Origin of the sequence: Mesorhizobium sp. C399B (assembly GCF_030323185.1) — a bacterium.
In the GTDB taxonomy this organism is placed as follows: domain Bacteria; phylum Pseudomonadota; class Alphaproteobacteria; order Rhizobiales; family Rhizobiaceae; genus Mesorhizobium.
The window spans coordinates 5,254,768-5,365,856 of the sequence record NZ_CP100472.1 but is presented as its reverse complement, the minus strand read 5'-3'; the positions used below and the strand labels follow the sequence as shown (position 1 = coordinate 5,365,856).

116 protein-coding genes and 1 pseudogene (2 of these 117 only partly in view) are annotated in these 111,089 nt (G+C 63.6%); 51 read left to right on the top strand and 66 right to left on the bottom strand.

From position 1 onward, the window contains the following. The 8 genes from NLY36_RS25440 to coxB form a co-directional block, all read right to left on the bottom strand. Positions 1-146 carry the 5' end (the start) of a DUF983 domain-containing protein gene (locus NLY36_RS25440; protein ID WP_023668414.1) on the bottom strand. It extends 241 nt beyond the left edge of the window, so only the first 146 of its 387 coding nucleotides appear in the window; it begins with the start codon at positions 144-146; its stop codon lies beyond the left edge, outside the window. A gap of 13 nt (positions 147-159) precedes the next feature. Then, positions 160-300, bottom strand: a complete 141-nt coding sequence (locus tag NLY36_RS25435) for a L,D-transpeptidase family protein (protein WP_023735578.1) — start codon at positions 298-300, stop codon at positions 160-162. 76 nt (positions 301-376) lie between these two features. Next, positions 377-1,258 carry a cytochrome c oxidase subunit 3 gene (locus NLY36_RS25430; protein WP_023668416.1) on the bottom strand — a complete coding sequence of 294 codons (882 nt, stop codon included), beginning with the start codon at positions 1,256-1,258 and terminating at the stop codon, positions 377-379. 1 nt (position 1,259) lies between these two features. Next, complete coding sequence (locus NLY36_RS25425; protein ID WP_023709656.1) at positions 1,260-1,886, bottom strand: cytochrome c oxidase assembly protein; 627 nt, start codon at positions 1,884-1,886, stop codon at positions 1,260-1,262. A gap of 8 nt (positions 1,887-1,894) precedes the next feature. Further along, positions 1,895-2,050, bottom strand: a complete 156-nt coding sequence (locus NLY36_RS25420) for a cytochrome c oxidase system small membrane protein (protein WP_023668418.1) — start codon at positions 2,048-2,050, stop codon at positions 1,895-1,897. After that, positions 2,047-2,991, bottom strand: coding sequence for a heme o synthase (locus tag NLY36_RS25415; RefSeq protein ID WP_023735579.1), 945 nt, complete (start codon positions 2,989-2,991; stop codon positions 2,047-2,049). The genes NLY36_RS25420 and NLY36_RS25415 overlap by 4 nt, the downstream gene beginning before the upstream one ends. A gap of 71 nt (positions 2,992-3,062) precedes the next feature. Next, positions 3,063-4,715 (bottom strand): cytochrome c oxidase subunit I, encoded by a 1,653-nt coding sequence (gene ctaD / locus NLY36_RS25410; protein WP_023668420.1) that lies wholly within the window; start codon positions 4,713-4,715, stop codon positions 3,063-3,065. Positions 4,716-4,753: 38 nt separating this feature from the next. Then, positions 4,754-5,650 (bottom strand): cytochrome c oxidase subunit II, encoded by an 897-nt coding sequence (coxB, locus tag NLY36_RS25405; protein ID WP_050485823.1) that lies wholly within the window; start codon positions 5,648-5,650, stop codon positions 4,754-4,756. Positions 5,651-6,013: 363 nt separating this feature from the next. On the opposite strand from coxB, the gene NLY36_RS25400 reads away from it, so the two are divergent. The 5 genes from NLY36_RS25400 (at position 6,014) to NLY36_RS25380 (ending at position 9,296) form a co-directional block, all read left to right on the top strand. Continuing rightward, a complete protein-coding gene (locus NLY36_RS25400; RefSeq protein ID WP_023668422.1) occupies positions 6,014-6,598 on the top strand; it encodes an invasion associated locus B family protein in 585 nt (194 codons plus the stop codon). Between the two features lie 69 nt (positions 6,599-6,667). Further along, positions 6,668-6,865 carry a hypothetical protein gene (locus NLY36_RS25395; RefSeq protein WP_155923284.1) on the top strand — a complete coding sequence of 66 codons (198 nt, stop codon included), beginning with the start codon at positions 6,668-6,670 and terminating at the stop codon, positions 6,863-6,865. After that, a complete protein-coding gene (tldD, locus tag NLY36_RS25390; RefSeq protein WP_023816786.1) occupies positions 6,862-8,565 on the top strand; it encodes a metalloprotease TldD in 1,704 nt (567 codons plus the stop codon). Before NLY36_RS25395 ends, tldD begins: the two co-directional genes overlap by 4 nt. Positions 8,566-8,644: 79 nt before the next feature. After that, positions 8,645-8,920 carry an AbrB/MazE/SpoVT family DNA-binding domain-containing protein gene (locus NLY36_RS25385; RefSeq protein WP_081725433.1) on the top strand — a complete coding sequence of 92 codons (276 nt, stop codon included), beginning with the start codon at positions 8,645-8,647 and terminating at the stop codon, positions 8,918-8,920. Next, the gene (locus NLY36_RS25380) at positions 8,907-9,296 is read left to right on the top strand and encodes a type II toxin-antitoxin system VapC family toxin (protein ID WP_023692077.1); all 390 of its coding nucleotides are present in this window, start codon (positions 8,907-8,909) and stop codon (positions 9,294-9,296) included. The genes NLY36_RS25385 and NLY36_RS25380 overlap by 14 nt, the downstream gene beginning before the upstream one ends. Before the next feature lie 66 nt (positions 9,297-9,362). Here the strand turns inward: NLY36_RS25380 and NLY36_RS25375 are convergent, their stop codons facing one another. Together NLY36_RS25375 and NLY36_RS25370 are read right to left on the bottom strand one after the other, a co-directional pair. Continuing rightward, positions 9,363-10,598 carry a class I SAM-dependent RNA methyltransferase gene (locus NLY36_RS25375; protein ID WP_023668426.1) on the bottom strand — a complete coding sequence of 412 codons (1,236 nt, stop codon included), beginning with the start codon at positions 10,596-10,598 and terminating at the stop codon, positions 9,363-9,365. Beyond that, the gene (locus NLY36_RS25370) at positions 10,595-11,389 is read right to left on the bottom strand and encodes a TlyA family RNA methyltransferase (protein ID WP_023702017.1); all 795 of its coding nucleotides are present in this window, start codon (positions 11,387-11,389) and stop codon (positions 10,595-10,597) included. Before NLY36_RS25370 ends, NLY36_RS25375 begins: the two co-directional genes overlap by 4 nt. Positions 11,390-11,535: 146 nt before the next feature. Between NLY36_RS25370 and NLY36_RS25365 the strand changes: the two genes are divergently transcribed. Next, positions 11,536-11,937 carry a GFA family protein gene (locus NLY36_RS25365; RefSeq protein WP_023735581.1) on the top strand — a complete coding sequence of 134 codons (402 nt, stop codon included), beginning with the start codon at positions 11,536-11,538 and terminating at the stop codon, positions 11,935-11,937. Here NLY36_RS25365 and NLY36_RS25360 read toward each other — a convergent pair. The 8 genes from NLY36_RS25360 to NLY36_RS25325 form a co-directional block, all read right to left on the bottom strand. Then, positions 11,934-12,218, bottom strand: a complete 285-nt coding sequence (locus NLY36_RS25360) for a hypothetical protein (protein WP_023735582.1) — start codon at positions 12,216-12,218, stop codon at positions 11,934-11,936. The two genes, NLY36_RS25365 and NLY36_RS25360, sit on opposite strands and share 4 nt — an antisense overlap. Positions 12,219-12,364: 146 nt before the next feature. Beyond that, positions 12,365-14,278: a 1-deoxy-D-xylulose-5-phosphate synthase gene (gene dxs, locus NLY36_RS25355; RefSeq protein ID WP_023732098.1), complete on the bottom strand. Its 1,914-nt coding sequence runs from the start codon at positions 14,276-14,278 to the stop codon at positions 12,365-12,367. 101 nt (positions 14,279-14,379) lie between these two features. Next, complete coding sequence (locus NLY36_RS25350) at positions 14,380-15,300, bottom strand: pirin family protein (RefSeq protein ID WP_023685413.1); 921 nt, start codon at positions 15,298-15,300, stop codon at positions 14,380-14,382. A 10-nt stretch (positions 15,301-15,310) separates the two neighbouring features. Continuing rightward, a complete protein-coding gene (locus NLY36_RS25345; protein ID WP_023668432.1) occupies positions 15,311-15,577 on the bottom strand; it encodes a DUF2277 domain-containing protein in 267 nt (88 codons plus the stop codon). A gap of 38 nt (positions 15,578-15,615) precedes the next feature. Further along, entirely contained in the window at positions 15,616-15,867 is a 252-nt protein-coding gene (locus NLY36_RS25340) for an exodeoxyribonuclease VII small subunit (protein ID WP_023668433.1), read from the bottom strand. 3 nt (positions 15,868-15,870) lie between these two features. Further along, positions 15,871-16,797: a histone deacetylase family protein gene (locus NLY36_RS25335; RefSeq protein WP_023685412.1), complete on the bottom strand. Its 927-nt coding sequence runs from the start codon at positions 16,795-16,797 to the stop codon at positions 15,871-15,873. 71 nt (positions 16,798-16,868) lie between these two features. Continuing rightward, the gene (locus tag NLY36_RS25330) at positions 16,869-17,852 is read right to left on the bottom strand and encodes a hypothetical protein (protein ID WP_023685411.1); all 984 of its coding nucleotides are present in this window, start codon (positions 17,850-17,852) and stop codon (positions 16,869-16,871) included. Between the two features lie 93 nt (positions 17,853-17,945). After that, positions 17,946-18,554 (bottom strand): TetR/AcrR family transcriptional regulator, encoded by a 609-nt coding sequence (locus NLY36_RS25325; RefSeq protein ID WP_023685410.1) that lies wholly within the window; start codon positions 18,552-18,554, stop codon positions 17,946-17,948. Between the two features lie 118 nt (positions 18,555-18,672). Between NLY36_RS25325 and NLY36_RS25320 the strand changes: the two genes are divergently transcribed. Beyond that, positions 18,673-19,896 carry an MFS transporter gene (locus NLY36_RS25320; protein ID WP_023716104.1) on the top strand — a complete coding sequence of 408 codons (1,224 nt, stop codon included), beginning with the start codon at positions 18,673-18,675 and terminating at the stop codon, positions 19,894-19,896. Positions 19,897-19,958: 62 nt separating this feature from the next. Here the strand turns inward: NLY36_RS25320 and NLY36_RS25315 are convergent, their stop codons facing one another. The 3 genes from NLY36_RS25315 to aroC all read right to left on the bottom strand — a co-directional run bounded on the left by NLY36_RS25315 (position 19,959) and on the right by aroC (position 22,690). After that, entirely contained in the window at positions 19,959-20,381 is a 423-nt protein-coding gene (locus NLY36_RS25315) for a hypothetical protein (protein ID WP_023685408.1), read from the bottom strand. Between the two features lie 18 nt (positions 20,382-20,399). After that, positions 20,400-21,500 carry a 3,4-dihydroxy-2-butanone-4-phosphate synthase gene (gene ribB / locus NLY36_RS25310; protein ID WP_023685407.1) on the bottom strand — a complete coding sequence of 367 codons (1,101 nt, stop codon included), beginning with the start codon at positions 21,498-21,500 and terminating at the stop codon, positions 20,400-20,402. Positions 21,501-21,574: 74 nt separating this feature from the next. Further along, positions 21,575-22,690: a chorismate synthase gene (aroC, locus tag NLY36_RS25305; RefSeq protein WP_023807497.1), complete on the bottom strand. Its 1,116-nt coding sequence runs from the start codon at positions 22,688-22,690 to the stop codon at positions 21,575-21,577. Between the two features lie 183 nt (positions 22,691-22,873). On the opposite strand from aroC, the gene NLY36_RS25300 reads away from it, so the two are divergent. Then, positions 22,874-23,128 carry a DUF1344 domain-containing protein gene (locus NLY36_RS25300; RefSeq protein ID WP_023687135.1) on the top strand — a complete coding sequence of 85 codons (255 nt, stop codon included), beginning with the start codon at positions 22,874-22,876 and terminating at the stop codon, positions 23,126-23,128. Between the two features lie 82 nt (positions 23,129-23,210). Here the strand turns inward: NLY36_RS25300 and NLY36_RS25295 are convergent, their stop codons facing one another. From NLY36_RS25295 to mddA, 3 genes are all read right to left on the bottom strand, one after another. Then, positions 23,211-23,798, bottom strand: coding sequence for a histidine phosphatase family protein (locus tag NLY36_RS25295; RefSeq protein ID WP_023692086.1), 588 nt, complete (start codon positions 23,796-23,798; stop codon positions 23,211-23,213). 46 nt (positions 23,799-23,844) lie between these two features. Then, on the bottom strand, positions 23,845-24,666 hold the full coding sequence (gene fabI, locus NLY36_RS25290; RefSeq protein WP_023727494.1) for an enoyl-ACP reductase FabI: 822 nt from the start codon (positions 24,664-24,666) through the stop codon (positions 23,845-23,847). Positions 24,667-24,890: 224 nt separating this feature from the next. Then, positions 24,891-25,625, bottom strand: a complete 735-nt coding sequence (gene mddA, locus NLY36_RS25285) for a methanethiol S-methyltransferase (protein WP_023723279.1) — start codon at positions 25,623-25,625, stop codon at positions 24,891-24,893. A gap of 186 nt (positions 25,626-25,811) precedes the next feature. Here mddA and NLY36_RS25280 point away from each other — a divergent pair, with 186 nt between their 5' ends. Continuing rightward, a complete protein-coding gene (locus NLY36_RS25280) occupies positions 25,812-26,447 on the top strand; it encodes a TetR/AcrR family transcriptional regulator (protein ID WP_023692089.1) in 636 nt (211 codons plus the stop codon). 19 nt (positions 26,448-26,466) lie between these two features. On the opposite strand, the gene NLY36_RS25275 is transcribed toward NLY36_RS25280, so the two are convergent. Both NLY36_RS25275 and NLY36_RS25270 read right to left on the bottom strand, forming a co-directional pair. Further along, positions 26,467-27,396 carry a DnaJ C-terminal domain-containing protein gene (locus NLY36_RS25275; RefSeq protein ID WP_023692090.1) on the bottom strand — a complete coding sequence of 310 codons (930 nt, stop codon included), beginning with the start codon at positions 27,394-27,396 and terminating at the stop codon, positions 26,467-26,469. A 125-nt stretch (positions 27,397-27,521) separates the two neighbouring features. Next, entirely contained in the window at positions 27,522-27,983 is a 462-nt protein-coding gene (locus tag NLY36_RS25270; protein ID WP_023687129.1) for an RT0821/Lpp0805 family surface protein, read from the bottom strand. A 40-nt stretch (positions 27,984-28,023) separates the two neighbouring features. Here NLY36_RS25270 and pdxH point away from each other — a divergent pair, with 40 nt between their 5' ends. Next, the gene (gene pdxH, locus NLY36_RS25265) at positions 28,024-28,641 is read left to right on the top strand and encodes a pyridoxamine 5'-phosphate oxidase (protein WP_023668448.1); all 618 of its coding nucleotides are present in this window, start codon (positions 28,024-28,026) and stop codon (positions 28,639-28,641) included. 8 nt (positions 28,642-28,649) lie between these two features. On the opposite strand, the gene NLY36_RS25260 is transcribed toward pdxH, so the two are convergent. Together NLY36_RS25260 and NLY36_RS25255 are read right to left on the bottom strand one after the other, a co-directional pair. After that, complete coding sequence (locus NLY36_RS25260; protein ID WP_023709883.1) at positions 28,650-29,402, bottom strand: crotonase/enoyl-CoA hydratase family protein; 753 nt, start codon at positions 29,400-29,402, stop codon at positions 28,650-28,652. A 31-nt stretch (positions 29,403-29,433) separates the two neighbouring features. Further along, the gene (locus NLY36_RS25255) at positions 29,434-31,203 is read right to left on the bottom strand and encodes an acyl-CoA dehydrogenase family protein (RefSeq protein WP_286456335.1); all 1,770 of its coding nucleotides are present in this window, start codon (positions 31,201-31,203) and stop codon (positions 29,434-29,436) included. Positions 31,204-31,651: 448 nt separating this feature from the next. Between NLY36_RS25255 and NLY36_RS25250 the strand changes: the two genes are divergently transcribed. Then, on the top strand, positions 31,652-32,764 hold the full coding sequence (locus NLY36_RS25250) for a glycoside hydrolase family 25 protein (RefSeq protein ID WP_023806746.1): 1,113 nt from the start codon (positions 31,652-31,654) through the stop codon (positions 32,762-32,764). Positions 32,765-32,767: 3 nt separating this feature from the next. Here NLY36_RS25250 and purD read toward each other — a convergent pair whose 3' ends face one another. Together purD and NLY36_RS25240 are read right to left on the bottom strand one after the other, a co-directional pair. After that, complete coding sequence (gene purD, locus NLY36_RS25245; protein ID WP_023735585.1) at positions 32,768-34,054, bottom strand: phosphoribosylamine--glycine ligase; 1,287 nt, start codon at positions 34,052-34,054, stop codon at positions 32,768-32,770. A gap of 133 nt (positions 34,055-34,187) precedes the next feature. Next, positions 34,188-34,982 (bottom strand): phytanoyl-CoA dioxygenase family protein, encoded by a 795-nt coding sequence (locus NLY36_RS25240; RefSeq protein ID WP_023706642.1) that lies wholly within the window; start codon positions 34,980-34,982, stop codon positions 34,188-34,190. A gap of 91 nt (positions 34,983-35,073) precedes the next feature. Here NLY36_RS25240 and NLY36_RS25235 point away from each other — a divergent pair, with 91 nt between their 5' ends. Together NLY36_RS25235 and ubiA are read left to right on the top strand one after the other, a co-directional pair. Continuing rightward, positions 35,074-35,985, top strand: a complete 912-nt coding sequence (locus tag NLY36_RS25235; protein WP_023735586.1) for a LysR family transcriptional regulator — start codon at positions 35,074-35,076, stop codon at positions 35,983-35,985. A 51-nt stretch (positions 35,986-36,036) separates the two neighbouring features. Beyond that, positions 36,037-37,020, top strand: a complete 984-nt coding sequence (ubiA, locus tag NLY36_RS25230) for a 4-hydroxybenzoate octaprenyltransferase (RefSeq protein WP_023735587.1) — start codon at positions 36,037-36,039, stop codon at positions 37,018-37,020. Between the two features lie 61 nt (positions 37,021-37,081). On the opposite strand, the pseudogene NLY36_RS31845 reads toward ubiA, so the two are convergent. The 4 genes and pseudogenes from NLY36_RS31845 to NLY36_RS25205 all read right to left on the bottom strand — a co-directional run bounded on the left by NLY36_RS31845 (position 37,082) and on the right by NLY36_RS25205 (position 41,785). Beyond that, positions 37,082-38,271, bottom strand: a pseudogene (locus tag NLY36_RS31845) (integrase core domain-containing protein). A gap of 349 nt (positions 38,272-38,620) precedes the next feature. Continuing rightward, on the bottom strand, positions 38,621-39,187 hold the full coding sequence (locus NLY36_RS25215; RefSeq protein ID WP_023684357.1) for a DUF6101 family protein: 567 nt from the start codon (positions 39,185-39,187) through the stop codon (positions 38,621-38,623). Between the two features lie 183 nt (positions 39,188-39,370). Continuing rightward, positions 39,371-40,801, bottom strand: a complete 1,431-nt coding sequence (locus NLY36_RS25210; protein ID WP_023668458.1) for an FAD-binding oxidoreductase — start codon at positions 40,799-40,801, stop codon at positions 39,371-39,373. Positions 40,802-40,819: 18 nt separating this feature from the next. Further along, on the bottom strand, positions 40,820-41,785 hold the full coding sequence (locus NLY36_RS25205; RefSeq protein ID WP_023735588.1) for an L-threonylcarbamoyladenylate synthase: 966 nt from the start codon (positions 41,783-41,785) through the stop codon (positions 40,820-40,822). Positions 41,786-42,157: 372 nt separating this feature from the next. On the opposite strand from NLY36_RS25205, the gene NLY36_RS25200 reads away from it, so the two are divergent. Beyond that, positions 42,158-42,616, top strand: coding sequence for a hypothetical protein (locus tag NLY36_RS25200; protein ID WP_023706636.1), 459 nt, complete (start codon positions 42,158-42,160; stop codon positions 42,614-42,616). A 159-nt stretch (positions 42,617-42,775) separates the two neighbouring features. Further along, the gene (locus tag NLY36_RS25195) at positions 42,776-43,165 is read left to right on the top strand and encodes a hypothetical protein (protein WP_023668461.1); all 390 of its coding nucleotides are present in this window, start codon (positions 42,776-42,778) and stop codon (positions 43,163-43,165) included. An 80-nt stretch (positions 43,166-43,245) separates the two neighbouring features. On the opposite strand, the gene glyS is transcribed toward NLY36_RS25195, so the two are convergent. The 3 genes from glyS to NLY36_RS25180 form a co-directional block, all read right to left on the bottom strand. Next, a complete protein-coding gene (gene glyS / locus NLY36_RS25190) occupies positions 43,246-45,714 on the bottom strand; it encodes a glycine--tRNA ligase subunit beta (RefSeq protein WP_023735589.1) in 2,469 nt (822 codons plus the stop codon). A 306-nt stretch (positions 45,715-46,020) separates the two neighbouring features. Continuing rightward, positions 46,021-46,422, bottom strand: a complete 402-nt coding sequence (locus NLY36_RS25185) for an endonuclease domain-containing protein (protein WP_023692101.1) — start codon at positions 46,420-46,422, stop codon at positions 46,021-46,023. 397 nt (positions 46,423-46,819) lie between these two features. Further along, a complete protein-coding gene (locus tag NLY36_RS25180) occupies positions 46,820-47,740 on the bottom strand; it encodes a glycine--tRNA ligase subunit alpha (protein ID WP_023696573.1) in 921 nt (306 codons plus the stop codon). Positions 47,741-47,940: 200 nt separating this feature from the next. Between NLY36_RS25180 and NLY36_RS25175 the strand changes: the two genes are divergently transcribed. Further along, on the top strand, positions 47,941-48,402 hold the full coding sequence (locus tag NLY36_RS25175) for a GNAT family N-acetyltransferase (protein ID WP_023687114.1): 462 nt from the start codon (positions 47,941-47,943) through the stop codon (positions 48,400-48,402). A gap of 471 nt (positions 48,403-48,873) precedes the next feature. Here the strand turns inward: NLY36_RS25175 and NLY36_RS25170 are convergent, their stop codons facing one another. From NLY36_RS25170 to NLY36_RS25150, 5 genes are all read right to left on the bottom strand, one after another. Further along, positions 48,874-50,649 (bottom strand): tetratricopeptide repeat protein, encoded by a 1,776-nt coding sequence (locus NLY36_RS25170; protein WP_023735591.1) that lies wholly within the window; start codon positions 50,647-50,649, stop codon positions 48,874-48,876. A gap of 191 nt (positions 50,650-50,840) precedes the next feature. Then, the gene (locus NLY36_RS25165; RefSeq protein WP_023735592.1) at positions 50,841-51,257 is read right to left on the bottom strand and encodes a DUF1284 domain-containing protein; all 417 of its coding nucleotides are present in this window, start codon (positions 51,255-51,257) and stop codon (positions 50,841-50,843) included. Positions 51,258-51,367: 110 nt separating this feature from the next. After that, positions 51,368-51,961 carry a biotin transporter BioY gene (locus NLY36_RS25160; protein WP_023735593.1) on the bottom strand — a complete coding sequence of 198 codons (594 nt, stop codon included), beginning with the start codon at positions 51,959-51,961 and terminating at the stop codon, positions 51,368-51,370. 353 nt (positions 51,962-52,314) lie between these two features. Next, the gene (locus tag NLY36_RS25155) at positions 52,315-52,983 is read right to left on the bottom strand and encodes a GntR family transcriptional regulator (protein WP_023696578.1); all 669 of its coding nucleotides are present in this window, start codon (positions 52,981-52,983) and stop codon (positions 52,315-52,317) included. Positions 52,984-53,070: 87 nt separating this feature from the next. After that, positions 53,071-54,087 carry a polyprenyl synthetase family protein gene (locus NLY36_RS25150; RefSeq protein WP_023668471.1) on the bottom strand — a complete coding sequence of 339 codons (1,017 nt, stop codon included), beginning with the start codon at positions 54,085-54,087 and terminating at the stop codon, positions 53,071-53,073. Positions 54,088-54,307: 220 nt separating this feature from the next. On the opposite strand from NLY36_RS25150, the gene NLY36_RS25145 reads away from it, so the two are divergent. From NLY36_RS25145 to NLY36_RS25115, 7 genes are all read left to right on the top strand, one after another. Further along, positions 54,308-54,532, top strand: coding sequence for a putative signal transducing protein (locus tag NLY36_RS25145; protein WP_023692106.1), 225 nt, complete (start codon positions 54,308-54,310; stop codon positions 54,530-54,532). Then, positions 54,532-55,326 carry a tRNA1(Val) (adenine(37)-N6)-methyltransferase gene (locus tag NLY36_RS25140; protein ID WP_023696580.1) on the top strand — a complete coding sequence of 265 codons (795 nt, stop codon included), beginning with the start codon at positions 54,532-54,534 and terminating at the stop codon, positions 55,324-55,326. Before NLY36_RS25145 ends, NLY36_RS25140 begins: the two co-directional genes overlap by 1 nt. A gap of 120 nt (positions 55,327-55,446) precedes the next feature. Beyond that, positions 55,447-56,304, top strand: coding sequence for a S49 family peptidase (locus NLY36_RS25135; RefSeq protein WP_023668474.1), 858 nt, complete (start codon positions 55,447-55,449; stop codon positions 56,302-56,304). A 72-nt stretch (positions 56,305-56,376) separates the two neighbouring features. Next, positions 56,377-56,562: a membrane protein gene (locus tag NLY36_RS25130; protein WP_023668475.1), complete on the top strand. Its 186-nt coding sequence runs from the start codon at positions 56,377-56,379 to the stop codon at positions 56,560-56,562. A gap of 26 nt (positions 56,563-56,588) precedes the next feature. Then, positions 56,589-57,482, top strand: coding sequence for a 4-(cytidine 5'-diphospho)-2-C-methyl-D-erythritol kinase (locus NLY36_RS25125; protein WP_023696581.1), 894 nt, complete (start codon positions 56,589-56,591; stop codon positions 57,480-57,482). Next, positions 57,469-58,023 carry a molybdenum cofactor biosynthesis protein B gene (gene moaB, locus NLY36_RS25120; protein ID WP_023735594.1) on the top strand — a complete coding sequence of 185 codons (555 nt, stop codon included), beginning with the start codon at positions 57,469-57,471 and terminating at the stop codon, positions 58,021-58,023. The genes NLY36_RS25125 and moaB overlap by 14 nt, the downstream gene beginning before the upstream one ends. Before the next feature lie 117 nt (positions 58,024-58,140). Beyond that, positions 58,141-58,572, top strand: a complete 432-nt coding sequence (locus tag NLY36_RS25115) for a GFA family protein (RefSeq protein ID WP_023696583.1) — start codon at positions 58,141-58,143, stop codon at positions 58,570-58,572. Here the strand turns inward: NLY36_RS25115 and NLY36_RS25110 are convergent. Continuing rightward, positions 58,562-59,536 carry a hypothetical protein gene (locus NLY36_RS25110; RefSeq protein WP_023696584.1) on the bottom strand — a complete coding sequence of 325 codons (975 nt, stop codon included), beginning with the start codon at positions 59,534-59,536 and terminating at the stop codon, positions 58,562-58,564. The two genes, NLY36_RS25115 and NLY36_RS25110, sit on opposite strands and share 11 nt — an antisense overlap. A gap of 252 nt (positions 59,537-59,788) precedes the next feature. Next, the gene (locus tag NLY36_RS25105) at positions 59,789-60,292 is read right to left on the bottom strand and encodes a glycosyltransferase (protein ID WP_023684377.1); all 504 of its coding nucleotides are present in this window, start codon (positions 60,290-60,292) and stop codon (positions 59,789-59,791) included. A gap of 149 nt (positions 60,293-60,441) precedes the next feature. On the opposite strand from NLY36_RS25105, the gene NLY36_RS25100 reads away from it, so the two are divergent. Together NLY36_RS25100 and rnhB are read left to right on the top strand one after the other, a co-directional pair. Continuing rightward, positions 60,442-61,596: a PA0069 family radical SAM protein gene (locus NLY36_RS25100; protein ID WP_023684378.1), complete on the top strand. Its 1,155-nt coding sequence runs from the start codon at positions 60,442-60,444 to the stop codon at positions 61,594-61,596. Between the two features lie 150 nt (positions 61,597-61,746). Next, on the top strand, positions 61,747-62,442 hold the full coding sequence (rnhB, locus tag NLY36_RS25095) for a ribonuclease HII (RefSeq protein ID WP_023735595.1): 696 nt from the start codon (positions 61,747-61,749) through the stop codon (positions 62,440-62,442). 224 nt (positions 62,443-62,666) lie between these two features. On the opposite strand, the gene NLY36_RS25090 is transcribed toward rnhB, so the two are convergent. The 7 genes from NLY36_RS25090 to NLY36_RS25060 all read right to left on the bottom strand — a co-directional run bounded on the left by NLY36_RS25090 (position 62,667) and on the right by NLY36_RS25060 (position 68,249). Further along, the gene (locus NLY36_RS25090; RefSeq protein WP_023735596.1) at positions 62,667-63,158 is read right to left on the bottom strand and encodes a F0F1 ATP synthase subunit B; all 492 of its coding nucleotides are present in this window, start codon (positions 63,156-63,158) and stop codon (positions 62,667-62,669) included. A gap of 10 nt (positions 63,159-63,168) precedes the next feature. Further along, on the bottom strand, positions 63,169-63,768 hold the full coding sequence (locus tag NLY36_RS25085) for a F0F1 ATP synthase subunit B (RefSeq protein WP_023684380.1): 600 nt from the start codon (positions 63,766-63,768) through the stop codon (positions 63,169-63,171). Between the two features lie 92 nt (positions 63,769-63,860). Then, complete coding sequence (locus NLY36_RS25080) at positions 63,861-64,085, bottom strand: F0F1 ATP synthase subunit C (RefSeq protein ID WP_006206606.1); 225 nt, start codon at positions 64,083-64,085, stop codon at positions 63,861-63,863. A 65-nt stretch (positions 64,086-64,150) separates the two neighbouring features. Further along, a complete protein-coding gene (locus NLY36_RS25075) occupies positions 64,151-64,909 on the bottom strand; it encodes a F0F1 ATP synthase subunit A (RefSeq protein ID WP_023696586.1) in 759 nt (252 codons plus the stop codon). 65 nt (positions 64,910-64,974) lie between these two features. Beyond that, positions 64,975-65,367: an AtpZ/AtpI family protein gene (locus NLY36_RS25070; RefSeq protein ID WP_023668486.1), complete on the bottom strand. Its 393-nt coding sequence runs from the start codon at positions 65,365-65,367 to the stop codon at positions 64,975-64,977. A 265-nt stretch (positions 65,368-65,632) separates the two neighbouring features. Then, positions 65,633-66,817, bottom strand: coding sequence for a cell wall hydrolase (locus tag NLY36_RS25065; RefSeq protein ID WP_023705185.1), 1,185 nt, complete (start codon positions 66,815-66,817; stop codon positions 65,633-65,635). A 136-nt stretch (positions 66,818-66,953) separates the two neighbouring features. Beyond that, complete coding sequence (locus NLY36_RS25060) at positions 66,954-68,249, bottom strand: MFS transporter (protein WP_023705186.1); 1,296 nt, start codon at positions 68,247-68,249, stop codon at positions 66,954-66,956. 117 nt (positions 68,250-68,366) lie between these two features. Between NLY36_RS25060 and NLY36_RS25055 the strand changes: the two genes are divergently transcribed. Then, the gene (locus NLY36_RS25055; RefSeq protein ID WP_023668489.1) at positions 68,367-69,275 is read left to right on the top strand and encodes a LysR substrate-binding domain-containing protein; all 909 of its coding nucleotides are present in this window, start codon (positions 68,367-68,369) and stop codon (positions 69,273-69,275) included. Between the two features lie 221 nt (positions 69,276-69,496). Here the strand turns inward: NLY36_RS25055 and der are convergent, their stop codons facing one another. Together der and NLY36_RS25045 are read right to left on the bottom strand one after the other, a co-directional pair. Beyond that, the gene (gene der, locus NLY36_RS25050; protein WP_023696590.1) at positions 69,497-70,930 is read right to left on the bottom strand and encodes a ribosome biogenesis GTPase Der; all 1,434 of its coding nucleotides are present in this window, start codon (positions 70,928-70,930) and stop codon (positions 69,497-69,499) included. Positions 70,931-71,006: 76 nt separating this feature from the next. Next, positions 71,007-71,669 carry a tetratricopeptide repeat protein gene (locus NLY36_RS25045; protein WP_023692117.1) on the bottom strand — a complete coding sequence of 221 codons (663 nt, stop codon included), beginning with the start codon at positions 71,667-71,669 and terminating at the stop codon, positions 71,007-71,009. Between the two features lie 193 nt (positions 71,670-71,862). Between NLY36_RS25045 and NLY36_RS25040 the strand changes: the two genes are divergently transcribed. Continuing rightward, the gene (locus NLY36_RS25040; RefSeq protein WP_023724272.1) at positions 71,863-72,867 is read left to right on the top strand and encodes a polysaccharide deacetylase family protein; all 1,005 of its coding nucleotides are present in this window, start codon (positions 71,863-71,865) and stop codon (positions 72,865-72,867) included. Positions 72,868-72,893: 26 nt separating this feature from the next. On the opposite strand, the gene sbmA is transcribed toward NLY36_RS25040, so the two are convergent. The 3 genes from sbmA to NLY36_RS25025 form a co-directional block, all read right to left on the bottom strand. After that, a complete protein-coding gene (sbmA, locus tag NLY36_RS25035) occupies positions 72,894-74,162 on the bottom strand; it encodes a peptide antibiotic transporter SbmA (protein ID WP_023704870.1) in 1,269 nt (422 codons plus the stop codon). Between the two features lie 115 nt (positions 74,163-74,277). Further along, positions 74,278-75,435, bottom strand: a complete 1,158-nt coding sequence (locus tag NLY36_RS25030) for a YbfB/YjiJ family MFS transporter (protein ID WP_023735597.1) — start codon at positions 75,433-75,435, stop codon at positions 74,278-74,280. 82 nt (positions 75,436-75,517) lie between these two features. Further along, the gene (locus NLY36_RS25025; RefSeq protein ID WP_023704868.1) at positions 75,518-75,721 is read right to left on the bottom strand and encodes a hypothetical protein; all 204 of its coding nucleotides are present in this window, start codon (positions 75,719-75,721) and stop codon (positions 75,518-75,520) included. 95 nt (positions 75,722-75,816) lie between these two features. On the opposite strand from NLY36_RS25025, the gene NLY36_RS25020 reads away from it, so the two are divergent. From NLY36_RS25020 to NLY36_RS25010, 3 genes are all read left to right on the top strand, one after another. Further along, positions 75,817-76,731, top strand: a complete 915-nt coding sequence (locus tag NLY36_RS25020) for a LysR substrate-binding domain-containing protein (RefSeq protein ID WP_023687096.1) — start codon at positions 75,817-75,819, stop codon at positions 76,729-76,731. Positions 76,732-76,816: 85 nt separating this feature from the next. Then, a complete protein-coding gene (locus NLY36_RS25015; RefSeq protein ID WP_023684389.1) occupies positions 76,817-78,073 on the top strand; it encodes an aminopeptidase in 1,257 nt (418 codons plus the stop codon). Between the two features lie 9 nt (positions 78,074-78,082). After that, positions 78,083-78,439, top strand: coding sequence for a DUF488 domain-containing protein (locus NLY36_RS25010; protein WP_023704867.1), 357 nt, complete (start codon positions 78,083-78,085; stop codon positions 78,437-78,439). Positions 78,440-78,577: 138 nt separating this feature from the next. On the opposite strand, the gene NLY36_RS25005 is transcribed toward NLY36_RS25010, so the two are convergent. Next, the gene (locus NLY36_RS25005) at positions 78,578-78,925 is read right to left on the bottom strand and encodes an ArsC family reductase (protein WP_023708158.1); all 348 of its coding nucleotides are present in this window, start codon (positions 78,923-78,925) and stop codon (positions 78,578-78,580) included. A gap of 165 nt (positions 78,926-79,090) precedes the next feature. On the opposite strand from NLY36_RS25005, the gene NLY36_RS25000 reads away from it, so the two are divergent. Together NLY36_RS25000 and NLY36_RS24995 are read left to right on the top strand one after the other, a co-directional pair. Beyond that, positions 79,091-79,447 (top strand): ArsR/SmtB family transcription factor, encoded by a 357-nt coding sequence (locus NLY36_RS25000; protein ID WP_023704864.1) that lies wholly within the window; start codon positions 79,091-79,093, stop codon positions 79,445-79,447. Beyond that, positions 79,444-79,923: an SRPBCC family protein gene (locus tag NLY36_RS24995; RefSeq protein WP_023668501.1), complete on the top strand. Its 480-nt coding sequence runs from the start codon at positions 79,444-79,446 to the stop codon at positions 79,921-79,923. The genes NLY36_RS25000 and NLY36_RS24995 overlap by 4 nt, the downstream gene beginning before the upstream one ends. Positions 79,924-80,012: 89 nt before the next feature. Here NLY36_RS24995 and NLY36_RS24990 read toward each other — a convergent pair whose 3' ends face one another. Further along, positions 80,013-80,366, bottom strand: coding sequence for a nuclear transport factor 2 family protein (locus NLY36_RS24990; protein WP_023684393.1), 354 nt, complete (start codon positions 80,364-80,366; stop codon positions 80,013-80,015). A 186-nt stretch (positions 80,367-80,552) separates the two neighbouring features. Between NLY36_RS24990 and NLY36_RS24985 the strand changes: the two genes are divergently transcribed. Continuing rightward, positions 80,553-81,257, top strand: a complete 705-nt coding sequence (locus tag NLY36_RS24985; protein ID WP_023701482.1) for an SOS response-associated peptidase — start codon at positions 80,553-80,555, stop codon at positions 81,255-81,257. A 440-nt stretch (positions 81,258-81,697) separates the two neighbouring features. Here NLY36_RS24985 and NLY36_RS24980 read toward each other — a convergent pair whose 3' ends face one another. The 6 genes from NLY36_RS24980 to NLY36_RS24955 form a co-directional block, all read right to left on the bottom strand. Next, positions 81,698-82,783: an ABC transporter ATP-binding protein gene (locus NLY36_RS24980; RefSeq protein WP_023735598.1), complete on the bottom strand. Its 1,086-nt coding sequence runs from the start codon at positions 82,781-82,783 to the stop codon at positions 81,698-81,700. Continuing rightward, the gene (locus NLY36_RS24975; protein ID WP_023687089.1) at positions 82,773-83,381 is read right to left on the bottom strand and encodes a helix-turn-helix domain-containing protein; all 609 of its coding nucleotides are present in this window, start codon (positions 83,379-83,381) and stop codon (positions 82,773-82,775) included. Before NLY36_RS24975 ends, NLY36_RS24980 begins: the two co-directional genes overlap by 11 nt. A 212-nt stretch (positions 83,382-83,593) precedes the next feature. After that, entirely contained in the window at positions 83,594-84,700 is a 1,107-nt protein-coding gene (locus tag NLY36_RS24970; protein ID WP_023668506.1) for an ABC transporter substrate-binding protein, read from the bottom strand. Between the two features lie 25 nt (positions 84,701-84,725). Beyond that, positions 84,726-85,553 (bottom strand): ABC transporter permease, encoded by an 828-nt coding sequence (locus NLY36_RS24965; RefSeq protein WP_460221946.1) that lies wholly within the window; start codon positions 85,551-85,553, stop codon positions 84,726-84,728. After that, a complete protein-coding gene (locus NLY36_RS24960) occupies positions 85,550-86,431 on the bottom strand; it encodes an ABC transporter permease (protein WP_023735599.1) in 882 nt (293 codons plus the stop codon). The genes NLY36_RS24965 and NLY36_RS24960 overlap by 4 nt, the downstream gene beginning before the upstream one ends. Before the next feature lie 96 nt (positions 86,432-86,527). Further along, positions 86,528-87,805, bottom strand: coding sequence for an NAD(P)/FAD-dependent oxidoreductase (locus NLY36_RS24955; protein WP_023735600.1), 1,278 nt, complete (start codon positions 87,803-87,805; stop codon positions 86,528-86,530). A 175-nt stretch (positions 87,806-87,980) separates the two neighbouring features. Between NLY36_RS24955 and NLY36_RS24950 the strand changes: the two genes are divergently transcribed. The 7 genes from NLY36_RS24950 (at position 87,981) to NLY36_RS24920 (ending at position 96,126) form a co-directional block, all read left to right on the top strand. Then, positions 87,981-89,138: a fumarylacetoacetate hydrolase family protein gene (locus tag NLY36_RS24950; RefSeq protein ID WP_023696601.1), complete on the top strand. Its 1,158-nt coding sequence runs from the start codon at positions 87,981-87,983 to the stop codon at positions 89,136-89,138. 137 nt (positions 89,139-89,275) lie between these two features. After that, the gene (locus NLY36_RS24945) at positions 89,276-90,820 is read left to right on the top strand and encodes a sugar ABC transporter ATP-binding protein (protein ID WP_050591496.1); all 1,545 of its coding nucleotides are present in this window, start codon (positions 89,276-89,278) and stop codon (positions 90,818-90,820) included. Next, on the top strand, positions 90,817-91,845 hold the full coding sequence (locus tag NLY36_RS24940; protein WP_198020833.1) for an ABC transporter permease: 1,029 nt from the start codon (positions 90,817-90,819) through the stop codon (positions 91,843-91,845). Before NLY36_RS24945 ends, NLY36_RS24940 begins: the two co-directional genes overlap by 4 nt. A gap of 294 nt (positions 91,846-92,139) precedes the next feature. Further along, the gene (locus tag NLY36_RS24935) at positions 92,140-93,072 is read left to right on the top strand and encodes a substrate-binding domain-containing protein (protein ID WP_023735603.1); all 933 of its coding nucleotides are present in this window, start codon (positions 92,140-92,142) and stop codon (positions 93,070-93,072) included. A gap of 109 nt (positions 93,073-93,181) precedes the next feature. Continuing rightward, positions 93,182-94,168, top strand: coding sequence for an ABC transporter permease (locus tag NLY36_RS24930; protein WP_023668514.1), 987 nt, complete (start codon positions 93,182-93,184; stop codon positions 94,166-94,168). Between the two features lie 4 nt (positions 94,169-94,172). After that, a complete protein-coding gene (locus NLY36_RS24925) occupies positions 94,173-94,967 on the top strand; it encodes an ATP-binding cassette domain-containing protein (RefSeq protein ID WP_023668515.1) in 795 nt (264 codons plus the stop codon). A 136-nt stretch (positions 94,968-95,103) separates the two neighbouring features. After that, positions 95,104-96,126, top strand: a complete 1,023-nt coding sequence (locus NLY36_RS24920; protein WP_023668516.1) for a LacI family DNA-binding transcriptional regulator — start codon at positions 95,104-95,106, stop codon at positions 96,124-96,126. A 335-nt stretch (positions 96,127-96,461) separates the two neighbouring features. On the opposite strand, the gene NLY36_RS24915 is transcribed toward NLY36_RS24920, so the two are convergent. Next, on the bottom strand, positions 96,462-97,043 hold the full coding sequence (locus NLY36_RS24915) for a TetR/AcrR family transcriptional regulator (protein WP_023668517.1): 582 nt from the start codon (positions 97,041-97,043) through the stop codon (positions 96,462-96,464). Between the two features lie 242 nt (positions 97,044-97,285). On the opposite strand from NLY36_RS24915, the gene NLY36_RS24910 reads away from it, so the two are divergent. The 8 genes from NLY36_RS24910 to NLY36_RS24875 all read left to right on the top strand — a co-directional run bounded on the left by NLY36_RS24910 (position 97,286) and on the right by NLY36_RS24875 (position 107,589). Beyond that, positions 97,286-97,546 carry a hypothetical protein gene (locus tag NLY36_RS24910; RefSeq protein ID WP_023735604.1) on the top strand — a complete coding sequence of 87 codons (261 nt, stop codon included), beginning with the start codon at positions 97,286-97,288 and terminating at the stop codon, positions 97,544-97,546. Continuing rightward, a complete protein-coding gene (locus NLY36_RS24905; RefSeq protein WP_023735605.1) occupies positions 97,540-100,728 on the top strand; it encodes an efflux RND transporter permease subunit in 3,189 nt (1,062 codons plus the stop codon). The genes NLY36_RS24910 and NLY36_RS24905 overlap by 7 nt, the downstream gene beginning before the upstream one ends. A 14-nt stretch (positions 100,729-100,742) precedes the next feature. Next, positions 100,743-101,897 carry an efflux RND transporter periplasmic adaptor subunit gene (locus NLY36_RS24900; protein ID WP_023735606.1) on the top strand — a complete coding sequence of 385 codons (1,155 nt, stop codon included), beginning with the start codon at positions 100,743-100,745 and terminating at the stop codon, positions 101,895-101,897. Positions 101,898-102,078: 181 nt separating this feature from the next. Further along, positions 102,079-102,768: a GntR family transcriptional regulator gene (locus tag NLY36_RS24895; RefSeq protein WP_023735607.1), complete on the top strand. Its 690-nt coding sequence runs from the start codon at positions 102,079-102,081 to the stop codon at positions 102,766-102,768. A gap of 34 nt (positions 102,769-102,802) precedes the next feature. Continuing rightward, complete coding sequence (locus tag NLY36_RS24890; protein ID WP_023735608.1) at positions 102,803-103,906, top strand: mandelate racemase/muconate lactonizing enzyme family protein; 1,104 nt, start codon at positions 102,803-102,805, stop codon at positions 103,904-103,906. Between the two features lie 161 nt (positions 103,907-104,067). Next, on the top strand, positions 104,068-105,390 hold the full coding sequence (locus NLY36_RS24885; RefSeq protein ID WP_023735609.1) for an NAD(P)H-dependent oxidoreductase: 1,323 nt from the start codon (positions 104,068-104,070) through the stop codon (positions 105,388-105,390). Positions 105,391-105,410: 20 nt separating this feature from the next. After that, the gene (locus NLY36_RS24880; RefSeq protein WP_023735610.1) at positions 105,411-106,898 is read left to right on the top strand and encodes a xylulokinase; all 1,488 of its coding nucleotides are present in this window, start codon (positions 105,411-105,413) and stop codon (positions 106,896-106,898) included. A gap of 97 nt (positions 106,899-106,995) precedes the next feature. Then, on the top strand, positions 106,996-107,589 hold the full coding sequence (locus NLY36_RS24875) for a hypothetical protein (RefSeq protein WP_156933192.1): 594 nt from the start codon (positions 106,996-106,998) through the stop codon (positions 107,587-107,589). A gap of 16 nt (positions 107,590-107,605) precedes the next feature. On the opposite strand, the gene NLY36_RS24870 is transcribed toward NLY36_RS24875, so the two are convergent. Next, entirely contained in the window at positions 107,606-108,568 is a 963-nt protein-coding gene (locus tag NLY36_RS24870) for a sugar-binding transcriptional regulator (protein WP_023668527.1), read from the bottom strand. A gap of 284 nt (positions 108,569-108,852) precedes the next feature. On the opposite strand from NLY36_RS24870, the gene NLY36_RS24865 reads away from it, so the two are divergent. From NLY36_RS24865 to NLY36_RS24855, 3 genes are all read left to right on the top strand, one after another. Continuing rightward, complete coding sequence (locus NLY36_RS24865; protein ID WP_050591508.1) at positions 108,853-109,836, top strand: ABC transporter permease; 984 nt, start codon at positions 108,853-108,855, stop codon at positions 109,834-109,836. A gap of 129 nt (positions 109,837-109,965) precedes the next feature. After that, positions 109,966-110,904: a sugar ABC transporter substrate-binding protein gene (locus NLY36_RS24860; RefSeq protein WP_023735613.1), complete on the top strand. Its 939-nt coding sequence runs from the start codon at positions 109,966-109,968 to the stop codon at positions 110,902-110,904. A 29-nt stretch (positions 110,905-110,933) separates the two neighbouring features. Next, a protein-coding gene (locus NLY36_RS24855) for a sugar ABC transporter ATP-binding protein (RefSeq protein ID WP_023696615.1) crosses the window boundary here: on the top strand, positions 110,934-111,089 show its beginning. The gene runs 1,353 nt beyond the window's last position; only the first 156 of its 1,509 coding nucleotides appear in the window; it begins with the start codon at positions 110,934-110,936; the stop codon falls past the right edge of the window.

Here is a 111,089-nt window from a genome sequence, read left to right as displayed (position 1 = left end):
GAATAGTCGAGGCCGCAATTGTTGCAGCGCTTTCCGACGGTGAGGAAGCCGGAAAACAGCCGTCCTTCGCCGCAGCGCGGGCAGCGTCCGTGCAGGCCGGCCGAGATCGGCTCAATGGGTGGCCAGATCGCCCTATCTTCACTCATGGATAGTCATGCTTTACGGCTCGATTTCGATCAGCGTTCCATCCGGCACCATAGTCCAGATTTCGTCCATGTCGCAGTCGGTAACCCCAATGCAGCCATCGGTCCAGTCGACCAATTGAAGCAGCCAGCCCGACCAGCCGAATCCGTTGGACATTAACGGGCGCCGAAAAGAAGAAAGGCGACCGCGTTGCCGCGACCGCCCTTCTGATTTGTCGGTTCGGTGAAAGCCGTCAGTGGCCTTCGATCACCGCGCCGACCGATCCCCAGACGTAGATCGATGCGAACAGGAACAGCCAGACCACGTCGACGAAGTGCCAGTACCAGGCAGCCGCCTCGAAGCCGAAATGCTGCTTGGGCGTGAAGTCGCCTTTCCAGGCGCGGATCAGGCAGACCAGCAGGAAGATGGTGCCGATGATGACGTGGAAGCCATGGAAGCCTGTCGCCATGAAGAAGGTGGCGCCGTAGATGGAATCCTTGAAGCCGAACGGAGCGTGCATGTACTCGTAGGCCTGCACCATGGTGAACAGCATGCCGAGGCCGACGGTCAGCACCAGGCCGTTGATCAGGCCCTTGCGGTCGCCATGGATAAGCGAATGGTGCGCCCATGTCACCGTGGTGCCCGACAGAAGCAGGATGATGGTGTTGTAGAGCGGCAGATGGAAGGGATCGAGGACTTCGAGACCCTTCGGCGGCCAGACGCCACCAGTGAAAGCGGTGCGGGCGTAATTCTGCACTTCGCTCGGAAACAGGCTGGCATCGAAATAGGCCCAGAACCAGGCGACGAAGAACATCACTTCCGAAGCGATGAACATGATCATGCCGTAGCGCAGATGCAGCGACACGACGCGCGTGTGGTGGCCCTCATGCGCTTCCTTGATGGTGTCCGACCACCAGGCAAACATCGTGTAGAGGACGATGACGAGGCCGATGAAGAACAGCCATGGATTGGCGATGTTGTGGCCGAAAATCGGGAAATCGCCGTTCTTGAGATACTGCATCAGGGCTACGCCGCCGACTGCAGTCACCAGTGCGCCTATCGACCCCAGGAAGGGCCACGGGCTCGGGTTGACGAGATGGTAGTCGTGTTGTGGTTTTGCGTGCGCGTCTGCCATATCAACCCCCGAGATTTGCTTCGGTATCTGAAACTTTGCTGCTGCTGTCCGGCGTCGATGACGCCACCGGCTTGTTCTTTTGGACCGGGAACATCGTGTAGGACAGGGTGATGGTCTTCAAGTCCTTCAGTTCCGGCACGTTGACGATATCGGGATCCACATAGAACACGACCGGCATGTCCAGCGTCTCGCCGGGCTTCAGCGTCGTGTCGGTGAAGCAGAAACACTCGACCTTGTTGAAGTAGGGGCCCGCCAGTTCCGGCTGCACGTTGAAGGTGGCGCGGCCGGTAACGGCGCGGTCGAACTTATTGGTGGCGCTGTAATGCGCCTGCGTGGTCTCGCCGATCTTGATGGTGACCGAACGGGCGACCGGCTGGAACTGCCACGGAATGCCGTTGGTGTTGGCGTCGAAGCGCACGGTGATGTCGCGGTCGAGGATGCGGCCGGCATATTGCTTTTCGGCGCGCTGCGTCGTGCCGCCATAGCCGGTAGCCTGGCAGAACATCTTGTAGAGCGGCACCGCGGCGTAGGCCATGCCGATCATGCCGCCGAAGAAGGCGACGCAGACCGCGGCGACGGCGCGGTTGGTGTTCTTCTTCCTGGGATCGGTCACGGTCTGGCGGGTCATCATCGGCCTCATCCGGTATGGCCGAATTTCACGATGGTCGCGACGTAGAAGATGACGACCAGAATCGCCAGCGCGACGCCGATCGCCGCCGAACGGTTGCGCCGCGCCTTCTTCTGGCTTTCGGTCAGCGTGACCAGTTCAAGCTTCTTGTCGATCATGGTCATGCTCCACCGATGGCCAAAGCGCGACCGACGACACAGTCGGCAAGATAGATGGCGAAGATGGCGAAGAGGTAGAGCAGCGAATAGGCGAACAGAGCCTTGGCCGGCTTCATGACGCGGTCGCTATCGGTCATGCACAGCACTTTCCAGGCATACCAGACGAAGCCGGCGCCGAGAGCCACTGATGCGACACCATAGAAGGCGGTGGTGAAACCGAGCAACCAGGGCAGCACGCCGATCGGCGCCAGGATCAGGGCGTAGGCAAAGATCTGGCGGCGGGTCGAGGCCTGGCCGGCAACGTTCGGCATCATCGGGATGCCGGCCTTGGCGTAGTCGTCGGACTTGAACAGCGCCAGCGCCCAGAAGTGCGGCGGCGTCCACAGGAAGATGATCAGGAACAGGACGAGGCTTTCCAGGCTCACCGTTCCGGTCACCGCGGCCCAGCCGATGACCGGCGGGATGGCGCCGGCGGCGCCGCCGATGACGATGTTCTGCGGCGTCGAGCGCTTCAGCCACATCGTGTAGACGACGGCGTAGAAGAAGATGGTGAAGGCAAGCAGCGCCGCCGACAGCCAGTTGACCAGCACGCCCAGGGTCATCACCGACAGCACCGAAAGCACAAGGCCGAAGCTCAGGGCTTCGCCGGGCAGGATGCGGCCGGACGGTACCGGGCGGCCGGCGGTCCGGCTCATCACCGCATCGATGTCGGCGTCGTACCACATGTTGAGCGCACCCGAGGCGCCGGCGCCGATGGCAATGGCCAGGATGGCGATCACCGCCAGCAGCGGGTTGATGGTCACGGGCGCAGCGACCATGCCGACAAAGGCCGTGAACACCACCAGCGACATGACGCGCGGCTTCAGCAGGGCGAAGAAATCGCCCGACGTGGCTTCCGACATGCGAAAGCCCGCTTCGTCAATCATTGGGTCGTCGACAAGGGCCATGCGTACATAAGTCCAATCATTCCGTTGGCCGAAAACCGCCGGCGGGCCGGCGGTTTCGTATTCGGGCTGCCTTACTTGATCTTCGGCAGCTGTTCCCACTGGTGGAAAGGCGGCGGCGAAGGCAGCTGCCATTCGAGCGTCGTTGCACCCTCGCCCCACGGGTTGGCGCCGGCGACGCGCTTCTTCTGGAAGGCCTCGAACACGCCATAGAGGAAGATCACCACGCCGACGGCCGATATATAGGAGCCGTAGGACGACACCATGTTCCAGCCGGCGAACGCGTCGGGATAGTCGATGGTGCGGCGCGGCATGCCGGCCAGGCCGAGGAAATGCTGCGGGAAGAAGATCAAATTGACGCCGACGAAGGTGACCCAGAAGTGGGTGTTGGCGATCACCGGCGAGTACATGTAGCCGGTCATCTTGGGGAACCAGTAGTACCAGCCGGCGAAGATGGCGAAGACCGCACCCAGCGACAGCACATAGTGGAAGTGGGCAATGACGAAATAGGTGTCATGCAGCGAGCGGTCGAGGCCGGCGTTGGCGAGCTGGACGCCGGTGACGCCGCCGACCGTGAACAGGAAGATGAAGCCCAGCGCCCACAGCATCGGCGTCTTGAACGAGATCGAGCCGCCCCACATCGTCGCGATCCAGGAGAAGATCTTCACGCCTGTCGGTACGGCGATGACCATGGTGGCGAAGACGAAGTAGCGCTGCGTGTCGAGCGACAGGCCGGTCGTGTACATGTGGTGCGCCCAGACGATGAAGCCGACGGCGCCGATCGCGACCATGGCGTAGGCCATGCCGAGATAGCCGAACACCGGCTTCTTCGAGAAGGTCGAGACGATGTGGCTGATGATGCCGAAGCCCGGCAGGATCAGGATGTACACTTCGGGGTGACCAAAGAACCAGAACAGATGCTGGAACAGGATCGGATCGCCGCCGCCATCCGGGGCGAAGAAGGTGGTGCCGAAATTGCGGTCGGTAAGCAGCATGGTGATGCCACCGGCCAGAACCGGAAGCGACAAGAGCAGCAGGAAGGCGGTGATCAGAACCGACCAGGCAAATAGCGGCATTTTGTGCAGCGTCATGCCCGGCGCGCGCATGTTGAAAATGGTGGTGATGAAGTTGATGGCGCCGAGGATCGAGGACGCGCCGGCAATGTGGATCGACAGGATCGCCAGATCCATGGCCGGCCCGGGCTGGCCGGAGGTCGACAGCGGCGGATAGAGCGTCCAGCCGCCGCCAACGCCATAGGCGCCGGGCGCGCTCGGCATGAAAGCCGAAGCGATGAGCAGCAGGAAGGCCGGCGGCAGCAGCCAGAACGAGATGTTGTTCATGCGCGGGAAGGCCATGTCAGGCGCGCCGATCATGATCGGCACCATCCAGTTGGCGAAGCCGCCGATCAGCGCCGGCATGACCATGAAGAAGATCATGATCAGCGCGTGCGCGGTGCCGAAGGCGTTGTACATGCTCTTGCCGCCGTCGATGGCGGCATCGCCGTTCATGCCATAGACCATCTGCGCCAGACCGGTGAAGATCTGGATGCCCGGCTCCTGCAGCTCCATGCGGATGACGACCGAAAGCGCGCCGCCGACGATGCCCGCGAAGATCGCGAAGATCAGGTAGAGCGTGCCGATGTCCTTGTGGTTGGTGGAGTACACCCACCGGACCCAGCCATGATAGGGCTTGTGGTCGTGGTCGTCGTGAGCTGCAGCTTCTGCCATGGTCGGCTCCGTTCCCTAATTCTTGCTAACCCGCGGCATCAATTGCCGGCGGCCGCTACCTTGTTGGTACCGTCGACCTCGGCCATCAGCGCCTTGTTGGCGCCGGGGAGGTCGGTCTTGGCTGCTGCCAGCCAGGTCTTGTACTGCGCATCGGATACGACGCGGACGGCGATCGGCATGAAGGCATGGTCCTTGCCGCAGAGCTGCGAGCACTGGCCGTAATAGATGCCTTCCTTTTCCGCCTTGAACCACGTCTCGTTGGTGCGGCCGGGAACCGCGTCCATCTTGATGCCGAAGGCCGGAACGGCAAAGGAATGGATCACGTCGGCTGCGGTAACCAGGACGCGCGTCATGGTGTTGACCGGCACGACCAGCTCGTTGTCGACCGCCAGCAGGCGCGGATAGACCTTGCGGTCTTCCTTGCCGATCGCGGCGCGGTCGGCGTCCTGCAGGATGGCCGAGTTGAAGGAGAGCGTGTTCTCGGTCTGGTACTCATAGTCCCAGTTCCACTGATTGCCCGTTACCTTGACGGTCAGCTTGGCCTCTTCCGGCGGCGTGTACTGCGCCGTCAGCAGTTGGAACGAGGGAATGGCGATGAACAGCAGGACGACGACCGGCCCGACTGTCCAGATGATCTCGATCAGCGTGTTGTGGCTGGTCTTGGACGGAACCGGGTTTTTGCTGGCGCGGAACCTGAAGATGCACCAGGCGAGAAGCGCCAGAACCAAAGCAGTGATCGGGACGACGAACCACATCGTGTAGTTCCCGAACCACTCGATCTGCCGCATCATGTCTGTCGCCGGCGGCTGAAAAGTCATCTCCCACGGCTGCGGCTGGGCCGCATGGGCGGAGGCACCGGCGAAAAATGCGGCGGCGGCGCCTGCCGTTGCCATCAATTTGGCGCTTGCTGGGAATTTTCTCATCGCCCTCTTCATCTCCCGGTTCCTCGCGATCGCGACGCAAGAATATCGAACAATGCCGGGATGGGAATCCCGGACAGTCCCAAGGGTGGTTCAAACCATACTCTATTTCCCTCCGCAAGAAAGGAGCGGGCGAAACCGTGCGGCATTTTTGCGCGCAAGTGCTGCCGCGCTGTTTCGACGGCCTCGTGGCCCGCGCGGGTCGTCGACAGACAGGCTATGCGGGCTTGTGTCCGGAATGCGCCCGACGGTCGCAATTCGGGCGAATTTGCTAGGGAAAAGCGCATTATTGCGCCTGCCGGGGCTGACCGGCGGTCGCCCTATCCTTTACTTGGCCTTGGCGCGGCTTAAAGTGCCGTGATTCGCAATGGAGCCGTCATGACCTCTTGGCTTTCGAGAAACGCCTGGCATTCGAAGAGCGCCTGGCATTCGAAAAGCGCTTGGCTTTCGAGAAGCGGGGCGAAGGTCGTTTTTCTCGCCGCCCTGATCGGTATCGGCTCGTCCGCAACCGGCGTCGCCAATGCAGCGCAGCCCAGCGGCACGGTCAAGTCAACGCATGGCGCGTGGTCGATCATCTGCGACACGCCGGCCGGCGCCACCTCGGAACAATGCGTGATGATGCAGAACGTCGTTGCCGAGGATCGCCCGGAAATGGGACTGTCCGTCGTCGTCCTGCGCACCGCCGACAACAAGGCCGAGATCCTGCGCGTGCTGGCCCCGCTCGGCGTTCTGCTGCCCAATGGCCTGGGCCTCAATGTCGACGGCAAGGATATTGGCCGCGCCTATTTCGTGCGCTGCTTCCAGGACGGCTGCTATGCCGAGGTCATTCTCGAAAAGCCGCTGCTCGATACGCTGAAGACCGGGACGTCGGCCACCTTCATCGTCTTCCAGACGCCGGAAGAAGGCATCGGCATCCCCGTCGACCTCAAGGGCTTCGCCGACGGTTTTGCCGCCCTGCCCTGAGCTTGATGCTTGCGAAACCGTCTTTCCTCACAATTCCCACGGGTTTGATCTTTGGCTGTGGGGGTCATCATGCGTGCTTGTTCTTTGCTTTTGTCGACCGGTCTGATCCTGACCGGCGCCGTTTCCGTCGCCTTTGCCGAGGATTCCGAAATCATCACGGCGCCCGATCCGGCCGTCATTTTCGAGCTTGCGAAAGGCTATGGCTCGGCCAAGATGGACAAGGACGACGGGGCGATCCGATGGTCTCGGGCCGGCTTCAGGGCATGAAATATGTCATCTACTTCTATGGCTGCGAAAACCATGAGAAGTGCAAGTCGATCCAGTTCTCCTCGGGCTATACCGACCCCTTCACGGCCGACCAGGCCAATGAATGGAACAAGAAATATCGCTGGGTGAAGGCCTTTTCGGGTGACGGGTCGAACTTCAAGATGGATGTCATGTTCAGGGGCGGGGCTACCCGCTCCTACCTGCTGCGGATCGTCATTGCGGATTGTGCAGGCGCGTCTTCGCGCCTACATCGTGGCAACACCATTCCTCCTGTGAGCGGACCTGCCATGAACAGCCTGACCGGCCAATTCGACATTTCAGATGATCGCATCAAGCGGATCGTCGCCGACACACTGAACGGCGCCGACGACGGCGAACTGTTCCTCGAATACAGCGAGAGCGAAGCGCTGATGTTCGACAATGGCAGGCTGAAGACCGCCAATTTCAACACCGACCAGGGTTTTGGCCTGCGCGCCGTGGCCGGCGAGGCCAGCGGCTACGCTCATTCCAGCGATCTTTCGGAGGCGTCGCTGCTGCGCGCCGCCGACGCCGTCTCGACAGTCAGGGGCGGCTATTCCGGCACGCTTGCCGCGGCACCCGCGCGCACCAACCGCCATCTCTATGGCGAGGAGAACCCGATCCCCTCGCCCTCCTTCGAGGTCAAGGCCAAGCTGTTGCAGGAAATCGACGCATGGCTGCGCGCCGAGGACCCGCGCGTGCGCCAGGTGACGGCCTCGCTCGCGGCGTCCTGGCAGCATGTCGAGATCGTGCGCGCCGACGGCCAGATCGTGCGCGACATCCGCCCGCTGGTCCGCATCAACGTTTCCGTCGTCGTCGGCGACGGCGACCGCCAGGAAAGCGGCTCCTATGGCATGGGCGGGCGCAAGGCGTTCGGCGAGTTCCTGGTCGAGGACGCCTGGAAGCATGCGGCCAGGGAGGCGCTCAGGCAGGCGCTGGTCAATCTCGAAGCCATTCCCGCGCCGGCCGGAACGTTCGACATCGTTTTGTCCAGCGGCTGGCCAGGCGTGATGCTGCACGAAGCCGTCGGCCATGGGCTGGAGGGCGACTTCAACCGCAAGAAGACCTCCGCCTTTGCCGGCCTGCTCGGCCAGCAGGTCGCCGCCAAGGGCGTTACCGTGGTCGATGACGGCACCATGCCGGAGCGGCGGGGTTCGCTGACCGTCGACGATGAAGGCACGCCTTCGGCCCGCAATGTGCTGATCGAGGACGGCAAGCTTGTCGGCTACATGCAGGACCGCCAGAACGCCCGGCTGATGGGCATGAAAGCCACGGGAAACGGCCGGCGCGAAGGCTATGCGCACCAGCCGATGCCGCGCATGACCAACACCTATATGACGGCGGGCGACATGGAGCCGGATGAGATCATCGCCTCGGTCAAGAACGGCATCTATGCCGTATCCTTCGGCGGCGGCCAGGTCGACATCACCTCAGGCAAGTTCGTGTTCGGCTGCACCGAGGCCTACATGATCGAAAACGGCAAGGTGACGCAGCCGATCAAGGGCGCCATGCTGATCGGCAACGGACCGGACGCCATGCACCGTGTGTCGATGATCGGCAACGACATGAAACTCGACACCGGCATCGGCATGTGCGGCAAGGCCGGACAAGGCGTGCCGGTCGGCGTCGGCCAGCCGCATCTCAGGATGAACCAGATGACGGTCGGCGGCACCAGGGTTTGAGCGAGGAGACGTCGGCGGGCTTGAATAGTTCCCCTCACAGGGATATCTTACCTTTGTCTTACACAAGGGTAATACCGCAATGGGTGCAATAGAAAAGCTTATAACGACCGTCTCGACCAAGGGACAAGTCATCCTGCCCAGCGCTATCCGCAAACGGAGGGACTGGGGCGCGGGCACGCGCCTGCAGGTCGAAGACACACCGGACGGTGTACTTTTGAGACCGGCGCCTGCCTTTGCCCCGACACGACCAGAAGATGTCTTTGGTGTCCTGCCGCACAGTGGCAGACCGAAGACCTTGGAGGAGATGGACGCGGCCGTCCTTGCTGAAGCACGGCGGCGCCATGCTCGCGATTGATACCAACGTTGTCGTCAGGTATCTGACGAACGACGATCCCGAGCAGTCCCCGCGAGCCCGGCGGCTGATCGACGGTCAGCCCGTTTTCGTCGCCGTCACGGTGATCCTGGAGGCTGAGTGGGTGCTGCGCAGCGGCTATGGTTATGATCAGGCCTCGATCGTCAATGCACTGCGGGTGTTCGGCGGGCTTCCCACTGTCGAGATAGAGGATGCTGCGATCGTCTCTTCCGCGGTCGATCTAGCCGAGACGGGAATGGATTTCGCCGATGCGCTCCATCTGGGCAAGTCCTCGCACTGCTCAGCATTTGTGTCCTTCGACCGTAAGTTCATCAAGGCCGCACAAGCGGCCGGGTACGAAAGCGTTCGCGAAGGCTAGTTTGCCAGCCGGCTACGTCTTGCGGGGGGCGGCAAACTCAAGCACGGCCTTGTGAAAATCGGCGGATTAACGTCGCCGTTTCGGCTTCTCCAGCAGCGCCACGGCCTCGACATGCGGCGACCACAGGAACTGGTCGATGGGCGTGACGCTCTTCAAGATGTAGCCGCCGTCAATCAGGATGCGCAGGTCTCGTGCCAGCGTCACCGGATTGCAGGAGACGGCGGCGACGAACGGCACATCCGAGCGGGCGATCTGCTTCGACTGGTCCTCGGCGCCGGCGCGCGGCGGGTCGAAGACGACGCCATCGAAAGCATTCAGCTCCTTGAACGTCAGCGGCCGCCGGAACAGGTCGCGGCGTTCGCCGGTTACCCGCTTCAGGCCGGTGGCGAAGCGCGATCCGCGGTCGAGCGCCGAAAGGGCTGCCGCGTCGCCTTCGACCGCGTGGACTTCGGATTTGGCCGCCAGCCGAAGCGCAAAGCTGCCGCAGCCGGCGAAAAGATCCGCGACTTTCCTGGCACGCTTCAGATGTCCGCCAACGAGATCGGCCATCGTCTGTTCGGCGGCTTGCGTTGCCTGCAGGAAGGCGCCAGGCGGTATGGCGACAGCGACGGTGCCGAACATGACCACCGGCTTTTTCGGCTCGATGACAATCTCGTCGTCGATCGAAAGCCGGGCAAAGCCATTGGCCATGATGAAGTTGGAGGCGACCCGGCGCTGGTTCTCGCCCAGCTTGCCCGACTCATAGACAGCGACGTCAAGCCCCGAGCCCGTCACAGTGACCGCCATCCGGAACGATTTGGTGGTGGCGCAAACCAGGTCGGCGACCGACCTCAAGCGATCGAGCGCGGCAACGATCTCCGGCAGCGAGATCGGACATTCCTCGATGGGGATGATTTCCGGCGACAGATGGCGATGGAAGCCAAGCAGCATGCCTGTGTCGGCGCGCCTGGCGGCAAGCACGACGCGGCGGCGTGTGTGTGGCGCACACGGCACCAGGGCGCCGATGTCGCCGGCAATGCCTTTCAAGGCATGCACGACCTTGTCGCGTTTCCATTGCTGGTAAGCGTCGGCTTGCAGATGCTGGACGGCGCAGCCGCCACATTCGGTGAAATGCCGGCAGGCCGGATCGATACGCAGCGGCGACGTCTCCAATACCGCCATCAGCATGGCGCGATCCCTCTCGCGCGCGGCGGTGACGGTCTCGCCGGGCAGGGTGAAGGGAATGAACAGCTCGCCGGTTTCCGTCTCGGCGACGCCGTCGCCCTGCGAACCCAGTCTCTTGATGGTGAAGCCCGTGCTCATCGGTCCTTGGTCCCGGCATCCTTGGTCCCGGCATCCTTGATCCCGGCAAGCAGGAATTCGCGGTTGCCGTCCCCGCCTTCGATCGGCGACATGTGCAAGCCCAATGTACGCCAGCCAGGGACGCCTTCGAGCCATTCCTGCAGCAAGCCGGCCACACGGGCGGCGTCATAAGGGTCTTTCAAAAGACCGCCCTTGCCGATCGCCTCGCGGCCGGCCTCGAATTGCGGCTTGACCAGAAACACCGCACGAGCGCCGTCCCGTGCCAATGCCAACGCCGGTGGCATCGCCAGTTTCAACGAGATGAAGCTTACATCGGAGACGATGAAATCGGGGATACGGCCGCCGAGATCGGCAGCCGCGAGCTCGCGAGCGTTGAGGCCCTCGATCACGGTGACGCGCGGGTCGGACGAGACACCGGGATGCATCTGGCCGTGGCCGACATCGATGGCAGTGACATGGGCCGCGCCGCGTTCGAGCAGCACCTGGGTGAAGCCGCCTGTCGAGGCGCCGATATCGAGGGCTTCACTGCCCGCGGGATCGAGACTGAAATGGTCGAGCCCGGCGATCAGCTTCAGCGCCGCGCGTGAGACATAACCCTGCGCCGGGTCGTCGATGACGATGAGACAGTGCGGCAGAACCGTCTGGCCGGGCTTGCGGGCGACCACGCCGTCGACCGTCACGGTGCCGCGCTCGACCGCGTCGCGGGCGCGCGAGCGGCTCGCAAACAGGCCGCGCTGGACGAGCAATTCGTCGAGCCGCTGGCGTGTGCTGGCTGGCAGAGGGGAGTTCATCGGCCTTCATGGCGAAAGCCGGCCGCGAAGGCAAGGACATTGGCATAGGAGGACGTCGAGACCCGGGCCGCAAGCCAGTCCGCCCGGTTGAATAGCGCAGCCAGTCCGGCAAGATGTAGAGGCTCAGGCAATGCGGAGGAAGACGAATGCTGACGGGAACCTGCCATTGCGGCGCCGCCCACTGGACCCTGGAAGGCGATCCCGGCCCGATCACGGCCTGCAATTGCACGCTTTGCCGCCGCTATGGCACACTCTGGGCCTATGACTTTGTCGACGAGCGTATCCGGCTTGCGGGGCCTGTGCAGTCCTACACCCGCGCCGGCAAGGAGACGCCGTCGCTGGAAATCCTGTTTTGCCCGACATGTGCCTGTGTGCTTGCCTGGCGCGGTTTGCGCCGCAGCGACAGCGGCCGCACGCGTATCGCCATCAAGGTCAGGCTGGCACCGCCTGAGGCGGTCGCCGACCTGCCGATCGACCATTTCGACGGGCTGGACACTTATGACGACCTGCCGCGCGATGGGCGCTGCGTGCGCGATATGTGGTTTTAGAAGATCGTCCGTGAGACCTGCCGTTCAACGGCCGGCATCAGGCCGTCGCTTACGTCATCTGAAGCCTGCTTGCGCGGGCGCTCGACAGCAACGACTGGTGCGTCCGGCACGACGACAAGCTGCGGAACCTGCTTGTAGGAAAAAGCGCCCCTGATATCGCCCATCTTGCCGGCGACGATGCCTGCCACCGCCTGTTCGAGCTTGCGGTCATAGCGCGTCTCGGCCATGGCCGGCGCGGCGATGACGGCCAAAAGGGCCGCGCCGCACAGAAGCGTTCGCATTGTTTTTAACTCCCTGCCTGGCTCTCGTTCTAGCAGGGGGGCGTTGAAAAACGGCCAAAAGACACGGTAAGCAAAACGCCAAAAGGAAGCGTTAACACAGCGTTAGGGTTGCTGCCGACAACCGCTTCAGAGGCGTGAGGTTTGATTCAGGCCCGTTGCGCGCGCGCGGAATGGCCGAGCGCGACGAACACGGTGCGCACGATGCCGGCCGCGTCGAGCCCGGCATCGGCATACATTTTTTCCGGCTTGGCGTGGTCGGTGAACTCGTCCGGCAGCACCAGCGGCCGAACTTTCAGACCGCTTTCCAGCAAGCCTTCATGGGCGAGGAACTGCAGCACGTGGCTGGCGAAACCGCCGACAGCGCCCTCTTCCACCGTCACCAGCACTTCGTGCGAGCGGGCGAGACGGCGGATCAAATCCTCGTCCAGCGGCTTGGCGAAACGGGCGTCCGCAACCGTCGTCGAAAGCCCTGCCGCGCCGAGTTCCTCGGCCGCCAGCAGGCAATCCTGCAGCCGGGTGCCAAAGGACAGAAGCGCCACCTTGGTGCCTTCCCTGACGATGCGGCCCTTGCCGATTTCGAGGACCGAGCCGCGCTCCGGCATGTCGACGCCGACGCCATTGCCGCGCGGATAGCGGAAGGCGATCGGGCCTTCGTCATAATAGGCGGCGGTGCGCACCATGTGGCGAAGCTCCGCCTCGTCGGCAGCCGCCATCACCACGAAGCCCGGCAGCGTCGCCAGGAAGGTGGTGTCGAAGGCGCCGCAATGAGTGGCGCCGTCGGCGCCGACGAACCCGGCGCGGTCGATCGGGAAACGCACCGGCAGTTTCTGGATCGCCACATCATGGACGACCTGATCGTAGGCGCGCTGCAGGAAGGTCGAATAGATGGCGGCGAAGGGTTTGTAGCCCTCGCTGGCGAGGCCGGCGGCGAAGGTCACGGCGTGTTGCTCGGCAATGCCGACATCGAAGGTCCGGGTCGGAAACGCTTCGCCGAACAAATCGAGGCCGGTGCCGTTCGGCATGGCGGCGGTGACGGCGACGATGCGGTCGTCCAGGCGGGCCTCCTGGACCAGGCTCTCGGCGAACACCTTGGTGTAGGCCGGCGCATTGGCCGGGGCCTTGGTCTGCGCGCCGGTGATGACGTCGAACTTGTTGACGCCGTGATATTTGTCGGCCGCAGCCTCGGCCGGCGCGTAGCCCTTGCCCTTCTGGGTCACGACATGGATCAGCACCGGACCGTCGGCATGGTCGCGGACGTTCTTCAGCACCGGGATCAGATGCTCGAGATTGTGGCCGTCGATCGGGCCGATATGGTAGAAGCCAAGCTCCTCGAACAGCGTGCCGCCGGTGACGTAGCCGCGCGCATGCTCGACCGCCCGCTTGATGGCGCGGTCGGCGCGCTTGCCGAGATAGGAGGTCAGCTTCTTGCCGAAATCGCGCAGGCCAAGATAGGTCTTGCCCGACGCGAGCCGCGCCAGATAGGCGCTCATGGCGCCGGTCGGCGGCGCGATAGACATGTCGTTGTCGTTGAGGATGACGATCAGCCGGGCATCAAGCGCGCCGGCATTGTTCATGGCTTCATAGGCCATGCCGGCGGACATGGCGCCGTCGCCAATGACGGCAATGACATTGTTGTGGCCGCCGGAGAGGTCGCGCGCCATGGCCATGCCGAGGCCAGCGGAAATGGAGGTCGAGGAGTGCGCGGCGCCGAACGGGTCGTATTCGCTCTCGGCGCGACGGGTGAAGCCGGACAGGCCGCCCTCCTGGCGCAGCGTGCGGATGCGGTCGCGGCGGCCGGTCAGGATCTTGTGCGGATAGGCCTGGTGGCCGACATCCCAGATCACGCGGTCTTCCGGCGTGTTGAAGACATAGTGCAGCGCCACCGTCAGTTCGACGACACCGAGGCCGGCGCCGAGATGCCCGCCCGTATGCGAGACGGCATCGATCAGCTCGGCGCGCAGCTCCGAGGCCAGCTGCGGCAGCTCGCTTTCGTCAAGCTTCTTCAGGTCGGCTGGAATGCGGACCTTGTCGAGAAGCGGCGTATGCAGCGTTGCGTTCACTGTTAAAGGGCCTGCTCAGCTATGATGCGCGTCGATCATGGCGAAATATGCCTGCGTCGCCGGAATGTAAATGCGTGTCAGTGACGCGGGTGATGCTGACGTTAATTGTCCGGTAACGGAATGAACTCTTCCTCGTCTCCGGGAACGATATCGAAGCGGCCCGTCTTCCATTCCTGCTTGGCCTGTTCGATGCGTTCCTTCGACGACGAGACGAAGTTCCACCAGATGTGGCGCGGGGAGCCGAGCGAAGCGCCGCCGAAGAGCATGAAATGGGCGCCGCGCTCGGACGACACGACGATCTCGTCGCCAGGCCGGAACACCAGCAGCCGTTCGGCCGGAAAGCGGTCGCCCGAGATCGAGACATCGCCGTCCAGCGTGTAGATGGCGCGTTCCTCGGCGTCGGCGGGAATTTTGACGCTGGCGCCGGGCGCCAGCCTCAGATCGGCGTAGAGCGTCTCGGTGTCGGCTCTTACCGGCGAGCGCAGTCCCTGGAAATCGCCGATCACCACGCGGCCGGAAACACCTTCGGCGTCGATCTCGGGCAGAAGGAGCGCGGCCGTGTTCTCGAACACCGGCGCCACTTCCTCCTTGCCGTCGGGCAAAGCCAGCCATGTCTGCAGGCCGGAGACCGACATCGGCGCGCCGCGCAGTTCTTCGGGCGTGCGCTCGGAATGGACAATGCCGCGGCCGGCGGTCATCAAATTCACGTCGCCGGGCTGGATGACCATCTCGGTGCCGAGCGAATCGCGGTGCCTGATATTGCCGTCGAACAGATAGGTGACGGTGGAAAGCCCGATATGCGGGTGCGGGCGCACATCCATCGCCTGGCCGGCGCGCAAGATCGCCGGCCCCATGCGGTCGAAGAAGATGAAGGGACCGACCAGCCGCCGCTTTGCCGTCGGCAGAGCGCGACGAACCTGGAAGCCGCCAATGTCCTTGGCGTTTGGAATGACCATGAGCTCGATCTGGTCGCTGGCGAAGGCATCGCCAGGCTCAGGGTCCTTGCCGGGGAAGAAACTCATCTGGATGTCCTCAGGCGAAGCGGAGCGCCGATTTGGCTTTTGCCTTGGCCGCCACCTCTTCACGATTGCGCGGATGATGCGTGGTTTCCAGCGAATGCAGCAATTCATGCGCCGATTCGGCGATCGCCTCGACGGCACGGTCGAAGGCTGCCTGGTTGCGCTGCGAGGGGCGCGTCGTTCCGCTCAGTTTGCGCACGAATTGAAGGGCGGCGTCGCGGATCTCGTCATGGGTCGCCGGCGGCTCGAAATTGAACAGGGTCTTGATGTTTCTGCACATGCTTGAACTCCTATCTGCTTTATGCCCGCCCCATTCCACTACTCCGCGTCGAGCGGCTCCGTTCCCACCGGTTTGCCATCACGCGACAGCCTGATCTTCTCGACCTTGTCTTCGGCCGCCTTCAGCAGCCGGTCGCAATGGGCCTTCAGCGCCTCGCCGCGCTCATAGATCTTGATCGATTGGTCGAGCGGCACGTCGCCGCGTTCCAGATCATCGACGATCTTTTCCAGCGCGTCGAGTGCCTGCTCGAAGCTCATCGCCTTCACGTCTTCATTTGCTTCGCCAGCCATACTTTACCCCTTCATCAGCCGCCCGACATGGGCGGCGACCGAAAATGCCAGTCCCTGCAGATCGTAGCCGCCCTCAAGCAGGCTGACGAGCCGGTTGCCGCTGTGGCGCCCGGCGCGTTCCAGCAACTGGCCTGTCGCCCAGTCGAAATCGTCCTCGCTGAGGTTGATCTCGGCCAGCGGGTCGCGATGGTGAGCGTCGAAGCCTGCGGAAATGATGATCAGATCGGGCGCGAAATTGTCGAGTGCCGGAAGGACGCGCGACAGCAAGGCATCGCGAAACATGTCCGAGCCGGTCTGCGGCGCCAGCGGCGCGTTGACGATGTTGCCGGCGCCGGTTTCGTTTTTAGCCCCGGTGCCGGGATAGAGCGGCATCTGGTGCGTCGAACAATAGAGCACCGAGGGATCGTCCCAGAAAATGTCCTGCGTGCCATTGCCGTGATGCACGTCCCAGTCGACGATGGCGACACGCTCGGCGCCGTGTTTCTTCTGCGCGTAGCGGGCCGCGATCGCCGCGGTGTTGAACAGGCAAAAGCCCATGGCCGTGGTCTTTTCGGCATGATGGCCGGGCGGACGCGCGGCGACGAAGGCATTGGCAACGCTGCCCTCGAAAACATCGTCGACGGCAGCGTTGGCCGCACCGATGGCAGTGACCACCGCCTGCCAGCTTTTCGGGCTGGCGCTCGTGTCGGCGTCGATCGAGGCAATGCCGCTTTCAGGGATCGCGGCGCGGACGCGGGCGACGAAATCCTCGGGGTGGGCGTAGAGGATTGTGGCCTCGTCGCCTTGCGGCGCCGTTACCCGATCGAGTGCGGTGAAGGCCTCGTCGTCGAGCACGCGCTCGATAGCGCGCAAGCGGTCCGGCCGCTCCGGATGACCGGGGGGCGTCAGATGTTCGAGGAAGATCGGATGGGTGTAGAGCCTGGTGACCATGACCCGATATAGGCGCGCCCGGCCGCTTTGACCATGGTTTGACGCCGCACCGCCCCGACGTTCAACAGGGATTACACCCCGGGCGCCGGCTGCGTCCAGCGCGAGCCGCCGAAGGAGGCCAGCGCCTTATCCCTGAGTTCCCTGAACTTGGACGACCCCTCGGCCAGCCGCTGGTCCCATTCGGCGTTCGGCACCTGGCCTTCGATGGTCTTGAAATAGACCTGCATCAGGCAGGCTATGGCGAAGGGTTCGATGAAGGCCGCCTTGAAGGCCCAGGCAAGGAGGATGGCGAGCACGAAGGCCCAGCCGCCGAGCTGCCCCGGAATGAACCACATGATGGCGGCGGCCGGCGCCAGCATCAAAAGGAAGATGACGAAGGACACACCCCACATGATGACCGCCAGCCAGATGGCGTTCTTGACCATGGTCTTGCCGTTCTGGGCGTAGAGCACGACGCCTTGCCGGGCTGTCTCGAAGGGCGATGATGAATTGATGCGGATGTTGTAGCCGAGGATGATCTCGTCGACATAGGTCAGCGACAGGCGGATGACCGTATTGATGAAAGCGATCAGGCCGCCGAGACCCGGAATGGGCAGGAAGGCGGCGATGCCGCCGATCAGGCCGGTGATGGCGCGGATGGCGCCCTTGACCAGCTGGTCGACCACGAAAAGGATGTTGGCCTCGGCGAAACGCTCCTTCACCACGTCCTTGGCGTAGGCGATCTGGTCCTGCCCATTGGGAACGTCCCGGCCATCGATCAAATGGACCATGACGGCGATATGGCCGGCCTTGACGACATAGAGGATGTATTCGCGGATCCAGTACAGCGCGATCGAAACGACGCCGATGCCGACGATGCCGCCCCAGAGCGCAAAAGACAGCGGCCCGTCGGGATCGGTGGAGATGTGGCCGACGCCATAGCCGACCGAGGCGCCGCTGCCGGTCGCCACGATGTAGGCGAGCGTAATGCCGAAATAGACGATCATGCGAAAGACGATGAATGGCCATGTCCTGATCATGATGGACACCGACCTGCCGATTTCGAAATCCCACATGCGCCCGAATCTCCCCTCAGAGATGGACGGCGAGGATGAACCCGGGCCGGGAATTGTCAATCTCGGCAATGCCGGGGATCGGCTGGCGAGATTTCAGACCGGCTGCGAGTCCTGCTTTTTAAGCAAGCCTTCAAGCAACTGCTGGAAGGCCGCCACCACGGTCTTCGACGTGGCTTCGGGGTCGTTCGAATTGGCGATGCGCTGTGCCGCCTGGCTGCTGGCGCCGTTGATCAGCCGGGCGGCGGTTTCGGGGTCGACGCCGGGGACGACCACCCCCTCCTGCTGCAGAGCCGTCAGATGATCGGTCATTGAACCGACGCAGGCATTGGCATTCGGCCATTGCGCCGGATCGCCGAGCACAGCCGGACCGTCGCGAAACATGATGCGCTGGATTTCCGGCTCCAGCGCCATCTCGATATAGGTCGTGCATTCGTCGACGAAACGCTGCCAGCGGCTTGGCGCCCGCGACGCAATCTCATGGATGCGGACGGCCATCTCGCCATCGATTTCGGCGATGACAGCCTGCAGCAGGCCCTTCTTGTCGCCGAAATGATGGTAGAGCGCGCCGCGGGTCAGCCCGGCCGAGGCGGTGAAGTCGTCCATCGACGCCTCGGCATAGCCGATTGTGCCGAAAGCGTGGCGGGCCGCCGTGATCAGCTTGGCGCGCGTTTCGGCAATCATCTCCTTGCGGGGTCTGTGCATGGTTCTGGCCTTATTCACATACGCTTCGTATGCCAATTGACATACGCGGCGTATCGACTACCTATATTCATACGGACCGTATGTAATTGTCGAATTGGCCTTTGTCGAGGAACCAGCCATGCAAAACCCATACTCGGAAATCTTTGGTGCCCCTGGAGCCAAGGGGTTTGCCGCCGCGGGCTTCCTCGCGCGGCTGCCGATCGCCATGGCGCCGATCGGCATCGTGGCCATGCTCTCGCAGACGCGTGGCGAATACTGGCTGGCGGGAGCTGTCTCGGCGACGTTCGCGCTGAGCAACGCTTTCGTGGCGCCGCAGATATCACGGCTGGTCGATCGCCTCGGCCAGACGCGGATCGTGATTCCGACCACCATCCTCACCGTGCTCGCCTTCGCGGTGCTGATTGCCGCAGCCAATCAGGACTGGCCGGTGTGGACGCTGTTTGTGTCGGCACTGGCGGCCGCCGCCATGCCCAGCATGCCGGCGATGGTGCGCGCGCGCTGGACCGAGATTTTTCGCGGCCGGCCGCAGATGAACACCGCATTCGCCTTCGAATCGGCGGCGGACGAACTCGTCTACATTGCAGGCGCATCGCTGTCGGTGGGCTTGAGTGCCGCTCTGTTCCCGGAAGCCGGTGTCCTGGTCAGCACGCTATTCCTCGCCCTTGGCTCGGCAGCCTTCATCCTGCAGCGTTCGACCGAACCACAAGTGCGGCCGGTGAATCATGTCTCGAGCGGCTCGGCAATCCGGCTCAGGTCGGTGCAGATCATCACCTTCGCCCTGATCTTCGTCGGCGCCACCTTCGCGACCACGGAAGTGAGCACGGTGGCGATCACCAAGGAACTCGGCCAGCCGGGCGCCGCCAGCCTCGTCATCGGCGTCTATGCGCTGGGATCGTTCGTGCTCGGCCTTATCGTCGGCGCGCTCAACCTGAAAGCGCCGCTGCAGCGCCAGTTGGCCCTCGCGGTCGCCCTCGTTGCGCTCGGCACGCTGCTGCCGCTCACCGCCGACACGGTGCCGCTGCTGGCGCTGACCGTTTTCATCAGCGGCGTGGCGATCTCGCCAACCTTCATCACCGCCTTCGGCCTGATCGAACGCCACGTGCCGGAAGCGATGCTGACCGAAGGCATCACCTGGGTGATGACAGGCATCGGCATCGGCATGGCGCTCGGTTCGTTTGCCGCCGGTGCGGTGGTGGATGAATTCGGCGCCCGCAACGGGTTCTGGGTCTCGGTGGCGGCCGGCGTCATCGCATTGGTGACGGTGTTGCTGGGCCAGCGCAGCCTGGCCACCCGCGCCTGCGAGCTGGACGGCTGCGGTGCAGCCGCCGTTCCCGCGGAATAAACGCACAAGCGTCCGGTCGGGAACGCGGATCGGACGCAGCTTCTCCAAAGGAGCGCGGCTCCCTACGACTGTTCAAGCCTCTTGCGGATCTCGTTTCCATCGAGAACGACAACAGGACTTCCCAGTGTCTCAACCATATCCGGGTTCAGATGGGGTATGGTTTCAGCGCGCCCGACCATCGGCGGACATTCTCCGGCGCAATACACGACCGAGCTGGTGACACGCAGGATTTTCCACAGCGCTTCGTAGAGGCGCGGATCGTCGGGCGGCCGCGCGACGGTGAAGCCTGAACATCGCGAGGCATCGCCGGGGTCGAAATTGAGATAGAGGTCGGCCGACGACGCATCGTCATAGGCGACGACCCAGCAGGTGAATTCAGGTTCACGCCTGGTGACGAACGGCGCGAAGGCATCCTCGACGATCGATGTGGGGAAGTAGCTCTCTTCGCCATCTTCAAAGCAATTGAGATAGGCCTCGAAGCTCATCCGACCGCCCCCTGTCCCCTAGAAAATCTCGGTCTTGGCGATATGAATGCCAAAGCCCTCAAGCCCGACATAGTGGCGTTCGCGCGAGGCGATCAAATTGATCGAGGAGATGCCGAGATCCTTGAGAATCTGCGCGCCGAGGCCGATTTCTCGCCACTCGTTCTCACGGCGGCGGGCCTCTTCGTGGTCCTCACGGTCGGCACTCATCGGCCGGTTGCGCTCCTGATGGGCGACGCCGACCGAACCCTCTCGGAGGTAAACGATGACGCCGCGCTTGCGTTCGCCCATCGCCTTCATAATGGCGTCGAGCCGGTGGCTGGTGCCGAACACGTCGGTCACCACATCCTCCGAATGCAGCCGCACCGGCACGTCCTCGCCGTCACGGATGTCGCCGAAAACGACCGCGACATGGTGCATGGAATCCCAGGGCAGCGTGTAGGTGAAGACCTGTGCCTTGCCGCCGAGTGTGTCGATTTCGGAGCAGGCGACGCGTTCGACCAGCGTTTCCTTGCGCTGCCGGTAGGCGATGAGGTCGGCGACCGAGACCTGCTTGAGGCCGTGTTCCTCGGCAAAGCTCGCCACCTGCGGGCCGCGCTTGACGGTGCCGTCGTCATTGACCAACTCCGAGATCACGCCAACCGGCGGCAGGCCGGCAAGCTTGCAGAGATCGACCGCGGCTTCGGTATGGCCCGAACGCATCAGCACGCCGCCTTCCCTAGCGATCAGCGGGAAGATGTGGCCGGGGCGAACGAAATCCGAACCGCCGACATTGCCGTTGGCCAGGTTGCGCACGGTCAGCGTGCGGTCCTCGGCCGAAATGCCGGTGGTGGTGCCATGCTTGAAATCGACGCTGACGGTAAAGGCCGTGGTGTGGGCGGAATCATTGTCGGCGACCATCGGCTGCAGATTGAGCCGCTTGGCCTCCTCGCGCGGCATCGGCGTGCAGACGATGCCGGAGGTGTGACGGATGATGAAGGCCATTTTCTCCGGGCTGCAATGCACGGCGGCAACGATCAGGTCGCCCTCGTTCTCACGCCCGTCATCGTCCATGACGACGACGATCTCGCCGCGCTCGAAGGCGCGGATGGCTTCGACGATTTTCTTCTGATCGTATGGCATTGGCTCGCTTCGCTCGCAGGGAATAGGGGTTGGGCAGTAGGAGTTAGGGAAGGAAGTACGGGCTGGCTTATTGCCTAATCCCTACTGCCTAATCCCCGGCCTGTCTGTCCCCGGTGCCGCAGATAATGGTCGGCGATGGCGCAGGCAACCATGGCTTCGCCGATCGGCACGGCGCGGATGCCGACGCAGGGGTCGTGGCGGCCCTTGGTCATGACGTCGACGTCGTTGCCGTCCTTGTCGATGGATTTTCGCGGCGTCAGGATCGACGAGGTCGGCTTGACGGCGAAGCGGGCGACGATCGCCTGGCCGGTCGAGATGCCGCCCAGAATGCCGCCGGCATTGTTGGACAGGAAGACCGGCTTGCCGTCATTGCCGATGCGCATCTCGTCGGCATTCTGTTCGCCGGTGATGCGCGCGGCTTCGAAACCGTTGCCGATCTCGACGCCCTTGACGGCGTTGATCGACATCAGGCCGGACGCGATGTCCTGGTCGAGCTTGGCATAGATCGGCGCGCCAAGGCCGGCTGGCACGCCGTCGGCGATGATTTCAATAACCGCGCCCACCGAGGAGCCGGATTTGCGGATGCCGTCGAGATAGCTGGTGAAGACCGGAACCGAGGCCGGATCGGGGGTGAAGAACGGGTTTTCGGCGTCACCGATGAAATTCCAGTTCCAGTTGGCGCGGTCGATCGATTTTTCGCCCATCGAGACCAGCGCGCCGCGCACCACCATTCCGGGCACCACCTTGCGCGCCAAGGCGCCGGCCGCCACGCGAGCGGCGGTCTCGCGGGCCGAAGAACGGCCGCCGCCGCGATGGTCGCGCAGGCCGTATTTGACGTCATAGGTGTAGTCGGCGTGGCCGGGACGGTACTGGCGGGCGATCTCGCCATAGTCCTTGGAGCGCTGGTCGACATTCTCGATCAGCATCGAGACGGGCGTGCCGGTGGTGATCATCGACTCGCCGTCCTCGTCGAGGATGAAGCCGGACAGCACCTTCACCTCGTCCGGTTCGCGGCGCTGCGTCACAAAACGTGACTGGCCGGGGCGGCGCTTGTCGAGTTCGGCCTGAATTTCGGCCCGTGTGAAGCGGATGCCGGGCGGGCAGCCGTCGACGACACAGCCGAGCGACGGGCCATGGCTTTCGCCCCAGGTGGTGACGCGGAAGAGATGGCCGAACGTGTTGTGAGACATGAATTTTAGCCCTGCCCGGCAGCGGACCGGATCAAAGGTGCGTTCTATTGGCGTTTTCCACAGCGGTCAAACTGTGATCCGGCGGTTTTAGTTTTGACACATTCGGTTGGTTTCTGCTCTCTTCCATCCGCCCGTTGAAAGCTCGCCGCCATCCGTGCAGGCGCAATGACAAAGAGGACGACGATGCGTACCCTGATTGGCGCTGCTGCCGCCATGTTGCTGATTTCCACCGCCGCCTATGCCGGCCAGACCGAAGGCCTGATCAAGAAGGTCGACAAGGACGCACTGACGCTGACGCTGGAGGACGGCAAGTCCTTCAAGCTCAACGCCGAGACCGATCTCGATTCGCTGAAGCCGGGCATGGATGTCGTGATTGCCTATGACGTGACGAATGGCGAGAACGTCGTCACCGACATGGAATTGCCCGACACCGAATAAGACCGACGCCGAACAGGGTCTTGCCGCTCGGCGGAGCCCTGCACGGATAAACAGGACAGTCGTCCTGTTTATCTGCTCGAACCTAAAGCCAATCCAGACGCCCGTCCTGCAGCCTGAGCACCCGGTCCTGCCGCACTTCCAGGTTTGCCGCTTCGTGTTCGGAAACACCCTTGACCATCCGAAACAGGGTCCGCACGACGCCACCATGCGTGACGCAGACCGTCTGGTGGTCGAGCGCGTCGAACCACGGCTTCACCCGTTCGAGCAGCATCTGGTAGCTTTCGGCGCCCTCGCCCGGCGGCTGGAAATTCCATTTGTTGCGTCGTCGCGCCTTCGCCGAGCCCGGCATCCGCGCATCGAGTTCGGCATAGGTAAAGCCCTGCCAGTCGCCAAAGTGCACCTCGACCAGACGCGGGTCGGTGCGGTAGCCATCGGGATCGAGCTGCATCGCCAAGCGCAGCCGCTGCATCGTCTCGCGCGTCCGCTTCATCGGGCTGGCGACAAAGTCGAAATCCTCAGGGTTCTGGATCAGTTCGGCCAGCCGCCGTCCATTGCGGGTCGCCTGCTCGCGGCCGAGCGCGTTGAGATCGGTGTCGGCCTGGCCCTGCAGCCGCGACTCGGCATTCCACTGCGTCTGGCCATGGCGCACGATGTAGACGAGCGGAACCATCAGGTCTTCCGGAAATCAGGACAGGCGGGCGGAAACCGCGGCAGAACTATTCCTTGACGGTCGAAATATCCGGCGCGTCGACCGCCTTCATGCCGACGACGTGATAGCCGGAATCGACATGGTGCACCTCGCCGGTGACGCCACGCGACAGGTCCGACAGGAAATAGACGGCGGAATCGCCGACTTCTTCCTGGGTGACGGTCTGCTTCAGCGGCGAATTGTATTCGTTCCACTTGAGGATGTAGCGGAAGTCGCCGATGCCCGAAGCAGCCAAGGTCTTGATCGGCCCGGCCGAGATGGCGTTGACGCGGATCTTCTTGCCGCCGAGGTCGACGGCGAGATAGCGCACGCTGGCTTCGAGCGCGGCCTTGGCGACACCCATGACGTTGTAATGCGGCATGACCTTTTCGGCGCCGTAATATGTCAGCGTCAGCAGCGAGCCGCCGTCGGTCATCAGCGCTTCGGCGCGCTTGGCGATGGTGGTGAAGGAATAGACCGAAATGTCCATGGTGCGCAGGAAATTGTCGCGCGTCGTCTCGACATAGCGTCCGGTCAGCTCGTCCTTGTCGGAAAAGGCGATGGCATGGACGAGGAAGTCGAGCTTGCCGCCCCAATGCTTGGCGACATTGGCAAACACCTCGTCGAGGCTCGCCGGATCAGTGACATCGCAATGACCGGCGACAAAGGCGCCCAATTCCGCAGCCAGCGGCTCGACGCGCTTCTTGAACGCCTCGCCCTGATAGGTCAGCGCGATCTCGGCGCCATGGTCGACGCAGGCCTTGGCGATGCCGTAGGCAATCGATCTGTTGTTGGCGACGCCCAGTATAAGGCCGCGCTTGCCGGCCATAAGGCCCTGTCCACCCGCCATGTCAGCGCTCTCCGAAAGATTTTCTGCTTTGGAGTGCCTATCGCACAGGCAGAAAGGCGCATCAAGCGCAGACGGGGCGCGCGTTCAATTCAGACACTCGGCGTGACAACGAATGGGGGATAATAACGTTGTTGTGAGATTTGAACACCTCACTGCGGCCAGCGCGCCTTGATGGCCCAGGCCCGGCCGACCAGCCGAATCGGCTGGTCGGCAACGCATCGGCCCTATCCAGCCATTTTGCGCCAGGGAATGAGCATTCCCACCTGCTTGCGGTAGAGGCGGTACTGATCGCCAAACATCGCGACGAGATCGCGTTCCTCGAGGAAGATGCCGAGCAGGATGTAGCCGGTGCTGCCCGCCGCGAACAGAAGATGGCCCCATGTCATCGACGGCGTCGCCCAGAAGGCCAGGAGAAAGCCGACATAGAGCGGGTGCCGGACCCATTTGTAGAACAGCGGCGTCCTGAACACGGGCGGCGCCGGTTCGCTCTTGCGCAAAGCGGCGAGAACCTGGCGCAGGCCGAACAGTTCGAAATGGTTGATCAGAAAGGTGCTGGTCAACAATACCGCCCAGCCGAGCCAGAACACGCCATGGATGACGGCGACCCAGACCGGGTTCTCGACCGTCCAGACGAGACCGGGAATCGGCCGCCATTGCCAGTAGAGCAGCAGCAGGATGAGGCTGGCCAAAAGCACATAGGTGCTGCGTTCGGCCGCGTGCGGGACAATCCGTGTCCACCAGCGCTTGAAAACCGGCCGCGCCATGATGCTGTGCTGGGCGGCGAAAAGGCCGAGCAGCAGTGCATTGCCGATGACGGCTTCGACCGGACTTCCAGCGACTCCGGAATCGATCGATTTCGGCACAACCATGTTGCCGACGAAACCGACCGCATAGAGAAACGAACCGAGAAAAATCAGGTATGCGGCAACGCCGTAGATAAGGGTGATTACGCCCGCCATGAGTGCCCTCCATGCAAGCATCAGGATTCGGTCGGTCGACCGAATTCAGCGTCAAAAACCATAAATTTTCTAGCGAGTCAACTTGATCGGTCGCTCGACCGAGATAGAGTGGAGGGACGTCCAGCCCCGGACAGGAGAAGCTATGATCCGCCCAGATTGCACCGCTAACAGCGGCAGCCACGCCGCATGACGGACGCTGCCGAAGCCGTTACCCCGCCGCAGAACAAGCAAAAGCGCGACACGCGCGCCGAACTGATTTCGGCCGCCGAGTTATGCCTCCATCGAGGCGGTTATGCCGATCTGTCGACGCGCCGCGTTGCCGAGATCGCCGGCGTTCCGCTCAGCCAGATCCATTACCATTTCGGCTCCAAGGAACGGCTGTTCCTGGCCCTGCTCGACCATCTGAACGAGGGCCTGCTGAAGCGCCAGGCGGAGACTTTTGCGGCACCTATGCCGCTGTGGCAACGCTGGGAGCGCGCTTGCGATTTCCTCGACGATGATCTGGCGTCCGGCTATGTCCGGATCCTGCACGAGATGATCGCGGCAAGCCTGTCGAGCCCCGAGATCGCCAAGGCGGTGCGCCGCGACCTGCGCGGCTGGTTCGAACTGCTGGACGGACTGGCGCAAGAGGCGGAGCGGCGGTTCGGCGGCCTCGGGCCATTCTCCGCCGCCGAAGTAACCAGCCTGGTCAGCGCCGCATTCCTCGGCAGCGAGACGATGATCCTGCTTGAGATCGAGAGCCCGCATGTCCCGGTGCGGCAGGCGTTGCGCCGCTTCGGCGAAACCATCCGGCGGATGGAGGAAGCAGCGCCCGGCAGCTAGCCAGACAAGTCCAGCCGCGTCAGCCTTTGCGGCTGCGCATCAGCGCTTCGAGTTCGCTGTCGCCGCCTTCCGGCAGCATGATGCGGACATGGGCGTAGAGATCGCCATGGCCACCCGCCTTTTCCGGCAAGCCCCTGCCCTTCAGGCGCAGCACCTTATCGGAGCTCGACCAGGCCGGAATGTTGACCGCCAGCCTGCCGGTCGGCGTGTCGACCGGCACCTTGGCGCCCAGCACCGCATCGGCAAGCGCTACCTCCAGATCGGCATGCAGGTCACGGCCCTCGATGCGGTAGCGCGGGTGCCTGCGGATACGGATCTTGACCAGCGCATCGCCCGGCTGTCCCGGCCCCTGCTCGCCCTGGCCCTTCAGCCGGATGGTCTGTCCGTCCTCGACATAGACCGGCAGCTTGACCGCAATCTTGCGGCCGTCGGGGAACATCGCCGTCACCTTTTCGGCGGTCGCTATCTCCTCGATGGTGACGTCGAGCGTCACGTTGAGATCGGCGGCGGTCGCCTGCTGGCGGCGGTCGCCTGTTCCGGCGCCACGCGCGCCGGAAAAGGCGTCGCCGAAGATCTGGCTGAAAATGTCGCTGTTGCCGTCGAACGGATCGCCGCCCGGACGCCCCGATCGGAATTCGAAGCGCGAGCCGCCGGCGCCCTGCTGGCGGCGGAAGCCACCGAACGGATCGCCGCCGCCGGCTGCACCCTCGAAGCCCTGGAATTTCGGCTTGCCGTCGGCGTCGATCTCGCCGCGGTCGAAGGCCGCACGGTTCTTCTCGTCGCCGACGACCTCATAGGCCTGATTGGCGGCGGCAAAACGGTCCTTGGCCTTGGGATCATTCGGATTCTGGTCCGGATGATACTTCTTGGCGAGCTTGCGGTAGGCCGATTTTATGTCCTTGGCCGATGCGTTCTTGGCAACGCCCAGCACCTCATAGGGGTCGCGCATGCGTCCTGCCCTGGAAAATGAGTTAAATCCACGTTGGCCTTTATATGCGCTCCCATAGGAAGAAATTCCAGTGGCGCACAGGCTTATCGAGGGTTGAAATTGCAGCGCCCGCAAACCTCGAAAAATCAGAGCGGTTTGAAGTCCTGCATGTGCCAGCCGCCGGCCGCGGCGATGCACAATTGCCCCTTGAACAAAGCGACGCCGTCGAAGCTTTCGCGCGAGGCGGTAAAGCTGCGGCAGGCCTGGCCGTTGTCCTGCACTTCGGCGAGTTCGGTGATGGAGCCCCGCGAGCCGGTGTCGGCATTCGCCCACGGCACGGCCTGGCCGCGAAGCTCCTCGATGTCGGCCGAAGACACCGCATTGCCGATCGTGGTCTGGTCGGAAGCGCTGTCGGCGTCCGTCGATGTCACCCTCGCCGGCGCGCTTGAGGTGACGATGGAACGATCGACCTCGGCCTTTTCCAGGCTGAAGCCGCCGGCGCCGCAGGCGGCAAGCGGCAGTGCGATAATCACGATCACGGCTTTCGAACTGGCCGAAGCGATAACGCTCCATTGCCCGCTGTCAAAAGCTTGCGCGATACGCGACAATCGGCAACCTCCTGAAGCTCGAGACAATTTGAGAAAAACTATGAGTGACACTGAGTTAACAAGTAGTGACTTTACCGAAGCCGCCGAGCCGTTCCGGCTCTTTGCTGAGTGGCTGGAGGACGCCAAGAAAAGCGAAATCAACGACGCCAACGGCGTAGCACTTGCAACCGTCGATGCCGACGGCATGCCGGATGTGCGGATGGTGCTGCTCAAGGGTTTCGATGAAAGCGGCTTTGTCTTCTACACGAATTTCGAGAGCGCCAAGGGCCGCGAGATTCTTGGCAGCATGAAGGCGGCGATGTGCTTCCACTGGAAATCGCTGCGCCGCCAGGTGCGCATACGCGGTCCGGTGGAGATCGTCAGCGACGCTGAAGCCGACGCCTATTACGCGACGCGGCCGCGCGGCAGCCGGATCGGCGCATGGGCTTCGAAACAGTCGCGGCCGCTGGAAAGCCGCTTTGCCCTGGAGAAGGCGGTGGCCGAATACACGGCGCGCTACCCTATCGGCGAAATCCCGCGGCCAAAGCACTGGTCGGGCTTCCGCATCGTGCCGCAGGCGATCGAGTTCTGGCACGACCGGCCATTCCGGCTGCACGATCGGCTGGTCTTTTCGCGCAACGCCGAAGGCGGCTGGGACAAGACACGGCTTTATCCCTGAGGATAAGTTCAGGCCTTCTTGCGCGTCATGAAGGCCGTCAACGCGGCGCGCGCTTCGTCGGACTTCAGCCGCTCGGAGAAATGCTCGCTCTCCACCTTGATGCGGGCGACAAGCTCGTCGCGCGGGGCGCGCATCAGGTCACGCGCAATCTTCAGCGCCTGCGGCGGCTTGGCGGCGATCGCGCCGGCCGCGGCGAGTACCGCGGCTTCTAGCCCGCCCTCCTCGACCACCTCATAGATCAGGCCGGCGGCCTTGGCGCGTTCGGCGGAAAAACCTTCGCCGAGCCCAAGCAGCGCGAAGGCGCCCTGCCTGCCGAGGATGAGCGGCGCCAGCAGGCTGGAGCCCGCCTCCGGCACCAGGCCGAGGTCGACGAATGGTGTGCGGAACACCGTGCGCGGCGTGGCGAAAGTCAGGTCGCAATGCAAATTGAGCGTGGTGCCGATGCCGACGGCAATGCCGTCGACGCCGGAGACCATCGGCTTCTCCGTTTTGGCCAGCGCCATCAGGAAGTCCCAGACCTCGTTGCCGCCTTCACCGCCGGTGGCGATGACCAGGAAATCGGCGAGATCGTTGCCGGAAGAGAAGGCGCCTGAAACACCGAGGAAGACATGGACGCGGACCGCCGGATCGGCATCGCCATCGGCCAGCGCCTTGGACATTGTCGCGTACATGGCGCGCGTCAGTGCGTTCTTCTTGTCGGGACGGTTCATGCGGATGATCTGGATGGCGCCCTGGCGCTCGACGAGAATATGGTCTGTCACGGTCATTCTTCCCTGGTGAGCGCTCTGGTATTCAGGCCGTTATCAGCGCCTTGCCGGCGGTAGCGAGGCTCTCGGCGCCATCGATGACGCGTTCCTTCAAGGCGCTGACTTCGCCGAGCAGGTTTTCGGCGAAAAAGCGGCAAAGGGCGATGCGGCTCTGCTGGGCAAGTCCGCCACGCGCCAGATAAGCGCCGCCGGCAGCAAGCGAGATCAGCCTGAGATAGGGGGTTGCACCGGCTTGCGCTTCGTCCAGACGGCCGTCGGCCAGCAGCTTCTGCAGGAAGCGCGTCGCCTCGGTGAGATCGTCGAACGCCTGGTCAAGCGCTTCGGCGGTGCGGCCGAAGCCCTGCAGGTTCGAGGTCCGCACCTCGTCGGCGATGGCCTTCAGTTCGGCGATATAGCCATGCACATGCTCGCCGCCGCCAAGCGGCAATTTGCGGGCTACAAGGTCGATCGCCTGGATGCCGTTGGTGCCTTCATAGATCGGCGCAATGCGGGCGTCGCGATAGAGCGCGGCCGCGCCCGTCTCCTCGATGAAGCCCATGCCGCCGTGGACCTGGACGCCGAGCGATGCGACATCGACGCCGATATCGGTGGAAAAGGCCTTGGCCAGCGGCGTCAGCAGATTGGCGCGATCGCGCCAATGCGCGGCCTCCTCGCCTGTCGACACACGCGCGAAGTCGATGGCATAGGCGCAGGAATACGAGATGGCGCGGGCGATCTGGGTCAAAGCCTTCATGGTCAAGAGATTGCGCTGCACGTCGGGGTGATGGACGATCGGCGCCATCCCGGCGCCTGAAAAGTCCGATGCCTTGCCCTGGCGGCGCTCATTGGCATAGGCGATCGCCTTCTGCGTCGCGGCTTCGGCCACTGCCACGCCCTGCATGCCGACGCAAAGCCTCGCGTTGTTCATCATGGTGAACATGCAGGCGAGCCCCTTGTTCTCCTCGCCTATCAGCCAACCGATGGCGCCGGGCGCAGCACCCTGGAACCCGTCGCCATAGATCATGGTGCAAGTCGGCGAGGCATGGATGCCGAGCTTGTGCTCGAGGCCGGAACAGAAGACGTCGTTGCGGGCGCCGAGCGAGCCGTCATCATTGACCAGGAATTTCGGCACCAAAAACAGCGAGATGCCGCGCGTGCCGGCCGGTGCGTCGGGCAGCCGCGCCAACACCAGATGGATGATGTTGTCGGTGAAATCATGCTCGCCATAGGTGATGAAGATTTTCTGGCCGAAGATGCGGTAGGTGCCGTCGCCGGCAGGCTCGGCGCGACTGCGCAAGGCGGCGAGATCGGAACCGGCCTGCGACTCGGTCAGGTTCATCGTCCCCATCCACTCGCCGGAGACGAGCTTTGCCAGATACTTTGCCTTCAGCGCTTCGGAAGCATGCTTGTCGAGCGCCTCGACCGCGCCCATGGTCAGCGTCGGGCCGATGCCAAAGGCCATGGCGGCGGAGTTCCACATTTCGAGCGCGGCAACGCCGACCATGGTCGGCAGGCCCTGGCCACCGAATTCTTCCGGTCCCGACAGCGCGTTCCAGCCGCCGTCGATCCAGCTGCGGTAAAGCGCCTTCCAGCCGGGCGGCGTGGTCACGGTCGCATCCTTCAGCACCGCGCCATGCTGGTCGCCGATCTTGTAGAGCGGCGCCACTTCCTCGCTGGCGAAGCGGCCGGCCTCGGACAGGATGGCGTCGACAAGGTCTTCGCCGAGGTCCCCGAACGTGCCGCGGTCGAGCGCCGGCTTGAGCCCGGCGACATGCTTGAGCGTGAACGAAATGTCGCCGACCGGGGCCTTGTACATGCCGCTTTCTCCTCCGCTGCTCCGGCCGCTCGATCCTAGGACCCGGGCCGATGCAAAACCATCCGCCTCTGGGCGGCCTCCGACCTTCTTTTTACGTAAACGTCAAACTTTGTCACGCGGATTTTCATCGAACTTCGTCGTCCACAGGTGGAGCGGGAGCGTAGCGGACGCCGAGTACCATGTCGCGACCTCGCGCTAGGGGCGCAACGGTGCAGAATTCCGCGCCGTGGCAGCGCTTCGAAGTCGCGGAATGCATACTATGGTCCGCGCCGCGTCGCTTCGCTCCTTGCTTCGCCATAGAATGACGAAATCGCGAGAGCGACAGGACTCCTGCCCGAAAGCACTTCCTTAACCATACCGGTCCACCATCGGTGTTTGGTCAGCGGGGATCCCCTGTTTGAAAACGCCGGCGCATCTTCTTCGCCGCTCAGCGATCGCTCTCGCGGCGATGATGGCGCTGACGTCAGCGGCTACAGCCTCGGACTTTTCCGAGCCTTGGCGGGATGGCGACCGCGCGCTGGTGGTCGACGCCTATGAATACAATTCCATCGACTGGGCGCAGCTTGCCACCGACAAGCGCATTGTCGGCTTCATCAACAAGGCCTCCGACGGGCTGCCGCCGCCCTATTTCTGCTACGGCGACGAGCCTACGGTCAAACTCTGCAAGACATTGTGGAAACGCTTTGCGGTGACGCGCGAGCTGTTTCAGACGCGCAAGGTGGTGGCCAAGGCGCTCGGCCTGAGATGGGGCGCGTATCATCTTGCCCGCCCCGGCAATCCGCTCGAGCAGGCCAACAGTTTCATCGATTTCGCCGAGCCAGCCCCTGACGATCTGCTCGCCCTCGATCTCGAAGGCAACGACCCCTCGCAATGGATGTCGCTCGAGGATGCCGAGGAATTCGTGCGCCAGGTGCACCGGCGGCTCGGCCGTTTCCCGATCCTCTACACCAACGGCAAGACCGCCCAGTACATCGCCGACAACCGCTACCAATACCGTCTGCTGTCGCGGCTGCCGCTCTGGTATGCGCGCTACAAGCCCGACATCGACGTGCATTTTCCGATGGGCAACTGGCAGGGCTATGCGCTGTGGCAGTTCTCGGCGCAGGCCAATTGCGGGCGCCTGCGCTGCCCCTACCGCGTCGCCGGCACGCCCAACGACATCGACGTCAACGTCGCGCCGATGGACGCGGCGGCACTGCGCCAGCAATGGCCCTTCGGCGGCCTGATCGACGTGCCGCCCGACTACCTCGCCTCGATACCGGTGCCGGTGTCGCGCGCGGCCGGGCTCGCCGGCAAAGTCACCATCACATACGCCGATGTGGCGACGCCACCGACGGTCGAGGAAATGGTGGCGGTGCTCGGCGCGCGCTGGCAGACATTCCGCGCCGCCTTCCGCATGCCGGTGGTCAAGACGGTGCCGCGCCGCGCGCGCTTCGGCATTGCCGAGTATGTCGCCTGGAAGCGGACCACGTATCGTTCGGAGGCTCTGCTCGAGGCCGCCTTCTCGCAGGCCGCCGACCCGGTCAGCACCGCTTCGACGGAACTGGTTCGCGAGCGCTGAGGCTTATGTGGCGGCGCTGGCCTTTTCCCGCGCCACCGCCTGCCAGCCTATGTCGCGGCGGCAGAAGCCTTGCGGCCAGTCGATACGGTCGAGCGCGGCGTAAGCGCGGCTTTGCGCTTCGCCCACCGTCTTGCCTGATGCCGTGACGTTGAGCACGCGGCCGCCATTGGCGACCAGCGCGCCGCCATTGATGGCAGTGCCGGCATGGAAAATCTCAACGCCTTCGCCAGCGGCTTCGTCGAGACCCCGAATGACCGAGCCTTTTTCCGGCGTCCCGGGATAGCCCTGTGCCGCCATCACCACGGTCAGCGCGGCATCGTCGCGCCAGCGGATCGAACTGTGCGCCAACTGGCCGTCGACGGCGGCGTTGAGCAGCACTAGCAGATCGTCCTTCAGCCGCATCATCAGCACCTGACACTCGGGATCGCCGAAGCGGGTGTTGTATTCGATCAGCTTCGGCCCCTTGTCGGTGATCATCAGCCCGGCAAACAGAATACCGGCGAACGGCGCGCCAAGCTCGGCCATGCCGCGCATGGTCGGCTCGACGATCTCGCGCATGGTGCGCTCGACCATTTCGGGGCTCATCACCGGCGCCGGCGAATAGGCGCCCATGCCGCCGGTGTTGGGGCCGGTATCGCCATCGCCGACGCGCTTGTGGTCCTGCGCGGTGCCAAAGGGAAGTGCGGTCGTGCCGTCGCACAGGCAGAAGAAACTCGCCTCCTCGCCGGTCATGAATTCCTCGACTACTACCTCAGCGCCGGCGTCACCGAATGCGCCGTCGAAACAAGCATCGAGGGCGGCGCGCGCCTCGTCCAGCGTCATGGCGATGGTGACGCCCTTGCCGGCGGCAAGCCCGTCGGCCTTGATGACGATCGGCGCGCCGACCTTTTCGACATAGGCTTTCGCCGAGGCAAGATCGGTGAAGCGGCCATAGGCGGCGGTCGGGATGCCGTATTTGGCGCAAAGGTCCTTGGTAAAACCTTTCGAGCCTTCGAGCCGCGCTGCCCGCTTCGACGGGCCGAAGACGCGGATGCCCTGCTCACGCAGATCGTCGGCAATGCCGGCGACCAGCGGCCCTTCCGGCCCGACGACGACGAGATCGATCGCGTTGTCCTGGCAGAAGCTGGCAACAGCGGCACGGTCGGCGATGTCGAGCTTGACCAGTTCGGCCTCGTGGGCGATGCCCGGATTGCCGGGCGCGGCATAGAGCCTGGTCAAAAGCGGCGAGGCCGCGATCTTCCAGGCCAGGGCATGTTCGCGGCCGCCGGAGCCGATTAACAAAACGCGCATGCCGATGTCCCTTGTCATTTCACGACAGGGACTGCGCTATTGCCCCGGGCGGCGCGGGTCAAGAGTTTTACCTTGCGCCATACCGGTTGCGCACGGGAACGTCGCGCCGAGAGCACGGCGTCCCCGGCCGGTATCAGCTCTGGAAGACGACCGGGAACCAGTCCTCGCGCAGTTTCTGGCCGGGCTTCATGTCATGGCCGGGATAGGGCGGCGAGGTACGGCCGGGGCGCTCGACATAGCGCGCATCGTCGCCGACCCAGCGCAGCGACAGCGCCCGGCGACGCGCCGCGGTCGGATTGCCGCGCGCACCATGCGCGGTGCGGAAGTCGAACAGGATGGCGTCGCCCGGCTCCATCTCCCATTCGAGCACCTTCAGCGACGGGTCCTTGTCTGGATCCGGCACGGGCAGATAATCGCCCTCGCCGGCATAGAAATTGCTGTCATCGAGCCAGCGCACCGGCAGGATCATCTTGTCCCATTTGTGCGAGCCGGCGATCAGCCGCAGCGTCGCTTCCTTGACCGGATCGATCGGAATCCAGAAGCTGACGGTCTGGGTGCCATCGACGAAGTAATACGGGATGTCCTGGTGCCAAGGCGTCGGCTTTTGCGTGCCCGGTTCCTTGACCAGCACATGGTCGTGGAAGAACTGGGCGCTGCGCGACTGCATCGCCGCTGCCGCGAGTTCCGCGGCCGGGGAATTGCGCACCACGTCGACGAATTCGGGAATGCGCTCCCAATTGCAGTAATCGTCGAAGAAGCTGCCCTTGCCGTTGGCGATGTCCGAGGCCGTGGCGCTGCGGTTTTGCATGTTGCGCTCGATGCCGGCGGCGATGGTGCCAACCCAGTCCTTGAAGGCGCCGCGTATGCAGACCGCGCCGTCGCGCTGGTAGTCGGCAATCGCTGCGGCATCGATATGTCTGGCGGCCATGTCATGTCTCTCCTGTTTCGATGACCGACTATCGCGGCCGCCGCACATCGCGTAAAATAATAACTTCTCATCTCCCTTATAGCTTTACTCTATGAACCTGACCCTCACCCAGTTGCGCTACCTCGTCACTGTTGCCCGTCACGGCAGCGTCACCGTGGCCGCCCGGATGCTGAACGTCTCGCAACCCTCGATCTCGGTGGCGATCGACAATGTCGAAGCGACGCTCGGCCAGAAAATATTCGTGCGCCAGCGCGGCAGCGGCATCGCGCTGACCTCGTTCGGCCGCAGCGCGGTGGCGAAGGCAAAGCAGGTGCTGGCCGAAGCGGACGAACTGGTTGGGCTCGGGACGCGCGACGCCGATGTCGGCGGCGAACTTGTGCTCGGCTGTTTCGAGGATCTGGCGCCTTATTTCGCGCCGGCGCTGATCCGCGCTTTTTCGCAACGCTGCCCGGCGGTCACCGTGGTGGTCCGCGACGAGACCTTCGAGACGCTCGGCCGGCGGCTCGGCGATGCGGCAATCGATCTCGGCCTGACCTACGATCTCGGCCTGCCCTCGCACTTCGCTCGCACCCTGCTGCATGAGCTGCGGCCACACGCGCTTCTGCCGCAAGGCCACGCGCTGGCCAGCCAGGCCAGCGTCAGCCTGGCGGAGCTGGCGACCCATCCCTTGATCACCACCGACCAGCCGCATAGCTGGCAGCATATGCTGGACCTGTTCCTCAGCCGCGGCCTGTCGCCGGTCTCGCAATCGACGGCGAGTTCGTTCGAACTGCAGCGCAGCATGGTCGCCAACGGCTTCGGCGTCGCGGTGAGCTACACCAGGCCTTATGGCGACAGGAGTTATGACGGGCTGCCGCTGGTCTGCAAGCCGCTGTCCGATCCGCTGCCGATGCAGCGCATCATCCTCACCCATGACACAAGGCAAAGGCTGTCGAAGGCGGCGCTGGCCTTCACGGAGGTGGCGAAGGAATGGTTTGCCAGCCACGATATTTTCACCGCCTGAGCGACAATGCGGCCGCTTGACGGCGCACGCCGCTGCTGCCACTCCAGCACGATGGAAACCATCCAGTCGAAAGCCGCACAGGGCCGCGTCGCCGACGCGCCGAGCGGCCATTGGGTCTACAAGATATTGCCGCGCTGGCTGTGGCCTTACGCGCAGCTTGCGCGCTGGGACCGGCCGATCGGCTGGCAATTGCTGCTGTGGCCCTGCTGGTGGTCGGCAGCGCTTGCGGCCAGCGCCTATCCGCGCGCAAGCGACCCGCTGCTCACATTGCTCCCGTCGCCATGGTTCCTGTTCCTGTTCTTCGTCGGCGCCGTCGCCATGCGCGGCGCCGGCTGCACCTATAACGACATTGTCGACCAGGACATCGACAACAAGGTCGAGCGCACCCGTTCGCGGCCGCTGCCGGCCGGCAAGGTGACGCGCCGCCAGGCCTGGATATTCCTGGTCATCCAGGCGCTGCTGGGGCTGGTCGTGCTGTTGCAGTTCAACGACTTCGCCATTCCGCTCGGCATCGCCTCGCTGGTCATCGTTGCCGTCTATCCCTTCATGAAGCGCTTCACCAACTGGCCGCAATTGGTGCTCGGGCTCGCCTTCTCCTGGGGTGCGCTGATGGGCTGGGCGGTCGAGTTCGGCGATCTCGATGGCCCGGCCGTCATGCTCTATATCGGCTCAATCCTGTGGGTGATCGGCTACGACACTATCTACGCGCATCAGGACAAGGAAGACGACGCCATTGTCGGCGTGCGCTCGACGGCGCGGCTGTTCGGCGACAACACCAAGACCTGGCTGGTCGGGCTTTATGGCGGCACGCTGGTCTGCTTTGCCATCGCCTTCGCCTCGGTGCAGGCGCCGGTGGTGGCGCTGGCCGGGCTGATCGCCGCCGGCGCCCATATGGCGCGGCAGATAGCGGTTCTGGATATCGACGATCCCGATCAATGCCTGCGGCTGTTCAAATCCAACAACCAGGTCGGCTGGTTGATCTTCATCGGCCTGATCGGCGGTGCGCTGTGGGTGGCGCTAAAGCCGCTGGTTTAATTGTCCAGCCGATAGATGGGTAACACTTTGAACCGGATACATAGGTGACACTTCTCTCCCCCTATGCGTCCGCCGCAGCGCCAAGCGGATTGGTTGGCGCGGCGCTGCGGCGGACAAGCTTCATGTGCCGTGTGTCGATGATGCCGAGCGGGTGGGCATGGAATGAGAGTGTCCATTGTCCGTCTTCGGTCTCCAACGCAGCGACCGGTTCGCCCGCCAGCGCTTGCGAGACATATATGAAGCCGCCATTCCATCGGATCTCGCCATTGTGGCGCACGCGGCGGACCGAGGCCTCGGCCGGATAGACGGGCTCGGGTGGTGTCCTGGGCATGGCGCGCTGTGAGGACCGGTAGTGCTGGGCGGGCGTATCCATGCCCAGCGCCTCATGGGGACGTTCCTCATTGTAGCTGTGGCGGAAGGTCTCGAAGGCCTGGCCCTGTGCCGTTCGGTCGGCTTCCGGTGCCTCGGCCATCGGCAGCATGGTCAGGTGAAAGCGCTCGTGACGTCCGTTCTGCTGTGGCCTGCCGGGTGCGATCCGCTCCAAGGTGATGCCGAGCTTGATGAAGCGCACGACAAGCGGCGTCAGCCCGGTGACGCCGGCCGATGCGAAGGGCGGGCCATTGTCGCTTCTGAAGCGATCCGGCAGGCCATGCTCTTCAAACAGCCGTTCGAACACCGGCCAGGCTTCGCTATCGGCCGTCGACCCCGTCGCTTCGAGCGCCAGAAGAAGCGGCTCGACGCATCCATCACCGTCAAGGGTTCGCAACGCCAGCCGTCGCGGGTCCGGAACCAGCCCTTGTGATCGCCAGTCCACACCGCGTTCGGTTCTTGCGGCTGTGGCCAGGGTCCATTGCCGCAGGCCCGCAGGCGGGGTCGCTTGCGGGCGCGGACAAGCCCATGCCGCGCAAGGATCGCGCCGACCGTCGAGGCTGAAGGCCACATGAACTCGGGAGCCGTGCGCCTGAGCCGTGCCACGATCTTCTTTGGACCCCAAAGCGGATGCAGCTCCTTGGCCGCCACAATCCGCTCAACCAGATCCTGAGCTGTCGCCCGGCCATGATTGAGCGGGGCTCGCGGCAGGTCGTGCAAACCCTCAGGCCCAAACGTCCGATAGCGTCCTAGCCATTTGTAGCCGTTCTTGCGTGAGATCCCGTAGGCCGCACAAAGCGCAACCATCGTCTCATCCCCAGAAAGACACTCCACAACAAACCGTAGCCGCTCGTCCATGATGCCAGTCTCTCGCCAAACCATCGCCGGTCCTCCGGCGGACAAGAAAACTGTCACCCATGCTATCGGTCCATTCTGTTACCTATCTATCCGGTTCGGACGTAATCTCCTTCTCCCCGTCACTACACGGGGAGAAGGTGCCGGCAGCCGGATGAGGGGCAGCGCCAATCTTTGCAGTTGAGGTGAGATGCACAGCGGCGATATTGCGAGAAATGCCTCGGTCAGCGCCGCCCCTCATCGCCCTGCCGGGCGTTGGTCACTCGAAAAGCCAAGCAATTGGCTTTTCGTCCGCTACGCGGACCGCTCCTCAACCCCCGTATAGTGACGGGGAGAAGAAGGCTGTCGTCGGCGGTTTCGCCAATCGCCGGTCAAGCTACTCTCTCGAAATAATCTCCTGGCCATCAATAACCAGCCTCAGCCCGAGGTCGCCGGCCCTGCGGCGGGCGAGGAAGCGCGGGCGGCGCGTGGTCGAGACCCGGCCCTTGCGGCGATCCTTGGCCGGCAGCGCCTTGATGGCGGCGCCGAGCGATTCCTCAAGCGTGCGGGCAATGCCGTCGGATTCGATCAGCAGCATCTGCAGCCGGTAAGCATCGGCCCAGGCGCGCCAGTCGGCGGCGACGTCGTCGAGATCGTCGGCCACCAGCAGCGGCACCGACAGCATCGGGTCGTTGTGCAGGAGTTCGAGGGTTACCGTGACATTGCCTTGCGCATCCTCCATCGCGCGGGCGGCGACGCCGCGAAACGCGTTGGCGGGCAGCGCGATGATCGCCGGCACGCCGCTCATCTCGAGCGTGCGGCGGATGACGGCGCCGCGCTGGTCGATGGTGAAGGTAACGTCGCCATAGTCGTCGCGCGTGGCATAGCTCACCACTTGCGGCAGGCGGAATGGGTCGAGGCGCATGTTGCGCCCGGCCCAGACGGGCTTCAATACACTGTTCATCTGCTGCCTTCCTGTGTTTCTCCTGAGAGCCGTTTTGCGGGTCTCTCCGGGCCGGTTTTCCCGGCCTCGTTGTGTGAAACATTAGCGCGAGCTTCTGCCGCCCGGCTTAAGAAAGTCAGTTAAATTTTGCTGATCTCAGGCAATGGTTATCGGAATGAGACCAGCCACAAAATGTTGAAAGGATCAGATAACCTTACCGGGATTCATGATGCCGGCCGGATCGAAGACGGCCTTCACCCGGCGCATCAGCTCGATCGCCATTGGCGGCGCGGTGGCGATCAGCTCGTCGCGCTTCAACTGGCCGATGCCGTGCTCGGCCGAGATCGAGCCGTGGAAGGAGCGCACGACATCGTGCACGGCATGGTTCATGGCGTGGTAGAGGCCGAGAAACGCTTCGTCGTCACCGCCCTCCGGCCGGGAGATGTTGTAGTGGAGATTGCCGTCGCCCATATGGCCGAAGCAGACCACGCGCGCCTGCGGACTGACCGAAGCCACTGCACCGGCCGCCTTTTCGATAAACGCCGGGATGGATGCCACCGGTACCGAAATATCATGCTTGATCGAAGCGCCTTCGGGCTTTTGCGAATCCGGCAGCACCTCGCGGAAGTTCCAGAACGCGTCGCCCTGCGCCAGGCTGGCCGCGATCACCGCGTCGCCGACGATGCCTTGCTGGAGGCCTGCCGACAGCACTTCTTCGATCAGCCCCCTGGCGTCCTCGGCCGAACGGCCCGACGACACCTGCATCAACACATACCATGGCCAATCCTGCGCCAGCGGCCGCGTGACGCCCTGCGCATGGCGCAGCGTGAAATCATAAGGACGCTGGCCGATCAGCTCGAAGGCGGTGAGTGCCGCCCCTGCCCGGTCCATCGCCAGGCTGAACAGCGAAAGCGCTGCTTCCGGCGACGACAGGCCGGCAAAGGCCACTTCGCGCCCCTTGGGCTTGGGAAACAGTTTCAGCACCGCTGCGGTGATGATGCCGAGCGTGCCTTCGGCGCCGACGAACAGGTTTTTCAGATCGTAGCCGGTGTTGTCCTTCTTCAATTTGCGCAGATCGTCGAAGACCTCGCCGGTCGGCAGCACCACTTCGACGCCGAGGCAGAGTTCGCGCGCATTGCCATAGGCAAGCACGCCGGTGCCGCCGGCATTGGACGAGAGATTGCCGCCGATCTGGCAGGACCCTTGCGCGGCGAGCGACAGCGGAAACAGCCGGTCGGCGGCATCGGCCGCTTCCTGCAGCGTCTGCAGGATAACGCCGGCCTCGACTGTTACCGTGTTGGAGAAGACGTCGATCTCGCGAATGCGGTTCAGCCGCGACAAAGAAAGCACGATCTCGCGGCCGGATGCGTCAGGCACCTGGGCGCCGACCAGCCCGGTGTTGCCGCTTTGCGGCACGACCGGCGTTCCCGTCTCGCTCGCCAGGCGCATGATCCGGCTGATCTCGTCGACGCTGCCGGGGCGCAGCACCAAGGCGGTCCTGCCGTGCCATAGGCCGCGCCGCTCGGTCAGATACGGCGCAATATCGGCCTGGTCGCGCAGCGCATATTTGTCGCCGACGATTGCCGCGAAGCGGGCGATGAGAGCGGGATCGAGGTCGAAGGGTGCGTCGTTCATGGGCGCAAACTATGGCGCTCAGTCGGGCTTGTCACGGGGGGCAGCGGCACGAAACAGCCGATCGTTGATCGCCTCGCCGAGCCCATCGAACGGGATCGGCTCGACGGCGATCGTCGCCGCACCGCTGCGGTCGAGTTCCTGCAAATACGCGAACAGATTGCTTGCGGCTTCGCGCAAATCGCCTGACGCGGACAGGTTGCGCAAGGCGGCCGCCGCTTGCCAGCCTTCGGCGCGGTCGCCACCAAAGGCCAGCAAGGCCTCGCCTTCAGCCACACTCTGTGCATCGAGCCGCACCGATGCGCGCGGCGCATAATGCGACGCCAGCATGCCGGGCGCCTCGATGCCGGCTGTCGCGCCGCGCTGCAGCTTAATGCCGGTGACGGCCTCGATATCGGCGGCAGCGATGCCGCCTGGCCTCAGCAGCCGCACGCTGTTGCCTTCGACCTTGACGATGGTCGATTCCAGCCCGACCGGGGTGGCGCCGCCATCGACCACCAGCTGGATTTTGGCGCCGAGATCGGCCGCGACGGCTTGCGCCGTCGTGGCGCTGATCTTGCCCGAAGAGTTCGCGCTGGGCGCGGCCAACGGCCGGCCGAGTCTGGCGATCAGCTCGCCGCCGAACCCCCTCGGCATGCGCAGCGCGATCGTATCGAGCCCGGCGGTGACCAGCGGATGGATGCCGTTGCCGGGTCGGAGCGGCAGCACCAGCGTCAGCGGCCCCGGCCAGAACGCCTCGGCCAGCCGCTTCGAAAGCGGGTCGAAGATCGCAATGCGCTCGGCCATCGCCAGATCGGCGACATGGGCGATCAGCGGGTTGAAGCGCGGCCGGCCCTTGGCTTCGAAAATGCGGGCGACGCCGACGCCATTGGTCGCGTCGCTGGCCAGTCCATAGACGGTCTCCGTCGGGATGGCGACGACGTCGCCGCCCTCAAGCAGCGCCAACGCCTGCTCCATCGCTTCGCCGACGGATAGTATCTCAGCCACTCGCTTCACCTCACAGGCACCGGACCTAAAGCGCGTCGCGCTGAACCGGATTCATGCGACGCGCTTTAGGTCTTTGTTTTGATGCATGTCGTTCTCTCAAAACCGGGGCCACTTTTGAGCGACATGCATTAGAGCGGTTCAGCGGTTCGCTGAAACGCTCTAAGTATTTGTTTTTGCGCAATTCCGGACGGAAAACCGCTACTCACTTTTCCTGGAATTGCTCTAATACGGCAGTGGTTTTCGGGCAAGCCGGCGTTGGCGAATTATCAATGCCTAAAATGCTACGTTTCCCTGCAAGCCGGCATCAATCCACTGGGGTTAAGGCTATTTGCGGTTAGGGCTGGCGGCTTGTCGGGCAAGGGGACGGTTTCGATGTCGATGCGTGTGCTTGGAGCGCTTGGTTTCACCCTGGCGGCGATGACCGGTGGGGCGCACGCCTCGTCGATCGTCTTTCTCGGCGTCTCGACCTCGACGCCATCGGTCATCAAGGTTGGCGGATCCGAACCGGTCAGGATCGCCTCGTCGCCATCGATCGTCGCACTCGGCGATGCCCAGCCCGATGTGACTTATGAAAAGGTCGCGGCGATCCCCGAAAAGCCTAGGCACGGCCAGGACCCGATGATCATTCGCGGCGGCATCGTCGGCGGCGCCTTCGCCGCGCCGGCTCCGGCCAGGGCGAGCGCCGCGGCGCCGGCGACTGAGCCGACGGCAGAGACCGCACCAGCCGGAACTGCAACGGCATCGAACGGCAAGCCCGAGTCGCAACCGGCAGCGCCGCAGCCGGCAGCAACACCGCAGCAGCCGATCGAGGGCGTCGGCAAAGCCGAGTAGGCCATTCAGCCAAAACAGTCGGCCAAGACAGTCGGCCGATCCATGCCGCTTGACGCCGATCGACGCCCCGGCGCAGGATCGGCTTGGCGGCGGCGGCCCCAATTTCGCCAATCGGGTTTGGCATGAGCGCGCCGGGTTCTAGGAGAGCGAGGGGTTATCATGAACATGACGAAATCTTTGACTATTGCCGGCCTGTTGCTGGCGTCACCTATAGGTGTCGGCGGCGCGCAGGCCGGTGACGAGCTAGGGTCCTACGTCGCGCGCATTTCCGATCGCGACCACCATGCCAGCGACGGCTATGAGCTGAGCAGCGCAGCACAGATGGTGCGGCAGGACCGTGCCAACTGGCACAAGTTCCACCGGCGCGATGCCGACGACCAGGGCGATGACTGGTTCCGCAGCAACGATGATCGCGCGTATCTGGAACGCATGCTGAAGCGCGGTGGCGCGATGAGCTCCTCGACACGGAACGCCATCGTCAATGGCGAGCCGCTGATCCAGGTCGACGTCTATTCAGACAGCGTGCATGTCAGCATTTTGGAGGACTGACGGAGTCAGCCTCGGGAGGACTGAAAACAAGACGGGCGGCGTGTGAACGCCGCCCGTGTTCGGGCTTGTCCGTCCCTTAGCTAGCCAGCTATTCTGGAGAAATCAGCCACCTGGTCGGTGGCCGTGCGGATGCGGGCGAGCAATGCCAGACGGTTGGCGCGCACGGCCTGGTCCTCATCATTCACGAGAACACGTTCAAAGAATGAATCAACCGGTTCGCGCAGCACGCTAAGCGCCAGCATGGCGGCGGAAAAGTCTTCGTTTTGAATCGCTTCGCCGGCTTCTCTCTCCGCCTGATTCACCGCTGCAAACAGCGATTTCTCGGCCTCCTCGCGAAACAGCGCCGGCTCAACAGTCTCGGCGACGAGCGTTTTCTTCTTCTCCTCGGCAGCCAGAATGTTGGCCGCCCGCTTGGCGCCGGCGAGCAGGTTCTTGCCGTCCTCGGTGTCGAGGAAGGACCCCAGAGCTTCGACGCGACGCACGATCTGCAGGAGGTCGTCCGACTGCGATTGGCCGATCTCCCCCCTTGTGGGGGAGATGCCCGGCAGGGCAGAGGGGGGCGCGCCAGAATGAGAGGTCGGCGGGACAGCGCCCCCCTTTGTCGGCTTCGCCGCCCCCACAATGGGGGAGATTGGCGCGCTTCCACCACCTGCCAGCACGGCGTCAATGAGATCATGCCGAGCGCCCTGGTCGCGGAGATAGACTTTCAGGCGGTCGTGGAAGAAGGCGAGGAGGTCGGGGCCAAAGGCCCGTCCAGCCTTGGACGCGAGATAACGCGCCGTTTGATAGGCACTGTCGAAGAGCGATGTCAGCGGCAGTGAGATCCCATTCTCGATCAGGATCCTCACCACGCCCAGTGCGGCCCTTCTCAGCGCGTAAGGATCCTTCGAGCCCGTGGGCTTTTCATCGATCGCCCAGAACCCGACCAGCGTATCGATTTTGTCGGCGAGTGCGACGGCAATCGACACCGGATCGGTCGGCACGCTATCCGACGGACCTTGCGGCTTGTAATGTTCCTCGATCGCCGCGGCCACGGACGGATGCTCGCCCTGCAGCAGCGCGTATTTGCGGCCCATGGCGCCTTGCAGTTCGGGAAACTCGCCGACCACTTCGGTGGTGAGATCAGCCTTGGCCAGCACCGCGGCGCGGGCCGCGAGCGCGGTAATCTCCCCCCTTGAGGGGGAGATGTCGCCGAAGGCGACAGAGGGGGTCGTCTCGCGTGGAGCGCCAACTCCCTCTTTCTTCGAGAGACCGGGCGGCGTCGCGGCAGCCGAAGCGACCCCCTCTGGCCTGCCGGCCATCTCCCCCTCAAGGGGGGAGATTGACTGCGCCACTGTTGGCGCCAGTTCCTCCGCCAGCCGCTTGATCCGCTGCACCCGCTCGCCTTGCGTGCCGAGCTTGGCGTGGAAGGTGACGTTGAGATGGTCGAGGCGGGCCATGCGCTGGTCGAGCGGTTTCTTCAGATCGAGCCCGAACTTTTCCGCCGATGCTTCAAGCTGCTCGAGATCGGGCAGATCGCCCTGGTCGGTCTTCCAGAAATACAGCGCATCCGACAGGCGCGCGCGCACCACCTTGCCGTTGCCGTGCGCGATCTCCTTGCCGCCGTCCTTGGCCTCGATGTTGGCGGTGAGGATGAAGCGGTTGGAAAGGTTTTCGCCGTCGCCCTGCGGCCGGGTGACAAAGCATTTCTGATTGGCGCGGATGGTCAGCCGGACCACTTCTGGCGGAATGGCAAGAAAGGCCTGCTCGAATTCGCCCATCAGCACCACCGGCCATTCGACCAGGCCCGACACTTCTTCCAGCAGCCCTTCGTCCTCGACCAGATCGAGCCCGTTGGCGAAGGCGAGGTTGCGGGCGTCGGCAAGGATGATCTCCTTGCGCCGGTCGCCATCGAGCACGACCTTGGCCGCTTCCAGCTTGGTCACGTAATCGTCGAAGCGGCGCACGGTGATTTCTCCCGGCGCCATGAAACGATGGCCGTAGGTGATATTGCCCGAGCGGATGCCATCGATCTCGAAATCGACCACCACCGGCTCCTCGGTCTCCGGGCCGAAGGTGCACAGAATCGTCTGCAGCGGCCGCACCCAGCGCAGCGAACCGGGCTTGGCCGAAGCCGGCCCCCAGCGCATCGATGTCGGCCACGGGAAGCCGCGAATGATGGCCGGCACCAGTTCGGCGACGATTTCTTCCGCCGCCCTGCCCGGCTTCGAAATATGGGCGACGTAGAAATCGCCTTTCTTCGGATCGGAATGGACATGCGCCTCGGCAACCGAGGCAAGGCCTGCCTTGCGCAGAAAACCCTGCACCGCCTGTTCCGGCGCCGCCGTCGACGGCCCCTTGATCTCCTCGTGGATGTCCTTCGAGCGCGCGGTCAGGCCCCTGACATCGAGCGCCAGGCGCCGCGGCGTCCAGTATTCGCGCGCGGCGTCATAGGTCAGACCCGCCTCGACCAGACCGTCGGTCAGCATCTTCCTGAGATCGCCCGCCGCCTTGCGCTGCATGCGGGCGGGGATTTCCTCGGAGCGGAGTTCCAGCAACAAATCCGGCATCAGAGTTTCTCCACCCGCATGCCTTCTCCCTGATTGCGCGTCCTCGCGCCTCCGGCGCTGCGGTTGCGCGGCCGGGCGGGGATTTCCTCGGAGCGAAGTTCCAGCAACAAATCCGGCATCAGAGTTTCTCCACCCGCATGCCTTCTTCCTGATTGCGCGTCCTCGCGCCTCCGGCGCTGCGGTTGCGCGGCCGGGCGGGGATTTCCTCGGAGCGAAGTTCTAGAAGCAGATCAGGCATAGTTAGGCTCCCACCCTCCCCTCGATGGGGAGGGTCGGCGCGTAGCGCCGGGGTGGGGTGGCGACCTCTCAGCCGCCGATACCTTCGGCACCATCGCGCAAACGCAGGTGTGATTTTCGTTCTTCCACCGCCGCATAGATCGTATCGAGCACGGAATCCAGTTCGTTTTTGATTTCATGGTTCCAGAAGCGAATGACGCGGTAGCCTTGGCTCTCGAACCATTTCGTTCGACGCTCGTCATGGCGCAGCTGGTCATCGAAGCTGTGATGGGCACCGTCCACCTCAATGATCAGCTTCAGCCGGTGGGAGATGAAATCAGGGAAGTAAACGCCTACCGACGCCTGCCTGCGAAAATGAGTGCCTTCTACTGGAATGCGCCACAGATGCCGCCACAGGATGCGTTCCTCGTCGGTCATCGCCGCGCGAAGCCTTTGCGCAGACTGCAGCTTGAATCGATCGAGTTTTGGCATGGAACGTCGCGCTGTCACCCCCACCCGCCGCTTCGCGGCGACCTCCCCCATCTAGGGGGAGGTAAGAGGGCATAGCAACTCGGCTGACCGCTGTTTCCAGGAATTTTGACCGCCCCTGTCGGGCCGCAACCAGCCCGCCCGTCCTTGGATCAAAGATTTCCATGAACCAAACGCAGCGCTGAAGCGACCAACGCTCAGGCAGGGACCTATTGGCTGAACGACCATGAAAACGGCATCGAGACTTCTCCAGATCATCGCGCTCAGCGCCTGTTTCGCCGCGCAGGTGCATGGCGCCTTCTCGATGCCGGGCGTACGGCAGGCTATGCGGACCATGGCGGGGTCGACTGGCCCGATGTTGGCCCCAATCAACATTTCCCTCGAAATGATGAAGTGAGCCTCAGGCGGCGAGACCGCCGGCCTGGGTCTGCAAAAATGCCTCGCCGCAGGCTTTCGCCAGATTGCGCACCCGCAGGATGTAGCTCTGCCGCTCGGTCACCGAAATCACGCCGCGCGCGTCGAGCAGGTTGAAGACGTGGCTGGCCTTGATGCACTGGTCATAGGCCGGGAAGACCATGCGGTGCATCGGCAGATTGTCGTTCGAAGCCGGGGCGCCGGCCGCGAGCAGCGCCTTGCATTCGGCTTCGGCGTCCTCGAAATGCCTGAGCAGCATGGCGGTGTTGGCATATTCGAAATTGTGCCTGGAATATTCCTGCTCGGCCTGCAGGAAGACATTGCCATAGGTGACTTTTTCGGCGCCTTCTCGGCCATTGAAGTTGAGGTCGTAGACATTGTCGACGCCCTGCACATACATGGCCAGCCGCTCCAGGCCGTAGGTCAGTTCTCCCGCCACCGGCGCGCATTCGATGCCGCAGACCTGCTGGAAATAGGTGAACTGCGACACTTCCATGCCGTCGCACCAGCACTCCCAGCCGAGCCCCCAGGCGCCAAGCGTCGGGCTTGCCCAGTCGTCCTCGACGAAGCGAATGTCGTGCAGCAACGGATCGACGCCGATTGCCTTGAGCGAGCCGAGATAGAGTTCCTGCAGGTTCGGCGGGTTGGGCTTCAGGATCACCTGGTACTGGTAATAATGCTGCAGCCGGTTGGGGTTTTCGCCGTAGCGGCCGTCCTTGGGCCGGCGCGAGGGCTGGACGTAGGCGGCGTTCCAGCCCTTGGGCCCGAGCGCGCGCAGCGTGGTGGCCGGATGGAAGGTGCCGGCGCCGACTTCCATGTCGTAAGGCTGCAGGATGACGCAGCCATAGGCGGCCCAGTAATTGTGCAGGGTCAGGATCAGCCCCTGGAACGAGCGGCTGGGATGCATATGGACTGGACTGTCTGACGTCACGGCGGCCTCGGAAAGCGCTGAAATGATGCCATTCCCTAGTTGCCGGGCCGGTAGGCGTCAAGGCAGCGCCTATCGCCGCCTTGATGAGAGGTTGAACGCTTTGCTTCGGACTGGCCCATTGCCGGACGGTGCCGGTGGCCGTTTGCTCGCCCAGCTTCAACGACAAAGGTTCAGCCATGCAAGGCCAGTTCACCGTACGCCCCGTCACCCGAGAGGATTACGAGCAATGGCTGCCGCTGTGGGACGGCTACAATGCGTTTTACGGCCGCTCGGGCGAGACCGCCTTGCCCGGTGACATCACTGCAATGACATGGTCGCGCTTCTTCGATGCCTATGAGCCGATGCATGCGCTGGTCGCCGAGAGCGAAGGCAAGCTTCTCGGCCTTGTCCACTATCTCTACCACCGCACCACCACGGCGATTTCGCCGAACTGCTATCTGCAGGATCTCTTCACCAATGAGGCGTCGCGCGGCAAGGGCGTCGGCCGGGCACTGATCGAAGACGTCTATACCAGGGCGCAAACCGCAGGCTCCAGCCGCGTCTACTGGCTGACACACGAAACCAACCACACGGCGATGAAGCTCTACGACAAGATCGGCGATCTCTCGGGGTTCGTCGTCTACCGAAAGCTGTTCTAATGCATGTCGCCCAGAAGTGTGCCGCGGCTCTGGGACAACGACATGCATCAAAACAAAGACTTAAAGCGCGTCGTATGAATCCGTTTCAGTGCGACGCGCTCTAGAATGAGCGCCAACGCTGGAGATTGGCTGAAAGCCTTCCCGACTTCGTCATTCCAGGGCGAAGCAGCCGCCAAGCGGCGTCGCGCAGACCTGGAATCCATTCCGTGACCTTGATCGAAGAACGAAGCGGAGCAGAATTCTGCACCCTCGCAACGCCTTAAGGTCACGGCATGGCTTCTATGGCCTGCGCCGCGTCGCTTCGCTCCTTGCTCCGCCACAGAATGACGATCGCGATAGGGCGTCTCTATCTCTTTGTTTCTGTCGCAATTCCGAACGGAAAACCGCGCACACTTTCCTGGAATTGCTCTAAGATGCCAAGCCGAAAAAACGGGGCTCAGCGAGCCCCGTTTCATCAGAAGTATGGCCCGATCACCCCTTCGGCGCTGGCGGGGTGGCCGGCTTGACCTTCGGGGTTTCCTGCGCCGTGTTGGATTCGATCGGCGGCAGGCCCTTCATCAGCTTCTGCTGCAAAATGGCAAGCACATCGGGATCCGGCTTCAGGTCGCGCGCCTGATTCCACTGGAAAGTGGCTTCGAGCTTGCGGCCGACGCGCCAATAGGCATCGCCGAGATGGTCGTTGAGCACCGGATCTTCCGGCTTGAGCGACACGGCGCGCTCCATTTCGCGCACGGCGTCGTCGAACCGGCCCATGCGGAAATAGGCCCAGCCCAGCGAATCGACGATGTAGCCGTCGCTCGGCCTGAGGTCGACGGCCTTCTGGATCATCGCCAGGCCTTCCTTGAGGTTCATGTTCATGTCGACCCAGGAATAGCCGAGATAGTTCAGCACCTGCGGCTGGTCGGGGAACAGTTCCAGCGCCTTGAGGAAGTTCGGTTCGGCCTTGGGCCATTCCTTCAGCCGCTCATAGGCGATGCCGCGCTGATAGTAGATGTTCCAGTTGGCATTGGTCGGCGTCTTCAGCAGCGCGACCGCCTTGTCGTAGAGAGTGGCGGCGGAGCGGAAATCTTCCTTCGAGGCATAGACCCCGCCCAGCGCCAGATAGGCGCGCATGTCATCGGGGTGAGCTTCGACGAATGCCTTGAGATGGGCGATAGCCTCGTCGTGACGGTTGAGATCGGCAAGGTTGAGGCCGAGCTGCAGGTCGGAAAGCTCCTTCAGCGGCGAGGAGGCTGGAATGCGGCTATAGAGCGCAATGGCGCCTTCGCCGTCCTTCAGCTGCTCCGCAACGGCGGCAAGCTGCACCAAAGCGGCGTCGCTGTCGGGCTTGAGCGCGAGCGCATATTGCAGATAGAGGCGCACGAACGGCTCGCCGCCGCCGCGATTGAGCGCGATGGCGAGGTCGAGCAGGATTTCAGCGGCGCCTTCGGAGGGACTGGCGACGAAGGGCTCGATCTTGTCGCCCTTGCTGATCCTGTCGCGAAGCGCCTGGATGTCGAGCTTGCCGGGCGCGAACGCCTCGGCCTTGTCGAGCACGTAGAGCGCCTTGTTCTTGTTTCCCTTGCGCGCCAGGAAAGACGCGTAGGCCTGGGCGTTGCGCATCCATGTCTCGGGCGCGGCACCGCCGGCCGTGACGTCGGTCAGGGTCGCGTCATAAAGCGCGTCGGCCTTGTCCGATAGGCCTGCGGCATCGGCGATCAGCGCGCGGTGGAAGGACTTGAACAGGCCGAACCAGTCAGGCCCCTGCAGTTTGTCGATCGAGGCCATCGCCCCGGTGGGGTCGCCGGCGCCCTCTTGTGCCCAGCCGGACATGACGCCGGAAATCAGCCGGTCGAGATCGGATTCGAGCGACAGCTTGAGCCAGTACTGCGCCTTGGTGAAATCCTTCTTGTGGAAGGAATCGACCGCCAGAGCCAGACGCGAGAAGCGCTCGACGTCGGGAACTGCCTTGAGCTTGTCGGCATAGACCAGCGATTCCTCGAAGCGGCCTTGCGCGATCAGCGACAGCATCAGGCTTTGCTGCAGCGAGGTGTCGCCAGGATTGAAGGCGAGCGCCTGCTTGTAATAAGCGATGGCACTGTCGAGGTCGTTGTCGCCTTCGGCGATGCGGGCGGCGAGATAGGCGCCCGAGAAGGAGGTGATCTTGACCGGGTCGGTCGATTCCTTGGCGTAGGCAGGCAGCGGAGAAATCGCCATCCCTGCCACAATTGCCAGCCCTGCGAGCCAGCGCGCACGTCCTTGCCGCATCGTATCCCTTTCAGCCAAGCGCCATCCCGCGTCGGCGCGGAGAAGCCATAGACTCGATGTTTCCTGACAAAGCATGGCCTTTTTGGGGTCAGGCTTCAATCCGGGCCGAATTCACAATCGGGTCACCCGATTAACAAACCATGGCGACGCAGACACTGTCGGTTCCGACAATAGCAGATCGGGGTTGGGAGCTACAGCCTGACATCGCGATATCCGCCTGCCGCTATCGTGCTGCACAGGCCGGCCCACTCGCAACCCTGGCAGGCCTCACGCGTCACGCCGGCTGAAAAGGCCGCGCGCGAGGCGGCAAGCGTTGCCGCGTCGAGGCTGAGACGGACGCCCGCCTCGATGGGCCGGGCCAGCAGCTTGCCGACATCGCGTGCTGCCAGCTCGTCCCGGCCTGCCGCGCTTTCGCGCAAGCAGTGGGGCTCGGCCTCGCCGAGCAGCGGCCGACAGATGTCGTCGGGGCCGGAGACGATCAGAATATCCTCGCCCCGGCCCAGACGTTTCGCGATCACGTCATAGTTGGCGACGAAGGCTGCGCTGTACCCTTCGCCGATATAGGTCAGCAGGCAAAGCAGATGGTGGGAGCGCAGCCGGACGGTCATCGGTCAGGACGCGCCAGCGGAGCCTGTTCCATCCCGATGGTATCGGGATGGGGCTCCATTTTTTTGTTTGAGCATGATCTCTTCCGAAAACCGGACTCCACTTTTCGGGATCATGCTCCTGCCGGGTCCGCCTTGTTGCTCCAAAACAGCTTGAGCGTCGCGGCGCCGAGCGCCGATTTCAGCAGGCCGCCGACGAGGAACGGCAGGAAACCGAAGGCGATGGCCTGTTCGAGGCCGATCATGACGGCGAGCCAGGCCATTCCGAGAACCAGGCAGGCGAGGTTGCCGAGGACCATGCCGGCGAAGGCGAGCAGCACGCGGTTGCCGTTCCAGCCGCGCTCGGCCAGCCAGCCGACAAGCGCGCCGACGAGCGGGAAGGCGAAGAGATAACCGCCCGTTGCCCCGACGAAATACGACGCGCCCGCTGCCCCTCCGGACAGGACAGGAAAGCCCACGGCGCCCTCGGCGAGCCAGGCGATGATGGTCATGGCGCCAAGCCGCCAGCCATAAAGTGCGCCGACCAGCGTCACGGCGAAGGTCTGCATGGTGACCGGCACCGGCACCATCGGCACCTCGATCTGGGACAACAGCGCCAGAAACAGCGTACCGAGGACGACGGCCGCGGCCTGCCAGCTATGCGAGCGGGTTTGCAGGCGCAACGGGCTGAAGGACGGCTTGGACGGCGAAAAGGCGATGTCGGTCATGGTTGCTTCCTAGCTGGTTTGAAATTATAGATAATTTTGTTGTTCGATCTATTATCGAATCCATATTTGCGCGGGAATGGCAACCCTCACCCCTAAAAAGGCTTGGGCTTGCGTGTCGAATAAAGGACATTTGGAAAGGCTGGCGGGACAGCACCCCCCTCTGGCCTGCCGGCCATCTCCCCCGCAAGTGGGGAGATCGGATGTCGCCTTTGCTTTCGCCAATGGCCGACGTTGCAGGACTAACGCAACGGCAAAGCTGTTGAGCTCCCCCCTTGCGGGGGAGATGTCCGGCAGGACAGAGGGGGGTGTGAAGGATCGCTACGCGCGGAATCCGACGACTTGTCCCTTCGTCCCTACCCGACGATGGCAAACGCTTCGCGCATCTTGCCCGACGCGGTCTTGACTGGTTTCTGGCCGATCCACTGCACGTGCCGGCCAAGCGTGGTGGCGGCCGATTCGGTATTGCCCTGCCGCAGCGCGCTCAGGATCGCGCGATGATCCTGGTCGGTGCGGATTTCCCATTCCGAGCGCCAGGCGGCGAACAGGAAGCGGGCACTTGCGGCGTGCAAATCGTCGATGGTGGCGATGAGCCGCGGCATGCCGCAGGGCGCCAGGATCAGCCGGTGGAAGGTGCGGTTGGCCTCCTCCCAAGAGCGGACATCGCGGGATTTGTCGCCGGCCTTTGTGGCTTCTTCGGCAAGGTTGAGAATGGAAGCCGTCAGATGCGGCGCGGCATGGCGCAGCGCCAGCACTTCGAGCGCTGCCCGCATTTCGGCGACCTCCCTTACCTCGCCGAGATCGAAAGTAGCGACGCGCACGCCCCGCCTGGGCTCACTGACCGCCAGCCCTTGCGCCTCCAGGCGCCGGAAGGCTTCGCGCACCGGGACATGGCTGGTCTGGAATTCCTCGGCGATGTGATCCTGCCGCAGCCTGGCGCCCGGCTCGATCGCGCCCGATATGATGCGGTCGGCCAGCACCTTGCTGATGCGCACGGCGATGGTGTCGTCTGCGGTCTTTGCCATGTTTTATAGATAATTTGACGCGCAGCCGATTGTCGAGCGGTGATTGCCCGATTTTTCGTGCAAACTTGCTTTGGCGCCAGGCGCGGGTCAGTTTACCCGGCTGATGCAGAAGTCGATGACGTCGATCAGCGCCGATTTCTGCGGCGTCGCCTCCAGCGGCGCCAGCGCGTCGCGGGCGATCTCGCCGAAATGGCGGGCGCGGCCGATGGTGTCGGCAATGGCGCCATGGCGGGTCATCAGGCCGATGGCCTTTTCCAGTCCGGCATCGTCGGTGACATTGTCCTCGATGGCGCGCTTCCAGAAGGTGCGCTCGGCCTTGGTGCCGCGCCGGTAGGCGAGGATGACCGGCAGCGTAACCTTGCCTTCGCGGAAATCGTCGCCGACATTCTTGCCCAGCTCCTGGCTGGAGCCGCCATAATCCAGCGCATCGTCGATGAGCTGGAAGGCAAGGCCGAGATTCATGCCGTAGGAGCGCAATGCGGCGCGATCGTTGCGCGTCGCCGATGCGATGACCGGACCGACCTCGGCGGCAGCCGAGAACAGCGCCGCGGTCTTGGCCTTGATGACGGCGAAATGCTCGTCCTCGGTGGTATCGAGGTTCTTGGCGGCCGCCAGCTGCATCACCTCGCCCTCGGCGATGATCGAGGCGGCGCTGGACAGGATGTCGAGCGCTTCCAGCGAACCGACATCGACCATCATGCGAAAAGCCTGGCCGAGCAGGAAATCGCCGACCAGCACGCTCGCCTGGTTGCCCCAGATCATGCGGGCAGTCTTTTTGCCGCGCCGCATGCCGCTCTCGTCGACGACGTCGTCATGGAGCAGCGTGGCGGTGTGCATGAACTCGACCGCGGTGGCGAGCTTGACGTGACCCTCGCCGGAATAGCCGAACATCTGGGCCGCCGCGAGCGTCAGCATCGGCCGCAGCCTCTTGCCGCCCGACGAGATCAGATGGTTGGCGACTTCCGGGATCATCTCGACGTCGGAGCCGGCCTTGGACAGGATCAGTTTGTTGACGCGGCCCATATCGGCGGCTGTCAGGTCGATGAGATCCTTGATGGAGGCGGGTTCCCGCTTCCCGTTTTCGATGTTGAGAACGACACCCACCAACAAACACTCCCGTCTTTGATCACGCGTGCGACGGCACCCTGGTCCCGCCTGGGACTCTAGGGCGGCACATACGGGCACGGCAAGAGGCGAATTGGCGCGGCTGCGGTGACGGCGTTTCAACCTTAGCGACCGCATGCCGTTGCCCGAAAACCGCTCCACACTTTCGGCGCCATGCTCCAGCGTTTACATCAACGCTGCAACCTGCGAACTTCGTCCGATGATAGAACTCGTGCGCACCAACGATGCCGTGATCATCTCCTTTGTCGAATCGCTGATGCGCGATGCCGGGATTGCCTGCTTCGTCGCCGACCAGAACATGAGCATTCTCGAAGGGTCGATCGGTCTTTTGCAGAAGCGCGTGATGGTCGATGCCGACCAGGCCGATCAGGCGCGGCGCATCTTGAAAGACGCCGGCATCGAGAACGAAATCCGCCAGACATAATGGCTGAAGCGAGCGCGCTTACCAGCGATACGCCGGCCCATACGGTCGATGCCTTCCATCGCGGCCGCTTCTGGCTTGTCCAGCCCAGGACAGGGCATCGCGCCGGGATGGATGCCATGATGCTGGCGGCAGCAGTTTCATCCGGCTTTTCTGGACGCCTCGCCGATTTCGGCGCCGGCGCCGGTGCGGCGGGTCTCGCCGTGCTGTCGCGCTGCCCAGAGGCGCAGGTCGTGCTCGTCGAACGGTCGGCCGAGATGGCAGGCTTCGCCACAACCACGCTCGCCCATCCCGGCAATGCGCATCTCGGCAATCGCGCCTCGGTGCTGACCGCCGACGTCACGCTGTCAGGCCGGGCGCGGACGCAAGCCGGCCTCGCCGACAATTCCTTCGATTTCGTCATCATGAACCCGCCCTTCAACGCGGCGCAAGACCGCGCCACGCCAGATCCGCTGCGGCGGCAGGCGCATGTCATGGACGACGGGCTGTTCGAAAGCTGGATCCGGAGTGCGGCTGCCGTCGCCAAGCCGCGCGGGGGCCTGGCCGTCATTGCGCGGCCGGAACAGCTTGGCGACCTCCTCGATGCGCTGTCGGGCCGCTTCGGCGACGCCGAGATGCTGGCCGTGCATCCGCGCCCGGAAGCAGCCGCAATCCGCATTGTGGTCAGGGCAGCGCTCGGCGCGCGCGGCAAGCTGTCGATCCGCCCGCCTTTGATGCTGCATGGGCAAACGGGCGACGGCCCGTCGGAACGAACCGAGATGATCAACAACGGACTGGCGTCGCTGTTTGGCGATTGATTTAGGCCCGTCAGTGTCGTTGCCGCAAAACCGGCACACAGTTGGCTGAGATGGATTGCAGCATTGCCGTTGACCGGCAAATCCCTACATGCGTTGAAGCCATTTGGAGACAGCCACCTCGTGAAACGCCTTTTCAACCGCCTGCTGCCGAAATCCTGGCGATCCAGCGTCGTCACCATTCCCGTCATCAGGCTGCATGGCACCATCATGGCCGGCGGCGGCCCGTTCCGGCCGAGCCTGTCCTTGGCGTCCACCGCCGCCCTCATCGAAAAGGCGTTCCTGTTCGATGCGCCCGCCGTCGCCATTTCAATCAATTCGCCTGGCGGCTCGCCGGTGCAGTCGCGGCTGATCTTCAAGCGCATCCGCGACCTCGCGGTCGAGAAGAACAAAAAGGTGCTGGTCTTTGTCGAGGATGTGGCGGCCTCGGGCGGCTACATGATCGCGGTCGCCGGCGACGAGATCTTTGCCGATCCGTCCTCCATCGTCGGTTCGATTGGTGTCGTCTCGGCCTCGTTCGGCTTTCCCGAGTTGATGAAGAAGATCGGTGTCGAGCGCCGTGTCCACACCGCCGGCCAGAACAAGGCGGTGCTCGACCCGTTCAAGCCGGAGAAGAGGGAAGACGTCGAGCGCCTGAAGGCGCTGCAGCTGGAAGTGCACGAGACCTTCATCGACCTGGTCAGGGAACGCCGTGGCACCAAGCTGAAGGACGATCCGGACCTGTTCACCGGCCTGTTCTGGACCGGCAAGAAAGGGCTGGAGCTTGGCCTCGTCGATGCGTTGAGCGACATGCGCACGGTACTGAAAACCCGCTTCGGCGCGAAAACCCAGCTCAGGCTGGTCACCGCGCCGCGTGGCCTGTTTGGCCGCATCGGCCTGTTCGGCTCGAACTTTTCAGCGCCCGATATTGCCGCCGCCGCCGCAAGCGGCGTGATCGATGCGGCGGAAGAGCGCGCATTGTGGGCTCGCTTCGGGCTTTGAAAAAGCAGGGAAAGAGTCTAGCATGAGGGCTTGACAGTCTGCCTTGCCGCCTTGCGAGGGAGGAGCTTTGAAATGCCACAGATCATTTTCTTCGCAGTTGTCGGCGCAGCCGCTTATTTCGGCTACCGCACCTTCGTCCGCGAGGCCGAACGTGTGACCGCCAAGGTGCGGCGCACCGAAAAGCAGGCAGCCAACGGCACCAACGGCACGCTGGTCCAGGATCCTAAGACCGGCGAATACCGCCTGGCCAAGGACTGAGCATCATCCCGTCAGCAGCCGACAGTTTGGATGCCGCAGCCCGGACGTGGCTTGCGCCCGCCAAGATAAATCTGGCGCTGCACGTCACCGGCAAGCGCGCCGACGGCTACCATCTGCTCGAGAGCCTGGTCGTTTTCACCCGCTTCGGCGACAGGGTCGAGATCGAGCCTGCCGACGCCGACCGGTTCTCCGTATCGGGCCGTTACGCGACTTCCGTGCCGATCGACGACAGCAATCTGGTGGTGAAGGCGCGCGAGGCGCTGCGCAGGCAGGCCGGCCAGCAGAGCACGCCGCCGGTTGCCATCCGGCTGGAAAAGAACCTGCCGATCGCATCCGGCGTCGGCGGCGGATCGAGCGACGCGGCCGCCGTTCTGCACGGTCTTATCAGGACATGGGGTCTCGACATCGGTGAGGCCGAACTGAGCCGGATCGGTCTCACGCTCGGCGCCGACGTGCCGATGTGTCTTGCGGCAAAACCGCTGGTTGCGGGTGGCGTCGGCGACGAGCTGTCGCTGGTGCCGGATTTTCCGGCGCTCGCTTTGGTGCTGGTCAATCCCGGCGTCGCCGTCTCGACGCCTGATGTGTTCAAGGCACTTGAGAAACGCGACAATGAGGGATTGCCGCCGCTGCCGCGTGCATTTGACTTCCACAGTGTCCGCAACTGGCTGGAGATCACCCGCAACGATCTCGAACCGGCGGCGCAGGCGATCCAGCCGCCCATCGGCCGAGCGCTTTCCCTGCTGAACAGGGCCGGATCTGGATTCTCGCGCATGTCGGGCTCCGGCGCGACATGCTTCGGGCTGTTCGAGACCGGCAATGTCGCCAAGCGCGCCGCCGCCGAGATCCGCAGCCGCGAACCGGAGTGGTTTGTCGCCGCGACACGAAGCATCGCTTCAGAGGGGGCCGATGACCAAAATTGACGAGAGCCGGCCGTTCATCCCGGTGCGCATCGCGGTGCTGACGGTGTCCGATACGCGCAGCCTTGCCGACGACAAATCCGGCCAGACGCTGGCTGATCGCATCGCCGAGGCCGGCCATGTCCTGGCCGCGCGCGACATCGTCACCGACGACCGGGAGAAAATCCGCGACAAGGTGCTGGGCTGGTCGCGCGACGAAGACATCGATGTCGTCATCACCACCGGCGGCACCGGTTTTACCGGCCGCGACGTGACGCCGGAGGCGCTGGAGCCGATCTTCGAGAAGCGCATGGATGGCTTTTCCGAAGTGTTCCACCGCATTTCCTACGACAAGATCGGCACCTCGACAGTGCAGAGCCGAGCGACGGGCGGCGTCGTCAACGCCACCTTCGTCTTCGTGCTGCCGGGCTCGCCCGGCGCCTGCAAGGACGCCTGGGACGGCATCCTGAAGCCGCAGCTCGATTACCGCCACATGCCCTGCAACTTCGTCGAGATCATGCCGCGCCTGGACGAGCATTTGCGGCGCGGCAAGGCCGCCTCGTAAACCAAGGCAAAGCGCTGCCTTGTCAGGCAGAATGGCGGTTGCGCCGGCGAAAGGATTATTTCCTGAAGGCCGCCAGGCGGGTAATCTGCCACTAAGTCCTTGAGGCGAAAAGATGCCATGACTGCGTATCGCGGCGGCTGCCATTGCGGCAACATCCACCTGACCTTCGAAACCGGAATTGAGCCGGCCGAGATGGAGATCCGCGCCTGCCAGTGCGCGTTCTGCGTCAAGCATGGTTCGCGCGCCGCCGCCGATCCGCAGGGCCGATTGATCGTATCGGTCGAGGACGAGGCGCGGCTGCACCGATACCGGTTCGGATTGCGCACCGCCGATTATCTCATCTGCCGCGACTGCGGCGTCTATGTCGCTGCTGTGACCACCGACGGCGAACCGAGAGCGATCGTCATCGTCAATGCGCTGGATGACCGGCCGCGGTTCAACCGCGAGCCGGTCCCAATGGACTATGATGCCGAGAACAAAGAGGGTCGCATTGCCCGGCGGCAAGCGCGCTGGATGCCGGTCGAGATCCGCTCCGGCCTCAGCGGATGACCGGTTCGCCGTGGAAGCGGCGGCGCGAGGGCGGCGAGACGCCGAAGCCGACCTCCATCATCAGCCGTGGCGTGGTGGACGGCACGGTGCCCATGTGGAAGCCGAACGGGTCCTCGACGAAGCCGAGCCCGGCCTCGCCGGTCAGCGTGACCGGGCTGTCCTCGCCATAGACCTTGAGCACGTCTTGCGCCGGATGGCCGACCAGCAGCGTCAGCTGGTGCTTGAGACTGCGCCTGTTGTGGCTGCCTTTGACATAGACATGCGGACCGGTGCCGGCATCGCAGGGTTTCAGATAGAAGAAGAATTTCAGCATCCGCCAGTCGTCGAGATCGAAATGATATTTGCCGAGCGAGGCAAGGTTCTTGTCGGCGTCGGAAGCCTCGCCAGTCGGGAAACTCCACCACACACGCGTGGTGATCAGCTTTGCCTGCCCGCCCAGATAGTGCTGGGCGATGTCGAACAGCAGCGGGTCGTTCTGGATGGCGAGTGCCGCCTTGCAGCCGAGGACGCGCTCGAAATAGTGTCCGCTGAGCAAAGAGCGGCCGAACCGCTTCTCGGCTTCTGCGTGTTCTCCGGGCATGAATTCGAGCCGGCGGTCGAAATTGCCGAAGCACGGCGTGCTCTGAGCAAAGCTGGCGACCTCTTCGTGGATTGCCTGCGGAAGGACCAGTCCGGAGAACAGGCCATCGGTGCGCAGCGCCGCGACGATCGACTTGAGGTCGACGCCCCTGAACATCGTCGCTCCGGCACTCTGCGCGGGGCGCGCGGCTTTGGCGCCAAGCCAGTGCAGCTTGCGCGCCGGCATGGTGCGGGCAAGCACGAACATCGGCAGCCATGCGGGATTTTCGCGCAGGTCGGACAGATAGGTCGGGATACGCACCGCAATGCGGCGGAGCAGGCTGCCGTTGCGGGCAATGGCTTCCAGACTGGGGGCGCCGGATTTGTCAGGGGACGAAAGGTTCATCGGGGTCCTCAGATATGAACGGCAGCAACGACGACGCGGCGCTTGCTTACCGCTCCGGCACTACCCAAACCCCGATATCCCGCATCAACGGAATGCTAATCCCGCGTCAGCTTTTGTGCAATGCACAATAGCTTTTTGCGGCGAAAAAGAGGGATGGTGCTGCGACCGTGCCAATGCGGATGAGACGCCGACGCTGCCCCTCATCCGCCCTTCGGGCACCCTTCTCCCTGGGAACGGGAAAAGGGAGAAACATCACTTCTTCGGCGCCAGCCAGATTTCGGCGTCGAGCCGCCTGGTGGCGAGACCGCGCGCAAGGGCTTCGGCGCTGTGCGCGTTCTTCGACAGGGCAGCGGCCTGGCGCTTGCTGATGACCAGCCCTTCGGCCAGCGCCCGGTTGCCCGAAAACACCCGTGACAGGAACGGCGTGCGGCTGCCGCGCGCACGGGAAAAGCGCGCCGGCATGGTTTGCCGCGCCGTGTGAGCGACAACGTCGTCGATCCAGCCCTCCGCCAGCCTTGCGCCGGGTTCCAGAAACAGCAGCCAGTCACCCTTCGCCTGCCTGATTCCCGCGGCAATGCCGCCGGCCACGAAGTGGCAGCCGGCATGATCGGCAACCCGATGCGTCTGGTCGGTCGAGCCGGTGTCGCAGACGATGACATCGCGCACCACGCCCTCGACCGCGCCGCCGATCAACGAGGCGAGCGTGCGGGCAAGGCCTTCTTCGTCATCCCGGGTTTCGATGAGAACGCTGAGCATTTTTAGCCGAATAGCGGAAAGCCCGGCCCAGCGCCAGTTGTGCATGGCCAACGAAAAAGTTCTTGCTTTGTTCTCATCAGCGAAATAGGATTATTTTCATGAACAGAGCGATTCGACAGCCAGCCGACAGTCCTTGGGAAAGGGCCAAAATGGAACATATCGTGCGTGCGGACATTGCTGCTTTCGGAGCAGGGCGAGCCGAGATGGCCAATGCGATGATCGAACAGAGCGGCATGCGCGTCCGTCCGGATCGCAACCGCGGCCGTTCCGCGGGCATCAACCCGTCCGGCCGGTTCGAGCCGGTCAGCCGGCATGTGTTCGACGACGGCTGGAATTCGCTGGAGGAATTGCCGCCGTTCAAGACCGAAGTGCAGGTCGAGAAGCCGCGCACCATCATCACCCGCAACGAATCGCCCGACATTTCCTTCGACCGCTCGATCAACCCCTATCGCGGCTGCGAGCATGGCTGCGTCTATTGTTTCGCCCGGCCGACGCATTCCTTCATGGGCCTGTCGCCGGGGCTGGATTTCGAAGCGAAGCTGTTTGCCAAGCCGGATGCGGCGCGGCTGCTCGACAAGGAACTGTCGAAGGATGGCTATCAGCCGCGCACCATCGCGATCGGCACCAACACCGATCCCTACCAGCCGATCGAGAAACAATACCGGATTATGCGCGAGATCCTCGAAGTGCTGGAGGCGCGCGGCCATCCGGTCGGCATCGTCACCAAATCCCATCTGGTGACGCGCGACATCGACATCTTGTCGCGCATGGCCGAACGGGGCTTGGCCAAGGTGGCGCTGTCGGTGACAACGATGGACCGCATGCTGGCGCGCACCATGGAGCCACGCGCGTCGACGCCGACCAAGCGGCTTGAGGCGATCCGGCAGCTTTCCGATGCCGGCATCCCGGCCTCTGTCATGGTGGCGCCGATCATTCCCGGCCTGACCGACCAGGAGATGGAGCGCATCCTCGATTCGGCACGCGCCGCAGGCGCCCGCGAGGCCGGCTATGTGATCCTGCGCCTGCCGCTCGAGGTGGCGCCGATCTTCAAGGACTGGCTGCTGCGCCACTATCCCGACCGCTACCGGCACGTGATGTCGCTGATCCGTTCGATGCGCGACGGCAAGGACTATGATTCGGAATGGGGCAAGCGGATGAAAGGCGCTGGCCCCTATGCCTGGCAGATCGGCCGGCGCTTCGAGATCACGGCCAAGCGGCTCGGCCTCAACGCCGAGCGGCGCACGCTCCGAACCGACCAGTTTGTCGCCGCCGCCAAGGCGACCGAGCAGCTGATGCTGCTCTGAGAGTAGCGCCTGCCCTGCCCTCGTGGCTGGCGACCCAAGAATCCCGTCCGGCCTGTCCCCCGGCCTGCAGACGGTGCCCTCCCGGTCTTGCCCCACTCGACCCTGGAGGGACTTGCGGAGAATCGGAGCCGATGCGAACCTCGCCGCAACATGGCTCGCGCACGTTCCGATTCTCCGCTTCTTTTCGAAATCGTCGAAAAGCCCGATTTCTCCTTCGAGACGAAGGCGATGGCCGAAGGCCTGTGGCCGGTGGCAGGCATAGACGAGGCCGGCCGCGGTCCGCTGGCGGGGCCGGTGGTGGCGGCGGCCGTGATCCTCGATCCCGCCAACATTCCCGACGGGCTCGACGATTCCAAACGGCTCAACCATTTGCAGCGCGAGGCGCTGTTCCTGAAAATCCTGGGGTCAGCGCTCGGCGTGTCGATGGCCTCGGTCAGCGCCGAAGGCATTGACGGCAGCAACATCCTCAAGGCCAGCCTGGAAGCCATGCGCCGCGCCCTTGCCGGCCTGCCGATCCAGGCGAAGCTGGCGCTGGCCGATGGCCGCGATGTGCCGCCGGGCCTCCTCTGCGAAGGCCGCGCGCTGATCAAGGGCGACCAGCGCTCGCAATCGATCGCCGCCGCCTCGATTGTCGCCAAGGTGATGCGCGACCGCATGATGTGCGGCTGCGGCAGCCACCACGAACGCTACGGGTTCGAAGTCCATATGGGCTACGCCACCGTGCGGCACCGCACCGCGATCGAAGCGCATGGTCCGGTGGCAAGGCTGCACCGGGCGTCATTCGCGCCGTTCAGGCTGGGTGGAGTTGAGGTGGTTGAGGAAGAGAGCTTCGCCGGGTTGGAGTAATGGTAATCTCCCCCCTTGAGGGGGAGATGGCCGGCAGGCCAGAGGGGGTCGCCGCGCGTGAAGCGCTAGCCCTTACTGGCCGCAGAAAGAGCGTCGCGCCCGGTCGCACCGACCCCCTCTGTCGCCTTTGGCGACATCTCCCCCTCAAGGGGGCAGATTGTCCGCGCTCAACAAAAAAGCCGCCAAGTTGCCGGGGCGGCTTGATGTCAGCGAGTTAACGCCGCTCAGTTCAGCCTGGCCTTCACGTCCTGCAGCGCGGACTTGAACAGGTCGGCGCCGGCCTTGGCGTCGATCTTGCCGGCAAGCAGCGCGCGGGCCGCCTCGACGGCGATGTCGACGGCGCTGGCGCGCACTTCGGCGACGGCTTCGCGCTCGGCCTGGCCGATCTTCTGCTCGGCAAGCGCGGTGCGGCGGGTGACATAGTCTTCGGTCTTCTTGTGCGCCTCGGCGGCAAGCATGTCGGCCTCGCGCTTGGCGGCAGCGACGATGGCTGCGGCCTCCTGCTCTGCTTCCTTGCGCTTCTTCTGGTATTGGCCGAGCAGTTGCTGGGCCTCTTCGCGCAACCGGCGGGCTTCCGCAAGCTCGTCGCTGATCTTGGTCGCACGGGCGTCGAGCGACTTGGCGATCAGGCCTGGCACCTTGATGTAAACGGCAACGCCGAGGAAAATGACGAGGGCAACCGTTGCCCAAAGCGTTGCGAGAGATGTGGCGTCCATGATGTGCTCCTCACCGGGCCACGGATTTGACCGCAGCCGAGATCTCGGCCTTGCTCGTCTTGCCGCCGACAAGCGCATCGACGATGGCTGAAGCGGTGTCCTCGGCAATCGTGCCGACTTCCTTCATGGCGTTGGCCTTGATGGAAGCAATGCTGGCCTCGGCCTCGCCGAGCTTCTTGTCGAGAGCGGCCTCGACCTTCTTGCGGGCAGCCTCGGCTTCAGCCTTGGCAGCGTCGTTGGCCTGCTGGCCGATCGCGTTGGCCTTGGCCTTGGCTTCCGCCAGTTCCTGCTCGTAAGCGGCAACGGCGGCGTCAGCCTCGCCCTTCAGCTTGGCGGCCTGGTCGAGGTCCTGCGTGATGCGATCGCTGCGGACGTCGATGATGCCGCCAAGGCGCGGCATCACCACCTTCTTCAGGAACAAATAGAACAGCCCGAACGTGATCGCCAGCCACAGAAGCTGGGACGGAAACGTCGCCGGATCGAATGGCGGGAACGTGCCGTGCGCCTCGGCAGGCACGCCGGTGCCGGAATGCGTGTCGCCTTCGGTACCGGTGTGGGCGCCTTCAGCGGCGGGTGCGGACTCTTGCGCAAACGCAGATGTCACGAACATGGACTATCCCCTGATATCAGGCATGGCCGCAGGAATGCGGCCAGCCAATTCTTCCCAATGCTCGTCCGACCGATAATTGGCCGAACAGGGGCTCAGCCGAACAGGGCGAGAAGCGCGATGAGAAGCGAGAAAATGCCCAGAGCTTCGGTCACGGCGAAGCCGAAAATCAGGCGGCCGAACTGGCCATCGGCGGCCGACGGATTGCGCAGGGCGCCCGCCAGGTAGCTGCCGAAGATGTTGCCGAGGCCAATGCCCGCGCCGCCCATGCCCAGGCAAGCGATACCGGCGCCGATGTACTTTGCTGCTTCTGCGTCCATTTTAAACTCCTTTGGATCTGTAATTCGTTGCAATTCCATCCGGCGAAGGATGCCGGAAATTCTATCTAGTGCGAAGGATGCAGCGCATCATTCAGGTACATGCAGGTGAGCACGGCGAACACATATGCCTGCAAGAGCGCCACGAGCAACTCCAGCGCGGTCAGCGCCACAGCCATCGCCAGCGGCAGGATCGATCCCGCAACGCCGAGCGCGCCGAGCGCACTCAGGCTGACCACAAACCCGGAAAACACCTTCAGGGTAATGTGGCCGGCGAGCATATTGGCGAACAGACGAACCGATAGGCTGACCGGACGCGAGACAAAGGAAATCACCTCGATCGGAACGACAAGCACCATCATCAGGATGGGCACGCCCTTCGGCACGAAAAGCTTGAGGAAGCCCAGACCGTGCTTCATGAAGCCATAGACGATGACGGTTCCGATCACCAGCGCGGCCAGGCCGAAGGTGACGATGATGTGGCTGGTGATGGTGAAGAAATAAGGAAAAAGGCCAAGCAGATTGGCAACAAGCACGAACATGAACAGCGAGAACACTAAGGGAAAGAACTTCATACCTTGGGTTCCGGCTGCATCGCGCAACATGTTCGCGACGAACTCGTAGGCCATTTCCGAAACCGACTGCAGGCGGCCGGGAACAAGGCTGCGGCTTGCGGTCGAGAGGTAAAGAAACGCCGATGCAATGGCCACGGTCGCGACCATGAACAGAGCCGAATTGGTGAAGGACAGGTCATAGCCGCCGATATTGATCGGAATCAGCTTGACGATATGGAACTGGTGGATCGGATCGACCTTGTCAGCAGCCATTTACATCCCCGTCAAAACCGCGAGCGGCCTTAAGTGTCCTTGTGCGCCATTGGCGGCGCGCCATTTCATTCTTTCGGATCGTGCGACTTCTCGCTTTTTCCGAATTCCGCCACAACACCTGACGAACGCAGGACATTGAGCACGCCGGCGCCAAAGCCCAGCAACAAGCCGACGACCAGACCCCATGGCGAGGTTCCCGCCACGCGATCCAGAAACCAGCCAAGGCCCACACCCACCACTATCCCGGCGATGAACTCGCTGGACAGCTTGAGCGCCTGGCCATATCCGGCCGTCGCCTTCGCGCCGTCATTCCCCTCGAGCTGATCCGGCCGTCTTGTCGCAAGCGATGCTCCAAGCTCACGCCGGCGGCGTTCGAGATCTTCGTCGCGGATGTCGGCCTCGTGCTTGCTGCCGCGGCCGGTTTCTCCGGTTCCGTCTGGCCCGTTCTTGTCGGCCATCGTAACCCCCCTGCCCGGTCAGACCGTCACCGTCCGTCCGCTTCTAAAGTCGCCGGCAACATAGTTAGAGGGTTTGCGCCCGTCAAGCCACGGGCGGGACTTCAAAGCCATGTATTTTTTCTATTGGAATCAATCACTTGGCGAGGTGCGACATCGTGCCCGGCACTATCGGGTCGGCACATGCCCCGAATCCGTCCGGCGACCGCTGTCCGATTTCGGCTTCCAGGGCCTTTGCGGTTCGTTTGCGACAGGCAAGCCGAAGGGCTTAGCTCCAGCCGCCGCCATACGTGCGGTAGAAGATATGCAGGCCGATCTTGGTCATCTTCTGCATCGTGCGCGCCCAGCCCGGATGGACGTAGTTGGCGTAGTAGTGGGTCGATGAGCCGACTTCGGGAATGAAGATCTTGCCGGCGGTGACCGCCATCGCGACGTCCTGCGCGGTCTTGTAGTGGGCGGGGCTCTCGATGCGCTTCTTGCGGCCGTCGCAGGCGAAGGAGAACTGGCAGCGGTTCAGCCAGTTGTCGTTCTGGTAGACGACGCCGCAAATCGAGTTCGGATAGGCCGGATTGCGGACGCGGTTGAGAATGACCTGGGCGACGGCGGCCTGGCCGCGCACGGATTCTCCCCGCGCCTCGAAATAGATGCCGTTGGCGAGGCAGGCCTGCTCCTTCGTGGAGAAGACGCTGGCCGGCAGCGGGTTCTGGATCCACGAATGATCGCCCTTGGCCATCGGCGGAATGAAGCGCCCGCTGCTCGGCTCCTCGTCCTGCAGCAGCGCTTCGAAGGGCGAGGCCTTGGCGTAATCGGGTTCGGCCTGGGCATAGGCGGTGGCCAGCACGTCCGGTCTGTCATTGTTGACGAGGGCGGCAAGCATGGCCGGCACGCCGGGATCGGGCTTCTTGTCCACATTGGTGTGGAAGGACTGGGCGATCTGGATTTCCTTGCCTTTGATGCCGGGCTTGGCGAAGGCGAGCTTCAGGCCGCTGTCCATGCTCGGCCGCAGCAGCGAGGAGGTGCGCTGGAAGATCGAGCCGGCATTGAAGTTCTTCGGCGGCGCCACCGGCGAGACCTGGATGATGCGGCCCTTCTTGTCGGCGCGCATGATGCGGTCCTCGTCGGGCGTGATGCCGGCGACATTGCCCTTGCCGCGAAACGAGACCTTGCCGACGCCGGGCAGGCGCACGCCCGAGCCCGAGAGCGAACCGGTGGTGACGGAATCGATGAAAGGCATTTCGGCGGCATGAACCGAGCCGGCGACGGATCGCTCGACATAAGAGTTCCAGCGGGTGCCCGAGGCTTCGAGGCCGGAAATCAGGCTGCCCATGTCCTGGTAGGCGACGACGGTTGGAAAGCCGATCCAGATGCCGAGCCCGATGACCAATGGCGGTACGAAGGAACGTTTTTTCTCACCGGCGGCGGCGGCCAGCCGCTTCAGGACACGTCGATGCACGGGGAACTCTCCAGAAACGCAACTGAGCCACTGGAGAGCCAAAGTGAAGCATTAACCTTGATGCGGGGTTAACGCGGTCGATCGTGTTGGTCCGAAGCGGCCCGAAATGGGACGCCGTTTGCCGGCCGGCAACCCGTCAGTTCGGCCGCAGGAAAATTGGCCATGCAATCATGGCGCAGAGCGCGCCCACCAGCCAGACGCCAGGCCACGACCAGATGAGCAGCAAAGCCGGAATGGCGGTCGGCACCACGAAGAAGGCGATGAAGACGAAGCTGTTGGCAAGACCGAGCGCGGTTCCGGCGCGGCTGGCGCCAGCAAGCGTGGCGAGTTCGGTGTAGGCGACGCCATGCCAGGCGGAGACCGAAATGCCGGCAACGACCAGCAGCACGGCGATCGCCGGGATCAACGCGGCATGGGCGTCTGGCGTGGCTCCTGCCGCCAGGACCAGCAGGCCGACGGCCGCGAAGCCAAGCGCGCTTGTCATGCTGCAGAGGCGCAGGAACCAGCGGCGGTTGCCATGGCGGTCGGTGAAGCGGCCGCTCCAGACGCGCATCACCATGGCGCCGGTCTGCACCGCGGCAAGGCTGGCGCTGATCGTGAGCGTGGCTATGCCGGCGAAATCGTGCAGGAAGACCGAGGCAAAGGTCAGCACCGCCACTTGCGGAAAGCAGAGCAGGCCGATGGCGGTGGCGATGCGCCAGACCTCGACATTGCGCAGCGGCGCCGGACCGCCCGACTTTGCCATGGCCATGCTGCCGGCATTGTCCAGTTCCGGCGGCTGGTGCAGCCATCGCCAGGCAAACAGCGCAGAGACGGCGTTCATGGCGGCCAGCAGCCCGAAGACCGCCGCGAAACCGTGCACCGATGCCAGCGACGGCAGGACCAGCGCGCCGAGCCCGCCGCCGAGCGGCACCGCGGTCTGCCTGATGCTCATGGCAAAGCCACGTTCGCCTTCGTGGAACCAGGCCATGATGGCGCGGCCGCTGGAACCGTTGACGCTGCCGCCGAGCAGGCCGGCGACCAGAAGGCATGCGGCCAGCATTGCGACGCCAGGCACATAGGTCACTGAGGGCACGATGAACAACGCCATCAAGGCGAGCCACGCCGCGGTCGCGCCAAGGCCGGTCAACAGCACGCCGCGATCGCCCCAGCGGTCGGTGAGCAGGCCCCAGGGCAGTTCGCTCAAGGCAACGCCCAGTCCGAGAAGGCCGAGGACCAGACCGAGATTGCCATTGCTCAAGTGATAACCCGACCGCAGAAACACCGCCGCCGCCGGTATGCCGGCGAAGGTGGCGGAGAAACTGGCATTGGCGGCAACGCCGATGCCAAGCACCTTCCAGCGATGATTGGCGGGAAATTGTTCAGCCTTCGACGTGACGGCGGCGGCTCGGCCAACCCGGCCTGGCTCACAATTTGCGTCGGCAATCGACATGGCGGGACTCCTGTTGATGCCCTTTCAGGGCCTTGACGCCTCGTCTTTACCGCCATAACCTCATCCCGAATAGCGGGAAGTTTTTGACAATTGTTCCCGAAAAACAGGATCGTTGTGATGCGCCGCGTAACCTTCGACCTCGATGTCCTCCGAAGCTTCGTCACCGGCATGGAACTCGGCAGCTTCGCCAAGGCCGCCGACCGGCTTGGACGCTCGACCTCGGCGGTGAGCGCGCAACTGAAGAAGTTGGAGGACCAGGCGGCCACGCCGATCTTCCGCAAGTCGGGCCGCGGACTGGCGTTGACCGAAGCCGGCGAAACCATGCTCGGCTATGCCAGGCGGCTGCTCGAGTTGAACGACGAGGCGGCCTCGGCCATCCACGACGTGGAACTGGAAGGCTGGGTCAGGCTCGGCCTGCAGGAGGATTTCGGCGAGGCGGTGCTGCCGGAGGTGCTCGGACGCTTCGCCCGCGCGCACCCCAAGGTCAAGATCGAGGCGCGGATCGGGCGCAGCTATGAACTCGCCGAGCGGATCACATCAGGCAATCTCGACATTGCGCTGGCCTGGGACAGCGGCCAGGCGCTGCCTTACAGCCGGCATGTCGGCGACGCGCAATTGCGCTGGATCGGGCCGGCAAAGCTGATCGAGACCAGGCTGCGCGAGGGCGAGGCACTGCCGCTGGTGGCGCTGGAAGCGCCATGCCTGCTGCGCACAGTGACGACGGAAACGCTCGACCGCGCCGGCCTGCCATGGCGGATGGCCTTCTCCAGCCCCAGCCTTGGCGGCATCTGGGCGGCGGTCGCCGCCGGCCTCGGCCTGACCATCCGCACGGATATCGGCCTGCCGGCCAATGTCAGGGCGATGGCGCCGCAAACGCTGGGCTTACCCGCGCTGCCGACCATGGCGCTGGTGCTGCACCAGAAAGACGCCGAACTGGACCCGGTGGCGGCGCGGCTGGCGGATATATTGTGGCACGCGGCGGTGGCGGCGCTGCCGCAGGACGAGCGGTTGAGAGAGGTCGCTTAGACGGAAGCGGCTGTCCAGCGTAGCGTTCCGTCACACCCCCCTCTGTCCTGCCGGACATCTCCCCCGCAAGGGGGGAGATTGGATCTCGCGAATGCTTTCGCCAATTTTCAACGTTGCAAGAGAGGCTCCAAAGACGAAACGACTGATCTCCCCCCTTGCGGGGGAGATGCCCGGCAGGGCAGAGGGGGGTGCTGTCCCGCCAGCCTGAAGCTTATTTGCGCTCACTTGCGCTTGTTCGCTCTCCCCGCGAACGGGTTGTCCGAAGTCCGCAGCGCTATCCTGATCGGCACGCCGGGCATGTCGAAGGCTTCGCGCAGGCTGTTGGAGAGGTAGCGGACATAGGATTGCGGCATCGCGTCGGGCCGCGAGCACTGGACGACGAAACCCGGCGGCCGGGTCTTGGCCTGGGTGACGTATTTGACCTTGAGCCGGCGGCCGGCGACGGCGGGTGGCGGGTGATGCGCCAGAATGCTTTCCAGCCAACGGTTGAGCTTGCCGGTGGAAACGCGGCTGTTCCACACCTTGTGCGTCTTGATGACGGCATCCATCAGCTTGTCGAGGCTGCGCCCGGTCTCGGCCGAAACCGTCACCGCCTGGATGCCGCGCACTTGCGGCAAAAGCCGTGTGGTCTTTTCGCGCAATTCGGCCAGCAGTTCCTGCGGATTGTCGATCAGGTCCCATTTGTTGAAGGCGATGACCGGCGCCCTGCCCTCGCGGATGATCAGGTCGGCGATCTGCAGGTCCTGCTTTTCGAACGGGATGGTGGCGTCGAGCACGATGATGACGATCTCGGCAAAGCGGATGGCGCGCAGACCGTCCTGCACCGACATCACTTCCAGCTTTTCGTGGATCCTGGCCTTGCGGCGCATGCCGGCAGTGTCGAACAGTTTTAGGCGACGGCCATGCCAGTCCCAGTCGACCGAGATGGAATCTCGGGTGATGCCTGCTTCCGGGCCGGTCAAAAGCCGCTCCTCGCCGATCAGCGCGTTGATCAGCGTCGACTTGCCGGCATTGGGACGGCCGACGACGGCGATGCGCATCGGCTTGGTGTCGTCATAGGCAGGTTCAGCGTCGGGATCGGTGATGTCCTCGCCGATCAGCACCTCGCTGGCGGCGACCTCGTCTTCGGCTTCGGCCTCTTCCTCGTCGAAAGCGCGCTTCTCGCCAAGGGCTTCGATGACAGCATCGCGCAGGTCGGGCATGCCCTGGCCATGCTCTGCCGAGACCGGGATCGGCTCACCGAGACCCAGTTCCCAGGCTTCCAGCATGCCGCCCTGGGCGCCCTTGGCCTCGGCCTTGTTGGCGACCAGCACGACCGGCTTGCCGGACTTGCGCACGATCTCGGCGAAGGTGCGATCATCGGGCAGCAGGCCGGACTTGGCGTCGATGGTGAAGAAGATCAGGTCGGCTTCGCGGATGGCGATCTCGGTCTGCGCGCGCATGCGGCCGGGCAGCGTCGAAGCGGCGGCGTCCTCGAAGCCGGCGGTGTCGATGACATCGAAATGCAGATCGTAGAGTTTTGCCGCGTGGACGCGACGGTCGCGGGTGACGCCCGGCGTGTCGTCGACAAGCGCCAGCTTCCGTCCGACCAGCCGGTTGAAAAGCGTCGATTTGCCGACATTGGGCCGGCCGATAATGGCGACTTTGAAGCTCATCCGGCTATCCATATCATCGCCCAAACCGCAGCGCGCCCTTGGGTCAGGCCCGAGGGCAGGCTTTGGGCGATGCGTATCATGACGCGCCCGAGCCGCGGATCAGTTCGGACATCAACGTCGCCCGCTGGCGCGCATTGCGCGGCGCGCCGTCATCGGCGGCGATCTGGTCGAACAGTTTCAGCGCATCCTGGGTCTTGCCTTCCTTCCAGGCGGCAAGGCCGAGCGCTTCGCGCGCCGTGTGGCGCAGCGTGTTGTTGTCGGCGGTCAGCGCCTCGACGCGGCTGGAGACATCGGCGACGGAGCCGTGGTCGACGAGCAGCAGAGCTGCCCGCAGGCGCGCCATGTCGCGAATGCCCTGCGGAATGGCGGTGTCGGCGGCGACGCCATCGAAATCCGTAACGGCGGCGGCAAAGTCGCCCTTGTCGGCCTTGACGGTTGCGGCGCGCATACGGGCGAGCAGTGGATAGGCGCCGTAGCCATCCTTTTCCAGCTGTTCGAGCGCTGTCAGCGCCTCGTCGCTCTTGCCGTCATTGGCAAGCTTCAGCGCCTGCGAGAAGGCATCGCCCGAGCGGTTGGCGCGGGTCTCATCCCAATAGCGGTAGCCGACGAAGGCAGCGGTGCCGAGCACCACCAGGATAGCAAGGCCAAGCAGCGCCGGACCGAAACGATCCCACAGCGCCTGCGCCTTTTCGCGGCGCATCTCGTCGTTGACTTCGCGGATAAAACTGTCGTCGGACATCAATCAAAACCATTGCTGCCCCAACAGGGGCGCTTCTTGAGCCCGCGTTTTAGCGAAATTTCGCGGGCATGGAAGGGGCTGGGCAGGAAAATCGGCTAATCGCCGGGCGCATAGCTGCCGACTTTGATCGCACCCACGCCACATTTTGCCGATAGCCGGCTTTGACTGCCTCCAGATCAAGCCCAGATTGCCGATGCCACGTTTGTCCCGCGTTGTCGCATTTTCCACCGCTGTGCTTGCCACGGCGGGCGTTGCTTACGCCGACCCGCCGGCGGCGCCATCCCCGGCAAAGCCGAAGCAGATCGTCATCATCTCGTTCGACAGCGCCCGTGAGATATCGCAATGGCAGCGCAGCCGGGCGCTAGCCAAGCGCACCGGCGCGCATTTTACCTACTTCCTTTCCTGCGTGTTCCTGCTGTCGCAGCAGACACGCGCCGAATACACCGCGCCGGCCAGGTCCGCGGGCAAATCCAACATCGGCTTCGCCGCCTCGAAACAGGAAGTCGCGGACCGGCTCGACCAGATCGGCCTCGCCGCGTCGGAGGGCCATGACATTGCCAGCCATGGCTGCGGCCATTTCGACGGCAAGGACTGGAGCAAGGCCGACTGGCTGAAGGAATTCGCATCGTTCGAGCGCATTCTGGAGAACGCCTATGCAATCAACGGCATTGCGCCCGAGCCCGCAGGCTGGCGCGCTATTGCCCATGCCGTGGTCGGCTTTCGCGCGCCCTATCTGTCGACCAGCAAAGGGCTCTACGAGGCCCTGCCTGAAGCCGGCTACCACTATGACGCCAGCGGCGTCTCGAACGGCCCGGTCGAGCCGCCGACCGGCGGCGGCTTGACCCGCTTTTCGCTGCCACAGATCCCGGAAGGCCCGAGTTCAAGGCCGGTGATCGCCATGGACTACAATCTCTATGTCAGGCATTCCGGCGGTTTCGAGCGGCCGAGCCAGGCAGCCGAGTTCAGCGATCGGACCTACCAGGCGTTCCGCGCCGCCTTCGACAAGCAATATCAGGGCAAGCGCATCCCGCTGGTGCTGAGCTTCCATTTCACGCTGATGAATGACGGCGCCTACTGGAACGCGCTGGAGCGCTTTGCCGACGAGACGTGCGTGAAAGCCGACGTCGAATGCATCAGTTTTCGCGATTATGTGCAGCGGCAACGTGGTAGCGAGAGGCAGGCGGCGGTGGGCGGCTGAGCCGCCAACCGTCTGTGCAAATAGGATCAAGCCGGGTCGGGTTCCTTTGCCTGTTCCTGACGCTCCATGAAGTGGCGGTCAATGTCGGGCAGCGGCTCGCCGCGAATCGTCGCCTCGAAGGCGCGAAGGCGCTTGTGAACTGACAGAAGCTCGACAATCGTCGACCAAGAATTGACGAGATACTGGAATGAGTTGGTTACCTGACTGAAGGCTGAACTGACCTGGTTGATGAGACCCAGCGTCAGCGTTCCAGCGATCATGGAAGGCACCATCAGGAAGTAGGAGAAGACGTTGTTGGTCTGAAGATAAAGATAGCGGACCACGTTGAAATACACATAGTGGAAATACAGGCGAAAGTAGTTTTGCCGCACACTCGCAAACAGCTCCGCGACGGTCGGCGGCTGCGCCCGGGCCGGATCGTCCTCACCGTAGACGAGTTCCTTGCGATATGCTGCCTCGACGCGCTGGTTACGAAACTGCAAGCCAGGAAGCTTGATGCCTGCGGTCGCAATGATGACTGTACCGAAGACTGCCCAGAAGATCGCAGCCAAAACCAGCGGCTGAGGAACATGACCGATCAATGGCAACTCTGTGACATGCTTAGAATAACTGAGCAGGATCGGCATGAAAGCGATAAGCGTCATGATGGAATCGACGAAGCTAGTGCCAAGGTCTTCCATTATCTTGGAAAACCGCATCGTGTCTTCCTGCACACGCTGTGCAGCGCCCTCAATATGGCGCAGCTTCGGCCAATAGGACATGTAGTAATTGTTCATCGCAGTGCGCCAGCGAAACACCCAGTGGCTGACGAAGAAGTTTGTCAAAACGAACACGGTAACCGCGACAAGAGCGATACCGAGGAAAGTGATTATTTGAGCGTAAAGATCAGCCTCGGTTGCCTTGACCGTTTTGCTAACGATGCCCTGAATGAGGTCCCAGAATGGTCCATACCATGCGTTGATCGCCACGCTTACCTGCACCTGAAAGTAGGTCGTGAACAGGAGCAGCGAACTGCCGAGGATAGACCATTGGTCCCACGGGTGCGGAGAATACCAGTGCCAGAAGCCATAGAATATCAAAACGCCAAGCGCATAGTAGATGTAGAACCAGAGGAACGGAGGCGACCAGAACACCGAGACGCCTATGATGGGCGGCGCGTCGGCAAGAGCCGGAGGCAAGCCGAGAAACGCGCCAAGCTGGTCAGCACCGAGGAACCAGGCTGCCACGAGAACCGCAGTCCAGACGACGGCCGAGATGAAAAACAGCTTCGGCTGCGGGAAGAAGGATACGAACACTGTGGTGAAATCCTCGGTCGGTGCGCAAATCAGCGGGGTTCGGCGGGCATAAAGTCACACATTAGGTGGAAAGCAAATGCCCGTACCCGATGCCCGGCATCGAGCAAGACCACAATCATGGCGATTTTGGCGCGGCCGACCAGGTGATCCCAGCAGATACCAGCAATACGCCAGCAGCGACGATCGAGGCCAGGAAGAAGTTGCCCGAGGCTTGCGCCAGCAGGCCGGCGACGACAGGGCCGACGATCTGGCCGATGCCGAAGGCGGCGGTCATCATGGCGAAGATCCGGCGCGGCGCCTGCGGCACGAGCTGCCTGGCGGTCTGCAGGCCGAGTGCTGTAACGGCGATGAAGGTGCCGCCGAGCAGGACGCCCGCGAGCAACGGGCCGGCGGCGCCGCCCATGGCGACGCTGGCGGTGACGCCGACCACTTCGACCAGGCAGCCCAAGGCATAGGCGGCATAAAGCCCGATCCGTGCCGCTACCTTCTGCCACAGCCACACCGAGGGGAAGCCGGCAAGGCCGGTGACCATCCAGACGGTCGCCTCGAAGACGCGGCCGTCGCCGCCCTGGCGCACGATGGCAACGAGGAACGTCGCCGTCACCACGTAGCCGAAGCCGAACAGGCCGTAGGCAACGATAACTTTTATCAGCGACCGGTCCTTGGGCAGCGCCGGTTCGCGCCCGGCCAGGCCGGTAGCGGGCGCGGTGCCGCCGGCAAGCCAGGCGACAAGCGCAAGGCCGCCGGCGGAAATCGCCGCCGACCACAGCCAGCCCGACGCCCAGCCGGCATGTTCGGTGACCAGAACCGCCATCAGCGCCGAGGATGCCGCGATGCCGAGACCGACGCCGCCGAAATGCAGCGCCTGCAGGTCGCTTCTGTTGGCGGCTGCCAAATGACCAAAGACGATCGAGGCCATGAACACCATGACGAAGGCACTGGCCAGGCCGGCAAGGAAGCGGATGACGACAAAGGCGGTCATCGTCTCGCTCAGCCCCATCAGGCCGGCGAGCGCAGCACTTGCGGCAAGGCCGCCAAACATCAGCAGCCGCTCGCGCCCATGCGCCCAGCCGCCGGCCGCCGCAAGCGCGCCGGCGAGGTAGCCGAGATAGTTGGCCGAAGCGATCCAGCCGGCATCGGCCGGCGACAGATGCAGTTCCTCCATCATGCCGGGCAGGATCGGGGTGTAGACGAAGCGGCCAATGCCCATGGCAACGGCCATGGCGATCATGCCGGCTACGGCTAGACGCAAGGGTGATGGCGCAGCGTTCATTGCAGCGCACAATAGATTTGGCGGCCGCCGAAACAATCCGCTTTGTGTTGGGCCAGTGGCTCGCGACTAATGTCTAAGAATCTCAACCACAGCCGATTGCGCCGGTCTCGTAGGCGGTGCGGCGCGCCGTCAGGCGAAACGGCATGTCGCCGAGTTCGCGCTCCGACATGGTGTCGAGCACGGGATGCGACAGCGGATCGGTCACCCAATTGAGGACATCCCCGTCATGGCGCCGCCGCTTGTAGCCGGCGGCAAAGACTTTGAGCAATGATACGATCGTCACCATCCTCGCCTCCTCGGTCTGGTTGTCTTCGCTAGAATCTGCCCTGTCTCGCCGTCTTTCAATTGAGATTTCGGCCGCGCCGGTTTAGAAAAACTGGAATGGCTATGCTGAACCGCGTCCATCTCAACGGCCTGCGCGCCGTCGAAACCGTCGCCCGCCTCGGCTCGCTGGCGGCCGCTGCCGGCGAGCTCAACGTCTCCGTCAGCGCCGTCAGCCAGCAGATCAACCGCACCGAAAAGCAGCTTGGACAGGCGCTGTTCGAACGAACGGCGAGCGGGCTGGTGCTGACCGAGTTCGGCACGGTTTTTTCCGCCCGGCTTGGCGCCGGTTTTCGCGAGCTGGCGCAAGCGGTGGCGCTGGCGGACGAGGCAAGCCAGTGCACGCTGGTGGTTTCGGTGGCGCCGGCCTTCGCTTCGAAATGGCTGCTGCCGCGATTGTCGCGGCATTTCGACCGCCATCCCAACGTGCTGCTGCGCATCGACGCCTCGGTGCGGCTGGCCGATCTCGAGCGCTCCGACATCGACATCGCCATCCGGCTTGGCGACGGCAAATGGCCGGGCGGCCGGGCGGAACTTTTGTTGGCGCAGGAAGTCTTTCCGGTCTGCGCGCCGGTGATCGCCAAGAAACTGAAGTCGATCGAAGACCTGGCGCAGACCTGCGCCATCACCGACGAACGGGCGATGATCAACTGGGAGAGCTGGTTCAAGGCTGCCGGGGCCGAGCCGGTCAGCTTCCGCAAGGGCGCGCGCTTCACCGACCCGATGCTGTGCCTGGAATCGGCGATCGCCGGCCATGGCGTCATGCTCGGCTGGCAATTGCTGGCCGCCGATGCGCTGGCCGACGGCCGCCTCGTCGCGCCTTTCGGCGTGCGGGCGCAGAGCGGCCTCGGCTACTGGCTGGTGACCTCGGCGACCAAGACCGAAAGCCGCAAGGTGCGCGATTTCAAGATCTGGATCCGCGAGGAAATCGCGGCGACCGTGGCGCAGTTTAGCGCGCTGGAAAGCGCTGCCTAGGGCTGTCCGTCGCGACGGTGCTGGAAAGGACAGCCGCGCCGGCCTATGTTGGAACTCTCACTCCCGGACCAAGGCAGGCAGGATCATGACCACACATTCGCGCGGCGTTTCCGCAACGATCGACCCGGTGAAGCTCGACAGGCTGGCGGAAGTCGCCATCAAGGTCGGGCTGCAATTGCAGCCGGGGCAGGATCTGGTGCTGACCTCGTCGATCGCCGCACTGCCGCTGACCAGGCGCATCGTTGAGCACGCTTATAAAGCGGGCGCCGGCCTGGTGACGCCGATCTTCAACGATGACGAGATCACGCTGGCGCGCTTCCGCTACGGCGCGGATGCCGGCTTCGACCGCGCCGCCGGCTGGATGTATGAAGGCATGGCGAAGGCCTTTTCCAACAATGCGGCGCGGCTTGCCGTGCGCGGCGAGGACCCGTCGCTGTTGTCGGCGCAGGACCCGGCGAAAGTGGCGCGCGCCAACAAGGCGAACTCGATGGCCTACCAGCCGGCGCTGGAAAAGATCACCGGCTTCGACATCAACTGGAACATCGTCGCCTACCCGGATCTCGCCTGGGCAAAACAGGTCTTCCCCGGCGATGCCGACGATGTCGCCGTGGTGAAGCTCGCCGATGCGATCTTTTCGGCATCACGGGTCGATGTGGAAGACCCGATCGCAAACTGGACGGCGCACAATGCAGCGCTGCGCGGCCGCACAAAGTGGCTGAACGAGCACAATTTCCATGATCTGCATTTCAGCGGCCCGGGCACCGACCTCACCGTCGGGCTGGCCGATGGCCATGAATGGATGGGCGGCGCCTCGACTGCCAAGAACGGCGTCACCTGCAATCCGAACATCCCGACCGAGGAGGTCTTCACCACGCCGCATGCACGGCGCGTCTCCGGCCGTGTATCCTCGACCAAGCCGCTGTCCTACCAGGGCACGCTGATCGACGATATCTCGGTGCGTTTCGAAGAGGGCAGGATCGTCGAGGCCAAGGCTTCGAAGGGCGAGGACGTGCTGAAGAAAGTGCTCGACACCGACGAGGGTTCGCGCCGGCTCGGCGAGGTGGCGCTGGTGCCGCATTCCTCGCCGATCTCGGCCAGCGGCCTGCTGTTCTTCAACACGCTGTTCGACGAGAACGCCGCCTGCCACATCGCGCTCGGGCAGTGCTATTCAAAATGCTTCGTCGACGGCGCCTCGCTCACCCAGGACGAAATCGCCCAGCGCGGCGGCAACAAGAGTTTTATCCACATCGACTGGATGATCGGCTCCGACAAGATCGACATAGACGGCGTGCACAAGGATGGCCGCAAGGTGCCGGTGATGCGCAAGGGCGAGTGGGCGTAAAGGGGGCGGATGGCCTTCGACCTGACGGTCAAGCGAATTTACGAAGCACCCGCGCCCGATGATGGGCAGCGGGTGCTGGTCGATCGCATCTGGCCGCGCGGCATCAGCAAGGAGGATGCCGCGCTGACGCTGTGGCTGAAGGAGATCGCGCCGAGCGATGAATTGCGGAGGTGGTTCGGACATGAGCCGGCGCGATGGGCGGAGTTTCAGGTGCGGTATTCGGTCGAGCTGGATGGGAATAGAGAAGCGGTGGCGAAACTGCGTGGCTTGCTCGGCAAGGCCAAGGTGACGCTGCTTTATGGCGCACATGACGAGGCGCATAACAATGCGGTGGCGTTGGCGGGGTATTTGCGCTGGACGGGTTGAGAGACAGCGAACCGCTGCATACGCCGCAAGCGAAAGCCTTCACAATTAGCGATCGCCCTCCACGCGTTCGTCATCCTCGTGTCTGCGCTGCGTCGCTTCGCTCCTTGCTACGCCATAGGCTGACGAGGCAGGGCTACGCTACTTCACCACCCCTTCATAAGCCTCCGGCTTGAACCCCACCAAAATCTCATCCCCGACCTCGAGCACCGGGCGCTTGATCATCGTCGGGTTGGCCAGCATCAGCTTCCTGGCCTTCTTCTCGTCGAGCCCTTGCTTGTGCTTGTCGGGCAGTTCGCGGAAGGTCGTGCTGCCCTTGTTGAGCAGCTTTTCCCAGCCAACCTTGCCGATCCATCCGTCCAGTCTGCCCGCCTCTATCCCCTCGGCCCGGTAGTCGTGAAAGCGGTAGGGCACAGCATGGCCCTCCAGCCAGGTGCGCGCCTTGCGGATCGTGTCGCAGGTGGTGATGCCGTACATGGTGATCGTCAAAACGCGCTTCCCTTGACTGACAGTCGAATCCTCAGACAGCCTAAAACCGCCCTCCCCGCTTTGCCAGCTTCCCAATCGCTAGCGGCGCTTTTTTAGAGGTTGCCAATACTAAGGAAATTTCCTAAGTATCTGCCTGCACCGCGTCGACAGACCTCAGGATCGCCCATGCCAAGCCTCCTCGCCCCAACTACAAGTCTCCCGCCGATCGACGGCATCTTCCGCGCGCTGGCTGACCCGACGCGGCGGCGCGTGGTCGAGCGGTTGAACCGCAGTCCGGCCTCGGTCAGCGAGTTGGCGCAGCCTTTCGAGATGGCGCTGCCTTCCTTCATCGAGCATCTGAAAGTGCTGGAAGGCTGCGGTCTGGTGCGATCGGAAAAAATCGGCCGCACCAGGACCTATCAGCTGGCGCCCGAACCGCTGCAGCTCGCCGAAAACTGGCTGGCCGAACAGCGCACGCTGTGGGAGCGCCGACTCAATCAATTCGACGCCTATGTGATGAGCCTCAAGGAGCAAGAAAAGTGAGCTATCCCTTCAAGCCCGACCCCAGACTGGACCTTGTGCTGGAGCGCAAGCTCGACGCGCCGCGCGAACTCTTGTGGAGCGCGATGACGGTGCCGGAGCATGTCAAGCAATGGTTCACGCCCAAGCCCTGGCTGATCACCGATTGCGAGATCGACCTTCGTCCGGGCGGACTGTTCCGGACGCGCATGCAATCGCCCGACGGCAAGGAGGTCAACGACCGCCATTGCTGCTATCTCGAGATCGTGCCGAACGAGCGGCTGGTGTGGACCGATGCGCTGCTGCCGGGCTATCGGCCCTCCGGCGAGCCCTTCATCACCGCAGTCATTTCGCTTCAGTCGGATGACAAGGGCACGCGCTACACGGCAACGGCCATCCATCGCGACGAGGCTACCCGCAACAATCATGAAGAGATGGGGTTCTTCGACGGCTGGGGCACGGTGGCCGATCAGTTGGCGCAGTATGTGAAGACCATTTGAGCTTTTCCCACTGCGGCCAGGACTTTGTCCCGGCCGCCTGGTTTTTGGGTCGTGCAGCGAAGTGCGCCGGAACCCTACGGCACCCGGGCTCAGTAGTAGAAGCGCTCTTCGGTGATCTTGCCGTTCTTGACCGTGTACAGGCCAACCTCGTCCATGGTGACCCGTTCGCCGGTCGCCTTGGGCGTTATGTCGAACTTGAAGCGCACCGCGAACTGGTCGCCGTTGACATAGGGGCCTTCGACAGAGCCGCCATGGACTTCGTGGTTCTCTTGCCACCATTCGCCCTTTTGCCTGAGAGCCTCCTTGCCACGGGCAATGGCCATCGGGCCCTCCATCGCTTCGAGGCTGACGATATCATCGGCATTGTACTTTTCACCAGCACCCAGGTGATCCCCCTGCTGGAGCATTTCGGTGAAATCCTTGGCAACATCCGCGATGGTCATGTGTGTTCCTCCTGTTCAGACTGGTTTGAAGTAGGGAAGCGCTTGCCGGCCCGCCACCTTTACCCGCACGACAGCTGACAAGGTGTGTCAGGACGATGATACAGCGCGGCTGTGTGACGACGATTGCGGCGGCGTCGGACAGCGACTTCGGTTGCAGACAAAAGCCAATTCCGCAATGCTGGGTGCATGTGCAACCTCTACAACATCACGACGACGCAAGAGGCGGTCCGCCAATGGACCCGCACATTGCGCGATATCAGCGGCAACCTCGAACCTTCGCTTGATGTCTATCCCAATCAACCTGGGCTTGTCGTTCGCAACAGGGCGGATGGGGAGCGTGAACTGGCGAAACTGCTTTGGGGTTTGCCAACGCCGCCCGAGCGCATGAAAGGTAAGGCCGACTACGGCACCACCAACGTTCGCAATCCGCAATATTCGCACTGGCAGCAATATGTGGGCGTCGAGCACAGATGTGTCGTGCCGGTGACCAGCTTTGCCGAGCCCAGCCCTGCGGCGAACGATAAAGACCCGGAAACAGGAATCCAGCGAAATTACTGGTTTGCCCGTGGCGAGAGCCGGCCGTTGTTCTTCTTCGCTGGTTTCTGGACGTCTTGGCAGGGCGTGCGAAAGGTCAAGGACGGTCCCGGCGACTTCGAGCTATACGCCTTCATGACCACCAAGCCTAATGCTCTCATTGCGCCGATCCATGAGAAGGCTATGCCCGTGATCCTCACCACGCCGGAGGAAACCGAGGCTTGGCTGACGGCGCCATGGTCGGAAGCACGGCATTTGCAGCGGACGGCGCCCAACGACGCGTTGGTGATCGTTGAGAAGCCAGCCACACAGATCAAGTTCCCACCACGGGCCCCGGCCCAAGGGTCTCTGTTTTAGCCCGAAATCGGCTCTCCTCAATCGTCGTCTCGCCAGATTACCCGGCGAACCATGCGGATTTCGACAAGACGTCTGACGCGAATTTTAAGGCGTTCAGCAGCGCTTGGCAGAATGATGCCTGCATCGAGCTCACGACCTTTGCAGCGCTCGCACCGCATGTGCCGCTCCACATCCCAAAAGGGGATATCACCAACCAGCTTTGCGAGATCGCCAGGCAGATAGTGTCGAGTGATGTTGCAGTTCCGACATCGAACACGAATTAGCTGCCCGACTTCATGCGCCAAGCAGAGGGTTTGCACATTTCGGCGCGGTCGGGTGCTTAGTTCGGGCATCCCGCAAAGTAGGAATATGTTCCTTTGCGAGTCAATTCACACTTAATTCCACCTTGGCGATCTTCACAGCAGGTTAAATCCAACCGTCGATGAAGGGATTGGGTTGGATCAGCTCGGCAGCATAGGGCAGTTGGCACCACGGCGCAGGCTGATATGCGCCACGTCGCCGACGCTGAATTGAAAGCCCTCGGCCTGGCGCGGCGCATCGATCACCACCGGCAGCCCCTGCCCGAGTTCGGCATGCAGGCGCAGCGTGCGGCCGTGGAAGACGATGGAGTTGACGCGCGCCGGCGTGGTGCCGGCGGCGGCGTCGGTGGTGGCCAGCAGATCCTCCGGACGGACGCCGATGGTGTGCGTCGCACCTTCGCCGGGCGTGTCGCCGGTTTCGGATGTTGCTTCCAGCGAAAGCCCGCCAGCGGCGAAGCGCAGGCGGTCGCCGTCGCGGCCGATGAAGCGCGATTGCAAGAGGTTCATGGTGCCGATGAAGCTTGCGACGAATTTCGTCGCCGGCCGGTCGTAGAGCGTGGCCGGCGGCGCGATCTGCTCGATGCGGCCCTTGTTCATGACGACGATGCGGTCGGAGATCGACAGCGCTTCGGTCTGGTCGTGGGTGACCATGACGAAGGTGGTGCCGAGCCGCGACTGCAGCCGCTTCAGTTCGACCTGCATCTGTTCGCGCAGATGCGCATCGAGCGCCGACAGCGGTTCATCGAGCAACAGAACGCGCGGCTCGCAGACTATGGCTCGGGCGAGCGCGACGCGCTGGCGCTGGCCACCCGACAGTTCGGAAACGCGGGCGCCGAGCTTGTCGGCGAGGCCGACCATGTCGAGGGCTTCGCGGACGCGCTTTGCCTGCTCGGCGCCGGACAGTTTGCGCAGCGACAGGCCGAAGCCCACATTCTCGGCGACGTTCATATGCGGGAACAGCGCATAATCCTGGAACACGGTGTTGACGGGACGGTCGAACGGCCTGAGCGCGGTGATGTCGCGACCATCGAGCAGCACCTTGCCGCTCGACGGGCTCTCGAAACCGGCAATGACGCGCAGGCTGGTGGTCTTGCCGCAGCCCGAGGGCCCGAGCAGGGTGATGAACTCGCCGCTGATAATGTCGAGATCGACGGCGTCGAGCCCGACAATGCCGCCGGGGAAAACCTTCGAGACCGTGTCCAGGCGTACCAGCGCATCAGGCGCCATCGCGAACCTCGGACGGCTTGGTGGTGTTGACCCAGAGGATCTGGCAAGGCTCGGTGCCGGGATTGCGGAAGGCGTGCAGAAGCGTGCTCTTGAAGGCAAAGGAGTCGCCGCTCTTCAGCACGTATTTTGTCGAGTCCACCACCAGTTCGACCTCGCCCGACAGGACATAGCCGAACTCGTGACCGATATGCGCATAGGCTTCCGCCGTGCCGCCATCGGCTTCCACGGTCACCAAGAGGCCGGTCAGCGCCGCGCCCGGCGGCGACAGCAGCGCCTTGGCGATGCCTTCCGACTTGACCGGGAGCTGCCGCCTTTTGTCGGCGCGCACGCAATAGAGATCGTTGGCGGCTTCGTTGCCGTCGGTGATCAGCGCCGAAGGCTCGATGTCGAGAGCGGCGGCCAGCGGCCAGATCACCTTGACGCGCAGCGAAGACAGGCCGCGCTCGATCTGGCTCAGCGCCCCAATCGACACGCCGGCTTTTGCCGCAAGCTCGGCCAACGACAAATTGCGCTCCAGCCGCAGCGCCCGCACGCGCCGGCCGACGCGGATGTCGGCGTCGGCCTTGGGCTTCTCGGTTGCGTCGTCAAGCATGTCCATGCGTGGGTCCTCGTCTCTTTATTGGCGCGGCGCGGGGTTGATAGGCTCCCCCTTGTCCCCTTGTGGGAGAAGGTGTCGCCGAAGGCGACGGATGAGGGGTGTTCCAGCGGAGTGAGACGTTGGCGTTCCTTGGAACACCCCTCATCCGTCTCGGCGCTGTGCGCCGATCCACCTTCTCCCACAAGGGGAGAAGGGGACACCCCAGCCTCAGCTCACCCCCCAGCCTTCACCTTCTCGAACATCTTCGCCACATCGTCATTCTGCTTCATCGGTCCGGTGAAGATGGTGGTCTTCAGCATCACCTCCGGGTCCGCCGGCAATTGCAGCTTGTCCAGTTCGTCCTTCGCCACGCCGGCGAAGGCGGTGCTCAGCGAGCTGCCATAGCCGTAGGCCTGGATCAGGTACTTACCCGAGTCGGCGTCGAGCCGGCTGTTGATGAAGTCATAGGCGAGGTCGACGTTTTTGGCGTCCTTGAGCATGACGAAGCCGCAGGCCCAGGTCAGCATGCCCTCCTTCGGCTTCATGAACTCGACCGGCACGCCCTGCTTCTTCAGCGAGGTTGCCGACGCGTTCCAGGTCATGGCGGCGACCAGCTGGCCGCTGGCCAGCGCCTGTTCGACCGAGGTCATGTCGGTGGTGTAGTTGGAGAGCAGCGGACGCTGCTCGCGCAATTTTTCCGCCACCTTGTCCATCTGCTCCGGCGTCATATCGAAGGGGTTTACGCCGGCCAGAAGTGCTGCAACGATCGGCGTGTCATGCACGGCATCGATGGTCGCCATGCGGCCGGCATATTGCTTGTCCCACAGAAGGTTCCAGCTCGCTTCCGGGTTCTTCACCAGATCGGTGCGGTAGAGGATCGAGGTGTTGCCCCAATCCCACGGCACCATCCAGACCTTGCCGTCGCCGGCCTGGATGTCGGGCAGGTTCTTGAACACCGGGAAGATCGAATCCCAGTTCTTGATGCGCTTGGTATCGATCGGCTGCAGCAGGCCTTCCTTGTTCCAGCGCGCCACCTTGTCGTAGCAGGGATGGGCGATATCGGGGCGGAAGCCGGCCTTGACCTTGGTGAAGGCATCGTCGTCGTCGCCGAAGATCGAGGCCTCGACGCCATCGGGATGGGCCGTCAGGAAGCTTTTGTTGAAGTCTGGCAGTTCATAGCCGGACCAAGTGAAATATTGCAGCTTGTCGGCGGCGAAGGCGACAGTCGACGACAGGACGATTGCAAGCGCGGCAAGCCCGGTGCGGGCTGTCTTTGCAGTGATCGATTTCGGGCCAGTGATCGATTTCAGCCCAGTAATTGATTTCGGGTCGAATGCCATTTCGGTTCTCCTCTTTTGTTATGGTTCAGGCTGGACTGGTGGGCGCCGTCCGACGGGCTGTGCTCAGCCCGCGATGGCGCAGGATTTCGGCGATGCCGGCGATGATGACGGACACAGCAAGGATAGCTGTCCCCAGCGCCATCACGGTCGGCAGCGAGCGAGGAAAACGCAGTTGGCTCCAGATGTAGAGCGGCAGCGTCGGCTCGGTGCCGGCGAGGAAGAAGACGACGATGAACTCGTCGAAGGAAATCAGAAAGGCCAGCATGAAGGCCGAGACGATGGCCGGCAGCGAGAGCGGCAACATCACCCGCCGGAAGGTCGTCCAGTCGGAAGCGCCGAGATCGAGTGCGGCCTCGCGAACGGTTTTCGGAATTGCGGCAAACCGGCTGCGCATGATCACCACGGTGGTCGGCAGCGCCACCAGTATGTGGCCGAGAACGATGGCGATGCGCGACGGGCCGAGGCCGATGAGATTGACGAGGATCAGCAACGATATGCCGACGATGACGCCGGGGATCAGGATCGGCAGCCTGGAGATGGCGCTGATGGTGGCGGCGAGCGGCGAACGACCGTAGAGGTCCATATAGGAGACGGTGATGCCGCAGAGCGTGGCGCCGGCGGCGGCCACGACGCCAATGACGAGACTGTTCAAAAGCGCGCCGGACAGCGCCGGATTGCCATAGAGCGTGGCATACCATTCGAGCGTGAAGCCCTGCAGCGGAAACGCGGCCTGGATGGAGTTGTTGAAGGAAAACAGCGGGATCAACAGCACCGGCAGATAGAGGAAGACGAGATAGGCAAGCACATAGACGCCGAGCCAGCCGCGGCCATCATCTCTCCGCGCCGCGCTCATGTGCGGCTGCCGAATTTGCGGTCGGCGCCGCGTGCGACCAGCACCACGCAGAGGATGACCAGCATCACGCAGACTGAAAGTGCCGCCCCGAACGGCCAGTCATTGGCCTTGCCGAACTGCGACTGGATCAATGTGCCGATCATGGTGCTGGCGGGACCGCCGACCATGGCCGGGGTGACATAGTCGCCGACCGTCGGCACAAAGACGACGAGGGCGGCCGCCAGAACGCCCGGCATCGAATTGGGCAAGACGACGCGGCGAAACGCCGTGAACGGTCTGGCGCCGAGATCGGAGGCGGCTTCGAGCAGTGATTTCGGGATGGTGTCCAGCGCCACATAGATCGGCAGGATGGCGAAGGGCGCATAGGCATGCGCCAGCGTGACGACCACCGCCGCCGGCGTGTTGAGGAAGGCCAGCGTCGGCTCCGACCAGATGCCGCTTTCGATCAGCGCCGAGTTCAAGACGCCGTTGTAGGCGAGCACGATCTTCCAGGCGAAGACGCGCAGGAGATAGCTGGTCCAGAATGGCAGGGTCACCAGAAACAAAAGCAGGCTGCGGCGGCGGCCGGCATGGAAGGCGAGATAGTAGGCGACGGGATAGGCGGTGACGACGGTTGCCAGCGTCACCAGGCCAGCGATCACCAGCGAGCGCAGCGTCACCGTCCAGTAGAGCGGATCGGAGACCACGGTGATGAAGTTGCCTGCGGTGAAGCCGGCGCCGAGCAGCGAACCGTCATTGCCGCGAAGTGAGAGGAAGAGCACAAGGCCAAGGGCAAACAGGATCAGGAACAAGGTGACCAGCCCGCCCGGCAGCAACATGGCGAAGCGGAAGCCTCGGGACGACCCTGCCGGCGCTTCTGTTGCAACGATGCTCGACATCGGACTGCTCAACGGAAATATGAAATCGGCTTAGCTTTTTTCATATTTGTGAAACTGTCAAGCTGAATCCACGAGGCCTAGGCGACCGGCGCCCAATCAGCGCTCGAAGGCGTCGAGCATCCGGTACCAGGCGATGGTCGCGGCGACGCCGACCTGGCGGAAGGCGTGGAACGGAATCGGCCGGATCGGCGACAGCGGGAACGGCAATTGCGCTGCCTCACCGTTTGCCAAATAGCCCGCCATGCGTTTTCCCAGCGCGGTCATCAGGCCGACGCCCCTGCCCTGGCAACCGACCACGGCGAGCAGGCCCTTTTCAGGTTCGTGGATGTGCGGCAGATGATCCGGCGTCATCGCCACGCGACCGAACCAGCGTTTCTCGATGGCGACATTGGAGAGCGCGGGATAAAGCCGCACCAGCGCGCGCTGCAGATGCGCCCAGTCGGCCTCGCTCCTGGGAAGCGCCATGCGGCCACGGCCGCCAAGCACCAGCCGGCCGTCGACGGTCTTGCGGTAATAGACGAGGATGCGGCGCGAGTCCGATACGGCTTGTCCCTCGGGCAGGATCGTTGCCGCAAGGTTGGATGACAGCGGCGCGGTGGCGACCTGGAAGGAATGCAGCGGCACGATCGTTTCGGCGAGGCCCGGAAGCAGTCCATCGGTATAGGCGTTCGTCGCCAGGACAACCGCTTTCGCCCGCACCTCGGCGCCGTTTTCGGTTGAAACGCGCCAAAGGCCAGCTTGCTTGCGGAGTTTCACCACCTTCTGCCGCTCGGCAATGCTGGCGCCGGCGGCGGCAGCGATGCGCGCCAGTTCCACTGTATAGGCGAGCGGATCGATGATGCCGGCGCGGCGGTCGAGCCAGCCGCCGAGATAGCCTTGCGCGCCGGTCATATCGGCGATCTCGCTTTCATTCAGAAGCCGGACATCGGCGCCACGCGCCCGCCATTGACGATCCCTGTTCGCCGCCGCTTTCAATGCGGTTTCGGTATGCGCGGCCTGGATCCAGCCCTTGCGGGTGAGCGGCACCGCCAGCTTTTCGTCGCGGATGAGATCGAACACCGTATCCGCCGCCGAGGCGGCGAAATCGACCAGCGCTTGGCCACGCTCGGGGCCGAAATGCTCGAGCAGCCATTCGGGATCATATTTCAGGCCGGGAATGACCTGGCCGCCATTGAGGCCCGAGGCGCCCTGGCCGATCTCGCCAGCCTCCAGCACCTGTACACCGAGACCGAGCCGGGCTGCGTGCAAGGCGGTCGACAGGCCCATGAAGCCGCCGCCGACGATGGCAACGTCGACCGGCGCAGTGACGAGCAACTGGAAGGCGGATGCGGTCTGCGGCTTCTGCCAGATCGGAACGGAAAACGGTGCGGGCAAGGCTTCACCTGGAGTATGCGGAAAATGAAAATTCTAGTGCCAGTTTCATTTTTTGAAAGAGCGGGCCTCATGTCAGAACCGACAATTGCCTGCGCCACGGGATAGACCTTTGGCGTGAATCCGGTGAAAGTGCAGCGGCCCAGCTGCCATCTCGATCATCAAAGGACCGTAAGCCATGACGAACCCAACGCAGCTTCCCGCCGACGGGCTCTTCATCGGCCGAGCCAGGGCAAGCGATGCCTCGCATCCGCTGGTGGTCACCGTGCGCGACGGCATCGTTTTCGACGTCACCTCGACCACCGCACCCACAGTGCGCGACATCTGCGAGATGGCCGATCCGGCCGGACACGTGCGCTCTGCCAAGGGCGAACCGATCGGCTCGCTCGACGCGATCGCCGCCAACAGTTTTCAGGCCACCCGCGATCCGGCAAAACCCTATCTGCTCTCGCCTGTCGACCTGCAGGCGGTGAAGGCGTCGGGCGTGACCTTCGTGGTCAGCCTGCTCGAACGCGTCATCGAGGAGCAGGCGCGCGGCTCGGCGGAAAAGGCCGACGCCATCCGCGCCGACATTGCCGGGCTGATCGGCCACGATCTGTCCAAGCTGAAGCCCGGCTCGCCCGAAGCGATGGAGATCAAGGCCAAGCTCATCCAGCGCGGCGCCTGGTCGCAATATCTGGAAGTCGGCATCGGCCCCGACGCCGAGATCTTCACCAAATGCCAGCCGATGGCGTCCGTCGGCTTCGGCGCCGATGTCGGGCTGCATCCTGTCTCCACCTGGAACAACCCCGAGCCGGAGATCGCCATGATCGCCGCCAGCACCGGCAAGATCGTCGGCGCGACCATCGGCAACGACGTCAATCTGCGCGACGTCGAGGGACGCTCGGCGCTGCTGCTCGGCAAGGCCAAGGACAACAATGCCTCGGCCTCGCTTGGGCCCTTCATCCGGTTGTTCGACGCAAGCTTTTCCATCGACGATGTCAAGCGCGCCACGGTGCGGCTGAAGGTCGAGGGCGAGGACGGGTTTTCGCTGGAGGGCGCGAGCTCGATGGCCGAGATCAGCCGTTCGCCCGAAGAGCTGGTCGCGGCCGCCATGGGGCCGCACCACCAGTATCCCGATGGCTTGACGCTTTATCTCGGCACCATGTTCGTGCCGTCGAAGGATCGCGGCGAGAAGGGCAAGGGATTCACCCACAAGATCGGCGACATCGTCACCATCTCGTCGGAGAAATTCGGCGCGCTGGTGAACCGCGTGCTTCTGTCGCCCGATTGCCCGCACTGGACCTACGGCGCCAGCCATCTCATGCGGGACCTCGCCAAGGCCGACCTGATCTGATTTCGGAGCAGCGGGACGAACGGATAGCCGATAAACGTTCGTATCCGGTCCCTGTAAGTCGTTTGTTAGCGGAATCCGGGTGACTGTATCGGAAATTCGCTCCAGGATCGGGGCGCGGTCTGTGGGGGCCGAATCGCATGCTCGGTTTGCCGATGATATCGGTGCGCAATCTCGCCATGCGTTATGGCGGCGTTGTCGCGCTCAGGGATATGAACCTGTCTGTCGGACAGGGGACGATCCATGCTGTCGTCGGTGAAAGCGGCGCCGGCAAGTCGACGCTGGTGAAGGTGCTTGCCGGCGTGCTCCGGCCCAACAGCGGCACCATCCGCGTCGGCGACCAGGTCGTCACCGTCGACAGCCCGATCGCTGCACGCAAGCACAGCTTCGGCGTCGTCCACCAGGGGCTCAGCCTGTTTGCCGACCGCTCGGTGCTGGCCAATCTGTTCGTCAATCGCGAGCCGTTGCGCAATGGCTTCGTCTCCAGGCGCGAGATGGAGGCACGCAGCCGCACCTTGCTTCGGCAACTCAAGCTCGACGTCAATGTCCACGCTCCTGTGGGACAACTCGGCATGGGCGAACGGCAATATGTCGAACTCGGCCGCGCAATTCTGGAAGGCCCGAGGCTGCTGATCCTCGATGAACCGAATTCTGCGCTCGACCGGCGCCAGACCGAACACCTGTTCACCGTACTAAGTGACCTCAAGGCCAAGGGCACGAGCGTGCTCTATGTCTCGCACCGGCTGGAGGATGTGTTTGCGATCGCAGACCAGGTCACCGTGATGCGCAACGGCCGTGACGTGCTGACAAGTGAGCGCTCGGCGTTGAGCGAAGCCGATGTGATCGACGCCATGATCGGCCAGCAGCGCGACAGCCTGTTCCCGCCTGCACTGCCGGCCAATGCCAGCACGATAAGGCCGCGGATCACGGTGGAGGGTCTGAGCGGCGGCCGGATTTCCGGCGTCAGCTTCACCGCCCGCTCCGGCGAGATCCTCGGCTTGGCCGGGCTTGAGGGGTCAGGCGTTGAACACCTGTTCGAGATGCTGTTTGGCCTGCGCAAGGCGCAAAGCGGCAGGGTGCGGCTCCCCGACGGCTACGGCTTGCCTGGAAATCCGACCGAAGCGGCGCGGCGCGGCATCGGCCTGGTGCCGGCCAACCGCCTGTGCAACGGCCTGATGCCCGACCGGTCGCTGGCCTTCAACATAGGCAACATCGCTACCGGCGCCCGCAACTGGGGGTCGCGCCGCTACTCGCCCAAGGCCGCGATCGCCGCCGCCGCAAGGCAGATCGATGCGCTGGGCATCAAGGGCCTGCCGGACGCGCCGGTGAATTCGCTGCTGGCCGGCGATCAGCAGAAGATCGTAATCGCCAAATGGCTGGAGACGGCGCCGCAAGTGCTGCTCCTAGACAATCCGGCTGGCGGTATCGAGGCGGCTGCCAAGCGCAAGATCTATGCGCTGATCCGGCAGATGGCAGCCAATGGCTGTATCGTTTTGCTGCGTTCGGTCGAGCCGTCCGAACTGACCAACCTCAGCAACCGCGTCCTTGTCTTCCACCGCGGCCGGGTCGCCGGCGAGCTGTCCGGCGCCGAGATGAAGCGAAGGACAGTGCTGCAACTGACCACCACCGGCGAGATGCCGGAGGCGGAGCGGCCGAAAAAGAAACTCGTGGGAGCCATGGCATGACACGATTGGATCCCATGCTACAGCTTGCCGGTTCGGCTGCCCACCCGAAGCGCAGCCTTCGCCTGCCCGTCGAACTCAGGCCGCTCATCGGGCTCGTTGTCCTTGTGGCGATTACAGGCTTTGCCCGGCCGGATTTCCTCGACGAGGCCAATGTGCTGTCGTTGCTGGAAACCGCTGCGTATCCCGGCATGCTGGCGATCGGCATGGTGTTCGTGCTCGCACTCCGCGAGATCGACCTTTCCGTCGGCTGGATATTCCATCTCGCGGCCCTTCTCACCGCATTCCTTCTGGCCGCCGGCATCGACCCGTGGCTTGCCGCCCTTGCCGGCGTGCTGCTCGGCGCCGGGCTCGGCCTCGTCAACGGCCTGCTGGTGGTGGCGCTGCGACTGCCGGCCATCGTCGTTACGCTGGGCACCTTTGCAATGTTACGGGGCCTGGCGGCGGTGGCCGTCAAGATGCAAGCGACAGCTCCGGCCAGCCCAGGCGGCGACTTCTTTGAGATCGTTCACGGCAAGCTGTTCGGCCTTGTGCCGACGGCTGTCTTTGTCTTCGTCGCAATGGCGGTGGTGATGCACCTCGTGCTTCACCGCAGCCGCTTCGGCTACCGGATCCAGGCCGTCGGCAGCAATCCGCAGGCGGCGCTCTATGCCGGCATCCCGACAGGTGCTGTGCGGCTGCAGACGCTGGTGCTGATGGGCATCGTCTCGGGGCTGGCGGGCGCGCTGTGGCTTGGCTCTCCCGTTACCGACGTCGACCAAGGCGGCGGTTTCGTGCTGATGGCGATTGCCGCGGCGATCATCGGCGGCACCTCGCTTTCCGGCGGGCGCGGCACCGTCTTCGGTGCGGTGATCGGCATGCTGATCGTCCAGGTCATCTTGAGCGGCGTTACCCTGTTCGGCATCGACGCCGCATGGAGCCCGTTCGTGATCGGCGCGGTGATGGTGCTGGCGCTCGCGCTCGACCGGCTGGCCAAAGTGCTGCGCAACCGCCAGGCCGAGCGCTTTCAGGAAAATCCGCGCGCCTGAGTTTAAGCCCCGCCTGCTTGCCGGGAATATCTCTATCTCTTGGTTTGATGCAATTCCGGGCGGAAAACCGTTTCACACTTTTCCTGGAATTGCTCTCTAACTGATGCGATCTGATGGGATCGCTGATGGCGCGTTGCATCGCGCCACCATCCATTGAGCGGATGGAGGCTTGCCATCGGCCGCAAAAGAAGATGCTCTGCGCATCCGGGTCGGCGCTGGCAGGAGGAGAGGATCAAGCATCGCCCGGATCATCGCCGGACGTGGAGGTCGTTTTTCAACATGGGAGGAAAGCAAATGCTGACGAGGCTACGATTACTCGTGCTTGGCTTGATTGTGGCGCTGGCCATTCCGGCGGCGGCACAGGCCAAGACGTTCTACTGGATTTCGCATGGCGGCCCGGCCGACCCGGTCTGGACCTACTTCCTGGCCGGTGCCAAGCAATGGGCGAAGGACACCGGCAACACCGTCAACACCTCGTTCCACAATGGCGACGTTGCCTCGCAGCAAGAGGCCGTGCGTGCCGCGATCTCGGCAAAGGCCGACGGCATCGTCACCACCAGCCCCGATCCGGGCAGCCTGATCGAAATCGCCAAGGAAGCCAACACCGCCAAGATCCCGATCATCAACTTCAACACGCCCGATCCTAAGGCAAGCTTCGACGCCTATGTCGGCGGCGACAACGTCACCTTCGGCAAGCACTGGGCGCAATATCTGGTCGACAAGGGCCTGGTGAAGAAGGGCGACTTCGTCTGGATGCCGGTCGAAATCCCCGGCGCCACCTACGGCGTCCAGGAAGAGGAAGGCATCAAGAGCGTCTTCGAACCGCTGGGGATCACCTATGAGATCACCGAAGCGACCCTCGACCAGGCCGAGGCCATCAACCGCATGGTCGACTATCTCACCGCCAACAAGGCCAAGGTCAAGGCAATCATCGGCCTCGGCGATCTGGTCACCGGCTCGATCAAGCGGGTGTTCGACCAGGCCGGCATCAAGCCGGGCGAAATCCCGGTCGTCGGCTGGGGCAACTCGCTCGACACCACCCAGGAAGTGCTGACCGGCTACGTCAATGCCGGCCAGTGGCAGGACCCGCAGGCGACCAGCTATGTCGCTCTGTCGCTGGCCAACATGGCGGCGTCAGGCATTCCCCCGGGCTTCAACGTCATCACCGGCGCGCTCTATGAAAAGGACACCGCGCAGATCTACGACGACATCCTGTCCGGTAAATAACCCAGACGTTCAACAGTCGCGGCCGCAGCCGCGGTCGCGACTGTCTTTTAGCCGAGCCCTTCGCGTTGCGCGCTGGGCTCAGCCTTCCCCTTCCTGTCGCAGGTTATCAGTGGAAAACCGTTCGCTCATCCAACGCCTGATCGCGAGGCCGGAATTCGGGCCCTTCGTTCTGCTCATCGTCGAAATCGCGGTGTTCTGGAGCATCAACCACGATTTCCTGTCGCCGCAGAACATCTCCAACACGCTGGCCTTCACCGTCGAGCTCGGGCTGATCGCGCTGGCGATGACGCTGTTGATGACGTCGGGTGAATTCGATCTGTCGGTCGGCTCGCTGTTCGGCTTTTCGCCGGTGCTGATGTGGACGCTGTTCAACAGCGGCCTGACCTCGCTGGAGGTCGGCTTCCTCGCCGCGCTGCTGATCGCGGCCTTCATCGGCCTGGTCAATGGCTGGTTCGTCACGCAGCTGAAAATCCCATCCTTCCTGGTGACGCTCGGCATGCTGCTGGTGGTGCGCGGCACCGCGCTGTTCGTCACTGACGGCTTTCCGCAGCGGACGTGGAGCGCCGAGGGCAGCTGGCTGGCCGAAGCGCTGGTCGGTGATTTCTTCATCGGCCCGTTCCGCATCTACATGTCGCTCTTCTGGTTCATCGCGGCGGCCATCGCACTGGGCTACGTGCTGACGCAAAGCCGGACCGGCAACTGGATCCAGGCAGCCGGCGGCAATCCAGGCGCCGCAAGGGCGCGCGGCGTCAACGTCAGCGGCGTCAAGATCGGCCTGTTCGTGCTGTCGTCGGTGATGGCTTCGCTTGCCGGCGTCATCTCGTCGCTGCGCACGTCGGCCGCCAACCCCAACAGCGGCACCGGCTACGAGCTCGAAGTCATCGCCATGGTGGTGATCGGCGGCACGGCGCTGACCGGTGGGCGCGGCACCATCATCGGCACCGTGCTCGGCATCCTCATCCTGCGCGTCATGCGCAACGGCATCGTTCTGATCGGCGTGCCCGGGCTGGCCTACAACATCTTCATCGGCGCCATCATCCTCGGCATGATGGCGCTGCACTCATGGCTGGAACGCCGGCATCAGGCAGGGACCTAGAACCATGGCTGAACCGCTCATCCGCATGTCCAACATCAAAAAGTCCTACGGGCGCGTGCAGGCGCTCGAAGACGCCAATTTTCATGTCAACGAAAGGGAGATCGTCGGCCTGCTCGGCGACAATGGCGCCGGCAAATCGACGCTGATCAAGGTGTTGTCGGGGGCGGTGCCGCTGACCAGCGGCGACATTTTCATCCGCGGCAAGAAGGTCAATCTGCGCAGCACCAGCGACGCCATCGCGCACGGCATCGAGACGATCTACCAGGATTCGGCACTGGTGACGCAGCTGTCGATCGCGCGCAACCTGTTCCTCGGCCGCGAGCCGATCAAGCCGCCGCGTTTTTTGAACCGCATGGACCAGGAGGCGATGAACAATGTCGCCCGCGACCTGTTGAAACAGGTCGGCATCTCCAAGAACATCCCGCCAACGACGCCGATCGGCTCCCTGTCCGGCGGCGAGCGGCAGGCCGTCGCCATCGCGCGCGCCATGCACTTCGACAGCGACCTGATCATCCTCGACGAGCCGACCAACAATCTCGGCGTCGCCGAGACGCAAGGCGTGCTGAGCTTCGTGCGCAACGCGCGCGATTCCGGGCATTCCTGCATCTTCATCGCCCACAACATCCACCATGTCTTCCAGGTGGTTGACCGCATCGTCGTCATGCGCCGGGGCAAGGTGGTGGCCGACGACATCGACCCGAAGAAGACCAGCGTGGCCGAGGTCGAACGCATCATCACCGGGATGTCGGACAAGGAGATCCGCGACGCCATCATCGAAGGCGGGCCATCGCACGGCTGAACCGTCTTCGCGCCGTCTGGCACGGAAACGCATCCGCTCTAACTCGTTGTAGAGCATGACCTTTTGACAAAACGGTTCCCGTTTGTCCGAGAAAACCGGTTCCCACTTTTCGGGATCATGCTCTATGACTACAGCCATGAAAGCCACCGTTGCCGACATAGCCAGGAGCTGCGGCCTGTCGACCGCGACCGTCGACCGGGTTCTGAACAACCGGGCCGGCGCGAGCGCCGCCAACCGCCAACGGGTGATGGAGGCGGCCAAGCAGCTCGGCTATTTGCCGGTGGTCGATCAGGTGACGCTGCCGTCGCGGCCGGCGCATCTTGAATTCTTCCTGCCGATCGGCGCCAACGGTTTCATGATCGACCTCGCCGGGCACATCGAGGACTATGCGGGGCGCCTGCCGCTGGTCGCCTCGTGCCGGATCCACAATCTCGGCGGCATCTCGCCGGCAGCGCTGCAGGCGGCGGTTGAAAATCTGTCGCTGAAGGCCAATGGCGTCGGCGTCATTGCCGTCGATCATCCGCGAACGCGCAACATATTGCGCGATGTGGTCGAGGCAGGCATCCGCCTTGTCACGCTGGTCTCCGACGTTCCAGCCGCCCCGCGTTCGGCCTATGTCGGCATCGACAACCGGGTTGCCGGACGCACGGCGGCGCTGTTGATGGGGCGCTTCCTCAATGGCCGCCAGGGTCATCTGGCGATGGTCGTCGGCTCGCGTTCCTATCGCGGGCACGAGGAGCGCGAGATGGGCTTTCGGTCGGTGCTGACAGAGGAATTCCCCAATCTCACGGTCTCGAGTGCGGTCGAGATCAATGACGAACCGGAGGGCAGCTACACCGCAACGATGCAGGCGCTGCACAACGAGCCGGAACTGCTCGGCATCTATTGCGTCGGCGCCGGGCGCTCAGGTGTGGCGAGAGCGCTGCTCGAGGCCAAGCCAAAGAAGAAGCCGGTCTTCATCTGCCACGACCTGACCAAGGAAACGCGCGGCTATCTCGTCGACGACCTCGCCGATGTCGTCATCGACCAGAATGCGCGGCTGATCGCGGAGCAATCTGTGATCCGCCTGCTTGGCTCGATCGCATCCGCCGCGCCATACCTGACGAAGAAGTTCATCGAGCCACGGCTGATCTTCAAGGAAAACGTGCCGGTGCAGTGAAGTCGCGCCGTGGCGGTTTGTCCGATTTGTACGACAAGTCGGGGTAGATGCCGCAAATCTGCACAGCAGCCATGCAACTTTCATTGTTGCCGAATCATTGGGCAACTCGTACTCATCTGGGTGTCGGCCATCTACTCCTCCCAGATGCGATGCCGACGCTGAGCGCGGTGCACCTCCTCCCGCATCTCGTTCGAAATCGGCCCGCTGCCACCTCCTCCCGGCAGCGGGCTTTTTTCATTCTCAAATGAATCTAAATTAGAGTTGACGGGCAAGTTCGGAGAATAGCCAAAAGCCCCGCCGGATGATGGGGACTCCTCAACTCCGAAAGCTGGAATTCAGCGCGCCCTGAAAGAGCTGATCAGGCCTTCAGCCATGCGCACGAACTGCGTGCTGGGGCCTTGGCAGCCCATGGTCTGCACGCTGACGCGCGCCCCTTCGAACAGCAGCGACAGCGTATCGGCCAGAAGCTCGGCCTGACCGATGCCCGCATCCCGGCACAGCGCAACGAGGCGATCGCGCTGAGCGCTCTTGAGCTCCTTGATCACGCTCCTGGCGGGATGGTCCGGCTCGGTCAATTCGGCGGCGGCATTGGCCATGTCGCAGCCGCGACCGTCAGCCGCCAGGCAAGCAGCGGCCATGCGAATCCAGGCATGCAACTGGGCGAGCTTGTCGCCGGGATGCTCAGCCTCGAATTGGTCCCACATCGCGGCGCCTTTAGCCGCCGACGCGCGCAGGCACTGGACGATCAGTTCGTCCTTGGACTCAAAATGACGGTAGAGCGTCATCTTGTTGGTGCCGGCGGCTTCCGTGATGGCGTCGACACCGACGCCCTTGATGCCATGCTTGTGAAACATGTCCTGCGCCGTCTCCAGGATTCGATCCCGGGGGCGCACACGATCGGTAATGCCGTCTGCCATCGCAGTCTCCTTGTCTCCCTAAAAATTCGGTTCACCTCTTGACTAGGGTGTTACCGGTCTGTAACTATCCGAATGTTACTTACTGGTAACACCTATGTGGCCTTCCGTCAATAACAAGGCCGTGAACTGGTCCTGCCAGATCACAAAGGGTGAAAATTGCAGGTCATGCGGCTCCGGCCGGTGAAGAGATGAAAACCGGTTCGCGATCGTCCGATGCGAATCGCTGGAATGGAGACGCTCCAATGTCGCAGCGCAAGGATTTGACCATCGATGAAGCCATCCGGGATCCGATGATCCGGTTGGTGATGAAAGCGGACCGCGTCAATCCGCGCGCCTTCGAAGCGATGCTGAGGACCGTTGCCGATGAGCAGGGCCTCAGCGGTGCGGCGCCGTCTTCGTATTTTTTGCAGGACCCGGGTTCGGTGCGCGGCCGGCGGCAGTCCCGGTCTGCCAATTCTTTTAAAGAGGCCGGTTCTTCTAAAGAGGTTTGCGTGTCGTGGTAAACTTTTTCATCCATCGTCCGATCTTCGCCTCGGCCATCGCCATCATCATGGTGCTCGCCGGGACGATTTGTTATTTCCTTTTGCCGGTTTCGCAGTTTCCCGACATCACGCCGCCGCAGGTCGTGGTCAGCGCCCATTATCCGGGCGCCAGCGCGCAAGTGGTCGCCGATACGGTGACGACGCCGCTGGAGCAGCAGATCAACGGCGTCGAAGGCATGACCTACATGTCGTCGTCGAGCTCCAATGACGGCTCCTCGACCATCACCATCACCTTCGATGTCGGCTATTCCTTGAGCACCGCGGCCGTCGACGTCCAGAACCGCGTCTCGCAAGCGGCCTCCTCGCTGCCGGCGATCGTCAACCAGGGCGGCGTGACGATCAAGAAGCAGAACCCGAATTTCGTCCTCATCGTCAACCTGACCTCGCCCGACAGTTCGGTCGATCCGGTGGCGCTGAGCAACCTCGCCTATCTGCAGGTCGTCGATCCGCTGAAGCGGCTGCCTGGCGTCGGCGACGTCCAGATATTCGGCGAGCGCCGCTATTCGATGCGCGTCTGGCTCGACCCGGACAAGCTCGCCAATCTTGGCATCACCGCTGTCGATGTCCAGAACGCCATCTCGGAACAGAACGTCCAGGTGGCGGCCGGCAAGATCGGCCAGTCGCCGGCGCCCGCCGGCACCGCCTTCGAGATGCAGGTCAACGCCGTCGGCCGCCTGAGCGACCCCAAGGAGTTCGGCGACATCGTCGTGCGCGCCAACACCGGCACCGGCTCGCTGGTGCGACTGCGCGACGTCGCCCGCATCGAGCTCGGCGCGCTGCAATATTCGTCGTCGGCCTTCTTCGGCAAGGACCCGACGGTGGTGCTGGCCGTCTACCAGATGCCCGGTTCCAACGCGCTCGATCTGCAGCAGCACGTCAAGGACAAGATGCAGGAACTGTCGGCCCGTTTCCCCAAGGGCGTCAGCTACGCCATGCACTACGACACCACGCGCTTCGTGTCGGCATCGATGCATGACGTCCTGATCACGCTTGGCGAAGCGCTGGTGCTGGTCGTGGCCGTGGTGTTCATCTTCCTGCAGAGCTGGCGCACGACGATCATCCCGACCATCGCCATTCCGGTGTCGCTGGTGGCGACGATGGTGGTCATGGAAATGATGGGCTTCTCGCTCAACATGCTCTCCCTACTCGGCATGGTGCTGGCCATCGGCCTCGTCGTCGACGACGCCATCGTGGTGGTCGAAAATGTCGAGCGACAATTGGAGGCGGGCCTCAAACCGCTGGCGGCGACCAAGGCCGCGATGGCCGAGGTCACCGGACCGATCATCGCCACCACCGCAGTGCTGATGGCCGTCTTCGTGCCCGTTGCCTTCATTCCCGGCGTCTCCGGCAAGCTCTACAATCAGTTCGCGCTGACGGTGGCGATTTCGGTCGGCATATCCGCCTTCAACTCGCTGACGCTCAGCCCGGCGCTGAGCGCCGCCTTCCTGCGCCATCGCGGCGAGACGCAGTTCGCCCCGTTCCGCTGGTTCAACACGGGCTTCGACAGACTGTCGCATGCCTATGCGCACGGCGTGCGTATCCTCATCCGGCTGCGCTGGATCATGCTCGGTCTGTTCGCGGCCGGCCTGGTGGCCACCTACTTCGTCTGGCAGAAGTTGCCCTCGACCTTCCTTCCGGTCGAGGACCAGGGTTACTTCTTCGTCGTCATCCAGCTGCCTGACGGCGCCTCGCTGGAACGCACCGACGCGGTGGCGCAGAAAGCGCGCGACATATTGCAGGCAACACCCGGCGTCGAGATTGTCGGCTCGATCAGCGGCCTGAACTTCCTGACCAGTGCGGCGCAGTCGAACTCGGCTGTCGAGTTCGCCATCCTGAAGCCGTGGGAAGAGCGCGGCCCCGACCAGAGCGCGTCCAAGCTCGTCTCCGATGTGCGCGGCAAGCTGATGCAGATTCCGGAAGCCTTCGCGCTGTCCTTCGATCCGCCTTCGATCCCGGGTATCGGCACCACGGGCGGCTTCGAATTCGTCGTCGAGGACCTCACCGGGCGAGGCAGTTCAGCCCTCAACGACGCGACGCAAGCCGTGATCGCCGAGGCGCGCAAGCAGCCGGAAATCAACCCGCAGCAGCTGTTCTCGCCGTTCTCGACCTCGACGCCGCAGTTCAACTACGACCTCGACCGCAGCAAGGCCAAACTGCTCGGCCTCAACCTGCCCGACGTCTTCAACACGCTGCAGATCTATCTCGGCTCGCTCTACGTCAACGACTTCAACCTGTTCGGCCGCACCTTCCGGGTGACCATCCAGGCCGACAAGGATGCACGTGCCGACGCAGGCGACCTTTCGCGGCTCTATGTGCGCAACGCCTCCGGCGGAATGGTGCCGCTGAGCACACTTGGCAAACTGGTGCCGTTCGTCGGCCCGGAAACCGTGCCGCACTACAACAACAACGCCTCGGCCACGATCAATGGCGGCGCAGCCCCCGGCTTCTCGTCGGGCCAGGCGGTTGCCGCGATGGAACGGGCCGCCGCCACCGCTTTGCCCAGGGATTTCGGTTTCGAATGGACCGGCATCACCTTCCAGGAGCTCAAGGCAGGATCGATAGCGTCGGTCGTCTTCGGCCTCGCCATCGTCTTCGTCTTCCTGATCCTGGCGATGCAGTATGAGAGCTGGGCGATGCCGTTCATGGTGCTGCTGGCGGTGCCACTGGCCCTGTTCGGCGCCTTCGCAGCCCTGTTCCTGCGCGGCATGCAGATCGACGTCTACTCGCAGATCGGCTTCGTCATGCTGATCGGCCTCGCCGCCAAGAACGCGATCCTGATCGTCGAGTTTGCAAGGCGGCGGCGCGAGGAGGGACTGAGCATTGTCGACGCGGCAATGGAAGCCGCGCGGCTGAGGCTGCGGCCGATCCTGATGACGGCCTTCGCCTTCATCCTCGGCGTGCTGCCGCTGATGTTTGCGACGGGTGCGGGTGCGGCAAGCCGGCAGTCGATCGGCACCACCGTGTTTGGCGGCATGGTCGCGGCGACCATCCTGTCGCTGGTGTTCGTGCCAGTCTTCTACGCGGTCATCGAACAGCTGCGCGAAGGCCGCGTGCGCAGCGAACCGAACGCTGCTCATGACCAGGACAATAATGAACCGACTGCCGAACCAGCGCCGATGCGCCTGGCCGAAGCAGCCGAATAGAATTGGAGACCAAAATGCGTAAATGGAAAATAGCTTTGGGAACGGCCGTCGCCCTGGGAGCGATCTCGGTGGCAAGCGTCCACTTCCTCGACATGGGCAATCTCAGCCTCAATGCCGGCACGGCGGCAGCGACGGCAGCACCTGCGGCATTCGTCATGCCGGTGCCGGTGACGAGCGTGGTCAAGAAGACGATCCCGATCTATCTCGACTACGCCGCCCGCATCGAGGCGATCCGCAGCGTCACCTTGCAGGCCCGCGTGCCCGGCTATCTGCAGGAGCAGACGGCTGAGGACGGCGCGGATGTGCGCCAGGGTGATCTGCTCTACAAAATCTCGCCCGACGACTTCAAGACGGCTCTCGACCAGGCCAAGGCCGAAGTGCAGCGCGACCAAGCGAGCCTCGACTATGCACGCTCCAATCTCGGCCGCGGCTCCGAACTCGCCAAGAGCGGTTATCTGGCCAAGGATGGGTTCGACCAGCGCACGAGCACCTTGCGTCAGGCCGAAGCGTCGCTTGCCGTCAACCAGGCGGCGGTGCGGACGGCCGAGCTTAATTTGAGCTACGCCGAAATCCACGCTCCGTTTGCCGGCCGCGTCGGCCGCAACCAGGCTTCGGTCGGCACGCTGGTCAGCGTCGCCGGCACGGTGCTGAACACGCTGGTGCAGCTCGACCCGATCTACGTCACCTTCAATCCGAGCGAGACGGACCTGGCCGAAATCGAACAGGCCCGGGCCGCCGGCCCGATCGAGGTCGAGGTGCTGCTGCCCGGCGAGACCGAAGCCAGCCAGAAGGGCGAACTCACCTTCATCGACAACACGGTCGACCACTCGACCGGCACGATTACGGCGCGCGCCACCATCGGCAATGCGAAGTTCTCGCTGCTGCCGGGCCAGTATGTCCGGGTGCGGCTGCACATCAAGCAGCTGCCCGACGCGCTGATGGTGCCGCAGGTGGCGCTGGGTTCGAGCCAGCTCGGCAAATATGTCTATGTAGTCGGCAAGGGCAACACGGTCGACCAGCGCATCGTCTCGCTCGGCGCGACCAGCGGCGACCTTGTGGCGGTCCTCAGCGGCGTTGCCGAAGGCGACCAGGTGATAACGGGCAATCTGCAGAAAATCGGACCAGGAATGCCGATCTCGCCGTTGCCCCAGGAGAAACCGGCCAGCTGATAACCCCCATCAGCCCCGGTCCTGCGGCGCCTTCGGCTTCCACGCCGAGGGCGCCGTTTTTTTATGGAGCGCCGCACGCCGTTTTTGGAGTAACCGCAAGGCACAAGAATCCGGAACAATCATCTTGTAGGATTGTCGACAATCTGCTTGTCTCGTTTCCGGCTCTCACTGGAATGACGGAATGGCCAAGCTGGACTTCAGTCCGATCGCGGATACGACACGCCGGGCCGAGATCGTCGCGCTGTTGCGGCGCGCGATCCTGACCGGCCAGCTGGAACCCGGCCAAAAGCTCAACGAGCTGAGGATCGCCGAGCAGATGCGGGTCAGCCGTGCGCCGTTGCGCGAGGCGATGCGCGAGCTGGTGCAGGAAGGCATCCTGACCAGCATTCCCTATGCCGGCACCTTCGTCATCGATGTCACCGCCAAAGATATCGACGACGCCTATTCGCTGAACAAGGTGCTCGATGAATTCGCCATCGAGCGGACATGGAAGCTGCGCGACCAGCGCTTCTTCGGCGAACTCGACCGCCGGCACGAGGCAGTGAAGCAGGCGACGCGCGCGCGAGACACCACCCGCCAGATCGAAGCCGCGCTGCAATTGCACGGGCTGATCTATGAATGGGCCGACAATTCGGTGCTGCTGGAAACCTGGCAGCGGCTGACCAGCCGGCTGCAGATGTATTTTGCCCTGCACCAGCGGGCCCGCAACGAGCCGGTGCCGGCCGAAGATCTCCACGAGACCTATGTGCGGCTCTTGAAGGGCGCCGACATGCGCGCCGCCCAGCGCCATGCGCGCGAGCATATCGACCTCGATTTCGAAGAGCTGCTTGCCTATGCGCGTGGCCTCGAACAGCGGACATCGAAGGGCTGACCCTCCTCAACGCCTAGAGACAACGGACAGACAAGTGCAGATCAAAACCATCAAGGCCTATCGCGTCGTGCAGCCCTTCGTGGACGGGCCCTACCGCATGTCAAAGGGGCGGGTTGCAGACTGCTTCGATGCGGTGATCGTCGCCATCACCTCCGACAGCGGCGTGACCGGCTGGGGCGAGATGGCGCCGCTCGGCAATTTCTATTCGGCCGCCTTTCCGGCGGGAACGCGCGCGGGCGTGGTCGAGATTGCGCCGCACCTGATCGGCCAGGACCCGCGTGGCCTCGCCGGCATCGGCCGGCTGATGGATACGGTGTTCAAGGGCCATCCCTACACCAAGTCGGCGCTCGACATGGCCTGCTGGGATCTGGCGGCCCGGGCCGCCGACGTGCCGCTGGTGACCATGCTTGGCGGCCGCGAGAGCGACATGGCGGAGACCTACCGCGTCGTCACCCACGGCACGCTCGACCAGATGGCGGCACTGGCCAAAAGGATCATCGCCCAGGGCTGCCGCCGACTGCAGGTCAAGGTCGGCGGCAATGTGCATGAAGACATCGAGCGGGTGAGCGCAGTCGCTTCGGCCGTGCCGAAAGGCACGGTGATTTTCTGCGACGCCAATGCCGGCTGGACACCCTACCAGGCGCGGCAGTTCGCCGATGCAACGCGCGGCATCGACTACACGTTCGAGCAGCCCTGCACGACGATCGAGGAGAACATGTCGGTGCGCCGCATGCTCGACAAGCCGATGGTGCTGGACGAGAGCGTCATCTCGCTCGAGGCGATGCTGGAAATCCATCGCCTGGGCGCCGCCGACGGGCTGACGCTGAAGATCTCGCGGCTTGGCGGCGTAACCAGGACAAGGCAAATCCGCGACGTCGCCGTCGATCTCGGTTTCATGATTACCGTCGAGGATACGGGCGGCGCCGAGATCGACACGGCGGCGATGGCGCATCTGTCGCTGTCGACGCCGGAAGAACGCCGGCTGCACGCCATCGCCTTCCATGAGTGGGTGACGGTGCGCACGGCCTCCAACGCCCCACCGGTCACCGGCAGCCACATGGGCATTCCCGACGGGCCCGGCCTCGGCATCGATGTCGTGCCCGACCTGCTCGGCAAGCCTTTCCTAGAGATCGGCTGAGATCAAGCGCAGCATGAAGCTGTCACCCCACGAATCCTCCGTGGGAGATTTGGTCCTGCAGCCATTCTCCGATTTGCGGGTTGAAATATTTTTCAAATGGAAATAGGAATGTTCAAAATGATGATTTGACGCTGCGGCGCGTCATGACTGGAGGAAGCGATATGGCCCATCCGCAATTTGCAGCGGAACTTCTGCAGCGCGCTGAAGCCCAAGGGCCCATCACCATCGGACTCGCCGGCGCCGGGCAGATGGGCACCGACATCGTCGTCCAGGTGGCGCTGATGCCGGGCATGCGGATCGGTGCCATTTCCGAGGTGCGGCCGCAAGCGGCGATCGATGCCGCACTGCTCGCCGGCCATGACCGCTCCGACATCGTCCAGGCTGCGACCGCCTCTGCCATCGACCGCGCCATCGAGGCCGGCAAGATCGCTGTCACCGAAGATCTGCATGCGCTGGCCGCGGCCGGCCGCATTGATGTCATCATCGACGCGACAGGCAATCCCAACATCGGCACGCTGTTTGCGCTCGAAGTGATGAAGAACGGCAAGCACATCGTTATGCTCAATGTCGAGGCGGACATTACGATCGGCCGCTTCCTCAAGGAGGAAGCGCGCAAGGCCGGCGTGGTCTACACCGGTGCGGCCGGCGACGAACCCGCCTGCACGCTGGAGATCATCGGCTTCGCCAAGAGCCTCGGCTTCAACATCATCGCCGCCGGCAAGGGCAAAAACAACCCGCTCAAGATCGACGCCATGCCCGCCGACTACGAGAAGGAAGCGGCCGAGCGCAATATGAATGCGCGCATGCTGGTCGAGTTCGTCGACGGTTCCAAGACGGCGATCGAGATGGTGGCTATCGCCAACGCCACCGGGCTGGTGCCCGACGTGCCGGGCATGCACGGCCCGACGGCGACGCTGGAGGAACTGGCCAGCGTGCTTTGCCCGCGCGAGGATGGCGGCGTGCTGCACCGCAAGGGCGTGGTCGACTATTCCATCGGCAAGGGCGTGGCGCCCGGCGTGTTCTGCATCATCGAAACGAGGCATCCGCGCGTGCTGGAGCGCATGGTCGACCTCAAGGTCGGCAAGGGCCCCTATTTCACGATCTACCGTCCCTATCACCTGACAAGCCTTGAAGTGCCACTGTCGGCGGCGCGCGCCGTGGTCTACAAACGCGCCGACATGGAGCCCCTCGACCATCCGGTCGCCGAAGCGGTGGCGGTGGCCAAGAGCGATCTCTGCGCGGGCCAATCGCTCGGCATGATCGGCGAGAACGACTATCGCGGCTTCGCCATGACCTGGGAGGACGCCCGCGCCAAGGGCGCGCTGCCGCTCGGGATTGCCGAACGCGCCAAGGTGGTCAAGCCGGTCAAGACCGGCGACTTCCTCACCTATGAAAATTGTGTACCCGACGATTCGATGGTGATAACGCAGATACGCCGCCGTCTCGACCAGTCGGACGGACAGTTTGTGACCAACGCCGCCTGAACCTTCGGGATCTCCCTGTGATGGACGATGTCGTTATCGGGATCGATGCCTCGACGACGGCGGTGAAGGCAATCGCCTTCACCCGCGACGGCGCGGAGCTGTTCCAGGCGCGCGAGGCCTATCCGCTGGCCAATCCGAAGCCCGGCCATTTCGAGCAGGATGCCGAACATTGGTGGGCAGCCCTCATCAGTGCGCTGAAGCAGGTTGCCGACAAGGTCGGCGCCGCGCGCGTGGCGGCAATCGCCATCGCCCATCAGCGCGAGACTTTCACCCTGATCGATCATGCCGGCAAGCCGCTCATCCCGGCGATCCTGTGGCTTGACGAGCGCGCCCGGCCTCAAGTCGCCAAGCTGTCGGCCGAGCTTGGCCGCGAGACGATCCGCGACTGGAGCGGCAAGCCGCCGGATCCGACGCCGGCGCTCTATGCCATCGCCTGGCTGGCGGAACACCAGCCGCAGGTGCTGGCCAACGCCGCCGCCCTGGTCGATGTTCATGGCTTCTTCGTTCACCGGCTGACCGCACGGCTGGTAACCAGCACGGCAAGTGCCGACCCGCTCGGCTTGCTCGATGTCACGACAGGCGAATGGCACCCTGAGCTTGTCGCGGCTGCAGGGTTGCAGCCACGGCAGTTGCCGGCGCTGATCGGCCCAGGCGAAATCTGCGGCGGCCTTGCCGAAAGCATTGCCCAGCTGACTGGCCTCAAAGCGGGCACGCCAATTGTCGCCGGCGCCGGCGATGGCCAGGCCATGGGTCTCGGCATGGGCGTCTATGGTGCCGGCAGGAGCTATCTCTCGCTCGGCTCCGGCGTCGTCAGCGGCTGCTATTCCGGCACGGTCACCACATCGGATGCGTTTCGCACGCTGGTCTCGCCGACCGGCTCCGGCTTCATGCTGGAAACCGTGCTGCGCTCGGGCATGCAACTGGTCGACTGGATCGTGCGCACCACCGGCGCGTCTTCCGCGGCAGAACTGGAGAAGGGTGCGGTCGATGTTGCGGCCGGCGGCGACGGTCTTTTGGTCATGCCCTATTGGGCCGGCGTCATGAGCCCCTATTGGGATGGCGCGGCGCGCGGCGCCGTTGTTGGCCTGTCGCTCGACCATGAGCCCAGGCATCTCTTCCGCGCCACGCTGGAAGGCATCGCTTTGGAGCAGGCCATCGCCAGCGAGGCGATGGAGGCCGAAAGCGGCGGCAAGTCGGGAGAGATGATTTCCGCCGGCGGCGGCACCAATTCGGCGCTGCTGATGAAGATCATGGCCAGCGTGCTGGAGCGGCCGCTGTTCGTGTCGCCGGTCAACGAGGCGGCGGCCCTTGGCGCGGCCATGCTGGCTGCTTCGGCGATCGGCTGGTTCGCCTCGGCGGAAGACGCCGCCAAGGCAATGGCGGCGGCGCCGGCCAGGCGTGTCGATCCGGATATGACGCTGGTGCCGGCTTACCGGGCGCGCAAGGCGATCTACCGCGACCTCTATCACGCGACACGCGACATCCACGCGCGGCTCGGTGCGATCTGAGTTCAAGCGCAGCTTGCCTGCGTGAGGCTCCCATGCCCAACCTGCCCAGCTTGCCGATTTTGCGTCCTGCCCGGCCAATGCTAGACTCATCGGGCCTATGAAAGCAGTATTTCACCTTGCCGCCCTGCCCTGGATTGTCGCGCTTGCGGCAGCTCCAATGACGGCGCGTGCGCAGGACGAGCCGCCCTTCGAGGTCACGCTCGACATGGACAATGACGGCAGGATGGATCGGGCCGCGATCGCGGCGGATCCCGACAGCGGGCTGGCGGATCTCTCGATCTATCTGGCTGCCGGCGAAGGAAAGCTCGATCCTTCGCGCAAGCCTGACTTTGTCAAAAAGGCGCTGACGCAGGACTGTATTCTCGGGCTCGAAAGCAAGGGCAAGGGATCGCTTGCCGTCACCTCGTGCTTCGGCTGCGGCGCCAACAAATCATGGGATGCGACGCTGACCATCGTCTGGCGCGGCGGTAAATTCCTTGTCGCCGGCTACAGTCGCGACTGGGACTGGAATGTGCAGAAAGCCGACGGCTCGGTCGAGACGACGCTGGGCGGCTGCGACATCAATTTTCTCACCGGCAGAGGCATTGCCTCAAAGGACCTGGACGACGGCAAACCGGTCGCGGGAAAATTCGTGCCGGTCGCGCTGGCCGACTGGTCGGACGACAGTCGTCCGGAGCCCTGCGAATTCTGACAAGCCCCCGCGTGCTTCAGCGGTTGAGCAATCCCTTGGCCGCATCCTCATCGGTGATCAGCACCGAAATCCTGGTGTTGGCCAGCGCCGCGCGCATGACGGCGACCTTCTCCTGACCGCCTGACACCAGGATGATGCTCGGAATATCGGACAGATCCTGCAGCGGATAGGCGCAGACGCGGCGGTTGACCTCATGGTCGACAGGGTGGCCCTCGGCGTCGATGAAGTGGCACAAGAGGTCGCCGACCGCGCCGGCCGCCTGCAATTCCTCGAGTTCGCTCGGTTTGATGAAGCCGTAATTGGCGATCGGGCTGTCCTTGGAAAACGAGCCGACGCTGAGCACGGCGATGTTGGCGCGGCGCGCGCGGAAGACGACATCCTGAACGCTGCGCTGGCTCATGAAGGCATCGCGCTGTTCCGGCTTGTCGGCATAGACCGGCACCGGCAGCAGGAAACATTCAGCGCCGATCTTTTCGGCGAACTCCCAGGCGCTTTCGGTCGGGTTGAGCGGCTGCGCGTGGGTGAGGCCACCGAGCATCGAGACAACCGTCGTCCTGGCGATCGGCCGCCTCGGCAGTTCGTTGATGGCGAATTTCAGGGTGCGACCCCAGCCCAGCGCGATGACGTCGCCGGCATTCACATTGTCGGCGAGATAGGCGGCAGCCGCGTGGCCGATCATCAGCGGCGCGTTGCTGCGATCAGCGGCTGATGGCACCACGACCGCCTGGCTGAGCCCGAAACGCTGCTTCAGGCTCTCCTCGAGCTGCACGCATTCGACGACACTGTCGCGAATGCGGAACTGCACGATGCCCTCCTCTCGCGCAGCGGAGAGAATGCGGTGCACCTTGATGCGGCCGACGCCGAGGATCTCGGAAATGCGCTCTTGCGTCAGACCTTCGACATAGTAATGCCAGGCGGCCCGGGCCTTGAGCTCGGCATCGGGGAAGCGCGAGGCCTTCTCGTTTTCGACGGTCGCCATCTTTTGCCCTCCCGCGGCAGATTTCGGAAATCTTTCCGCAAGCGCCGCCCCCTGGCCTTCCCTAGGACAAACCGCCCTGTGGCGCAAACCACCGCCGAATGGCGCAACGGCTCTTGACAATTTTCTAATGAACAGTTTAGCTGAACAAAATTGCATATCAAAGATAAATTGTTCACAGGGAGGTGCCTGGTGAACAAGAGCGGACGGCAGGCCATCGCCGTTTCGCTGACGGAGGAGACGAAGTGGCCGTGAGTAATGATGCAAGCGAGTCGAAGGCTGGCGAGTTGAAAGCCGCGCCCGGCACTCAAGGTGCGACGGCCGCGAAGCTTTCGGCACTGTTTGCCGGAACCATGGGACCGCTGATCGGACTGCTGCTGCTCTGCCTGGCGCTGACACTGACCACCGACACGTTCCTCACCGTGCGCAACATCCTCAACGTGCTCGACCAGATCACGGTGCTCGGCATCATGGCAATCGGCATGACGCTGGTGATCCTGATCGGCGGCATCGATCTCTCGGTCGGCTCGGTGCTGGCGCTGGCCGCCATGGTGATGGGCTTTGTCTCCCACCCCGACTATCTCAATCTCGGCCTTGCGGCCGGCGTCGTTGCAGCACTGGTCGTCGCCGGCCTTTGCGGACTGGTGTCCGGCCTGCTGGTGACCGTCACCCGGCTGCCGCCGTTCATCGCGACGCTGGCGATGATGTCGGTGGCGCGCGGCCTTGCCAACATGATCACCGACGGCTCGCAGATCGTCGGCTTTCCCGACTGGTTCACCAGCCTGTCGATCATCCGCCATTTCGGCTTTCTGTCGGTCACAGTCGGGGTGATGATGGTGCTGGCGATCGTCTTCGCCATCTTCCTCAACTACCGCGCCGCCGGCCGCAGCCTTTACGCCATCGGCGGCAGCGCCGAGGTGGCGCGGCTCTCCGGCATTCCGGTGAAGTCGCTGACCAACTGGGTCTATGCCATTTGCGGCGTGCTTGCGGGTCTTGCCGGCATCGTGCTCGCCGCGCGGCTGGATTCGGTGCAGCCGAGTTCCGGCCTGGGCTATGAACTCGACACCATCGCGGCGGTGGTGATCGGCGGCGCCAGCCTCTCGGGCGGCGTCGGTTCGATCGGCGGCACAGCGGTCGGCGTGCTCATCATCGGCGTGCTGCGCAACGGCCTCAATCTGCTCGGCGTCTCGCCCTTCATCCAGCAGGTGGTGATCGGCGTGGTGATCGCGCTGGCCGTCGCCAGCGACACCTGGCGGCGCAGGGCGCGATAGAGAGCGGGGCACAATTGAGAATTCGCCCGGAGCGTCCGGGCGATAGACGGATCGGTCGATCCGAAACTGGGATGTTCCAAGGGGCGCGATGCGCTGGCGGGACAGTTTGACTATCAACGGAGGAAACACATGCTGACCAAACGTTCATTGCTGCTGGCCGCTGCCGCCATCATTCCTATGCTCGGGCTGACCGACATGGCCTCGGCCAAGGAGGCCAAGAAACTCGGCCTCGCCGTGGCCAATCTGCAGGCCGACTTCTTCAACCAGATCAAGCAGTCGGTCGAAGCCTACAGCAAGGAAAAGGGCATCGAGATCGTCACCGTCGACGCCAAGGGCGATTCGGCAACGCAGGTCAGCCAGGTGCAGGATCTGATCACGCAGAACATCGACGCGCTGATCTACATTCCGGCCGGCGCCACCGCCGCCACCGTGCCGACCAAAACCGCCAAGGCTGCCGGCATCCCGGTCGTCAATGTCGACCGCAACGCCGACGGCGCGCCCGGCGACACCTTCATCGCCACCAACAGCGTCGCCTCGGCGCAGGCGGTGTGCGACTACATCGCCAAGCAGGCCGGCGGCAAAGGCGAACTGATCATCATCCACGGCCAGAAGGGCACCACGCCGGAAGTGGATCGCTCGAAGGGCTGCGGCGAAGCGCTCAAGGCCTATCCCGATATCAAGGTGGTCGGCGAATTGTGGAGCGAAGGCTGGCACCAGGACGAAGGCTTCAAGCTGACGCAGGACCTGCTGCAGTCGCATCCCGATGTCTCCATCGTCATCGGCCAGGCCGATGCGCTGGCGCTGGGTGCGGCACAGGCGGTCAAGGTCGCCAATCCCGGCCACAAGGTCTGGGTTGCCGGCTTCGATGGCGACGTGGCCGCACTCAAGGCGCTGAAGGACGGCGTGTTCGACGTCACCGCGACGCAGCAGACGCAAGGCATGGGCCGGCTCGCCGTCGATGCGGCGATCAAGCTGGTGGCCGGCGAAAGCGTTCCGGCCGAACAGCTGCAGGATGCGACGCTGACCACCAAGGACAATGTCGAGCAGTTCATCGCCAAGCATCCGTAACGACCGGCACCGCTTAAGAGAGCGCCACGATGTCTCCTGATCCTCGCCACAGCGAAAGCCCGCACAACGGGCTCTTCGTCAACGGCCTTTGCAAGAGCTACGGACCGGTCCAGGTCCTGGCCGATGCAAGCTTTGAGGTGCGGCCGGGCGAGGTTGTGGCGCTGCTCGGCGAAAACGGCGCCGGC

Coding starts and splice junctions, on each gene's coding strand:
- NLY36_RS25435 (WP_023735578.1), bottom strand. CDS start 300: ATGTCCAACGGATTCGGCTGGTCGGGCTGGCTGCTTCAATTGGTCGAC.
- NLY36_RS25430 (WP_023668416.1), bottom strand. CDS start 1,258: ATGGCAGACGCGCACGCAAAACCACAACACGACTACCATCTCGTCAAC.
- NLY36_RS25425 (WP_023709656.1), bottom strand. CDS start 1,886: ATGACCCGCCAGACCGTGACCGATCCCAGGAAGAAGAACACCAACCGC.
- NLY36_RS25420 (WP_023668418.1), bottom strand. CDS start 2,050: ATGACCATGATCGACAAGAAGCTTGAACTGGTCACGCTGACCGAAAGC.
- NLY36_RS25415 (WP_023735579.1), bottom strand. CDS start 2,991: ATGGCCCTTGTCGACGACCCAATGATTGACGAAGCGGGCTTTCGCATG.
- ctaD (WP_023668420.1), bottom strand. CDS start 4,715: ATGGCAGAAGCTGCAGCTCACGACGACCACGACCACAAGCCCTATCAT.
- coxB (WP_050485823.1), bottom strand. CDS start 5,650: ATGAAGAGGGCGATGAGAAAATTCCCAGCAAGCGCCAAATTGATGGCA.
- NLY36_RS25400 (WP_023668422.1), top strand. CDS start 6,014: ATGACCTCTTGGCTTTCGAGAAACGCCTGGCATTCGAAGAGCGCCTGG.
- NLY36_RS25395 (WP_155923284.1), top strand. CDS start 6,668: ATGCGTGCTTGTTCTTTGCTTTTGTCGACCGGTCTGATCCTGACCGGC.
- tldD (WP_023816786.1), top strand. CDS start 6,862: ATGAAATATGTCATCTACTTCTATGGCTGCGAAAACCATGAGAAGTGC.
- NLY36_RS25385 (WP_081725433.1), top strand. CDS start 8,645: ATGGGTGCAATAGAAAAGCTTATAACGACCGTCTCGACCAAGGGACAA.
- NLY36_RS25380 (WP_023692077.1), top strand. CDS start 8,907: ATGCTCGCGATTGATACCAACGTTGTCGTCAGGTATCTGACGAACGAC.
- NLY36_RS25375 (WP_023668426.1), bottom strand. CDS start 10,598: ATGAGCACGGGCTTCACCATCAAGAGACTGGGTTCGCAGGGCGACGGC.
- NLY36_RS25370 (WP_023702017.1), bottom strand. CDS start 11,389: ATGAACTCCCCTCTGCCAGCCAGCACACGCCAGCGGCTCGACGAATTG.
- NLY36_RS25365 (WP_023735581.1), top strand. CDS start 11,536: ATGCTGACGGGAACCTGCCATTGCGGCGCCGCCCACTGGACCCTGGAA.
- NLY36_RS25360 (WP_023735582.1), bottom strand. CDS start 12,218: ATGCGAACGCTTCTGTGCGGCGCGGCCCTTTTGGCCGTCATCGCCGCG.
- NLY36_RS25350 (WP_023685413.1), bottom strand. CDS start 15,300: ATGAGTTTCTTCCCCGGCAAGGACCCTGAGCCTGGCGATGCCTTCGCC.
- NLY36_RS25345 (WP_023668432.1), bottom strand. CDS start 15,577: ATGTGCAGAAACATCAAGACCCTGTTCAATTTCGAGCCGCCGGCGACC.
- NLY36_RS25340 (WP_023668433.1), bottom strand. CDS start 15,867: ATGGCTGGCGAAGCAAATGAAGACGTGAAGGCGATGAGCTTCGAGCAG.
- NLY36_RS25335 (WP_023685412.1), bottom strand. CDS start 16,797: ATGGTCACCAGGCTCTACACCCATCCGATCTTCCTCGAACATCTGACG.
- NLY36_RS25330 (WP_023685411.1), bottom strand. CDS start 17,852: ATGTGGGATTTCGAAATCGGCAGGTCGGTGTCCATCATGATCAGGACA.
- NLY36_RS25325 (WP_023685410.1), bottom strand. CDS start 18,554: ATGCACAGACCCCGCAAGGAGATGATTGCCGAAACGCGCGCCAAGCTG.
- NLY36_RS25320 (WP_023716104.1), top strand. CDS start 18,673: ATGCAAAACCCATACTCGGAAATCTTTGGTGCCCCTGGAGCCAAGGGG.
- NLY36_RS25315 (WP_023685408.1), bottom strand. CDS start 20,381: ATGAGCTTCGAGGCCTATCTCAATTGCTTTGAAGATGGCGAAGAGAGC.
- ribB (WP_023685407.1), bottom strand. CDS start 21,500: ATGCCATACGATCAGAAGAAAATCGTCGAAGCCATCCGCGCCTTCGAG.
- aroC (WP_023807497.1), bottom strand. CDS start 22,690: ATGTCTCACAACACGTTCGGCCATCTCTTCCGCGTCACCACCTGGGGC.
- NLY36_RS25300 (WP_023687135.1), top strand. CDS start 22,874: ATGCGTACCCTGATTGGCGCTGCTGCCGCCATGTTGCTGATTTCCACC.
- NLY36_RS25295 (WP_023692086.1), bottom strand. CDS start 23,798: ATGGTTCCGCTCGTCTACATCGTGCGCCATGGCCAGACGCAGTGGAAT.
- fabI (WP_023727494.1), bottom strand. CDS start 24,666: ATGGCGGGTGGACAGGGCCTTATGGCCGGCAAGCGCGGCCTTATACTG.
- mddA (WP_023723279.1), bottom strand. CDS start 25,625: ATGGCGGGCGTAATCACCCTTATCTACGGCGTTGCCGCATACCTGATT.
- NLY36_RS25280 (WP_023692089.1), top strand. CDS start 25,812: ATGACGGACGCTGCCGAAGCCGTTACCCCGCCGCAGAACAAGCAAAAG.
- NLY36_RS25275 (WP_023692090.1), bottom strand. CDS start 27,396: ATGCGCGACCCCTATGAGGTGCTGGGCGTTGCCAAGAACGCATCGGCC.
- pdxH (WP_023668448.1), top strand. CDS start 28,024: ATGAGTGACACTGAGTTAACAAGTAGTGACTTTACCGAAGCCGCCGAG.
- NLY36_RS25255 (WP_286456335.1), bottom strand. CDS start 31,203: ATGTACAAGGCCCCGGTCGGCGACATTTCGTTCACGCTCAAGCATGTC.
- NLY36_RS25250 (WP_023806746.1), top strand. CDS start 31,652: ATGATGGCGCTGACGTCAGCGGCTACAGCCTCGGACTTTTCCGAGCCT.
- purD (WP_023735585.1), bottom strand. CDS start 34,054: ATGCGCGTTTTGTTAATCGGCTCCGGCGGCCGCGAACATGCCCTGGCC.
- NLY36_RS25240 (WP_023706642.1), bottom strand. CDS start 34,982: ATGGCCGCCAGACATATCGATGCCGCAGCGATTGCCGACTACCAGCGC.
- NLY36_RS25235 (WP_023735586.1), top strand. CDS start 35,074: ATGAACCTGACCCTCACCCAGTTGCGCTACCTCGTCACTGTTGCCCGT.
- ubiA (WP_023735587.1), top strand. CDS start 36,037: ATGGAAACCATCCAGTCGAAAGCCGCACAGGGCCGCGTCGCCGACGCG.
- NLY36_RS25215 (WP_023684357.1), bottom strand. CDS start 39,187: ATGAACAGTGTATTGAAGCCCGTCTGGGCCGGGCGCAACATGCGCCTC.
- NLY36_RS25210 (WP_023668458.1), bottom strand. CDS start 40,801: ATGAACGACGCACCCTTCGACCTCGATCCCGCTCTCATCGCCCGCTTC.
- NLY36_RS25200 (WP_023706636.1), top strand. CDS start 42,158: ATGTCGATGCGTGTGCTTGGAGCGCTTGGTTTCACCCTGGCGGCGATG.
- NLY36_RS25195 (WP_023668461.1), top strand. CDS start 42,776: ATGAACATGACGAAATCTTTGACTATTGCCGGCCTGTTGCTGGCGTCA.
- glyS (WP_023735589.1), bottom strand. CDS start 45,714: ATGCCGGATTTGTTGCTGGAACTCCGCTCCGAGGAAATCCCCGCCCGC.
- NLY36_RS25185 (WP_023692101.1), bottom strand. CDS start 46,422: ATGCCAAAACTCGATCGATTCAAGCTGCAGTCTGCGCAAAGGCTTCGC.
- NLY36_RS25180 (WP_023696573.1), bottom strand. CDS start 47,740: ATGCATCCCAGCCGCTCGTTCCAGGGGCTGATCCTGACCCTGCACAAT.
- NLY36_RS25175 (WP_023687114.1), top strand. CDS start 47,941: ATGCAAGGCCAGTTCACCGTACGCCCCGTCACCCGAGAGGATTACGAG.
- NLY36_RS25170 (WP_023735591.1), bottom strand. CDS start 50,649: ATGCGGCAAGGACGTGCGCGCTGGCTCGCAGGGCTGGCAATTGTGGCA.
- NLY36_RS25165 (WP_023735592.1), bottom strand. CDS start 51,257: ATGACCGTCCGGCTGCGCTCCCACCATCTGCTTTGCCTGCTGACCTAT.
- NLY36_RS25160 (WP_023735593.1), bottom strand. CDS start 51,961: ATGACCGACATCGCCTTTTCGCCGTCCAAGCCGTCCTTCAGCCCGTTG.
- NLY36_RS25155 (WP_023696578.1), bottom strand. CDS start 52,983: ATGGCAAAGACCGCAGACGACACCATCGCCGTGCGCATCAGCAAGGTG.
- NLY36_RS25145 (WP_023692106.1), top strand. CDS start 54,308: ATGATAGAACTCGTGCGCACCAACGATGCCGTGATCATCTCCTTTGTC.
- NLY36_RS25140 (WP_023696580.1), top strand. CDS start 54,532: ATGGCTGAAGCGAGCGCGCTTACCAGCGATACGCCGGCCCATACGGTC.
- NLY36_RS25130 (WP_023668475.1), top strand. CDS start 56,377: ATGCCACAGATCATTTTCTTCGCAGTTGTCGGCGCAGCCGCTTATTTC.
- moaB (WP_023735594.1), top strand. CDS start 57,469: ATGACCAAAATTGACGAGAGCCGGCCGTTCATCCCGGTGCGCATCGCG.
- NLY36_RS25115 (WP_023696583.1), top strand. CDS start 58,141: ATGACTGCGTATCGCGGCGGCTGCCATTGCGGCAACATCCACCTGACC.
- NLY36_RS25110 (WP_023696584.1), bottom strand. CDS start 59,536: ATGAACCTTTCGTCCCCTGACAAATCCGGCGCCCCCAGTCTGGAAGCC.
- NLY36_RS25105 (WP_023684377.1), bottom strand. CDS start 60,292: ATGCTCAGCGTTCTCATCGAAACCCGGGATGACGAAGAAGGCCTTGCC.
- NLY36_RS25100 (WP_023684378.1), top strand. CDS start 60,442: ATGGAACATATCGTGCGTGCGGACATTGCTGCTTTCGGAGCAGGGCGA.
- rnhB (WP_023735595.1), top strand. CDS start 61,747: ATGGCTCGCGCACGTTCCGATTCTCCGCTTCTTTTCGAAATCGTCGAA.
- NLY36_RS25090 (WP_023735596.1), bottom strand. CDS start 63,158: ATGGACGCCACATCTCTCGCAACGCTTTGGGCAACGGTTGCCCTCGTC.
- NLY36_RS25085 (WP_023684380.1), bottom strand. CDS start 63,768: ATGTTCGTGACATCTGCGTTTGCGCAAGAGTCCGCACCCGCCGCTGAA.
- NLY36_RS25080 (WP_006206606.1), bottom strand. CDS start 64,085: ATGGACGCAGAAGCAGCAAAGTACATCGGCGCCGGTATCGCTTGCCTG.
- NLY36_RS25075 (WP_023696586.1), bottom strand. CDS start 64,909: ATGGCTGCTGACAAGGTCGATCCGATCCACCAGTTCCATATCGTCAAG.
- NLY36_RS25070 (WP_023668486.1), bottom strand. CDS start 65,367: ATGGCCGACAAGAACGGGCCAGACGGAACCGGAGAAACCGGCCGCGGC.
- NLY36_RS25060 (WP_023705186.1), bottom strand. CDS start 68,249: ATGTCGATTGCCGACGCAAATTGTGAGCCAGGCCGGGTTGGCCGAGCC.
- NLY36_RS25055 (WP_023668489.1), top strand. CDS start 68,367: ATGCGCCGCGTAACCTTCGACCTCGATGTCCTCCGAAGCTTCGTCACC.
- der (WP_023696590.1), bottom strand. CDS start 70,930: ATGAGCTTCAAAGTCGCCATTATCGGCCGGCCCAATGTCGGCAAATCG.
- NLY36_RS25045 (WP_023692117.1), bottom strand. CDS start 71,669: ATGTCCGACGACAGTTTTATCCGCGAAGTCAACGACGAGATGCGCCGC.
- NLY36_RS25040 (WP_023724272.1), top strand. CDS start 71,863: ATGCCACGTTTGTCCCGCGTTGTCGCATTTTCCACCGCTGTGCTTGCC.
- NLY36_RS25030 (WP_023735597.1), bottom strand. CDS start 75,435: ATGAACGCTGCGCCATCACCCTTGCGTCTAGCCGTAGCCGGCATGATC.
- NLY36_RS25025 (WP_023704868.1), bottom strand. CDS start 75,721: ATGGTGACGATCGTATCATTGCTCAAAGTCTTTGCCGCCGGCTACAAG.
- NLY36_RS25020 (WP_023687096.1), top strand. CDS start 75,817: ATGGCTATGCTGAACCGCGTCCATCTCAACGGCCTGCGCGCCGTCGAA.
- NLY36_RS25015 (WP_023684389.1), top strand. CDS start 76,817: ATGACCACACATTCGCGCGGCGTTTCCGCAACGATCGACCCGGTGAAG.
- NLY36_RS25010 (WP_023704867.1), top strand. CDS start 78,083: ATGGCCTTCGACCTGACGGTCAAGCGAATTTACGAAGCACCCGCGCCC.
- NLY36_RS25000 (WP_023704864.1), top strand. CDS start 79,091: ATGCCAAGCCTCCTCGCCCCAACTACAAGTCTCCCGCCGATCGACGGC.
- NLY36_RS24990 (WP_023684393.1), bottom strand. CDS start 80,366: ATGACCATCGCGGATGTTGCCAAGGATTTCACCGAAATGCTCCAGCAG.
- NLY36_RS24985 (WP_023701482.1), top strand. CDS start 80,553: ATGTGCAACCTCTACAACATCACGACGACGCAAGAGGCGGTCCGCCAA.
- NLY36_RS24980 (WP_023735598.1), bottom strand. CDS start 82,783: ATGGCGCCTGATGCGCTGGTACGCCTGGACACGGTCTCGAAGGTTTTC.
- NLY36_RS24975 (WP_023687089.1), bottom strand. CDS start 83,381: ATGGACATGCTTGACGACGCAACCGAGAAGCCCAAGGCCGACGCCGAC.
- NLY36_RS24970 (WP_023668506.1), bottom strand. CDS start 84,700: ATGGCATTCGACCCGAAATCAATTACTGGGCTGAAATCGATCACTGGC.
- NLY36_RS24965 (WP_460221946.1), bottom strand. CDS start 85,553: ATGAGCGCGGCGCGGAGAGATGATGGCCGCGGCTGGCTCGGCGTCTAT.
- NLY36_RS24960 (WP_023735599.1), bottom strand. CDS start 86,431: ATGTCGAGCATCGTTGCAACAGAAGCGCCGGCAGGGTCGTCCCGAGGC.
- NLY36_RS24950 (WP_023696601.1), top strand. CDS start 87,981: ATGACGAACCCAACGCAGCTTCCCGCCGACGGGCTCTTCATCGGCCGA.
- NLY36_RS24945 (WP_050591496.1), top strand. CDS start 89,276: ATGCTCGGTTTGCCGATGATATCGGTGCGCAATCTCGCCATGCGTTAT.
- NLY36_RS24940 (WP_198020833.1), top strand. CDS start 90,817: ATGACACGATTGGATCCCATGCTACAGCTTGCCGGTTCGGCTGCCCAC.
- NLY36_RS24935 (WP_023735603.1), top strand. CDS start 92,140: ATGCTGACGAGGCTACGATTACTCGTGCTTGGCTTGATTGTGGCGCTG.
- NLY36_RS24925 (WP_023668515.1), top strand. CDS start 94,173: ATGGCTGAACCGCTCATCCGCATGTCCAACATCAAAAAGTCCTACGGG.
- NLY36_RS24920 (WP_023668516.1), top strand. CDS start 95,104: ATGAAAGCCACCGTTGCCGACATAGCCAGGAGCTGCGGCCTGTCGACC.
- NLY36_RS24915 (WP_023668517.1), bottom strand. CDS start 97,043: ATGGCAGACGGCATTACCGATCGTGTGCGCCCCCGGGATCGAATCCTG.
- NLY36_RS24910 (WP_023735604.1), top strand. CDS start 97,286: ATGTCGCAGCGCAAGGATTTGACCATCGATGAAGCCATCCGGGATCCG.
- NLY36_RS24900 (WP_023735606.1), top strand. CDS start 100,743: ATGCGTAAATGGAAAATAGCTTTGGGAACGGCCGTCGCCCTGGGAGCG.
- NLY36_RS24895 (WP_023735607.1), top strand. CDS start 102,079: ATGGCCAAGCTGGACTTCAGTCCGATCGCGGATACGACACGCCGGGCC.
- NLY36_RS24885 (WP_023735609.1), top strand. CDS start 104,068: ATGGCCCATCCGCAATTTGCAGCGGAACTTCTGCAGCGCGCTGAAGCC.
- NLY36_RS24880 (WP_023735610.1), top strand. CDS start 105,411: ATGGACGATGTCGTTATCGGGATCGATGCCTCGACGACGGCGGTGAAG.
- NLY36_RS24875 (WP_156933192.1), top strand. CDS start 106,996: ATGAAAGCAGTATTTCACCTTGCCGCCCTGCCCTGGATTGTCGCGCTT.
- NLY36_RS24870 (WP_023668527.1), bottom strand. CDS start 108,568: ATGGCGACCGTCGAAAACGAGAAGGCCTCGCGCTTCCCCGATGCCGAG.
- NLY36_RS24860 (WP_023735613.1), top strand. CDS start 109,966: ATGCTGACCAAACGTTCATTGCTGCTGGCCGCTGCCGCCATCATTCCT.